This is a genomic window from Aerococcaceae bacterium zg-252 (assembly GCA_016237705.1).
Classification (GTDB): domain Bacteria; phylum Bacillota; class Bacilli; order Lactobacillales; family Aerococcaceae; genus Globicatella; species Globicatella yangjingiae.
In genome coordinates, this window is record CP066204.1 from 630001 (window position 1) to 745343 (window position 115343).

A 115343-nucleotide genomic window follows, 5' to 3' on the forward strand; every position below is an offset into this window, starting at 1 on the left:
GCGGAATTGGCAGACGCACCAGATTTAGGATCTGGCGCCTTCGGGCGTGGGGGTTCAAGTCCCTTCACCCGCATGGGAATAGGCCGGCTTAGCTCAGTTGGTAGAGCATCTGATTTGTAATCAGAGGGTCGAGGGTTCAAGTCCTTTAGCCGGCATAAGAGAAAGTATGCGGAAATAGTTCAGTGGTAGAACACCACCTTGCCAAGGTGGGGGTCGCGGGTTCGAACCCCGTTTTCCGCTTTTTGCCAGAGTAAGAAATTACGGCAGAGATGCCGGGGTGGCGGAACTGGCAGACGCACAGGACTTAAAATCCTGCGGGTAGTGATACCCGTACCGGTTCGATTCCGGTCCTCGGCATATAAGGAGCACCCATAGCTCAATTGGATAGAGTACTTGACTACGAATCAAGCGGTTGCAGGTTCGACTCCTGCTGGGTGTATAAGAAAACAACGGGAAGTAGCTCAGCTTGGTAGAGCACTTGGTTTGGGACCAAGGGGTCGCAGGTTCGAATCCTGTCTTCCCGATTTTTTTTAATCAAAAAATGGGGGATTAGCTCAGCTGGGAGAGCGCCTGCTTTGCACGCAGGAGGTCAGCGGTTCGATCCCGCTATTCTCCATTAATAAAAAAGATGGCGGTGTAGCTCAGCTGGCTAGAGCGTCCGGTTCATACCCGGGAGGTCATGGGTTCGATCCCCTTCGCCGCTATAAGAGGGATGGACCTTTAGCTCAGGTGGTTAGAGCAGACGGCTCATAACCGTCCGGTCGTAGGTTCGAGTCCTACAAGGTCCATAAAAGAACGGAGGATTACCCAAGTCCGGCTGAAGGGAACGGTCTTGAAAACCGTCAGGCGTGTAAAAGCGTGCGTGGGTTCGAATCCCACATCCTCCTTAATAATAAAGATCGCGGGGTGGAGAAGTTGGCATCTCGTCGGGCTCATAACCCGAAGGTCGCAGGTTCGAGTCCTGCCCCCGCAATTAGGAATAGGAAGACGAAAAGAAGGTGCGGGTGTAGTTTAGTGGTAAAACTACAGCCTTCCAAGCTGTTGTCGCGAGTTCGATTCTCGTCACCCGCTTAAAAAGAGAAGGGCCTATAGCTCAGCTGGTTAGAGCGCACCCCTGATAAGGGTGAGGTCGATGGTTCGAGTCCATTTAGGCCCATACAAGTGAATAGACTTGGTTGATGGGGAAGTACTCAAGAGGCTGAAGAGGCGCCCCTGCTAAGGGTGTAGGTCGGGAAACCGGCGCGAGGGTTCAAATCCCTCCTTCTCCGTTAATAGTATCGTTAAGATACTGTTGTGAAATTATTAAAAACGGTGTAAACGTTGATTTAACAATGTTTACACCGTTTTTCTTTATTTTTAGTTTTGATAAGAATGAATTACTTTTTCAAATCTTTTTGCAGTTATTTTGCATTCACTTTGAAGACTTCAAGGAAATCTTTATCACTTTGTTGTTCAAGCTCTTTTACGATATGCGTGTAGGTATTCAAGGTTTCCGATATATTTGAATGACCTAGGCGTTGACTAATATAGCCGATATTCACTCCAGCATAAAGCAGCAGCGATGCATGCGTATGACGCAATGCATGAATTGTTATCTTTGGAAGATTCAATTCTGAGAGTATTTTTTTAAAATGTTTACTTAATCCAGTGTATGTGATAATAGGACGATTGCGATTATTCATGAATAAGTATTCTTTGTTGTACTTTATGCATTTTATTTTATGCTTTTGTACCTTTGCGTATAATTCTGGTGTAGTAGCGATAGTTCGTATACTACTTTTTGTTTTACCTTTGGTGAAGCTAAAGGTATCTTTATAATCATATCCACGATTCACTGACAGACTTTCTTTAGCAATATCTTTATAAGATAGTCCAAATACTTCACCTATTCTTAAACCGGTTGTCAGCGCAATATAGAGCATTAAATCTTTGAAGTCATCACTATCGTTCAGAACATTAAGTAGCTTAGTTGCTTGGTCTTGATTGAGATGTTTGATTCTTGCTTGTTCTTCAATGTCATAATGTAGAACTGCGCCAAAGCTGGGGTCAGTTTTGATTAACCCGTCTGCAATAGCGTAGGATAGGCATTTTTTTAAATACCCATGCGTTTTTTGTACAGTGTTTTTACTTTTATTCATTCCACGTTCATTTATGTATGCTTGGTATTTAGTTCGTGTTAAATCGACTAATTTCATCTCTCCGAAGTAATTTTCAACTAATTCTATCTCATGCTCGTATTTTCTATCTGTTCCTTTAGAATACTTGCCGATGATGTAGGTATTGCACCATTCTTCAAAGTAATTAGCGAAGATTGTTAAATCTTTGCCATTTAAATCAGGGGTATCTTTCTTCTTTAATTCAAGAGAAGCAGCATATACTTCTGCTTCTTTTTTCGTTCCAAATCCGAACTTACTTTTTGTTTTAAACTTTCCTTGTTCATCTTTAAAACTTATACGACAATACCATTTACCGCTATTTTTATCTTTTTTTATGCTTGCCATATCTTTATACCTTCTTTCTTTTCTGGTATAATAGGGCATAGGAAATAAGCCCTATTTGGGTGTATTTTTGCTAGTCTCACACCTTCGCTTTGGTCGGGGAGGGTGTGGGATGTTTTTATTTATTTTTATCAGTTATTCTTTTAATTTCCTTATCAAAATCAGAAATAATTGTTTGCCTTTTGTTAAATATATCATATTCCGTTTTGGCTTTTTCTTTAGCTTGTTTTGACGAAATTTTTCCATGTCCTTCTAATATTTTATATTCGTTGAAATCTAAAAAGCGTTCGACGCTATTGGCGAATTCTTCCATCGTAAAAGTGTTGCGTCTTTCAATTAATCCTTCGATATAGTCGAAATATTGAGTGACGGTTCGTTCCAAGGATTTGATTTCTTTTTCTGATAAGTAATTTTTGGCAATTTGAGCATCACTTTTTAAAATTCTACCATTAGGTGCAGATTTCCAAGTGGTTAGTCCCATATTTTCTTTGGTATTATCAGCTTGTTTGTATATAATTTCTGCGGCTGTTTGACCTGTAATAGCGTAATGAAACTTATCTTGCACATGAGCATAAAATAATCGTGTTACTTCACTATTTTTGTCATAATCTGTACTTACCTCTGCAAAGATATCAGTAATTTGTTGCCAAATTCTTCTTTCACTTGCACGGATTGACCTAACACGCTCTAGTAATTCCTGGAAATAATCTTTTCCTAGTAAATTACTACCTTGTTTTAAACGTTCATCATCCATTGCAAAACCTTTAATCATATATTCTTTAAGAACAGAGGTCGCCCATTGTCTAAAGTGTGTGGCTTTTTGAGAATTAACTCGATATCCAACAGAGATAATCATGTCCAAATTATAGAAGTAGACCTGACGGGTAACTTGTCTTGCACCTTCGATTTGAACTATTGGGAATTTCCCAATAGTTGAACTTTCTTCGAGTTCTCCTGTTTTGTAAATATTTTTAATATGTTCATTGATGGTTGAAATATCTACGTTAAACAACTCAGCCATTTGTTTTTGTGGCATCCATAGAGTATCATGCCATACCATGACATCTGCGATAATGTCCCGATTGTCATTTTCATAAAGAACGAACTGTTGCATTTCAATTTCCATTCTATTACTCCTTTCAATTTCAACTTCTACTCGCTTTTACTCAACGCAAAACAAAAAGGTAACCACGTAAAGCAGTTACCAGCCGTATTTGCACAAGGTTTCCCTTGGTTAGTAACTACATTATATCATATTTTCTTCTCTTAATAACAGAAACTCTTGGGTTCCGCGCTCCCTTATGGTGGGCGAATACTACCAAGAGTTTTGTTAACTTATTTATATCGGTAGTACAGTAGTAATTTTACATGGAAGTCAATACTTATTGACTATTTTTCAACTTTTTTGGTTAATAATAGTTAGTCTCATTGCATTCGGGTTACTGTTTATTACTGTTTATTACTGTTTATTACTGTTTATTATTTTTCCTTTCTATTCAATCCTCTACACCTCCACGGGCGTAAAACTATCCACAACCTTACCCACGATGTTGAAATATAATCCCTCATCGACGGGGAGATTGATTGCGCATTAACGATACAAGGCTGGGTTATTTTGGTTCAAGTAATAAGCCGATATCTTCCACTTTTACACCATTTTTGGTTGCTAATTCAAGTAAGTTGTTTGATGCTCCATCGTTTTGTGGGTCTAAGGTCAACATTATATTATTTTTTTCTTTTTTAGCGACAAAATATAAATCGACTGTTTCGTTTTCAGGACCTGTGAATGTAATGGCTAATTTTCCATCTTGTAATGTGTATGGTGCAGATTGCTTTAGAATGTCTTTTGCATATTGTTCGAAGAATGCTCTTGCTAAGGGGTTATCCATTTCTGGATTTTGTTTAATTGCTACTTGATACACATCTTCGGAATCAATGTTGATATCTACATTATTTTCGTGGAATTTCAATTCAATGTCCACATCGTCATAAATTTTAGAAGTGTCAGTTACCCATTCATTCTTTTGTAAATCTTGTTTTGTAATTGCGTTTGAACAGCCAGCTAATGTTAATACACTGATTGCTAATAATATTGTTTTTTTCATGTTTCTCTCTCCTTAATCTATATTAAATATAATCTTTCATATACTTTGGTAACTGAAAGTAGTCAACAATCTGGTCTTTGGTCATAAAATCTAGTTCTTCGTATTGATTTCTTAATAATTCAAACGCAAACCGATTAGCTTCGGCTTCGATTTTTAAAACTTGCGAGGGTGCCCCCACGCTTCGCATAAAGGGTGTACTGGCTTGTTTGTGCAAAAATATATGTCCTAATTCATGGCATAATACGAATTCTCTTAAATTCTCGTGGATAAGAGAATTCAGTATGATACTGCTATGCCGATGATTACGAATAGTCATACCAAAAGTGTCAAAATCTAATGGAATGTCTAATATATCAACATCATTGTTTTTTGCTATTTTATAAGGTTCATACGATTCTGCTAGCTTAAATGCCTTTTCGACTGCCTTTTCAATAGTTTCATATCTCATGTAACCACCTACTCATTACGATATTTTTTAGGGGTGAATTTCTTTTTGGCTTTTTCTTTGTTCAATTCCATTGCCATTTGAATAGCGATACGTAATTGTTCTTTGCCTTCATCCGTCAGTGGCTCACCATAGAAATTTACTTCCGATTTAGTAAACATTCCTTCTAGTAATTTATCAACTTCCTTTCCTATGTCTAGTTTTTCTTTCTCGGTTAATGTGTAGTAGGGTTGTTGGATGCCTAATAATTCATTAGGTTCTATATCAAAAGTAGAAGCTATCAATCGAATAGTATCCATTCTAGGTTCAACTTTTCCATTTTCCCATTTCGAGATATTGGTCTTGTTGAAATTTGATGAATATAAACCATTTGATTTTTCAGCAAATGAATTTAACGCAGAAGCAAATTCATCTTGATTGAGACCTTTTTCAATTCTTATCGATTTAATTTTTTGAGCGAAGCTCATGTTAATCACCCACTTCCGTCTTATATTTTTAAAATAATTATACTACCAAGTTTCTAAAGAAACAACAGGAAAACGAAAAAAGTTTATTTTTTTTCAATTTTCTTGTTGACTTTAAAAATGAAACGAGTTATTATATGTGTGTGGTTGAAAAAAGATAAACAAAAAGAGAGGTGATTTAATGAATGTGAATAGAAAAAGACCACCGTATAATGAGTTTAAAGCATGGATGATAACTCATTCAGTTACACGAAATGAGTTGAAAAAGTTGCTAGGTTTAACAGATTCAACGCTTAGCCACAGACTAAATGGAACTGGAGCTGATTTTTCATTAGATGAAATTCGTTTGATGATTGGAGAATATGGAAATGATATTGCTAATTTTTTTTACAACTTAGGTTGAAAAAAGATAAACAAACCTAAAGTAAGACGGCAAGGTATTTATGCTTTGCGTGACGGCAGAGCAGAGAATTTAAGTTTAAAAAACGCATTTAAATTAGCAGACGCACTAGAAGTAGACGTAAATGTTTTTAGAGAAAAGGAGTAACAACTATGACAATTGCAGAGCTTATTGAGTACGAAAAACAGGTGCTCCAACAGCAGCACGAAGCCGAAATAGCTCGTATCCGTGCTGAAGCTGATAAAGGTGCAATCGGTGATGCGAAATGGCTAGAGAAAAGAGTAGGTTTGAAAATGAAGTATATCAAGCCACGGATACTCTATCCATTCCGCGAAGAGTTGGAAGGTGAAATCATCTTCTACTCGGATAAGCAAGGAGTTCCTTGGAGAATCAACAAATTTAAGTTCAATGAATGGATGAATGCTAATTTTTCCAGAATTGATTGGGAGGGGAAATGTTGTGCGTGATTGGATATTAACTATTTTATGTGGTTTGCTGCTTGGTTGTGCTGTCGGTGCAGTTATCGAAAACCACAGACAAGTAGAACAAGAAAGATTTTGGGAGCAACATAGAAAAAGCACAATGGATAGACGGATATGCAAAATGATTTACGGAGAGGATGAATGTAAATGATAAAACAAGCAATTAAAGAGTATTACGGTGAGGATTTATGGGACGGAGAAGTCCACGAGTCAGACGAAATGAGCTACGACCGTAACGGATGTCACCACACAGGCTACTGGGTGAAACGTGGACCGGAACCACAAGATTGGTGGGATGTTTTCTATGACGCTGACGATTCGTTTTTCTTAGCGCGATGAAACAATGGCAAAGACAAGAACTACACAAGTGTATGGACTTGTATAACAAAACTGGCAACTTTCAACATATCGTTGACAGTTGGAATATATTAGCGTACAGACGCTGGGAAGCAGTGATGATAGAAATAATAGAGTGGGCAAAAGAAAAAGTCCGCACGGCAATGCGGACGATAAAAACATGTATAAGGAGATTATAACATAATGACACGATTTGAACAAATAGCAGAACTATTAAAAGAAATGCCAAATGCGACATATGAAGATATGGCTAGTGAATTGAATATCACTAAAGGATATGCAAAGACATTAATTAGTAATATGCGAAAACTAGGCATCATTGCTTCAAAAACAGTTGATGGCATTAGAGAGTTTGAAGTCTTTCCGGAAAAGATAAAACCACACAATCGAAAAACAGCCGCATGGACTAGAAAAGATTTAGCTGAACAATTACTTGATATTGTATTTGAAGCCTTAGAAGAAGAAACTCAAATGGAAAATATCATCAATGCAGGACATTTGATTATTAAATTAATGGATAGATTGTAGGAGGTAAATATGAAACTTTATGAATTAACTAATCTCTTTCATGATTTTACCGTCATGTTAGAACAAGCAGAAACCATTGAAGAAGTGGAAGCAGCGCAGATTGCATTACAAGGGATTGAAATAACATTTGATGAAAAAGTTGAGAATATCGTTAAAATGATTAAAAACTTTGAAGGTGATGTACTAGCTTATAAAAATGAAGAAACAAAATTGAAAGCAAAAAGACAGTCAGCAGAGAATAAGGTTGAATCACTTAAATCGTACTTATTTAATAACATGGAGTTTTTAGGAAAAGAAAAAGTAAAAACAGAATTGTTTAATGTTTCAATTAGAAATAATGCACCAAGTGTTGACCTTTATAACGAGGAAATTTTACCAGAAGCTTATTTAATTCCACTGGCTCCTAAAGTTGATAAAACATCAATCAGAGATGCGCTAAAGCGTGGTGAAGAGGTTCCAGGTGCAAAATTGGTTAGAAGTCGATCATTACAAATTAGGTAGGTGTATCAATGAAAAGGATTAGAGCAGCAGATATAACAAGGTATCAACATTTTACATGCCTGATATATTCAGAACCAGGTAAAGGAAAAACCTCAATGATTAAATCATTAAAAGGTAAGTCGCTTGTTTGGTCTACTGATGGTATGTATAGCGTGTTAGAAGGAGAAGATAATGTTGAAATTTGGGAAATGGAACCCGAAAAACCATTAGCAGAAATGGAAAGTTTTTATAAGGATTTGAGATCAGAACATACGAAATTTGACAATATTATTATTGATAATTTATCAACATTCATAAAAATGTGGTTGAATGCTAAGGCGAAGGAAACAAAAAGCGGAATGCCGGAGTTAAAAGACTATGCTATTGTCGATAGAGTTATTTTTGATTTCATTGCCAGTTTAAAAAAATTCAAGAAGAATCTAATTTTATTTGCTCATGAAGAGCAAGTTGAAATCAAAAAGACAAACGGAGGAGTTTACACGCAGCATCGACCAATGATCCGTACGATAGATGCAATTATGGGGATTATCCCGTTGGTAGGTAGATTAGTCGTGATTGAAAATTCAAACACTGGAGAAGAAGAACGCATTATTGTGATGCAACCTACGCAATCTACCCGAGCAAAAGACCAATTAATAGGACATTTAAAAACAATCAATCAAATGGAATTATTTCCATTGTTACAAAAAGGAGAATAAAAATATGGGAATTTTAGATACATTAAACAAAGTAAAAGCAGACGGATTTGATCCTAAAAAAGATAAAGTCAATAACGGCGGTAGATTAGAAAGTGGAGAGTATCCTATTCATATTGCTACTGTAGAACGTACTGCAGATAAAAGACAAAATGAAGTAGTAGATATTAAATTTGAAGTTATTAGCGGAGATTTTAAGGGACGATTTGAGTTTTTAAGATTGAATTTCAATCCTGAACTACCAGATTTCGTATTGGAAACTAATGGGAAATTATTATTAAAAATTATCGAATTTACGGGATTAAGTCCTAAAAAATCTGATCTTGTAGACGAAGAAGCGATTACTGAACTATTGCAAAAAGCAATTGGTAAGCAATTTAAAATGACTTTAAAAATAACACCAAATAAAAATAATCCTGAATATCCTTATCGTAATTATGAATTTTCTTCATTAGATGAAAATCCTGATTTACCAGAAATAGAAGATGACGATTTACCGTTCTAATCAAGGTTACAAAAATGGTTACAAGCGACTTTGTGAAATTTTCAGAAAACAGTGACAAACATTGATATAACAACGTTTGCTTAAGGTTACAAAAAAAGTTACAAAGTAGGTTACAAAAGTCAGAAAATAACCAAAAATCGTTGAATTTGGGTAGAAATCCTGTAACTGTAACCTACTTTGTAACCAAGTTTGTAACCAATTCAGCCTTGATAAATCAACATTTGTTACAAAGTTACGTCCATATATACTATTTTAGAGATTTTATAAAATGAAAAATTTTATCCCCCGACCTATTTCACAAAGTCAGGGGATAATAAAAACTGATTTATTTAAGTTGATTATAACAGAAAGGAGGAATAGGTTCAAGGTGTCAGAAATAATTTTTGAAAAAGCTCAAAAAAATTTAAAGCTGATTTACGATCGATTACAGAGCAGCAATGCGGGTAGAGTGACCAATAGTCAAGATGTTTTATTCTTAGCAATTGGCGGATACAATCGTACATTTGATTTATTGATAAGCATGGGAGTTGAAAGAGATCAGATTGCTACTTTTTCTAGCTTGAATTTGAGTACTGATTTTTTAAGAGAAACGCACCTAAAAAAAGTAGTATACATCAAAAAGTTAAATTATGTCACCGGTGTAATGAAAACTGCTTCTTTCGCAAAAAAACAATTGGATTTAAAGGTTGCTGAAAGTTTTCAAGAGTCAATGATGGTTTATAAAGATGCGACTAGAAGAATTAAATTAGGGAAAGAAGATCATGATTGGATTAAACCTAATGTGGTTATTTTAGATGACCAATCATTGAATTTACAATTTGATGGCTATCGATTTTTTTATCAACAAAACTTTGGTTTTTGTCAAATGAGAAATCGGAACGCAGAACCTTGGAAAATCATACACGAAATAAAAACATGTCAAGCGAGCGATTTTTTAAAGTTTGTATTATATCAAGATCATCATACTGATGAAACAGCGGTAATGGATGCATTAGATCGATTGAAGGTTTTTCCTGCGAGGATTGTTGAAAATTATTGGTATTACAAACCGACGGAATTTAAAAAAATATTGGGTTCTAATGAACTAGTTAGAGCAATGAAGGAGTTACCCGAATTAGGAGTAACACAACTACAATCTAACAAGAAAATAGGGAATGAGAATGCTAGGTGGGTAGTCGTACCTGAACATGCATTTGACTTCAAAGGATTCAGTTACTTTGATGAAGAAGATATATTTAAACTAGAATTAGATGCAGAAGAAGAGCAAGAGAAACTAGAGGCATATAAACAGGAACAATTACTACAATCAGTCATTACTGTAGAATTTCCACTAAACTTCAAGTTTGGAGTAGTAGGAAATGAATTAATCCACAGTCCAGTGGAAACACTTCAAACATTTCTAGCGGATGTTGATGCAGTTGAGATGGATGAAGTGAACGGTATTTCCTTATTGGATGGTGCTACAACTGAGCAGGAATATAAAGCGATTAAAAAACATCGTTTAGCCTATTTCTTAGATGGAGAATACAAAGACAATATTCGAGACGATAAAAACTATTTGGGTGGTAGGAGATTACTGTCGATTGATATTGATGAGGGAGATTATTCAAGAGAAGAAATTGAAGCGAAACTTCAACAACAAAACTTATTTGGTTTAGTTTATCCTACTGCAAAATATTATTTTAATCAGTCGAAACGTTGGAGAATAATCTTAGTAGCAGATATTCAATTATCAAAAGAGGATTACCGTAATACGATAACAGGGCTAGCAAAAATGCTGAATTTAGATATTGATGAATCGTCTAAAAAAGTATCTCAATTAATGGGATATCCACTTAAAAGAAGTGATGTATCGATTGTTATTGGAACGATGGTTAATATTGAACAATTCCGACCTAAAGAAAATGTCGTTACGATGAAGGAATGGAACGCTAAAAAATCATTGTTAGATTTTAATCATAAGCAGGCAATGATGATTAAGAATGCGCTAAGCAATGGTGTTCAAAAAGGTCAAAGAAATGAAACTTATTATCAGTCAGTTTTATTTTTAAAAGACACATTAGGAAATGCAGAATTGTCAAAATGGCATGAAGAAGCGGCAGAATTGCTGATAAAGATTAAAGAAAGAATGTTAATTGATGGATTAACACAGAAAGAGGTAGATTTGATTTGCAGATAATAGATTTTTCGCAGTCAATTAGGGATAACATTGAAAGAACATATACTTTCGCATATGTAAAAAATGCTTTTTCGTATGAAGGTAAGCCTGAAACATACGATGCTGAAAAGTTCTTTTTAATGTATTTAGAAGATGAACCGTTCGATGCTTTTTTGGCATTAGATGGATTTGCATTTAAGCGGACAAAACAAACATTAGACCGGTATGGAATTCGTTATACACAAGATCAGGAAAGACGAGCAAAAGTCTACCAAGATGTGACAGAACGCATGCAAAAGGAACGAAGTGATTTTATTTCAATGTATGTCGAAAATTTCGATAAAACAGGAATTGTGTTATATAAAGATCCTTATGTAATCACAACAGAAACAACAATCAAGGCGCATGAGGCGATGGACAGATTGCCGGTTAAACAGAAAACAACTTTGACTATTTATAAGCATCGAATTAATCCGATGTTAAAGGCTTCAAGAGAACAAATGAATGCAGTTAGGGTATGTATTGAAAATAAAATTTCGTGTTTGATTGGTGGTGCAGGTACTGGAAAATCCTTTGTAACTGCAACGATCATCGACCAATTATTAGCAAATGGGAAAAAAGTTGTCATTCTTGCACCAACACACAAAGCGAGAGAATCATTGCAAAAAAAAATAGATAAAGGAACTGTACGAACTATTCACAGTTTTGTTCACAATCCTGATCCATGCGATGCAATTGTCATTGATGAATCGGGGATGTTATCGACTCCTTTATTTAAAAAGTTGATGGATAATTGGACGGGACAACATTTGGTGTTTGTTGGAGATAAAAATCAATTACCGCCTATTGAATATGGGCGACCATTTGAACGATTACAAAAAGAATGTGTCGTTGCAGAGTTAAAAGATAACAAGCGATCAGAAGCACCTGAAATTGTCGCATTGGGTAGAGAAATATTAGGAGAGCCACAAAATGCAAATATGAATCACGATCATATTGAAGTAGTTTCGACAATTGATGAAGCATTTAATCGGGGTGCAGAAGTATTGCTTACATTTACCAATAATGATGTAAAAGAAACTAATCAATCTCAACGAGTAAAAAATGGGAAACCAGCCATACATCCTGATTTTTCAATTGGAGATAAGATAATTGCAAAAACCAATGATAAAAATCGCTTTTTTAACGGACAACTTTTTGAAATTATAGATTTCGATGTCATTCAAAAAATAGATAATGGAGAGTATGTGACATTAAAATCGGACAAAGATTTATTGTTTAACTTTGATTTAGCATATGGTTTAACCATTCATAAATCACAAGGTAGTGAGTGGGATGTTGTTGCTTATAAACCTAGTGATAAAGATACTACTAATTTAGCATATGTTGCCGTAACGAGAGCAAAAAAACATTTAATTATCGTTGGGGAAGGATTAAAAAATGAATATTTACCAGAAAAAGCATGGAGACAATTGAATGAAATTAATCGCATTTGATCAGTCCACCACTGCAACTGGTTGGTGTGTAATGGAAATGGGTTCAATGGATATTGTTGACTTTGGGGTAATTAAACCTCAAGGTCACACCAATGAACGGATTAGAAAAACGATAAAAAAATGTATTTCGTTATGCAAAACACATGAAGTAACCTTTGTATTTATTGAAGGTGTACAAGTTCAAAAAAATCCAGTGGTTTATGAAATTTTAGCAAAGCTTTGTGGCACATTGGAAATTTGTTTAGAAGAAAAAGGCTATTTAGTCAATATTATTAAAGCGGCTGAATGGAGGAAAAGGGTAGGAATAAAAAATAAAAACAGAGCCCAAGTTAAAAATGATGCAAAAGAATTAGTAGAAAAACTTTACGAGATTAAACCTAGTGAGGATGAGTGTGAAGCTATCTTGTTTGCTAGAGCATTTGCGAAAAGTGAGGGGTAAAAAATGAACGATTTAGTAAACAAAGTCATTGGATGGCATGAAGAAAAACAGACGAACGATATTGAAAAGCAGTCATTATATTTACTCGCAGAATTTGGCGAGTTCGTGGGTGCTTATCTGAAAGGCGATAGAGCAGAAATGATTGACGGGCTTGGTGATACGTTGGTGGTGCTGATTGGTTTGGCGCATTGGACGGGGAGCAAGTTGGATTGGGATTTGGAATTAGATAAGGCTCTTCCAGCATTAAGTTCGAATGAACGGATTGCATTTGGTACTAAAATATTGAGCAGTATTCAAATGAATAATGTAGTGTTAATGCAAGGTTGTCCCGATGCTTTTTTTAACAAATTCTTGAAAGATTTGCACGGTATCGCCTTATCCCTAAATTTAAACCTAAAAGACTGCTTGCAGTCGGCTTATGATGTGATTTCAAAGCGTACAGGTAAGACGGTTGACGGTGTGTTTATTAAGGACGGTGAAGCGTAATGAAAGTGATAGTTTATACAAAAGACAATTGCATTCAGTGCTATCATACGAAAAAGTTTCTGGATGATAATGAGATTCCGTACATTTTGATTAACGTGACAAATAATGAAGCAGCGACAAACGAATTGAAAGAGCACAAATTCGGCAGTTTGCCTGTTGTAGTGCCTGGGTCATTTGATAAGGCGTGGGCTGGGTTTCAGCCTGACAGTTTGGAAAAATTGGTGGAGCAATGGAAGAAGTAAAGACGGGATATATCGTTGAATATAAGAACGAGCCAGCAAAGGTTATATCGGTGTTGGTGAATACGTGCGTGATACAGGTAAACGACCATCGCAAGACGGTTCGGTTAAGTGAAGTCCGAATATTAAGTCGTGATTATAATACGGATGTTAGAACGCTGCAAGTTTGTAAAAAGTGCAATCAGATTAAACTACCTGATGAATTTTCACGGCAGAGAGGTAATAAGCTACGTAACATTTGTACGGAGTGCTGGGGCAAGAATATCAGTGAGAAGAAGGCACAGAAAGCGGACAAGGCAGGACAAAGCGAGACAGAACATGATATGAAACAACAGGATAACGTGAATAGTCCACAACACTACGTTGGTAGTAACGGTATTGAAGTTAAAGATGTGTTGGAGGGTTTTGTTAAATCTTTAACGGGGATAACAGCGCATCGCTGGTGTTCGGCTGTTGAATATTTATTGCGTGCTTATGAAAAAAATGGTGTGGAAGATTTGAAAAAGGCAGTAAAAAATATCAATTGGCTCATTGAGGAGAAGTAAAACGATGAAAAATTGTTTAAAGGAAATCAGAGAAGAATATAATTTATCGCCAAAAGAATTAGCTGATTTATTGGGAATAGAAAAAAGAACGGTTTCTAATATCGAAACAGGGAAAGCTAGCTTTAGTTTAGATACAGCAATCAAGATTTGCGATTTATTCGGTATCACGATTGATGAATTGATTGATAGACGTGTACCAGAGCCGTCGGAAGAATTGTTGGAGTTTGTGGAGGGGAAAGAGAATGTGTAAATCATTAAGCGTAGAGTATGTTAATGAGCAGATTGAGGAATGGGGAAAAATCGAAGAATACGACGATGGTATTTCTTATTGTCCTTATTGTGGATATGCTCATGAATTGGATTGTGAGGATTGGCAGGAAACTTTTGAAGATGAAACGCAATGTTGTGAATGCGGCAAAAGCTATCTTGAATCTATCGAGCTTGATTGTCGCAGATATACAACGACAAAGCGATTGGAAGTGGTGGAGTAGATGAGCGATAAATATTACAAATGGTCGTTTATATTTATGATAGTTGCTATTATTTGTGTTACGATTACTGAAATTTTAAAAAACGAACAACAGCCAGCACCAGAACATGACCCCTTTGTGGAACAGATAGAACAAGCAAAAGGCAAACCTGTTTTGGTACAAACGGTTAAATACGGTGACGATGTGCGACCGCATATGGCTCAGACATATTGTCAGTTACTGCCGTTTAAACGTCATATTGAAGATAATCAGATTTATTGTTGGACGGAAGTTCATGAATAAAGAACGGCAGTTTTAGGAGGATGAATGGTTTTAAAAGTTTTAGAAGCATTTGCTGGCATTGGAACGCAAAGAATGGCATTAAGAAATTTAGGAATACCGCATGAGGTTGTAGCTATTTTCGAAATTGATAAATTTGCAATTAAAAGTTATGAAGCAATTCATGGCAAGGCTTTAAATTTAGGTGATATTAGCAAGATTAAAGAAGATGATATACCAGAGCATGATTTGTTTACTTATAGTTTTCCTTGCCAGGATATTTCTTTGGCAGGCTATCAAAAAGGATTATCTCAAGGAAGCAAAACACGTTCATCATTATTATGGGAATGTAAACGGGTGATTGAATCTAAAAAACCTAAATATTTGCTTATGGAAAATGTAAAAAATCTTGTTGGTAAAAAATTTAAAACAGATTTTGATAAATGGTTAGAATATTTGGAATCGTTAGGATATACGAATTACTGGCAAGTATTAAATGCTAAAGATTATGGTGTACCACAAAATAGAGAACGTGTGTTTTGTGTAAGTATTTTAGGAGAACATAAGGGATTTGAGTTTCCAACTGGAGAACCACTCACAATTCGATTAAAAGATGTTTTAGAAGACGAAGTAGACGAAAAATTTTATTTATCAGAGGAGAGGGTTAAACAATTAGTATGGAAATAAAACAAATAGGACAATACGATACAAAAACAAGGAAAAACTCAAATAGGTTTAAAGTATATGACACCGAAAATTTGTCACCAACCATTAATACAATGCAAGGTGGAGGTTTAGAACCACATATTAAAGTAGTTGCTTATACCCCATCTTCATACGAATCGGAAAAAAATATATATTCAGAAGATGGTATATCTCCTACAATTGCGGCAAGAGATTATAAGGGTCCTAAAAAAGTTGCGATTAGAAAGGAAATTTTTATAGGGGCTAGTCGAGGGCGCAATCCGATAAATCCTAGCGATAGAACAGCTGGTATCCCAACACAACAGCGTTTAGAAATTAACAAACAGGGAGTTAGCAACACATTGACAAGTGTTCAAAAAGATAATTATGTTGTAGAAATATCGAAAAAAACGGATGAAGTGGTTGAATTAATAGGCTCTACGCAAAAGAAGGCGGGAGTAACGGATGGGTCATACTCAACTACATTAACGAGTGCTATGGGTTCTGGTGGCGGGCATGTGCCAATGATTCAATTAAAAACAAAAGGTTTAGAAGTTGATAAGCCTGCTATTATAGATGATATTTATAAAAATAGAGCAGCAGGAATAGCAAAATTATCTGGACAAGACAGTAATTTATATCGAGTTCGTAAACTCACTCCTAAAGAATGTTGGCGACTAATGGGTATTTCAGATGAAGATTTTCATAAAGCAGAAGCTGTTAATAGTAATTCTCAATTATATAAACAAGCAGGGAATGCAATTGTTGTGAATGTTTTAGAAGCGATTTTTGGTGCAATGTTTAAGGATAGTGTTGGATTAGCATAAATATCGTTTTCTGAATAAATCGCTTGGCTACCGTTATTGATGTCGGTTGCGAGAATGAATTTAAAGGAGCAATTAAAATGAAACTAAACAAAACATATATTGTAATAAGAAAACGTGAAGATGGTTATTTTTTAGCGAATTATAGCAATAGAAAATGCGTGCTAGGATATGAAGCTGATTGGGTTAATGAAGTAAGAGGTGCATTGACGCTTTCATTAGATTCTTATGAAGAAGATAAGCAAACATACGAATCATTAGCGAAAGCATTTGGCGCTGAAATCATTAAGGTTGAAGCTAGTTTTTCTTTGACATACCCAGACGGTAGTGAGGTAAAACCGATTGAAGTGGTAGAAGGAAACGGGTGGGTAGATGAGTAAGTTGATGAAAACCAAGCGAGTGGATTTAAGCAAATACACCTTGTTGGAATTAATGTTTTTATTGCTGGAATTAGTACGGGAATTACAGAACCGAGAAATAGCGATACCTAAAATTATGGATGAATTGAATCAGAAGACATATGATTTTACGCATGAAATAGAATTTGGTGACGGTAAATCAGCTAAAGAAAAGGTTGCTTTTTATAACGAAATGGAAAAACATTTCGATACTAGACGACTTGCTAAACAAGAAATGATTGTGTTGGATGAAGTGCTACATCAGTATGACTGGGATTTTAAAGCGATTATCGGAAAAATAAGTTCAGCGGTAGCAGGTAAGCAACGGTATTTTAAGCACAAAGATGGTGAGCCGTTGGTTAACGGGAGAAAGTGGATGTGGTTTTACCAAACTTGTTTAAAACCATATATGAGATGAAAGGGGAAGAATTATGCAACAATTAGTAATTGGATTTATAGCTGGTGCTGTAGTTGGTGCGATGGTTAAGCATCGGGATAAAGAAAGGTTGTCTCTTGATTTAAAAACATTACCAATAAATATTGATTTCGATAAAGTGAATAGAACGCTGAGCAATGCCGACATTATAAAAAGTACCAGTCTACACAGGGTAGATGAATTAGAATGTCGGGTGACTACTCTTGAAGAGAAACTAGATAAAACGATAGAAAATATTAGAGATATGTTACATTTGCACTTTTCAAAAAATGCGAAATAGGAAGGTGGATTAAATGCAATCAATTTTAGACATAATTACAGTTCTCATATCTTCAATATTGTTGTATTGCACGATGATGTACATAACAAAATTAGAACGTGAGATTGAATTGTTTAAGAGTTTAATCGTAAGAGAAATAGAGCGACAGAACGATAAAATTAAACAGGCAACAGATACGACCGATGAGTTATATCGCCGACAATTAAATTCAGAGTCAAAGCTAAGTTTAATCGTAGCTAGAGTTTATAATTTAGAACAACGCCGCCCATTTCCACGAAAGCAAAAAGGGCGTAGATAAAATGAGAGCGAAAGAAAAAGTGGATTTGTGGTGGGAAGTTTTACATCTATCAAGTCTACCAGTTGAAGAAATTGATGACAGTCCGAGAGTAATAATGTTGAGAGATATTTTTTATAAAGACAGCGAGGATGACAGCAGAGCTGACCGAACTCGATATGTGAAATTTGAATGTGATAGAGAACGTTTAGATAGTTTGATTTCGAAACTGAAACTCACTAAAGTTGAAATATCTTTAAGGTTAGGTAAGAACAGAGATTATTTGACTGTGATTTTAAGACGTGGAAGGGCAGAGGAAGCATCAATTTTAGAGATAAATGAGATGCTGAATGAAGAAGTATTGAAGATTTGTAATTAACAGGTGGTGGTTATTTGAAGAAAAGCACATTTAATTATATAAAAGACATTTTAAAAGATTATCCGAATATAGACAGATATATCAAAGAGCGAGAATTGGAGTTACGTATTCCGAGTAAGCAGGATGATTTAAATTCAGGTATTCGTGGTAATCGAGTGTCAGACAGTATGACAAATATGTTAATCACGATAGAACAAGACCGTCGCCTATCGGCTTTAGAACGCAATAAGCGAGTGATTGAAGATAATCTGCAGGAATGTGATAACGAAACTAGAGTGATTATTACAGAGTTATATATTAATAAGTATCAGAAGTACACAATGGAGGGATTAGTACAGAATAAGTTAATATATTGTAGTAGACGGAAGGCGTTTGACTTGAGAGATGCATTTTTCGAGAATATAGCGAATGATTTAGGGTTAGAAAAATAGTTTGCACTTTTTCTGCACTTTTGATACCTACTTTTGTGTTAAATTAGTATTGTGGAACGTTGAAGAGTTCCGCTGACTTCCTTTTTAATTCCCGTCGTCTATAAGCGCAGGAACGCATTCGACGGGTGCGTCTTTGGACGTAGTATATAAGCAATCGCCTTGTTGAAGGTATAAGCAATGTCGAAGTTGCCGATTGCATTTGATAGTGATAAGGTGACGACCTAAATGGTCATCGAAGCTATCATAAAAGGCTTAGGAGTAGTAATTAGGTACTAGCTCCTTGTAAGTCCTAGCACATTTAAAAGTGGTTTGTATTTAATTAATATAATTGTACAACGGTTGAAAACTAAAAATGATTTAAACCTAGTGGAGAGCGGTTAGTCACCGTGCTAGGGAGCCATGGTAAATAAGTCGGTGGATGGCTAGTGGGATACTGCTAGTTTTGAAGCGTGATTTTACGGTAACGTAAAAGAACTTAAGTAAAAGCTTAACGCATAAGTGGTTCGTGGAGTCTGATGAGGAAAAGGTGTAACATACTATCGGTTGCGACAATAGACGGTGCAGAGGCACAAGAATCTTAGTTAGGTCAGGTGTGAAAAGCTTGATAAACCTAAGAAAATTCAAAATAAGCAATTCGCTGGCAGATGAAGAAATTCATTGATGACGATAGAAGTTAGCACGAGTAGGACAAGGCGATTTATTGGAAAGATGAATAATGTTTTGATAAATCTGAATGACCGTCCGAAAGTTGGGTGCGGGGGTGCACGCCTAGTCAGTAAAAGCAAAAGGAAGTCACAAAGTTGCTAGTGTGGTTCAGACCTTTTGGGGCTATGACTGAATATTCCGCAGTTAGATGTAAGCAGGGAGAAAAACCTAAATCATTTTTAGTTTTGAGCCGTTGTATTTTGTAAGTCGACTTTGTCGGCTTTTTATTTTGGAAACGAGGTGATGGAAAGTTGAAATTAACGTTAAAACAACAGCGCTTTGCAGATGAGTACATCATCTGTGGTAATGCGACTGAATCGGCTATAAAGGCTGGGTATAGTCCAAAAACAGCAGGAACTAATGCGGATAAATTACTAAAAAATACTAAAATTCAAGAATATATAGGCCAACGACTCGAACTACTTGAAAGCGAAAAAATCGCAAGTCAAGATGAGGTGCTACAATACCTCACGTCAATTATGCGTGGCGAGCAAACCGAACAAACGTTGCGCGGTTTAGGTGAAGGTGTTCAAGATATAACGGAGATTGATGTAGGAGCAAAAGATAGGATTAAAGCAGCTGAATTGTTAGGTAAACGCTACGGTATGTGGAGCGATAAAGTTGATATTACACAACGAACTGTAGAAATCACGGTAGGTGATTGGGATGCAGAAGAGTAAACCGAAAATTTTACTGAAGTTCTCGTATCCGTCAAAGGTGTTTAACAAGCATATTTTTGACAAATTGGAAGATTATTCAGCGTTTACCGAGGTTCATTATGGCGGGGCTTCTAGTGGTAAATCGCACGGTGTGGTGCAAAAGGTTGTGTATAAAACTTTAAAGAATTGGAATCATCCTAGAAAAGTTTTATTTCTGCGTAAAGTAGCTGCGACCGTTCGTGATTCAATCTTTGAAGATGTGATACAGTGTTTATCAGCTTGGAATATCCTAGACCACTGCAAAGTAAACAAGTCTGATTATCGCATAGAGTTGCCGAATGGTGCGCAGTTTATTTTTAAGGGTATGGATAATCCGGAAAAAATTAAGTCGATTAAGGCGATTTCAGATGTGGTAATGGAAGAGGCATCGGAATTTACGTTAGATGATTATACTCAGCTTACGTTGCGTTTGCGTGACCGTAAGCATAAAGACAAACAAATATTTTTGATGTTTAACCCTGTTAGTAAAGCTAATTGGGTTTATTCAGCGTTCTTTTTGAAAAAGCCAAAGAATACGGTGGTGTATCAAACGACGTACAAGAATAATCGTTTCTTAGACCCTATCACGATAGAGAATATCGAAGAGTTGGCCAACCGCAATGAAGCTTATTACAAAATTTATGCACTAGGTGAGTTTGCGACTTTGGATAAGTTAATCTTTCCGAAGTTTGAAAAAACAGTTATTAATCGTGATGCTGTTAGTCACCTGCCAAGTTATTTCGGTTTAGACTATGGGTTTATCAATGACCCGTCAGCCTTTATGCATGTCAAAGTGGATTTGAAAAACAGGAAACTGTACGTCATGAGTGAGTATGTGCGTAAAGGGTTGACGAATGACAAGATTGCTGAAGCGATTATTAATTTAGGTTTTAAGAAAGAAGTTATTTCTGCTGATTCAGCTGAAAAGAAATCGAATCAAGAATTGCGTAACGCTGGTATTAGTCGAATTCGTGATGCAAAAAAACTTCCGGGAAGTGTGCTACAGGGAATCCAATTCTTGTTGCAATTCGATTGGATTGTGGATGAACGATGTGTCAAGTTGATTGAAGAGCTGGAAAATTACACTTGGAAGAAAGACAAGAAAACGAATGAGTATATCAATGAGCCAGTGGATAGCTATAACCACTGCGTTGATGCGATTCGATATGCTTTACAAGATATGATTTATAACGTTAAACAAGATGTATCGCTACAGTACAATTTATTAAAAGCAGGGTTCGGTTTATGAGGGGGTAAAGAATGCAGGAGTTAGAAACATTTAGAGATACGTTCGGCAACGATAAAAAGCTGAAACTAAGATTTCATCGTGAATCAAGGTTGCGGTATCGTGCTGAGAGTGTAGAACAATTATTGGCGGATGATGGTGAATTGCTGATGCAGTTTATTAATCATCATAAGGCTAAACAATTTCCACGAATTCGAGAGTTGTATGATTACGCAGAAGGTAGCAACCATAAAGTGCTGGAAAATCAACAACGAAGACGTGAAACAGATATGGCTGATAAACGTGTTGTACATAATTTTGGTGAGTTAATTTCAGTATTTAAGCAGGGTTACTTAGTCGGTAATCCTATTCGTGTTGAATACGATGATGGAGCGGAAGACAGTGACATCGATAAGGCGTTAAAAGAAATTGCTGTGCGTAATAATTTTTATGATTTGAATAGGGCGTTGGTGCTGGATTTATCACAAGTTGGGCGAGCGTATGAGATTGTTTATTATAGTCAGTATGATGAATACAAGGTAAAACGATTAAATCCAGAAGAAACATTTGTGATTTACGATATGACGTTGGAAGATAACTCATTAATGGCTGTTCGTTATTACAATGTCAGCCTGTTTGATGAGAACAAAGAACGTGTTGAAGTATACACAAGACAGCATAAGATAGTGTATGAATCTGCGGATGGTAAATTAAACTTGGTTGAATCAAGTGCCCATGGTTTTGATATGATTCCGATTACTGAATTTTTAAATGACAGCAATGGCATGGGCGATTATGAAAGTGAATTGTCGTTGATTGATTTATACGATGAAGCACAATCCGATACGAGTAACTACATGACGGATTTATCGGATGCTATTTTAGCGATTATTGGTAACATTCAATTGCCAGTAGATATTGATAATGCAGAGAAACAAATCGAATACATGAAGAAAATGCGCAAGGCTAGAATGATGCATATTGTGCCACCAATTGACCAAGAGGGGCGAGAGTCTGGTACGGTAGACGCCAAGTATTTGTATAAACAGTACGATGTTCAAGGAACTGAAGCGTACAAAGATAGATTGGCGAATGATATTCATAAATTTACCAATATGCCAGACATGACCGATATGAACTTTGGTGGGAATCAGTCAGGCGAAGCGATGAAATGGAAGATGTTTGGTTTAGACCAAGAGCGAGTAACGACTCAAGCGTTATTGGAAGCTGGTTTAAAACGACGTTATCGTTTGCTTGCTAGCATTGGTAGTGTGTTACGTGAAATCAATGATTTTGATATTAGTAAGCTGAAAATCACATTTACACCTAACTTGCCTAAGTCGCTACAAGAGAAAATTAATGCTTTTAAAGACTTGAATGGGACTGTATCCAACGAAACAGCGATGCGTTTAACAGATATTGTGGAAGATGTGTCAGCAGAAATGGAGCGTTTGAATGAGCAGGATTTGAATACGGGGAGTTTGATGCAGACGATTGAACGCCAACAACGTTTAGCTGATGTTGATTTGATTAATGGTGATGACAATGGTTAAGGACTATTGGACAGAACGTATTAAAGCTGAGATTGAAAATAAAATTGAGTCTGATGCTGAAATTGGTAAAGAGATGCTGAACTTGCATAATCGTCATTTAAGGCAGATTGAAAAAGAGATTGAATCGTTTTATCAAAAGTATGCTAAAGATGAGAAAATCGATGTGAATGAAGCAAGGAAACGTGCGAGCGCATTTGATGTACAGGCTTTTGCCGATAAAGCGAAGCATTACGTAGAAACTAAAGACTTTTCACCAGAAGCGAATGAAGCGTTGAAGTTATATAACATGAAGATGAAAGCGAGTCGTTTGGAGTTAATGCAGTATCATCTTGAGTTAGAGATGATAGCGTTGGCTGATGGTGAGTACAAATTAACCGAGAAGTTTTTGAATCGTGAGTATATTCAAGAGTTGAATTTGCAAGCGGGGATAATGTCTGAGTTTATTCCAAGTCCTAAGATATTAAAGAATATGGCGAAAGCAATTATTGATACGCCTTATCATGGGGCAACTTGGAGCGAAAATATTTGGAAAAGGCAGGATGCTCTAAGAACGATTGTGGGGAGTATTACGAAAGCGTCTGTTTTGAGAGGTAGAAATGCTACTGAATATATTTCCTTATTGCGTAAAGAGTTCAAAACGGGAGCTTATGAAGCTAGACGTTTAGCGGTGACTGAAACTGCTAGAGTACAGACAGCTGTTCAAAAAGCAATGTATGATGAAAACGGCTTTGATGAATATATTTATATGGCAGAGCCTTCAGCATGCGAAATTTGCGGTAGTTTAGACGGTAAACGATTCAAGGTGGCTGAAATGCAACCAGGGAAGAACGCTAGTCCGATGCACCCGCATTGTCGGTGTAGTACGGCTCCGGCGACGAGGGCAAGAAATATAGAACAATCATCTGAATCTCGCCAAGAAATTAAAAATGATATAATTGACGTTTTAAAAGGTGACGATGAATTAATTAAGATTCGAGAAAAATTTCGAATATTGGAGGAAGAAAAAAATGGCCTAGAAAAAGCTGTTGATAAGGTAATAAAAAAACGCGATAATACTCCAGAAATATATAAGGAATATTATACGCGAGTAAACGTTATTGAAGAAGCTTTTGAGAACGGTAAAATCGATTCAAAGGAATATACGTTAAAACTTAATGAAGAAAATAAAAAGCATAGAGAAAGACTAAAGGAAAACAAGGAGAAATTTGCGCATCAAATTGAAAAAATAAAACAACAACTAGCCGAAAATGCTAACTTGATGTCGGATGCTAGATTCGAACACGCAAAAATAATGAAAAGTTACGTTGAGGAAAAAGTTAAACTAGGACTTGGAGAAGTTCAAGCAAAAGATTTGTTAACTTCCACGAGGTCAGATGATTTTCCGCTGTTTGAAAAAAGTTTGGAGTTCATTCCAACAACATGGTTACAAAAATCTAAAGATTATGGTAAGATTCAGTTAAAGAAAACGAGTGATAGAGGTTATTATAGTTCGTGGAAGAAACAGTTATCACTTGGGAGAGGTAGTGAATTTCAAAAAATTTCAACAGGAGTACATGAAATGATGCACCGTATTGAAGATGTTATTCCTGAAATATTGGTTGCAGAAGCGGAATTTTATCAATTGAGAACAGGGAATGATAAATTGGAAAAATTACGAGATGTAACTGGCAATAAGACATATGGGCATGATGAAGTAACAAGAAAAGATGACTTTATCAACCCTTATATGGGTAAAGATTATAAAGGAAGAGGGTATGAACTTCTTTCGATGGGTGTAGAAGAATTTTATTTTGGAACAGAATTGTTGCGTAAAGACCCTAAAATGTTTAGGTGGGTATTTGAAATGTTAACCCAATATTAGTTCGGGAAGTGATAGTGTGAAAATCATAGCAAAAGGAGTTCGCCGTGGTGAAGAATTGCTTGTGGAAGTAGAAGATGGAAAAGTAGTTGTTAATGGTTCGGAGGAAAAAGGCTGGGAGTATTACGCAGCTTTGACCTATCCTAGAACGGTTGCAGGTACTTTTTGGCCAAAAGAAGATGGTATGATGAATATCCATACGAATTTAATGTTTTATTTTTTTGATAATAAACCAGAGGTTATCACTTTTGGTGAATTTGATGAAAATATTCCGTACATAGATGATACTGATGACTTTATTTTTTATTAACAAATACAATGTACTTAAACGTTAGGGTTAGGTACATTTTTAATGAAGTGAGGTGAAACCATGGCGAAAGATGATTATTTTGTTATTGTTTATCAATTGCTGAAGTATCTTTATGAATGCGTAAAATGTGGGGTAAAACCTGACCCTGAAAAGCTAACGGCTATGTATTTTAATGTTCCTGATAATTATTGGGCGTATATTCTGATAAGTTTAAAAGATGACCAATATATAAAGGGAATCAAGACTATACCTACTAAAGACGGTATATTATTTAGTGATTTGTCTGATTTGATGATAACACCAAAGGGAATTCAATATTTATTTGAAAATTCCTTGTTGGAGAAGGCAAAGAAAACCTTGAAAGATTTAAAAGATGTCGTACCATTTTTATGAGCACTTAGCACGAAGGTTGTTAGGTGCTTTTTGTGTACGCAAAATTAGGAGGTATCACTGTATCTCGCTTAGTCCATGCGTTAATGGGCTACTTAGTTTGTCCTGCCACATGACGTTAAACTGGGTTAAAATATAACGCACTAGCGTGGCTTTAAACTGAAAATTGAATAAACACCTTACCTAAGCACTAGAAGGCGCAGACGTGCGCTTTCGTGGGCTTATTTGGCGTGTTGAAAGGTTGAATGTGAGAAGACTAGCGTGGGCGAAAGGAGAATTTATATGTCAATTGAAAATAAACCGTTGAAATTAAATTTGCAGTTATTTGCTGAGGAAGGGGCAAGTGTTGAAGGCGAAAACGCAGAAAATACATTCAATCCTATCATGAGTCAATCGGAATTAGATTCCGTTATCAATAAGGTTGTTCAGACCGCTTTGGGTAATCAGGCTAGCAAATTTGAAGCTGAAAAAGAAAAAGCAATTCAAGAAGCGTTAGCAAAAGAGAAAGATTACGCAAAGTTAAGCGAAGAAGACCGTGAAAAACGCCAATTTGAGGATGAACGTACGCAGTTTGAAAAAGAACGTGCTGAGTTTATGCAAAAACAGCGTGTGGTTGAACTTGAAAAGGATTTGATGACAAAAAAACTGCCAGTTGAATTAGCTGAAATGTTTGCGTTGTATCCGGATAACACAAAAGCGCTGGCTGCCGTTAATGCTTTCGAGAAAACATTTAACGAAGCAGTATCTAAGGCTGTTCGTGAGGCGATTCGCCAAAATGACCCGATTGTAGGTGGCGGAACAAGTAAAGAGATGAATTACGGTGCTAAATTGGCAGGGAATCAACAAAATAAACAACTATTTTAGGAGGAATAAGTAAATGGCAACAAGAACATTAGGAACACAAAAAGAAATTTTACACAATTTACCTTTTGAAGCTTTATCTGTAACAGTGGATAAATCAACAACAGGCACAAAGACAATCAATGGGCGAAAAATGTTATTAGCTGGAACGATTGTAGCAGGTGACGGTGTATCTGTATTTGAAAATCGAGCAAAAAAAGTTAAGACAGTGACAACACCAGCGACAGCTGAAAGAATTGACGGCATTTTGTTGCATGATGTTGATGTGACGGAAGGCGATGCAACGGCTTCGATGGTATTTCGTGGAACAGTTCGTGAAGATAAAATCGGTAATGGGACGGTAGATGCGAATGTGAAGACAAAATTACCGCATATCGTATTTATTAAAGGCGCATAGGAATAGGGGGAACAATACATGGTATTAATTTATGATGCAGTAACAGCTTCGAATGTGGCAGGTTACTATAATGCAAAGCTAGAGAACGTTGAGTCTGTAGGTCAAAAGGCTTTCCCGGTTCGTAAACAGTTAGGGATTAAACTATCAATGGTGAAAGGTTCTAAAGGATTACCAGTTGTTTTAAAACCAGCTGCTTTTGATACAAAAGTTGTTTTACGTGACCGTATGAATGTTACAATCACTGATGAAGAAATGCCGTTTTTCAAGGAAGCGATGTTAATTAAAGAGGTTGACCGTCAACAATTAAACTTGTTGGAAGCAACAGGGAATCAAGCAATGATTGATGTGATGATGAAGACTATCTTTGATGATGAAACGACATTAATTAAAGCAGCAGAGGCTCGTTTAGAGGCAATGCGTATGCAAGTGTTAGCAACAGGTAAAATCTCTGTTAACGCAAACGGCGTAATGAAAGACTTTGATTATGGTGTTCGTGATGAGAATAAAGGAACAGTAACGACAGCTTGGACGGATGCAGCAAAAGCAACTCCGTTAGCAGATTTAGAAAAAGCGTCTGATGCATTAATGGCTCTAGGTTCTAAAGCTGATGTGGTTTATATGAACTCGAAGACTTATTCATTATTGAAAAATGCTGATTCTACCTTGAAGTTAATTAAACCGTTAGCACCAAAAGGGGCGGCAGTAACTCGTGCAGAGTTAAATGCATTTTTAGAAGATGAGTATGATTTAAAAGTAATTGTGGTGAATCAAACTTATATCGATGATGATGGGAAAGTGAAAAAATATTTCCCAGACGGTACAGTGACATTAGCACCTAATGCGGTGTTAGGTAATACGGTATTTGGTACAACACCAGAAGAATCCGATTTGATGGTAGGTAATATTAGCGGTGTTAGCGTTGAATTGACGCACACTGGTATTGCAATTACAACTAAGAAATTAGATGACCCGGTAAATGTCCAAACGAAAGTGTCGATGATTGCGTTGCCGTCGTTCGAACAAATTGACAGTGTGTATTTATTAGACATTGAGCCTTAGAATAGGGGACAAGATGGCTAATTTAGAGATACAAACTGTTTTAGATAATGTAAAGGTAGTCTTAGATATTGATGACACGATTCAAGATAAGATGATTGCGCATTTAGCTAAATTAGTCATAGACCATTTCAAGTTAGCGTATAGTCAAATTGATGTAGATGAGCGATTTGGGTTCATCATCGAAGAATGTACGATTAAGCGATACGTTCGACGTGGCGCAGAAGGAGCGTCATCAGAAAGCCGTGAGGGATATGAGATGTCCTTTGAACGGTATGATGATGAGTTTGCGCCTTATGATGCTTTAATTCGTAAAACTTTGGATATTGGCTATAGCAGACAAGGAATGGTGGTGTTCATTTGAGAACGAATCAACGAATTAGTTTTATTTTGGACATTGAAGACGAAGTCTATGATGATGATTTGGGTGAATGGGTAGGGGGAGCAACTGAAAAGGTGACGCTCCCTTGCTTTGTTTCTGATTTGGGCTTAGAGCGGTCAATGGCTATTTTTGGTGATTATCGTGTTCAACGAAAAGTAGTGAGGTTGTTAAAGTCTTTTAACCAAGAATTTAATTCAATCGAATTCGCAGGAGAAACCTACAAAATGACTGCGGGTAGACTGGATGACAATGTATTTTATATGGAGCGTGATAGCGTTGGAAATACGATTTAATGGGTTAGAAGCATTGGGCAAGAAGTTATCCCATATCAAGAATATGGATGCTGCTAAGCAAATTGTGCGATTGAATGGTGCGGAGTTGAATCAAAAGATGGTTCGCAATGCTCATTTTGTCAAAGGGTATTCAACAGGGCAGACACGTCGTAGTATTTCATTAGAAATTCAGGACGGTGGTATGACAGCATCTGTAAAACCAAATACGCACTATTCTCCTTACTTAGAGTATGGGACACGTAAAATGGCGGCACAACCTTTTGTGAAGCCAGCTTTTAATGCTCAAAAAGAAATATTCAAAGATGATATGTCGAAGTTGGTGAAGTAGATGAAAAAGCCATTTGAACAACAAATATTCGATGGTGTGATTAAATTGTTAAAAACATTGTCGGTGGAGGTTTATCCAGAACTTCCAATAAAAGAGGTTGCCTATCCTTTTGTAGCAATGGGTGAAGTACAAATTACTCCCAAGGCTACGTGGTCGACATTGTTGGGAAAAGCGTTTGTGACGATTGATGTATGGGGAGATAGGAAGCAACGAAAAAGCGTTTCTGAAGTGGTATCTGATGTGTACAGCGTTTTGAATGTTGTTTCATTAGGTGGTAAACGATTAGTGTTATCTGTGAATACCTCTAGTCATCGAATATTAAGTGATAATAGTACGGGGTCAACGTTGTGGCACGGTATTATTTTTTTAGAGTATAATATTACAATTTAGGAGGAACAAATACATGGCAGCAAAAGAATTATTACCAGTAAATGGGAAGAATAAATATTTATTATTTCGTTTATTAGAGGACGCAAAAACGAAAGCGGCAAGCAAATTATTATTACAAACAGAACATGAATGGTCATTTGAACGTGACCAAGAGGCAGTAAAAACGAAAGATGGGGCAGTAATTGCATCAGGTGGTATGGAGGTATCACTTTCTATCTCTGCTGTATCAGCTTACGATGAAGTGAATGAAATGCTTTATAAATCAGTTGTTGAAGATAAAATGTTAGAGGTTTGGGAAGTTGATATTACTCAACCTGCTAGCGGAGGTAAATTCAAAGGACGCTATGCTCGTGGTAAATTGTCTTCTTGGACATTACCGTCATCGGTTGATGGATTAGAAGAACTAGATACTGAAATGGCGATTGAAGGTATACCGGTTGACGGGGAAGTTACATTAACTGCTGAACAAAAATTGTTAATTGAAGCAGCTTATGGATTCCAAGATACGACAGTTATGGCAGGTTAGTAATAAATAGTGGGGGCTTGTATGCCCCTTATTTTGAATTTTATTAGGAGGAGATACTATGAAAGCATATAGACAAACGATTGAAATTAACGGAAGAAATGTATTGATGACCTTTGGTATGCGTTTTTTGCAATTAATGGGGGATAAGTATAGTCTTGATGCGCAAGGGATGAAAATGCGTGGTATGCATTATGCATCGATTTTAACGGAGTTACAGACGGGTAATCCAGTGATTATCTTTGATATGATTCGCTTTGCGACAGATGGTAATCCATTGTTGAAAGACGAAGAAATTGAAGATTATGTATTCGAGCAATTGGAAGATGAAGAGGCTGAAAAGAAATTATTTCAAGATTTTTTCGCTATTTTCAAGAAAGTACCTGGAGCGAAGAAATACGTAAAAGAGTTGGAAAAATTAACGGAACCGGAACAACCGTCAGAAGAAACGAGCAAGAAAACGAAGTTGAAATCGTAAATCCTTATACGGTAGCGATTGAGAATTGCTTTCATTATTTGGGCATAACTGATATTGATACCGTTTATAATATGGGCTATGCGGAGTATTTATTCCGGATGGAGATGGAGAACAAACGACGTCATGCTGAAATGGAAAATACATTATTTCAAGCGTGGGTTACGAGTCGTTTGGCAGTGGCTCAAAAATCCAATGGCAAGTATGCTTATAACTCCTTTGAGGATTTCAAAAAAATCATTAAAACAGAATCGAATCAGCGTCGTAACTTTGATGAGTTGCGACGTTTAGCTTTAGTTCAAAGAGAATTTAAGAAAGGGGGGTATTGATGGAACAATATTCCGTAGAAGCGATACTGACGCTTGTAGATAAAGGTTTTACGAGCGGTTTAAGTAAAGCAGAACAATCTGTTAACAACCTGTATAAGAATGTTGGAAAAGTATCAAAAGGCGCAGTTGATGTGGGTAAATCGATGACTAAGTTTGTAACAACACCAATTGTTGGTGGGGCAGTTGCGGCAGTAAAAGCGTTTGGTAACTTGGAACAAGCTTATGGCGGGATTGAGACGATGTTTAAAGGGTCGGCTAATACGGTCATAAAGAACGCTGAGAGTGCGTATAAACGTGCTGGGGTTTCCGGTACGGAGTACATGGAGCAAGTCACTTCGTTTTCAGCTACTTTGTTGCAAGGTTTAGGTGGCGATACGCAAAAAGCTGCTAAATATGCTGATATGGCAATTACTGACATGGCGGATAAAAAGTTAGTCCGCTTAAAACGCATTGAACCTTATCAAGGGTGTGAGCGCATAATGTGTGCTTGCTAACGGGGGAACTCTAAGGGCAGTAGCCTATGACAATCCCGTGCCAAGCCTAGTGCTAACTAGGAAGGTGTAACGACTATTCTTTATGAAGTAGGTTTGTTATTGATACACAAACCGAAGCGGTGCGATTGATGAATAAAAATTTTATCAATATGATATAGTCTACTCCCTAAGTCTACGTGTATTAAGTAGGCTTTTTAAATACTGAGAAATCAGGGGTATTAAGGAACGCAAACAAGTTTGGTACAAACATCAAAGATATACAACATGCATATCAGGGATTTGCTAAAGATAATTATACTATGCTGGATAATTTGAAACTGGGTGGACATAACCGTTTAGCTCAGTATAAACCTCGTGAATTCAGGGAACCTCTAAGGGCAGTAGCCTAAGATAATCCTGAGCTATATCAATATTTTGAGTTTATAGGTTGATGTAGTGCAACGACTATCGAAACAGAAAGGGCACCCAAAAGGGTGCTTTTTTAATGGAGTAGAGTACACTCAAGTGAGTGGAAGTGCGAGGATATGAGAAATCATATAAGAGATAGTCTAATCTATATAGAAATATATAGCAGTTCATAAGAGAACGAACATAGATTAACGACCTATGTTGAATATAAATGTACGGTGGTACCGCCAGTGAGATGGCAAGGTTAATCAATGATTCAGGCGTGTTAAACGGTGAATTAGAAGCGACAGCTGATAATGTTAAAGATATTCCGTTTGATACGTTGATTCAAGCGATTAATAAAGTTCAACAAGATTTAGGTGTGACAGGAACGACTGCGAAAGAAGCGGCTGAAACTGTAAATGGTTCATTCTATCAGATGGCAGCTTCTGCTAAGAATTTAGTTTCTCGCTTAGGAGACCCAACTGCGAATATTAAGGAATTATTTGTGCAGTTAGGTGAATCGGTTGCGATATTTGGTAAAAATGTTGGTCGTGTGTTGAAACAAATTTGGGACAATCTTCCGATTTCAGATATTCAAAAATCAGCATTGGCAATGGTAGCTTTTACGGGGCCGGCTTTAGTAGCGTTTGGTAAATTAGGGCAGGCGATTGCTGTTGTTGGGGAAGTATCCAACAAATTTTCTAGTCAAATTGTTAAAACGTTCGTAAAAATTCCTAGTACGTTTAATAGTACATTAGGTTCAATTGAGAAAAGCATGCGGTCATTTGGTGCTAATTCACTTTCTGCTGTTCAACAGGTTGGTGCTGGGATAAGTAGTTATGCACACAATCAATTTCCAAAGGCTGCCAAAGGGATATCCACAGCGTTTTCTAATGTGATGAAGTCGGTAGATAATATCGTTTATGAAGGAATGTTTAAAGTAAGTGAAAAGTTTGGATATTTTGATAATAACGGACTTTATGGCGCATTGAAACGTATGCAGACAGGTGTTCAGTCTGCTGTTTCAAAAATGATGCCTACCATCAATTCTGTTGGGTCAGGTATGCAAAAATCTTTTGGTATCGGCATGAAGACAGCATCGATGACAACCAATGCCATCGGTAGGTTGGCAATGGCTGGTTTAAGCTTGGTGGGTCCGGTCGCTTTAATTGGTGCAGGATTAGCAGCTGCTGGAGTGGCAATGACATTGTTTGGTGACCAGATTACGGCGGTTCTACAGACGGCAATTCAACAAGGTCCGCAGATTATTTCATCGCTTGTTGATGGGATTATTTCTGCATTGCCTGGATTGATTGAGCAAGGCGTAACGATGCTTACGATGTTCGCAGAAGCAATTGCAGTCAATTTACCTGTATTGATTCAAAAAGGTGTGGAGTTAATTCAAACTTTAGTGCAAGGTGTAGCTAGTGGATTGCCACAATTAATTCCAGCTGCATTAAATGTGATTACTTCATTTGTAAGTTCGGTATTGAGTGCATTGCCGCAACTGATGCTTACTGGTATGCAGTTTATTCTTTCATTAGTGCAAGGGATTATCAGTAACATGGGCAATATTATTAATTCTGCTCAAACGATTTTTAATTCATTTATTCAATCAGCTAATACGTTTTTACCGATGATTATTCAAACAGGTGTCCAGATTATCGTTAGTTTGATTACTGGTATTGCGAATAATTTGCCACAAATTTTACAAACGGCTGTTACGATGATGCAGAGCTTTGTTCAGATGATTTTAGCTAATTTACCGGCGATTCTTCAAGGTGGGGTACAAATTATTATGGCCTTGATTCGTGGAATCGTTCAAAATATTGGTAATATTGCAAGGGCGGCAGGACAAATGATTAAAATATTGCTAAGTGGATTAGGAAAAGCAATTCCGCAAGTTTTAGTAGCTGGTGTAAAAATTGTTATTGAATTGATTAAAGGATTAGTTCAAGCAGCACCTGAATTATTGAATGCTGGGGTACAACTAATCGGTGATGTGATTAATGGGATGAAAGATGCTATCGTTAATCTTGGTTCGGGTATGTGGAATGGGCTAAAAGACGGCTTTGGAAAGATGACTGATTGGATTACTGGTAAATCAAAAGAAGTTCCGAAAAACGTCACTGAAAACTTCCAAAAAGCTGAACAAGGTGCCACTGCGGCAACTAGCGCAATGTCTGCTAAAGTTGGCACTGATTTCGATAAAATTGAACGGGATTTAATCAGTAAAACCCAATCAGGTGTTGATGGTGTGAAAAATGCATTAGGTGGATTAGGTGAAGCAGAGGGCTTTGTTTCTGATTTTACGTTTAATACTGATTATAAAATGTCAGATGCTAAAATATCATGGACGAATCATGCGAAATCAGGTGTAGATGGTATTATAGCATCTTTAATGGCTTTAAAAGGCGCTGAATTGCCAGCGGGTGAATTTAAAGATAAAGTTGAAGCGCTTATGGCTGAATACGGTATAAATGTCGGTAATTCAGCTGCTCGAGCAACGGAAGCGATTAGAGCGAATACAGAGCCAGTGGTAAGTTTTGCTGATTTTTATAATCAGTTAGGTTCCGGTGCTCAAGCGTATTTAGGTGAATATGGTGCCGTTGTGGATTTACTGACCAAAGAAACTGCTAATACCGCTTTTTCTAACACTGGTGAAGTGATGTCGATGGTTGATTGGTATAAGCAATTGCCAGCGTGGACGCAGGAAACATTAGCAAATGAATATGGTGTTACGGTAGATAGTTTAACAGAGCAAATAGCACAAACAGCAGTAGATAATACGGCTAAAGTTGAAGGTGCTGCCGATTCATATTTGAATCTAGCTAATATGTCAGTTGCGAATATTGCGAGTATGTTTAATATTCCAACAGATGTTGCTGAAATAGTTCAGCAAGTTATTGCCAATTCTGCTCCTGTTGAGACAGCGGCTGAGCATTATGCAGGGTTGAATGATAAAGCGACAGCTGAAATGCAAAGTTTATCAGCGAGTGCAGCAGCGAATGCGGCTAATGCGACTTCTGGAGTAACAAGTGAAAGTAGTGCGATGAATAAACAAGCGTTAGCGGAATATACTGGAATGAATATTGCGACGATTGCTCAAATGGTATTAATGGCGGCAGCTGCTTTATTACAGGCTGGGGCTATTAAAACAACGGTAAGCAATAATTTTAAAACCATGGGGAATAATGCAAAAAATAGTTTTACTACTATGGCATCTGATTTTAAAGCAAAATTGAGTGAAATGAAGTCTGTTGCAAGCAGTTCAATCGCTTCTATTCGTCAGACAACAAGTAGTGGTTTTAACGCAGTAGTTTCCACGATTCGTTCAACAATGAATCAGGCTGTTAGTGCAGTGAGAACAGCTATGAGCCAAGCAGTGTCAGCCATGAATAGTGTAGCAGGTCAAGCGAGAAGTGCGGGTTATAATATGGGTGCTGGGTTTTATTCAGGTTTAGCTAGCATGTCAGGTTCTATTATTGGTTTAGCGCAAAGTATCGCCAGTCAAGCAGCTGCTGTTATGCGTTCTGCATTGCGTATTCATTCTCCTTCTCGTGTGACAATGGGAATTGGACAGTACACAGGTGAAGGGTTTGCATTAGGTATTGAAAAATGGATACCTAAAGTTGCAAGAGCGTCCAATGCATTAGCTGAAGCTGGAGTGCCTGATATTGATTCTTTTGCTATCGATGATGCCTTGATGAAAGCAAATAACACTTCACATTTAACAGAGTATACGTTTAAAGATAGTGTAGACCATCGTGTTCAACCTTTAGAAGTAAAATTTGAATTAGGTGGGCGTAATTATCGTGGTTTTGTGAGTGACATTAATAGAGCGCAGAGTCAAATGATAGAAATCCAAGAATATTAGGAGGTGTGTAATGTATCAATTTACTGATACTAATAAAAATGCAGAAGGGGCATCTGCACCTTCTGATAATATGCGATTCAACGGCGTTTATCTTAATGAGTTTATTGACGGCTACCGACAGTTACATGTTAGTGGTCGTCATTTAATTAGTCGTGAAGTGGATATGACAGCTATTTCGATGCGTAATGGTAAATGGTTCAATACGGTTCGAGATGAGCCACGAGAGTTGGTTATTGCTTATCGGCTTGAAGCAAGTTCTAGCGAGGAAATGCGGGACAAAATGGCTAAATTTAATCAGTTATTAAATACATCGGAGCCTGTTCCAGTTGTTTTTGATGATGAGAAGGGATATACCTATTATGCTATTTATGCAGATGCGCCTAGTGACCCTGAACAACATTTAACTGTTATTGGTTCTTTTCGACTAATTTGTCCCAGTCCTTTTAAATATGCTCAGCAAAAAGAAAGCCATTCAGGGCAAATAGGCGTTTTAGAGAACGAAAATATATTGCCAGATGAAATTACGGCGGTTGTATCTCAGAATACACAAAAGGTTGAGATTGTTAATGGTACAAAGCGTATGGTTTTCGAGGGAAATTATGCATCAGGTGACCGCATCGTTATTAAATGGGGGGATGAAGTAGAAATAAGACATAATTCCCGTAATGCCTTGTTAGACCTGTTACAGTTTTCGTTTCCGACTACTTTCACAATAAAATCGAATGATACGATAACGGGTGTAAACTGTTCAGTTTCAATTAAATGGAGGGATATGCGACGATGATTTATTTGTTTAATAATCAAGAACAACTGATTAAAATTTTGACGGATAAAATTGTTAAATCTGCATATCATACTCAAGAATTAACGGATGAAAATTATATTTCTGATAAATTAATCGTTGAAGTGAAAGCGATGGATGATGTCGAACTAGCAGAAGTGGAGTATATCGGTATTTCGAGTTTAAATAAGGACCACGCTTATGATTTGTTTTATGTGTTGTCGCACAAAACAGTGGGGACAATTACTGAATTTATTGGCGTACAGTCTGGAATTGAAGAATTGCGAAAAATTCCGGTGTATGATATTCGACCAAATGGGAGTGTAAGGCAGCATGCTGAACGGATTATTCAAGGTTCTAATTGGACAGTAGGATATACACCGGACATCGGTAATGCGGGTGTGAATTATTATTATATGAGTGCATTCGATGCGTTGAAAAAGATGTGTAATTCATTTGGTGTTGAGATGCAATTCCATGTTGAAATAAATGGCAATAAGATTGGTAATCGCTACATTGAGTTTAAAAAACGCATTGGAACAGTTACGCATAGGCGAGTGACGTATGGGCATAATGCGTTAGAAATTATTAAAGAAGTTCAAAAGGCTAATTTAGTAACTGCTTTAATTGGTCGAGGACGCGGCGAAGAAGTGTCTAGTGCTGGAGAAAACGAAAGCGGACAAGCTGGTTATGGACGTAAAATTACATTTGAAGATATTGTCTGGGAAAAATCTCAAGGCAAGCCAGTAGATAAGCCTGCTGGATTAAAGTATGTAGAGAATAAAGAAGCGACAGCGATGTTTGGGATAAAAACACCGAATGGGAATATTCCAAAGATTGGATTTATTGAGTTTGATACAGATGACCGTGAATTGTTGCTTCAGAGAACGTATGAAAGCTTGAATGAACAATGTAGACCTCAAGTATTGTTTCGTACTACATCAGCTTATTTGACTGCTGAAATTGGTGATACAGTGCGTGTGGAGCGTCCTGACTTGAATATTGATTATGCGGTGCGTGTGGTCAAAATTGAGTGGAATAGAATCAGTAATCGAGCAATCAGCCTAGAGTTGGGCGATAAGTTAAATGATTCTTTAGGTTCTCAAATGAAATCTTTGTCGAAAGATATAGAGAATCGTTTAGCAGACGAAATTATGAATCAAAAATCTGACATTGTAGACCATATTCTTTCAGCTAACGGCTTTAATACAAATTGGTATAGCGAAACCGAGCCAACTAACCCTCGTATTAACGATATTTGGTACCAGCCTGACCCTGAATTTGAAGGGCATTATATTATGCGTATTTGGAACGGTGAAATTTGGGAGGAACTTGTACGAACAAAGAATTTTAATCGTGTGATAGAAAAAATTAAACAAGTCGAAGACCACCTAAAAACCACCGAAGCCGAGATAGAGAAAATCCACGCACGTAACGAAGAAGAGTTAGAGAAGTTCCGTGAAGAATTGAAATCATTGGACTTATCAGAAGAAAAAATTGAAGCAATCACTAAGAAAATCAATTTGGAGTTACCAGATTTTGATGCGTTGAAATCACAAATCGAATCGGTGAGAGAGTCCAGTCGTGTCAATGCTGAAATGATTGGTAATGACGGAAAGACTCGTTACAGTAAGAATATTCTTATCGGAGAGGTTGACCGTAAATTATTGTTTACAGATGACCATATTACGATAGAAGCTAATGACGGTGGATTTAAGAAGGGACAGACTTATACAATATCGTTTGAAGCGTTGTGTGAATTGTTAGCGAAAGCGAAAGTGTCGTTCAACTTTGGTCGAGAAGCAGTGCGTGGTGTGACGATGACGTTAACGCCAAGTTCAAGCAAGCTGACGACTGTTCAAACAGGCAGTAAGACGGTTGATGTATTGCCTGGCGACTACACTGTTTTGATGACGTCAGGCTGGTATAAACGATATTCGCAAGAGGTGCGAATTGAAAAAGATACTACGATTGATATTTTAACAGAGTATCGTGAAATAGCCGAAGGGAATCGAACTATGGCGTATCAAGGCGAGTGGTCAGAAAATCCAGAATTAATTTTAGACGGAGGTGTAAGTTAATGGTAGAAACAGTACCAATGCGGGTACAGCATAAGCGAATGACGAAAGCGCAATGGCAAGCAAGTGATGTGATTTTACTTGAGGGCGAGATTGGTGTTGAAAGTGATACAGGATTTGTTAAAGTCGGTGACGGTACGAAGCGGTTTAGTGCGTTGAAGTATTTAACGGGACCCCAAGGTGAACGTGGTGAACGCGGCTTGACGGGTGCGACGGGTGCAACAGGTTCAATTGGTCCGCAAGGGGCGACAGGTGAACGTGGCGTATCTGGTCCGAAGGGTGATAAAGGAGATAGTCAATACGTTCATATTGCTTATGCGACTATTACCTATCTAGCTCAAGAAAATTCGAGTGTAACATTACAGGCTAAAACGCTCGTGCGCTTCGGCAAAGGTGATAAGTGGTTATACAAAGAGCTTGCAGCTGGGACACATCAATTGAATTTACGATTGTTTGGAGAAGACCCAGCAGTCACTATTACTAAAGAAATTCAAAGTATTCAAAACTTTTCGGTAACGGACAGTACGAATAGAACGCATATTGGTATCTATAACGATAATGTTGAGTCGGGCAGTACGGACGCTTCACGCTATACTTGGATTCGTGTTCAGGGTGCTCAAGGAGCAAGAGGTGAGCGCGGGGAACGAGGGGAGCGTGGTCAAAAAGGCGACCCATTAAGATTTGAGGATTTAACACCAGAACAAATCAATCAAATTAGAGCACAAAATATTGATTTATCGGGGTATGTGACGAAGAGAGAGTTAGATAATGTGCCGGTTGTGTATACGAGTGCATTAGCTGAAAAAGTTGGATACGACAAGATACGTCCGAATATTGATTATTTTTTAGATGATAATGGTAAGTTTGGTACGGTCACAAGCGTTGGTGTTATGCGAAAAGAAGTAGGAATTACTGAATTGATTGACCCAGTTGCGTACGCTAATAGAGAGCATACACATGTAATTAATCAGATAACAGGTCTAACACAAGCTTTAGCAGGTAAACAACCTACTGGTGATTATGTCACAAATGCTGCATTAAACAATAAAGGCTACGTCACAGAGACAGCCTTAAACAACAAGGGCTACGTCACCAATACTACTTTGAACAATAAAGGCTATGTCACGGAGACGGCATTAAACGGAAAAGGCTATGTCACTCAAACTATTCTTAACAGTAAAAATTACCTCACTCAGTCCACTGCTAACACTACTTATGCCACGAAACAAGAATTGCGTAATGTTCAAAGTACACCTGGACCCAAAGGGGCAGACGGGACATCGATTAATGTGCAAGTAGTGACGGCTCCTCCTACGACACAAGCGGAGAACACATTGTATTTAGTGAGGGCGTAAGCAATGACGATGGCAGATTTTAGAAATACGAAGCAAGTGTTTTATGGTGGGAATGAAATTGGAGCTGTTTGGTATCGTGGTGAAAAGATTTGGGAGAAGCCAGAAGAAGATAATGGAGCGTGGGAAGAACTATTTAACGGCACGTTGTCGTTTGCAGGTTCGTTAGTAACGCGTTTACCACAAAATTATTCTCGCTTTATGATTATCGGCTCGAACGGTGAACGAAAAGAGTTTGATATGCAAGGAACAGATGATAAAACTATTGAAGTTGGAGATTCTCGTTACTATGTTTCACATACGTCAAGTGGTTTGGTCGTAGATGGCGGTTCTGGCACAACAATTGTCAAAGGTTTACCGAAATGAAGAGGTGATTAAATGCAAATAAAAATTAATCAACGAGATGCGCCTGCTTTAGAATTTAAAGACGGGCGCTATTATTATACGTTCACAGCGACGGAAGACACAAATAGTGTTGATATTTATTCTGACTGCTTGGGAGATACTCAATTCAAGAAGATTCAAATTGAGAAGAGTTCAGAGATGACGAGCTTTGCGCCACCTGAAGTTTATGAGGGGAACTTGTCGGGTATCTTTAAGGATTACACAGAGATTAATCTGGCAATGAAAGACACCGAGAGTGATTTTTGGGGCAAGATTAAACTGAATGCACGTGGGATGTTAGAAGAATATCACAACGGGACGTTATCAGCTGAATTTATGAAAACGGCGAGTGGTATTGAACAACGGCTGCGTAATGCGTTATCGCAGTCGGAAAATCGTTTTACTTCCACAGCGGACGGAATACGTAGAGATTTAACAAACGTTGACGGGCGGATTAATTCGGTGACTTCGACCGTAGATGGGTACAAGCAAACATTAATCAGCACGCAAGCGAAAGTTGATAATTTGAAAGTTGGTGGACGGAATTATATTTTAGATTCCCAGCGTGAAAGAAAAACGCAACGCTTCTTATCAATACCAGTCTATGAGGTTTTAAAAAATAGTGTCGGTGAAACTTGGACAATTAGTTTTGATATTGTCATAAACGAAAATGGTATTGAAAGACCTATGAGGTTTTATCGCTATCAAGGCCACGGCATCGCGTTGGATATTGATGAAATGTTTCAACCAGCCAAAACAAAGCAACGGTTTTCTTTTACAGGAGTGGTTGTTGAGAAAATTCATAATGCTAATTACTCAAAAGGTGAAATGGCAATTTATGATACGGCAGGCAATAACAGTTACATCGTAAGCAATATCAAACTTGAGCGTGGCAGTATTGCGACTGATTGGACACCAGCACCAGAAGACTTAGTGAGCGGTAGTGATTTCACTACATACAAAAACGAAGTCACAGAAACAGCTGAGGGGCTCACAAGACGTATTGAAGCGACAGACGGTCGTGTGAATCAATTTACTGAAACTGTAGACGGCTTTAAACGTGAGATTACGAATTCGGTAACTGGTAGAATTAATGCTGTGATTGAAACTGTGAATGGCGTTAAACGTGAAATTAAAAGTTCTGTGGACGATAGTCTTAGTGAGATGACCCAGAATATCAATGGGTTTAAACGACTTGTTCAAGATGCGGAAAAGAATCATTCTCAGTTAGCGCAAACGGTTAGTGGTTTGGAATCTACCGTTAATAATAATCAAAAGAACATGACCAGTCGTATCACGCAATTGGCAGGTTTGATTGACCAGAAAGTTGCACGTGGTGATTTAGAAGGAATTATCCAAAATAGCGGGGATTCAATTTGGCTGGCAGTTCGTGATAGAGTAACCACTGCAGCAGGTAACTCAAAAATGAGCGGGCGTGAGATTATCAACGAGATTAATTTGACGACAGGTGGCACGTTGATTCGTTCTGGCGATAATAAACTCATGGTAACGCCAACGACAACCTTTATTCAAAATGGGACAATTAAGTCCGCAATGATTGATACGTTGGACGCTAGTAAGATTACGACAGGTACGTTGAATGCAGCAAATGTCCGTGTGATTAATTTAGATGCTGCGAATATCACAACAGGTAATTTAAATACAAGAATTGTGAATGCGATTCGTTTAAATGCCAATCAAATAACGTCTGGAAGTTTAAGTTCGGAAATTGTGAAAGCAATTCGGTTGAATGCCAATCAGATAACGACGGGTTCGTTAAGTGCAGAGGTTGTGAATGCGATTCGATTGAATGCGAATCAAATAACGGGTAACCGAGCAGAGTTGATTTCAGCCGGTTTCAATGCAGTGAACGCTAGCCTTCAGTTGGACGGTTCAGGAATCTATGCCAAAGATAATGCAGGAAATTACGCACGTATGACGGGATTACCGGAGTTTAAAACTTACGGAATTGACAATACGTCTTTGACGATGACAAAAGGGCAACTTCAATTCGAATGGGGCAATAAGCCAGTGTTCGCTATCGGAAATAATGTTGTTAAAGACGGTTCAGGTATTCTCTTAGAAAAAAACGCATGGTTTAACGTTATGCAGAAGTCGGATTTAACCGTTGCGACAGACGAATATTACACCGTGCAGAGTGGTGATAGTCCGATTGGAATATTGGAACGGCGTTTCAAAAACTTTAATGCGTCACGATGGAACGAATCCGCAGCTGAATTTAAGCGAATTAACGGTTGGGGTTATGCATGGCCAACGTTACATCCTGGCGACAAAGTGAAGATTAAAGAAGGTTCAAAGACGGTTCTTGGTAAAGAACATATCAGATATGTGTTTAGGACAGAGACGACCGATAATGGTGTTGTGGTGTTTAATTACCGTATTGACGCAGTTGGAGGTTTACATCAAGCATCGGATAGACGGATTAAGCACGATATTTACGATACGCAAGTACATGCGATATCAGAAATTGAAGCATTAAAGTTCAAAGAGTTCAAAATGAATCAAGATAATCGTTATGTGGATATTGGACTTATTGCTCAAGAATCAGGAAAATTGCGGCATAAAGGCGAAACAGAATCCATTGATTTACATAGGGCAGTGATGTTGGCGCTGAAAGGCATTCAAGAATTAAATGAAAAGGTGGAACAATTAAATGGAAGAACAAAAAATTAGTTTGGTAGAAGTAGCGTATTTACAAACGATTGAAGACTTGACGCAAGAAAATAAACAATTAAGAAATAACTTGAATTATACACGATTGGTCAATCAAGAATTATCAAAACAGATAGACGAACTAACAGCACCAACGAAAGAGGAGGAAAAAGAAGATGTTCAAGAAGAGTTATAATTATTTTAATTCCGAACAAGGTAGACGTGTGGTACAGATTGAAGCCAAAAGTGGGAACTTGCAGATTATCACAGCAGATTTTGATGAATCGCTTTGTGATTGGGATTCACTATCCGAAAAAGAACTCATTGATAAAGCTTTAGAATGGCAATATCGAACTTACATGCAAGGCAAATTCGTCAACGAAGCAGTGGAAATCACCGAAGCGAAAGCGAAAGAAGTAACGGCAATGGCAGAGAAATTGAAAGATACAGTGAAAGAATCTGAAGCGGAATTAGCGAAAATCAAAGAGCGTGCTGAAATTTCGCAAGGTTCGATTTTGGAAATGACGGAAATGATGTATGACCACGAAGCACGGATTGCAGCTTTAGAGAGTGGTGATGAAAAAGTTGATGAACCGATTGAAGAGGATAAAGAACACATTGACACAGAAGTTACAATTGAAGGGGGTGAGTGAGATGATAGCAATGTTAATGGCAGTACGAATTGTTGACGGTACGTACACGTTTAAACGTGTACCAAAACTATTGAAAGCACAAGTTGAATCTTGTTTGGCAGACTTGGGATTCAAAGTAGTGGACAATAAGTTAGTTGAAATCGTGGCAGAAGCTTAGTCGAAAGGCTAGGCTTTTTATTTTAGATTGGAGTGATGTGATGGATTTTATTTCAGCGTTTCATGCGTTTTTTATCAAGCATTTGATTGAAGTATTAGTGCTAGGTTCGTTTTCGTTCATGGGTTGGGCGATTCGTAGATTGACGAAGATTTATGAAAAGCATTTAAATGAAAAACGTGAACAAGTTGTGAAAGAATCGGAAGAACAAGAATTGTTGAAGCAAGGAGTGCTTGCGATATTACGCTGTGAGATTAATAAGTTATGCTACGAAGTCCGAGACCGAGGGTATATCACCGTGGAAGAAAAACGGGATTTAGATGATATGATGAAAGCCTATACGGCACTTGGCGGTAATGGGCGAACGCATATCATGTATGAGCAAATTGAGAAGTTACCGATAAATTAGAGGAGGTATTTAAATGGAGTTTAGCAGTTTACCAATGCAGCCAATTATTACGTTATTTTGTTTGATGATTGGTTATGTCATCAAGCACACACCACGCACAGATAGACTAAATGGCTATATTCCTGTATTTGTTTTAATTATAGGATGTGTTATGGGTGGTATTATTGAGCCGTCCTTGACAGGTGTAGTTTACGGTGGGTTTAGTGGTTTAGCGTCTACTGGGTTGCATCAGGCGTTTAAACAGCGTATTGGGGTGGAATAATTATTAGCTCAATATCTTGAAAAAGAAAGAGTTTAATGATATGATGGACATAGATAAGAGTTCGAACCTTATCGTTAGTCCAACTAGCAATGAGGGGGCGGAGGGACGCGCTCGTTAACATAAGTATCCCATTGGAATGTAAGCCCATCGACTGAATGGGCTTTTTATTTTTCTAGGAGGACTAAAAATGGCAAAAAGTAAATTATTAGAATTATGTATTGTAAACCCTCAAATGTGTAAAGATTTTGATTTAAAACAAGCAATGGATTATAATTATACAACAAAGCAAATTATGAATAAAAATCGTGGATTTGTTAATGTGTTGGTAGCGATTGACGGTGTGCATTTTGTGATTCCTTTGCGTTCAAATATGCCCAAAAATTATCAATTGAAATATAAATTGAGAGATAGTAAAAATAAAGGTTATGTTGAGGGATTAGATTTTGGCAAAGCGCTAATATTGGAAAACGACAGTTACATTGTCTCCAATCATTTTAAAATGCGTCAAATAGAAGATTATTTCAATTTAATGGATAATGCTCAATATATTATTTCTAAGTTTAGAAAGCATATTGTTGATTTTAATCAAGCTGTTGAAAACAGTGATGTAAATAAATTGACCGACCCGATGAGATTTAAATTTTGTACTTTTGTAAATTATATTGAAAGAATTAAACATATTATTTAGTCATCCTATTACTAGGGTGTCTTTTTTGTATGCAGAAAGGAGAATAAAAATGTCCAATACTTTTATCGAAAAAATGGCGGCACTGTATCAAACGGTGCCGTCTGTTTTATTGGTGTCTGTTCGTATTGCACAAGCGTGTATAGAATCAAGCTACGGCAATTCCGAATTGGCACGTAACGCCAATAATTATGCTGGTATCAAAGCGAGTGAGCCTTGGACAGGCGAAGTGTATGCGAAGACGACGAAAGAAGAAATCAACGGTGTACTTGTGGATGTGGAAGGTGAAAAATTTAGAAAGTATCCCACGATACAGGCGTTTGTAAAAGACCATAGCAATTTCATTACATCAACTGAATGGCGAAAGTCGTTATATGCTGATGTGATTAATGCGACAACGTATCAAGGACAATGTGCAGCTTTGACCAAGACATATGCTACTAATAGCAGTTACGGACGTGAATTAATACGTGTAATTGAAGAAAATGACTTGACGAAATATGATGAAAAGGTGATAGTGAATATGAATAAACCTAAAATTATTGATAGAACAAAACAAGCGTTAGGCTATCCGTCCACAGGATATTATCCTAAACGAGCCTTAAGTGCGATTAAGCAAATTGTGTGGCATTATACGTGGAGCGACCACAATGGTGTAGCTATGCAAAATATTAAGTTACATGAAGCGTTTTGGCAATCGCAGCATGGCTGGGATATTGGTGGGTATCATTATTATATTGATAAATATGGAACAATTGTACAGAATTATCCACTGACAACTGTATCTTATGGAGCTGGTAAGCTTAATCCACAACTCGTTCATATCTGTTGCGAGGGTAAAGGCAATTATACTCCTGAACAAATTAAAGCACGGGAGGAATTGACGTTGTGGTTAATGCAAGAATTGAAAATCAGTGCTGATAATGTGAAAGGGCATAAAGAGATTCCGTATAATTCTACGACTTGCCCGGGATATTCAGTAGCACAGTTGGATGCTTTCCGTAAGGATTTAAAAGCTAAAGCAGATAAAGGTGGCTCACGTTTTGTTGATTTACCAGAATATAAAGCACCAGCTAAAGCATACGATGAATTAACAATCGGTCAGACGGTTACAATTCGTGAGGGTATGAAAGCGTGGTATAATCCACAGGATAAAGAGGGGGTAAAACCGTCTAAAGATTTTACAGGCGATAAAGATACCATTGAAAATGTGATGTCGGTTGATGTCAGCTATTCTAAACGTGCGTATTTATTGAAGAATAAGCGTTCGTGGATTTTAGAACAGGACTTGGTAGAGGCACGCAAATCATGGGTGCCTGTTGAAGTGCAAGAAGACGGTACAGATAAAGGAAAAGTGGAATTAGATAAGAACAAGGATTATGCGTATATTAATGGTGCGTATTATGATGTAGTGAAACGGAAATAACAGTAGAAGCCTGCCTTTCGGGGTAGGCTTTTTTTCGTGTGAAAAATCGTGCGAAAATCACGCGAAAAATTCAAAAAAAGTTGTAAAAACGCTTTACATTATGAACAAAATTGTATATAATAATAAATGTAAGGCAGATACCTTACTAGAACGCAGGGCAAGATGCAGAAAGGAGAAGTAATGGAAGAGTTAATGACTAACGAACAATTCAATAAAGTACTACAGATGATTATCATGATAATCGAAAGTAGTAAAACAAAAGAAGAAGCAATCGAAAAAATAAAAGAGTTGCTAAATAAATAGCAACTCACACACAAAATGTATCTGAGGGGAGCTTGCCACCCCTTAGATTACAATTTAAGTATATCATGGCAAGAGGAAGTAGGCAATGAGAAAAGAAATCGAAAAATTATTAAGCAGTGGGTTAACTGCTTATCAAATAGCGAAATATATCGGAGTTCAGCCAGTACAAATACAACGTTATATGAATGGCGAAACATCTATTGGAAATATGACGTTAGACAGAGCAGAACAATTATATAAATTATACTTAGAGTTAAAAGAAAAAGGAGAAATTGAAAATGATTAACAAAATGGAAAAACAATTAAAACAGACAATTGTAGAGAAAAAAATAGAAGAAAAAATATCAGAATGGTCATGGAAAATTGACCCTACATTTCTAATGCGAGTTATTACAAGCATAGGTTATGAATCACCTGAGGAAAGATACGCTCAAGCAAAACAGGTAATTGGGTTATTGGCTAAAGCCAATACTAAAGAGGAATTTCTAAACGAAGTTCTAAAAATAGAATTATTAAATCGCCAACTATATTTTATGTTGTCTAAAGAATCAGGACGACATAAATATACAGTGATGAGAACTTTAGACAAGATAAGTAAGCCAATCAACACGCTGTCGGAAGCCGGCAGCGTATTGGTGGGCAATGACAGTTTCAGCGTCTCCATAAAAAATGGTTATGGCGACGGGGAGAGTACAGTTTACGTTTTGAACGAAACCGATAACTTCGAAGATGACCTCATGGAATTCAGCGGAGTTGTTGCAGGTACGGAATTTTATATTTCGTCTTACGATTGCGATAACAGTTGGATAACAAAATTACCGTTATCTGGAAAATACATGACATACTATTATGATTCAATCGTATGTCTGAGAAAAATTTAAAAGGAGAAAAAAGGGGCGAAATGACCGCCCCTTTTTGATAAATGTATGTGGAAAAAAATTAATTTTAATAAACAAAATATCAAAGCGGAAACAGCAAATTCTGTTTTGATACAAATACCCAATAATTCAGATTCGGAATTTGCTGGTTGGATGTTTTGGCATCCAGCAAAATTAGTAAGGGTAGCTGGTGGCCAGGGATACTGGGTATCTTTTAGCTACACTAACGAATGGGAATTTAAAATTTTTAAAGGGAAAGGTCAATATCATATAGAAGAGACTTTGACGGCAGAAAATATAGAAGAAATATTCGGAACTGGGAATGATTCAATAGAAACTTATGTTGTAAAAGATAACGAAAGTTTCTTAGAAATTTCAGAACCGGAAGAAATAAGAACAGAGGTGATAATTCATGATGACCTTAAACGATAGTCAAACATTGGCTATTGAAAAGCTACACAAGTTAAAAGTAGGAGCCTTGTTTATGGAGCAAGGCACTGGAAAAACGAGAGTAGCAATAGAATTAATTGAATCCACTAATGCTACGCTAGCTGTTTTCTTTTGTCCGTTTTCAACAAAAAATAATTTGGAAAACGAACTTAAAAAATGGAGTTTTTCAAAAGAGTATTTAATTGTTGGTTACGAGACTCTGTCCGCATCCAATCAAAAGTATTTGGAGTTACTCGCTCAATTGCAGAGTGAAAAAGAAGTATTTTTGGTTGCGGATGAATCTATTTTTATTAAGAATGAGCAGTCTAAGCGATTTAATCGATTAATAGAATTAGCAAAATATTCCGAATATCGATTGATATTAAACGGCACTCCCGTAACAAAAGATGAATGGGACTTATACAATCAGATGAATTTTCTGAGTCCAAAAATAATCGGAATGAATCGCAATGAATTTTTGCGAACATTTTTTAAAAAAATAAGATTTAAAAGGAGAGGTCAACCAGAACAAGAATTCTATAAATTATCAGATGTGAATATCGGATATTTGCATCAATTACTGGAACCGTATATTTTCCAAGCCGATTTGCGTTTCGATAAGCGAGAGACAGTCAAAGAAGTGCAAATAGCTGCTGGAGACGAAACGTATTTTAACTATCAATCTGCTAAAGATACACTTCTGAAATCTTTAGAGCTTGGTGAATGCAAAGTGGAGATGTTTACCAATTTAGCAAATATATGTTTTTCTGATGAAGAGAGACATAAAAGCATAGCAAAACAATTAAATGGACAAATCATTGTGTTTTGCACATTACTGTCTGAAGTTCGTAATATAGCTAGCGTGATTGATTGTTATGTTATTACTGGAGAAACAAAAAATAGAGATAACATAATCGAAAAATTTAAAAATAACAATAAACCATTGTTAATTACATTTGGTACGGGAGCGTTTGGTTTAAATTTGCAATTCTGTAATCGAATTGCTTTTGCTAGTTTGACATTTGATTATGGGAAAATTGACCAAGCGAAAGCAAGAATTAGAAGATTAGGTCAAAATAAAAATATCGAATATACTTACTTTATAAGTGATTTAGGAATATTCAATATGATTCAAGAAAATGTTGAACGAAAAATGACGCTTGAAGAATTAGTCATTAAAAAAATCGAGGAGGGGAAAGTGCATGAATGTGTATGAGGCAAGCATTGAACGATTGAAATTTATTTTTAATGAATTCGACCATGTGTATATCTCTTTTTCAGGTGGTAAAGACAGTGGTGTCATGCTTCATCTTGCACTGAAGTACTTGCGGGAAAATCAGTTGAAGCGTAAAGTGACGCTGCTGCACCTGGATTACGAGGCGCAATACGAAATGACAACGGATTTTGTGAAATATATCGAAGAAGAATATAGAGATTATTTGACTGTTTATCATGTTTGCGTCCCGTTTAAAGTTCATACTTGTACGAGCATGTTTCAGAATTATTGGCGTCCTTGGGAAGAAGATAAAAAAGACATCTGGGTACGAGAATTGCCTGAAAATGCAATGACAAGAGAGGATTTTCCTTTCTATACTGAAAGCATGTGGGATTACGAATTTCAAGAAAAATTATCTGTTTGGGTTCACGAGAAGCAAAAAGCGAAAAGGACTGCTGTTTTGGTTGGTATTAGAACGCAGGAAAGCTTGAATCGATGGAGGGCCTTGCATAAGGAGCGAAACTCTTATTTCGAAGAGAAAATTTATAGCAAGAAAATAGCTGATTGTGTTTATAATTTTTATCCAATTTATGATTGGAAGACAGAGGATGTGTGGATAGCGAATGCGAGGTTTGGCTTTGCTTATAACAAGTTATATGATTTGTACTATCAAGCTGGTGTCCCTGTTAATGCTATGCGTGTAGCTAGTCCTTTTATTTCGGAGGGGCAAGAGTCGCTTGCCTTGTATAAGGCTATTGAACCTCACACTTGGGGGAAATTAGTCAGCCGAGTGAACGGTGTGAATTTCACGGGTATTTATGGCGGGACGACTGCTGTTGGATGGAAGTCTATCACGAAGCCTGGCAACATGACTTGGAAAGAGTATATGGAGTTTTTACTTGATACACTTCCGAAAGAAGCGAAAGCTAATTACTTGCAAAAATTGCAGACTTCTATCAAATTTTGGAAGGAGAGGGGCGGTGTATTGTCTGATGAAGTGATACAAGAATTGGATGAACTTGAGATTAAATACGAGTTTTCCAGTCATAACTATAATACAAGTAAAAAAGCGGTCAAGATGGATTATCTTGATGATTTAGAGATAAAAGATTTTAAGGTGATTCCAACTTACAAGAGAATGTGCATTTGCATTTTGAAAAATGACCATACGTGTAAATACATGGGATTTAGTCAAACGAAGTCAGAACTTATGAAGCGAAAGGAGGCTGTTGAAAAATATGCACGAATACTCTAGTCCTGTTTACAATGTGAAACGAATTCCGATTGAAAAAATAAAAGCGAACGCTTATAATCCTAATAGCGTAGCGAGTCCGGAAATGAGACTGTTGTATCAATCTATTAAGCAAGATGGTTATACGATGCCAATTGTTTGTTATTATCTTGAAAACGAAGATAAATATGAGATTGTAGACGGATTTCACCGGTATACAACAATGTTAAATCATAAAGATATTTATGAACGTGAAGAAGGATGTCTTCCTGTATCGGTAATTGATAAACCTTTATCTGATAGAATGGCATCAACTATACGTCATAATAGAGCGAGAGGTTCTCACAGTATTGAATTAATGACTAATATTGTTGCAGAATTGGTCGATTCAGGTATGTCAGATGCATGGATTCTAAAAAATATTGGTATGGATGCGGATGAGCTACTGCGATTAAAACAAATTAGTGGTTTGGCTTCGCTGTTTAAAGATAAAGAGTTTAGTAAGTCGCTGGAAGAAAATTAACGTATATAATAGGAAGAGAAAATTTCACATCGATGAAAAAATCAGTTGAGTAGAAAAATTATAAAAAATATTAAAAAAGTGTAGACAATAGATTTTGAATCGTTTATAATGAAAAACGTTGAAGATGAGTTTGAATTTTTTTTGCAACGGGATGCCTTAACTGTTGCGATAGCAATAAGTTTTAGACCCTCCTTCTCCGTAAAACACGGTCCGTTGGTCAAGTGGTTAAGACACCGCCCTTTCACGGCGGTAACACGGGTTCGAATCCCGTACGGATCATTAAAGCAAAAGGTGGAGGATTACCCAAGTCCGGCTGAAGGGAACGGTCTTGAAAACCGTCAGGCGTGTAAAAGCGTGCGTGGGTTCGAATCCCACATCCTCCTTAAGGGTTCCGTGGTGTAGGGGTTAACATGCCTGCCTGTCACGCAGGAGATCGCGGGTTCAAATCCCGTCGGGACCGTAGAAGCATGCGGGTGTAGTTTAGTGGTAAAACTACAGCCTTCCAAGCTGTTGTCGCGAGTTCGATTCTCGTCACCCGCTTGTTTAACTCACTTCGGTGAGTTTTTTTATTTTGTATTAGGAGGGTTGTTATGTTAGATAGTATCAAGATTACACGTTTAAATGAATTAGCTAGAAAGAAAAAAGCTGAGGGTTTATCGCAAGAAGAATTAGCTGAACAGGCTGAGTTAAGAAAAGAATATTTAGAAAATTTACGTTCTGGGTTTAGAAATCATATTGAGGGGTTGAAAATTGTTGATGAGAATGGTAATGATGTTACCCCTGATAAAATAAAAGATATTCAAAAGGAAAAAGGATTGCATAATCGATAATTTGATTAAATTGTTCTTTTTAATTTACTTAAACTCTAGTATAATGTAAGTATGTTAATTAATGAAAGTGAGGTAATTTAATGCCAACTTGGATCTGGTTGTTAATTGTATTAATTGCACTAATTGCAGGTTTTGTGGCTGGTTTTTTCATGGCTCGTCGTTATATGATGAATTATTTTAAAGAAAATCCACCGATTGATGAACGCATGATTACAATGATGATGGCTCAAATGGGTCAAAAACCGTCTAGAAAAAAAGTTCAACAAATTATGCAATCAATGAAGGTTCGCCAATAATTAATGATAGCTTTTCTCAAATTTGGGAAAAGCTTTTTTTAATTCATATTACTTGAAATTATTGGCAGTTGGGTATAGACTGAAACTAATATTTTAAAGGGGGATATTGACATGATTTATCAAAATATTGCTGATACAATTGGGAATACACCATTAGTGAAACTAAACTTTAATGAAGAGAATATTGCAGATGTTTTTGTAAAAGTAGAGAGTTTTAACCCAAGTGGTAGTGTGAAGGATAGAGCTACTTATTATATTTTACAAGATTTACTTTCTAAAGGGACTTTAAAAAATGGTGGTACGATTATTGAAGCTACGAGTGGAAATACTGGTGTAGCATTGTCAATGATGGGTGCTGCATTAGGTATTAAGGTAATATTAGTGATGCCAGAAACGATGACGGTTGAACGTCGTAATTTAATGGCTGCGTATGGAGCTGAAATTGTATTGACACCTGGAACTGAGGGTATGGCTGGTGCTACGAAAAAAGCTGAGAGTTTATCAGCTGAACTGAATGCACCTATTTTTGGACAATTTTCAAATCCTGCGAATATTCAAGCTCACTTTGAAACTACTGCAAAAGAAATTTTATCAGATTTAGGTCATGTCGATGGGTTTGTTGCTGGTGTGGGAACTGGTGGAACGGTATCGGGTACGGCTAAAGGCTTAAAAGAAAGTAATGCTGAAACGGTTGTTTGGGCTGTTGAACCAGAAGAATCTGCACTTATCTCTAAAGGAGTAGCTGGGCCACATAAAATTCAAGGGATTGGGGCTAACTTTATCCCAGATAATTTTGATGCTGCGATTATTGATACGGTTGTAACGGTATCAAGTGAAGATGCAATGGCGATGACTCGTAAATTAGCTAAAGAATTTGGTATTTTAGCTGGGGTTTCTGCTGGAGCGAATGTAACGGCAGCATTGCGTTTAGCTAAGACTCTAGGTGCTGGAAAACAAGTTGTAACAGTGTTACCAGATACAGGCGAACGTTATTTATCGACAGGAATTTTTAATGCTTAAGATTATTAAATTTTGGTGGAATGAGGCAAAGTGGGCGTATGAGAATGATCCGTCATGTAAAAGTGTATGGCAAGCATTTTTCTTGTTTCCAGGCTTAAAGGCAAGACGTTATCATATGCTCTCGCATTGGTTTTATCAACGGAATTTTTATTTTATTTCACGCTATATTTCTGAGAGAGCAAGTAGAAAAACGGGTATTGAGATTCATCCTGGTGCGAAGTTAGGGAAACATTTGTTTATCGATCATGGTACAGGTGTTGTGATTGGTGAAACGGTTGTGATCGGTGATCGTGTAACAATTTTTCATGGTGTAACATTAGGGGGTACTGGAAAAACGAAAGGTGTAAAACGGCATCCGACGGTGGAAGATGATGTCATTATCGGTGCTGGTGCAACGATTTTAGGTGATGTCACGCTGCATCGTAAGTCGAAAATAGGTGCAGGGGCGGTTGTTTTAAAATCTGTACCGGAAAATGTAACGGCAGTAGGGATTCCAGCTGTTTTCTATTCGCAAAAGGAAATACCGAATGAAGTTGTCCCAATTGAGTGGACAATCTAATCTATTGAGTTTGTTAAAAAGGATAAGTGGAGTTGTGCTTGAGTAGAAAATACCTTGATAGTTCAAGAAAAAGGCTTGATTGATGCAGGTGGGCACTTATCTAAAATACTATATTTAGTATTGGTATTGATAAAAAACACAATATCTTGTTGCGAAAGTCTGTTCGAGCAAGTAGAATAGATTTTATGATAAAGATGTGGAAAGAGTGATGAAATGAAAAATATAACTGTTTATTCAAAACCAAATTGCATGCAATGTAATTTTACAAAGAAATTTTTAGATGATAATGCAATTGATTATACAATGATTGATGTATATGAAGACGAAGTAGCGTTAGCCAAAGTAAAAGAACTTGGGTTTCAATCGCTACCAGTAGTGGTCATTGAAGGGGAAGAACCGTTCTTTGGTTTTAGACCAGATCGCTTAGAAAGTTTAACTGCATAATTTGTAATGTTGAAAGAGATGACTCCATTGGGGTGTATCTCTTTTTTTAGGAGTACGCGATGAATTTATTTTTTGGATATTTACTAGTGATTAATGGTTTGGTATTCATTTTAATGGGAATTGATAAATATAAGGCCGTCAAACAACGATTTCGGATTCCAGAGAGTTGGTTGTTAGCACTCGGAATTTTAGGTGGTGGTTGTGGTGGCTGGATTGGCATGGTCTTGTTTCGTCATAAAATTCGCAAACCGTATTTCAAAGTGGTATTTACTGCTGGAATCATTGGTATGGCATATATTTATTGGCGATTTTTTTGAAAAAAAGCGGATTCTTTGTTATACTCAAAAAACAGAGATTACTAAATTTTTAATACATGAGGAGAACAAAATATGACGGATTGTATTTTTTGTAAAATAATTAATGGTGAGATTCCATCATCAAAAGTTTATGAGGATGAGGAAGTTTACGCATTTTTAGATATTTCCCAAACGACAGCTGGACATACATTAGTAGTGCCTAAAGTGCATGTAGCGGATATTTTTGAGTATTCAGATGAATTAGCTGCACGAGTAATGGCTCGTTTACCTAAGGTTGCTCGGGCGTTAGATGCTGCTTTTCCGGAAATGAAAGGATTAAATGTATTGAGTAATAATCGTGAAATGGCTTATCAAACGGTATTTCATTCGCACTGGCATTTAATTCCACGATATAGTCAAGAAGATGGTTTTAAATTAATGTTTACGCAAAGAACAGGCGAAATGAGTGGCGAAGAATTAAATCAAATGGCTGCTAATATTGCATCGCATATTGAATAAATTGAAGTGTGAAATAGAGTGTGGCACTGAGCGTTTTGAGTTCAGCTCGTTGGAATCAGAATAGAACATAGTGTGACACCGAGCGTTTTGAAATGAACCACGGGAGAAAGTTACTGACGTGCGAGTAGCGTACAGAGGAGACTTCCGAAGTGGACGTCATTTCAACTCGTTGGAACCAGAATAGGAGGGATTCGATGTCAGGGTTTAAATCAGGTTTATTTTGGGGTGCAGTATTTGGGGGAGTAGCAGGTTTAATGCACGCACCACAAAAGGGGAGTCAGACACGCAAAGAATTAAGTGAGTTTGTGGCACAAGTAAAAGAAGATGCGACTGATTTAAAGTTTAAGTCGGATCATTTACAAGTATTAACGAATCGTATTGTCAATATTGAGATGAAACAAACATTGGAAATAGTTGATGAAGTATCTAGACAGGCTAAGCAATTTTTAGAGTCCAATCAGCCAAGAATTAATCGTATTCAGAAGAAGTTAGCACGTTTGCAAGAAAATCTTGAACATAATGTGAAAGAATTGCGAACAAATGAAGAAAAGTAATAAAATTTCATGAATAATCAACTATTTGCCTTAAAATTATGGTATAGTATCAATGGTTATAAAATTTGAAGAAATTGAAGGAGTCAACATCATAATGAAAAAAAGTTTAGTAAAAATTGCAAGTGCATCAGCTGTTTTATTGTTGGCAGGATGCTCAACAATGGGTGCTCAAAATAGTACATCATCTGCTAATAAAGGTGAAGCAATTGCAACAATTGGTAATGAAACCATTTCGTTTGATGATTTTTATGCAGAATTAAAAACTCAAGCTGGAGCTGCGACATTGCGTAGCATGATTATTCAACGTGTATTAGAACAAAAAGTTGAAGATAAAGATGCGTTGAAAAAAGCAGCTGATGAAGAAGTTGCACAACAAATTTCAAGTGCAGGTGGCGAAGCTGTATTTGCAAAATTATTAGCTTATAAAAAATTAGGTTCAATTGAAGATTTTAAACAATCTGTGTATGTGCGTAATTTATTCCAAGAAGTAATCGAGAAAAATGTAGATACTTCCGAAGAAGCAATTAAAGCATACTATGAAACTTCATACGCACCACTTATGGAAGCTCAACATATCTTAGTGGAGAAAGAAGAAGATGCTCAAAATATTATTAAACGTTTAAATGACGGAGAAGATTTTGATGCTTTAGCGAAAGAATTATCAAAAGATAGTTCAGCAGCAAATGGTGGTAAATTAGGCGAATTTAAGTCTGGTACAATGGTAGCTGAATTTGAAGAGGCAGTTAAATCAGTGGGCAATGGTGAGTTAGTACCAAATCCAGTTCAATCTAAATTTGGTTGGCATGTTATTCGTACAATTAAAAATGGTGAAAAACAACCTTATGATGAAGTGAAAGACGCTGTTAAAAAACAATACTTAGAAAGTAAATTCAATGACTCATCAGTTGCTTACAGCATTGTAGGTAAATTAATTAAAGAAATTGGCGTTGAAGTAAAAGATGAATCGTTAAAACCAGTAATGGACGATTTAATGGCTGCAATTCAAAATGCTGAAGCGAATGTGAATAAGTCTTCTGAAGAGGCAACAACTACTGAAGCAAAAGAAGAAACATCAGCTGAGGCAGAAGCTGAAGAGACAACTGAAGCGAGCGACGAATCAACAGAAGAAACAACTGTTGAAGAAACGACTGCTGAATAAAGCGAATAATTATGATGATGCACTCTGCGAATTGGTTCGTAGGGTGTCTTTTTTAAGTCCTATTTCTAAAGACTTATATAGATAAGTGTGATATAATGAATGTCATGTTAGAATGCTTTTGGGAATGTCTTAGCATGCTAGGATAGCATATACAAAATATGTATTGAAATGAAAAAAATTCCTAAAGTGAATGAATTAAAGGAGTACATTATGACAAGTATTAAACAATTGTCGATTCAGCCTTTTATTAAAGAGGCATTGGCTGAACTTCATTTTGAAAACTTGACAGCTGTTCAAGATGAAGTGATTCCACCTGCGATAGAAGGTAAAAATTTAATCGTACAATCGCAGACAGGTTCTGGGAAATCTCATAGTTTTCTTATTCCTGTCTTCAATCAAATTAAACCAGAAAAGCAGCAAGTACAAGCTGTTATTACAGCTCCCAGTCGTGAGTTAGCGACTCAATTATACGAGGCTGCTATTCAAATAGCCAAATTTTCACCAGAAGAAATTATTGTGACGAATTATATCGGTGGGACGGATAAAGAGCGTCAAATTGAAAAATTAGCGAATCGTCAACCACATATTGTGATTGGGACACCGGGACGTATTTTTGATTTAATGTCAGAAAATGCCTTATGGGTGCAAACGGCTGAAATAATGGTAGTCGATGAGGGCGATATGACTATGGATTTAGGCTTTTTATCATTGATTGATGAAATTGCGTCACGTTTAGCTAAAAATCTACAATTAATGGTTTTCTCTGCCACAATTCCACAACAATTGAGTGTGTTTTTAAATAAATATGTGACCAGTCCTGTTCAAATTAAAATTGAGCCGAAACAAGTATTGGCTGAGCAGATTAATAATTATTTAATCAATACGAAAGGTCAAGACCGTCGTGAATTAGTTTATCAATTATTAACAATGGGACATCCCTATTTAGCATTGGTGTTTTGTAATACTAAAAATTATGCTGAAGAAGTCAGTCAATTTTTAAAAGAAAAAGGTTTAAAAGTGGCGACGATTCATGGAGATGTTCCCCCACGAGAGCGTAAACGGATTATGCGTCAAATTAAAGATTTGGAGTACCAATATGTTGTAGCGAGCGATTTAGCTGCTAGAGGAATTGATATTCCGGGTGTATCAATGGTGATTAATACAGAGATTCCGAAAGAATTAGAATTTTTCATTCATCGTGTCGGTCGAACTGGGCGTAATAAAGTGGCGGGAAATGCTTATACATTCTATACACCAGATGACGATGATGCGATTCGTTTATTAGAGAAAAAAGGGATTGCTTTTGAACAGGTAGAATTAGTCAAAGGTGAAATTCGTCCGGCAAAATCAAGACTGCGTCGTGCTACTCGTAAAGATACGAAACAAGATACAGATGATGTAGTCGTAAAAGCAATGATTGCTCGGAATAAGAAGAAAAAAGTGAAACCGGGTTATAAGCGTAAATTGAATTATGCGATTAAAGAGCATCGCCGTCAAGAAGCGAAAAAGAATGCTCGTATGGAACGTCGTCAAAGCAGAAAGAAATAAAGAAATTAGGTGAGTAAATGATCAAAACAATTCTTGTCTTTTTAATTATTTTCTCCATTATGGTTGTTTATCATGAGTTTGGACATTTTTATTTTGCCAAAAAAGCTGGTATTCGAGTGCGAGAATTTGCAATCGGAATGGGGCCTAAACTTTTCGCTAAACAAGATAAATCTGGGACAACTTATACGATTCGTATGCTGCCATTAGGTGGTTATGTTCGTTTAGCTGGTTTAAATGAAGAAGACGGTATTCAGCCTGGTATGCAGGTAGGATTAGCCTTTAATGAGCAAAATGTCGTGACAGGTATCAATTTGTCAGAGAAATACTCAGTCGATGAAATGCCGGCACAAGTTGATGCAGTCGAGCTTATTGATGAGATGACGATTCGTGTACAGCCGATTGGGCAAAATGAAATGGTTACTTATCATGTTGATGAAAATGCTGTTATTACAGAGCAAGACGGAACACGTATTTTAGTTGCTCCACGTCATACACGTTATGAATCTGCGACGCCTTGGAATAAAATTAAAACGAATATTGCAGGGCCGATAAATAACTTTATTTTAGCGATTGTAACCTTTATGATAATTGGTTTATTATCTGGTGGTGTGGCAACGAATCAAGCAAAAATTGGTTCGTTTGTAGGTGAAAATTCACCGGCACAAGCAGCAGGTTTAAAAGAGGGCGATGTTATTACAGTCGTAGACGGTACAAAAGTGACCAATTGGGACGAGTTAGCTCAAGCGATTCAAGCACACCCTGGTAAGACAGTGCCATTTGAAGTAAATCGTGAAAATCAAGTGATAAAAGTGGAAGTAGCTGTCGAATCTGCTAAAGCAGAAAATAGTGATAAAACTTATGGTCGTATCGGTATTGCACGTTACTATGATACGAGTATTCAAGCACGTTTATTATCTGGATTTACACAAACATGGGCAGTGATTGCAGCGGTGATTACGACACTTTTAAGTATGTTTAAATCTGGATTTGATATTAATCAATTTGGTGGCCCAGTAGCCATGGCACAGATGACGAATACAGTGGTCGAATATGGCTTTATTCCAGTCTTGAGTTTAATGGCGATGTTAAGTGCTAACTTGGGCATTATAAACTTATTGCCAATTCCAGCTTTAGACGGTGGAAAAATTGTTTTAAATCTATATGAGGCAGTGCGTGGTAAACCATTAGCTCAAGAAAAAGAGGGGATTATTACTTTAATCGGTGTTGGCTTACTCGTTATTTTAATGATTGCTGTTACATGGAACGATATTATCCGTGCTTTCTTTTAGTCAATAATTGAATTATACGCACAGTGGAATGTATAGTGTCTTTCCAATGTGCGTTTCTTTTTATGGGAGAGATATTCTACTGTGGTAAGTGATAGAATTAAAAATGTACGACGTCAAGCCAAGCTGAACGAACCAGAATAAACATAGTGTGAGAGAAGCTGTTCTGGCTTGAAACACTGGAAGAAGTCATCGGCGTGCGAGTATCGCACAGAGGAGACTTCTGAAGTGGATGTCAAGCCAAGCTGAACGAACCAGAATAAACATAGTGTGAGAGAAGCTGTTCTGGCTTGAAACACTGGAAGAAGTCGTCGGCGTGCGAGTATCGCACAGAGGAGACTTCTGAAGTGGACGTCAAGCCAAGCTGAACGAACCAGAATAGGAGGTAAGTGAGTGGAAGAAAAACAATTATTTCAGCATTTATTAGAACAACTGAAAATTAAAGATGATGATATACTGACGAGTTTAGAAAAAACAACTATTGATAAAGTCGAAATATTGGCTACATCAAAACAATGGCGTTTTTTCTTAAAGAGTGAGGCTTTGATACACCCAGATGTTTATAAACTATTCATGCATTTATTAAAAGAAACTTTTGAGCCGATTGCCCATGTTGATGTGTGGTGGCGATTTGAACAGGCGAATTGGTCAGATGAAGTAGTGCGAGATTACTGGCTAGCAGCCTTATCCGTTCTTGCAAAGGATAAACCTTTTGTTAAAGCGATATTGAATCAAGCACATCATGAAGTTGTTGGTGGTGTGATTAAAGTTGGTGTACCAATGGAACATCAATTGGAAACTATTCAACAAGTTTTTCATGAAGGATTTGTATTAGCATTGCAAAAAGTTGGTATGGATTTGCCAACAATTGAGTATTATTTTGATGTTGAACGTCATGAAATTGAAAAACAAAATGTGCAACAACGTCAATCTGATGAAGATAAAAAGTATTTGGTCGAAGCACTTGAAGCCGTTGAAAAGAAACAAATGCAACAAGTGAAAGCTGAAACAGTAGTCAAAGATAAGGATATTCCACAAATTGGTAAGGATATTACGAGTACGATTATTACACCGATTCGTGATTTGCAAGATAACCAATTTAGACAAGTGATTGAGGGTTATGTATTCGATGTTGAAATTCGTGAGTTTCGTTCAGGTACGCAATTATTAACATTAAAAATTACCGACTATACTAGTTCAGTTGCTGTCAAATTAATGAGTGGCCGTTCGATTAAGAAAGAATCTTTTGGATTATTTAAAAAAGGGGATTGGATTCGTTTAGAGGGCGATATGGTACCGGATAATTATACGGCAGAATTAGATTTTCGCCCACGTAGCATTCGTCATATTACTAAAGCACAGCGTGAAGATTTAGCTCCAGCTGGTGAAAAGCGAGTGGAATTACACTTACATTCCAATATGAGCCAAATGGACGCAACAAATGCTGTAGGAGATTTCATTTCACAAGCTGCTAAATGGGGGCATTCAGCCATTGCGATTACTGACCATGCAGGAGCACAAGCATTTCCAGAGGCTTATGCAGCAGGTAAAAAACATGGTATCAAAGTGTTATACGGAATTGAAGCCTATGTTGTCAATGACGGCGAACCGATTGCGTATAATCCTAAGCCATTGTCTTTAGAAGAGGCAACGTATGTCGTCTTTGACGTGGAAACCACTGGTTTATCAGCCGTTTATGACCGTATTATTGAATTGGCTGCTGTTAAAATGCAAAATGGACAAGTCATTGATACGTTTGAAGCCTTTATTAATCCAGGACACCCTTTATCAGCGTTTACTACTGAATTAACAGGGATTACTGATGCGATGTTGGCTGATGCACCGAGTGAAGAAAAGGTTATGAAAGATTTTCAAACATTTAGTGACGGGTCTATTTTAGTAGCACACAATGCAAGTTTTGATATTGGTTTTTTAAATAAGACGTATTTGCGAATCGGTGAGCCAGAATCTACTTTGCCTGTTATTGATACGTTAGAATTGTCACGTTTAGTGAACCCACATTTGAAAGGACATCGTTTAAATAACTTAGCCAAACATTACGGAATTACCTTAGAGCAACATCACCGAGCAGTTTACGATTCAGAAACCACTGGTCATATTTTGATGAAACTATTAGAGCAAGCTAAAGAGCAATATCAGATGACAGTACATGCTGATTTGAATGCTCAAATGGGGAAAGGTGATAGCTATAAAAATGCTCGGCCATTCCATGCCACTCTGCTAGCGAAGAATCAAGCTGGATTAAAAGATTTGTTTAAATTAATTAGTGAGTCTAATGTTCGCTATTTTTATCGTACTCCACGTATTCCGAGAAGTTTGTTAACGCAGTATCGACAAAATCTATTAATCGGAACGGCATGTAGCGAGGGTGAGATTTTCACGACGATGATGCAAAAAGGGTACGATGAAACGGCTGCCTTAATTGATTATTACGATTATATCGAGTTGCAGCCACCAGTTGTCTATGAAACATTGATTGAGCAAGAACAAATCGGCTCAATGCGTGATATTGAGCATATTATGCGTGAATTAGTTCGATTAGGGGAAGAAAAAAATATTCCTGTTGTCGCAACAGGTAATGTGCATTATTTGGACGAAAAAGATGCGATTTATCGTGAAATATTGATTAAATCAATGAAAATTAACCAAAATCGTCTATTGCATTTGCCGAAAGTGCATTTTAGAACGACTGATGAAATGTTAGCTCAATTTCAATTTTTAGGTGAAGAATTGGCGAAGAAATTAGTTGTGACGAATACGCAAGCGATTGCCGATTTAATCGAACCGATCGAAGTGATTAAGAAAGAATTGTACACACCGAATATTCCAGGTAGTAATGAAGAAATCCGTCAATTAAGTTATGACCGAGCATATGAATTATACGGAAATCCATTGCCAGAAATTGTTGAGGCTCGAATCGAAAAAGAATTAAAATCAATTATTGATAATGGATTTGCCGTCATTTACTTGATTTCGCAAAAACTTGTGCATAAGAGTATGGAAGACGGCTATTTAGTTGGTTCAAGGGGTTCGGTCGGTTCGTCCTTAGTCGCAACAATGACTGGGATTACGGAAGTAAACCCATTAGCACCACATTATTATTGTCCGAAATGTCAATATAGTGAATTTTTCACACAAGGGGAAGTCGGCTCTGGCTTTGATTTACCACCGAAACAATGTCCACACTGCCAAGCTGACTTAGCACGTGAGGGACAAGATATTCCGTTTGAAACGTTCTTAGGATTTTATGGAGATAAAGTACCTGATATTGATTTGAACTTTTCCGGTGAATATCAACCACGAGCACATGCTTATACTAAAGTGTTGTTTGGTGAAGATTATGTGTATCGTGCCGGAACGATTAGTACGGTCGCTGAAAAAACGGCTTTTGGCTATGTTAAAGGTTATTTAGAGGCGATAGGCGAGCAAATTCCCCAAGCAGAAAAAGAACGTCTGGCAAAAGGTATTGAAGGGGTGAAACGTACAACAGGACAGCATCCAGGGGGAATTATTGTTATTCCAGATTATATGGACGTTTTTGATTTTACACCGGTGCAATATCCAGCCGATGACCAGTCTGCTGAATGGCGTACAACTCACTTTGACTTCCACTCCATTCATGATAATGTATTGAAACTCGATATTTTAGGACACGATGATCCAACGATGATCCGTAAATTACAAGATTTAAGTGGTATTGATCCGAAAACTATTCCGATGAATGATCCAGGTGTAATGTCGCTCTTTAGTAGCCCAGAAGTATTAGGTGTCACATCTGAACAAATCTTTTCTGAAACAGGTACTTTAGGAGTTCCAGAATTTGGAACGAACTTTGTACGGGGTATGTTAACCGAAACGAAACCGAGCACCTTTGCTGAGTTATTACAAATTTCAGGTCTTTCTCATGGTACGGACGTTTGGCTGGGAAATGCACAGGAATTGATTAAAAATAAAGTGACTACGCTTGCTAAAGTAATTGGTTGTCGTGACGATATTATGGTGACTTTAATGCAATATGGTATTGAAGACGGAATTGCGTTCAATATTATGGAGGGAGTTCGTAAGGGTAAGGGGATTCCAGATGATTGGCAAGCAATTATGCGAGAAAATAAAGTGCCGGAATGGTATATTGAATCGTGCTTGAAGATTAAATATATGTTCCCGAAAGCCCATGCCGCTGCCTATATTATGATGGCATTACGTGTTGCATACTTTAAAGTTCATTATCCGATGTATTATTATGCAGCATATTTTTCAGTTCGTGCAGAAGATTTTGATTTAGTGGCGATGCACCAAGGTAAAGAAATGGTGAAACGTCGTCTGCGTGAAATTCAAGGAAAAGGGTTTGATGCATCGGTTAAAGAACGTAATTTACAAACTGTATTAGAAATTGCAAATGAAATGTTAGAGCGTGGCTTTAAATTTAGCATGGTTGATTTGGATAAATCAGATGCTGATAGTTTTCTTATTGAGGGGGATACTTTAATTCCACCATTTAGAGCCATTCCTGGTTTGGGTGCTAACGTTGCCCAACAAATTATTAAAGCGAGAGAAACAGCTCCATTTTTATCAAAAGAAGATTTACAAAAACGTGGGAAAGTTTCTAAAACAATTATCGAATATTTAACGGAACAAGGTGTACTCAATCATTTACCAGATCAAGATCAACTCAGCTTGTTCTAGTTAGAATGGGGATAGCGAGCTAGTATGGGAGCAATCCCCATTTAATCTATTATTGTGAATGAAAGCAGGGGAAATGAATGAATTTTGATGCAACAGCTTTTGCAGTATTTGAACAGGACACATTAGCGACACGAATGGAAGCTATCCAGTCACGAATTCAACCGGTGTTTTATCATTATGGCGATATGATTGCCCATTTGATTGAAAAAGAATTAGGAGTTGAACAAGTTCCGGTTCATGTAGCTAAACATTTACGACGCACGACCAATCCACCAGAGAGTACCTGGGTTGGAATTGGTGGGAATCAACGTGGTTATAAACGATTTCCACATTTCCAAATTGGGATTAATCCAGAGTATGTTTTTATTATGCTAGCATTGATTGATAATCCTGATTACGAAAAAGAAATTGCACAAGCGTGGCAAAAGAAAGTTGACCAATGGCAGCAATTGCCAGCTGATTATGCAGTTATCGCTGACCATACTCAATTAGCTTATCAACCAGTCTCAGCAGTCGATTGGACGAATGTGTTTGAACGTATGGAACATGTTAAAAAGGCTGAATTTATGGTTGGTCGTATTGTTAAAAAAGGAGATACTGTACTATCAGATGAACGTCAGTTAGAACAATGGCTTGTGGAAACGGTCAATCAATTGTTGCCTTGGTATCAGGAAGCGTGTGCATTTCATTAATTGAGCAAAAATTTATGATTTAGTGATATTTCTCTTTTCAATTGTAGATAAAATAAGGTATAGTATAAAACGAACGAAAAATATTGCAAAAACAATTGGTATTGCATATTTATCAGTTTAAATGTCACTTGGATAAAAAATATAGTGTGAACGAGCAAGAATAGGGGGGAGCTATGCAAAATTATGCTTATCCCATTGATTCAGACTGGACAATGGAAGAAACAATAAAAGTTGTCGATTTTTTTGCAGCAGTTGAAGAAGTGTATGAAACAGGGCTAGATGCTGGAGTGTTTGAAAAAAAATATAAAGAGTTTAAATCGGTTGTGACTAGCATTAGTGAAGAAAAGCGATTAGACAAATCATTTGAATCACTCAGTGGCTATTCTATCTATCAAGCTGTTAAAGCACTTAAAATGTTAGATAATAAAATTGGGAAAAAATTGAAAGTCAGTCGATAGTGATTAGCGTTTCAAGAGCTATGCGAAGTGGACGTCAAGACAGCTCGAGCAAACCGGGATAATATAGTGTGAGTGAGAGCGTTTTGGCTTGAAACACTGGAGTAAAAGTATAGGAGTGCAGCAAGCACTCCGAGCATTTTGCAAAGTGGACGTCAAGCCGGCTTGAGTAAACCGGAGGAATAAGGAGGAAACAATGGATTATCAATTACATCATCGTGTGCTAGTTTGGCTTGAACAAGCAGCACATGAGTTGCGACAATCGCATCAAAGAGAACTCAAAGTCGATGAGAAGAAAGATGCGAGTGATTTGGTTACGGAAATGGATAAGGCGACCGAACAATTTTTTGTTGAAAAGATAAAAACGTATTATCCTACGCATCGAATCATTGGTGAAGAGGGGATTAGCGATCGTGTAGAAGATACCAATGGATTTGTATGGGTAATCGACCCAATTGACGGTACGCTTAATTTTGTTAAGCAAAAAAATAACTTTGGTATTATGGTTGGGGTGTTTAAAGACGGTCAACCGGTTGCCGGTTATATCTATGATGTAATGAAACATGATTTATATTATGGGATTGTTGGCGAGGGTGCGTACTTGAATAATCGTCCATTAGAATCTATTCCAGTTCCAAAATTAAACGATAGTATTGCAATGGGAAATGTAGGGATGTTCGCTCTTAATTTGAAACATAGCCAACGTTTACTAAAAGCGGTACTTGGTGTTCGTGCACATGGTTCTGCTGCTTTAGAAATTATTGAAGTATTACGTGGGCAAGCATCGGTATATTTATCTTTTGGCTTGAGCCCATGGGATTTTGCAGCTGGTTATGCAATTTGTGAAGCAGCTGGATTAAAAGCTACAAAACCTGACGGAACGCCACTTTCGATTTTAGAGCGTTCAGCAGTAATCTTTGCTCACCCAAGTGTGCACCAAGAAGTTATCACAGTACTTAATACAACAGAAGAATTAGGAGAAATAAATGAATACGCGTAACGATATTAGAAATATTGCCATTATTGCCCATGTCGACCATGGTAAAACAACCTTAGTTGACGAATTATTAAAACAATCCAATACATTAGATGAGCGTGCAAAATTAGATGAACGTGCAATGGATTCGAATGATATTGAAAAAGAACGTGGTATTACTATTTTAGCAAAAAATACAGCTGTCGATTATAAAGGCACTCGTATTAATATTTTGGATACACCAGGACATGCTGACTTCGGTGGTGAGGTTGAGCGTATCTTGAAAATGGTAGACGGTGTTGTACTCGTGGTTGATGCTTACGAGGGAACAATGCCACAGACACGTTTTGTATTGAAAAAAGCATTAGAACAAGGGTTAACACCAGTTGTCGTTGTGAATAAGATTGACAAACCGTCTGCACGTCCAGCTGAAGTTATCGATGAAGTGTTAGAATTATTTATCGAATTAGGTGCAGATGATGACCAATTAGAATTCCCAGTTGTATATGCGTCTGCCTTAAATGGTACTTCTAGCTTGTCTGATAAATTAGAAGACCAAGAAGAATCAATGGACGCAATTTTTGATGCGGTTATTGAACATGTACCTGCACCGATTGATAATAGCGACGAATCGTTACAATTCCAAGTATCGTTATTAGATTACAATGAATATGTAGGTCGTATCGGAATTGGTCGTGTTTTCCGCGGAAAAATCAAAGTTGGGGATAATGTTGCTTTAATTAAAGCTGACGGCTCTAAAAAGAATTTCCGTGTCACTAAAATCTTAGGTTTCTTCGGTTTAAATCGTGTGGAAATTCAAGAGGCAAAAGCTGGTGACTTAATTGCCTTATCAGGTATGGACGACATTTTCGTTGGGGAAACAGTAGCTGATGCAAGTAACCCAGAAGCCTTACCAGTTTTACATATTGATGAACCAACGTTAGAGATGACTTTCTTAACGAATAATTCACCATTTGCTGGTCGTGAGGGTAAATTTGTAACGTCTCGTAATTTACAAGACCGTTTAATGCAAGAATTACAAACTGATGTGTCATTGCGTGTTGAGTCAACAGATTCGCCAGATGCCTTTAAAGTAATGGGTCGTGGTGAGTTACATTTATCTATTTTAATCGAGACAATGCGTCGTGAGGGGTATGAGTTCCAAGTATCACGTCCAAAAGTAATTATGAAAGAAATTGACGGACAGTTATGTGAGCCGTTTGAACGTGTGCAAATTGATACACCAGAAGAATATATGGGTTCAATTATTGAGGCAATGGGTCAACGTAAAGCTGAAATGGCAGACATGGCACATACTGGTAATGGTCAAATTCGTTTAGTATTTTTAATTCCTGCACGTGGTTTAATTGGTTTCTCAACTGAATTTATGTCAATGACACGTGGTTATGGAATTATTAACCACACATTTGATGATTATTTACCAGTGGTAGACGGAAATATTGGACGTCGTCGTAATGGTACTTTAGTTGCTCAAGAAAATGGTCAAGCGACAACTTATGGTATTATGGGCTTAGAAGACCGTGGAACAATTTTCGTTGAGCCAGGTACAGAAGTGTATGGTGGTATGATTGTCGGCGAACATAATCGTGAAAATGACTTAACGGTTAATATTACTCGTGCAAAACAATTAACGAATATTCGTTCGGCTACTAAAGACCAAACAAGTGTTATTAAACGTCCACGTATTTTGACATTAGAAGAATCCATTCAATTTATGGACGATGATGAGTACTGTGAAGTAACACCTGAAAGCATTCGTTTGCGTAAACAAATTTTAGATAAAGCAGCACGTGAACGTGCAACTAAAAAAGATAAAAAATAGTGTGAATGATGATGCGTCTGAACGGTTAATGATACTAACCGTTCAGATTTTTTTTACAATTATTTTCATCCGAAAGTTTATTTATCGCTATTTTGTTTAATGTCATAGATGACAAATGGGTGAAGAATGATAAAAATATAAGTCAAAAAGTATTTTAGAGTGTTTTTCAAAATTAATTTGTGCTATGATAATAAGTAAATGAAAGGTAGGTAAAGTTAATGACACTTGCATATGGTATGGCAGTACTGTTAGTGCGAATCTTTTTTGTGTTACTAACTTATATTGTGCTTGAAAAATTAGATTGGCGAAAATTATTTTCAGCTAAAAATTATGTTTATGCGCAATATGTTTGTGTGTTACTAAGTATCGCATTTGGACATCTTATCGGTTCATTTTTTATTACGATCATGGAATTGCTGCGTGATTTATTATACAGTGCATTCCTATAATTTTTTGTTTCTTATCGTTAGCTCCAAAACGATAAGCTTGGTATAAAGGAGAATTATTGAATATGGAAGAAATTTTAGTGCAAGGTGGCAATCGCTTAGAGGGAACCGTTAAAATTGAGGGAGCAAAAAATGCTGTGTTACCAATTTTAGCAGCCACAATTTTAGCAGAGAGCGGACAGAGTCACCTGTCAAATGTTCCAGTTCTATCAGATGTATTTACAATTAATGAATTATTAACAAATATTCAAGTCACCAATTCATTTAATATACAAGATAATACAATGATATTAGATGCATCGGGTGATGTGCTAACGAAAGCAGATTATGATTTTGTTAGCAAAATGCGTGCGTCAATTGTAGTAATGGGACCACTTTTAGCTCGTTATGGTCATGCAAAGGTGGCATTACCAGGTGGTTGTGCGATTGGCTCTCGACCGATTGATTTGCATTTGAAAGGCTTTGAAGCCTTAGGTGCTACGATTACACGTGCAGCAGGCTATGTTGAGGCAAAAGCTGACAAATTAGTTGGAACTCGTATTTATTTAGATTTCCCTAGTGTGGGGGCAACTGAAAATATTATGATGGCTGCCGTTTATGCTGAGGGAGTTACTATACTAGAAAACGTCGCACGTGAACCGGAAATTGTTGATTTAGCAAACTTTTTAAATAAAATGGGTGCTCATATTGTGGGTGCGGGAACGGAAACGATTCGTATTCATGGTGTGTCAGAACGCTTAAAAGGAACAGAACATGCGGTTGTATCAGATCGTATTGAGGCAGGAACTTTTATGGTGGCTGCTGCTGTGACACAAGGAGATGTATTTGTTGAGGGAGCAATCTATGAACACAATCGTCCATTGATTAGTAAACTCATTGAAATGGGTGTTGAAGTCATTGAGTATGCTCAAGGATTACGTGTTATTGGACCAAAACAATTAAAACCAGTTGATGTCAAAACATTACCACACCCTGGATTCCCAACGGATATGCAAGCACAAATGACGATTGCACAATTAATGGCTGACGGTACAACGGCTTTGACGGAAACAGTTTTTGAAAATCGTTTTATGCATTTTGAAGAATTGCGTCGTATGGGTGCATCATTTAAACTTGACCGTCAAACAGCGATTATGTATGGCCCAAGCAAATTGACTGGTGCGAGTGTTAAAGCGACTGATTTGCGTGCAGCAGCTGCATTGATTATTGCCGGTTTGACAGCAAAAGGCTTAACTCGTGTATCGGAATTAAAATATTTAGACCGAGGATATTACAAGTTCCATGAAAAATTACAGGCACTTGGGGCAAATATCGAACGTGTTAACTTGAGTGAGCAAGTGGTAGCCAAATCATTAGTTCATCAATAGTTGTGAAAATGAGGCGAACATATGAGCAGAGATATTGGAATTGATTTAGGGACTGCAAATGTGTTAATTCACTTAAAAGGTAGAGGGATTGTTGTCAATGAGCCGTCTGTTGTAGCGATTGATTCTCATACACAAGAGATTATTGCAGCTGGAAAAAATGCTTACGATATGATTGGTCGTACATCTCAATCCATTGAAATTGTCAAACCTTTAAAAGGTGGAGTGATTGCAGATTTTGAAGTGGCAGAAGCGATGTTAACCTTGTTTTTAGAAAAAATTTATTTGAAACGCTGGTTTTCAAAACCAAATGTCTTATTATGTTGCCCGTCGAATATCAGTGATATTGAAACGACATCATTGATTGAAGCAGCAGAACGTGCGACTGGTGGGAATATTTATTTAGAAGAAGAGGCAAAAGTTGCAGCGATTGGCTCTGGAATTGATATTTTTAGTCCACATGCGAATATGCTGATTGATATTGGTGGTGGCACGACGGACATTGCTGTTGTAGCCGGTGGCAAAATTATTCGGAGTGAATCATTGCGTATTGCCGGTGATGATTTTGATGAAGCGATTATTCAATATGTAAAAGAAAAATTTAACTTATTGATTGGTGAACGGACAGCAGAAGACGTTAAAAAATTATTGGCGACTGCCTTGCCTTTAGCAGAATCTGAGTTGAAAATGTTTGATTTAAAAGGGCGAGATTTGTTGACTGGATTGCCTAAGTCGATAAATGTTCATGCGAATCATATTTGCGAAGCGATGCAGCCACAAATACAAATGATTGCTCGTGCAGCTAAACGTCTTTTGGAAGAAACGACACCGGAAATGCTTTCGGATATTATTGACCAAGGAATTGTATTAACTGGTGGTGGAGCGATGATTAGTCAAATTGATACATTTTTAATGGAACATTTAAAGGTATCAGTGATTAAATCGGATCATGCCATGGGTTGTGTAGCCATTGGAACAGGCTTAATGTTAGAATCAATCTTAAATGGTAAAGTTGAACGAGTGAATTTGACTAAGATGCAACGCTTGAAACGTTGGTTAAAATCATTGAAAAAGCGATTGATAGGATAAAAAGTATAAAGGCTTTGAAATAGAGGTGACGCTTGATGAGTGAATACTTTAAAAGTGAATTAATGATTATTAGAGTACTAAAAATTCTATTGAAAACAATTTTGTTTTTATTGCTGATATTAGTATTTTTAGTCATTGGATTATTTATTGGCTATTGTATCATTGGTGACGGACATTTTTGGGAAGTGTTAAATCGTAATACTTGGCAGCATATTATTGACTTTATACAGTAAATGGTGCAAATGTCAGCGAGACTAATTTAAGATTGAAATGAAAGAGGAAGGATTTATGCGGGAGTTTACTTTGATTGAACTATTGTTATATATTGTCCCGTGTATTACGATTTATGGGGTACAGCGTTATTTGAAACCACATTTAAAATATTTTAAGCAATGGCCGATTACAATGGCGATGGTACTTATCCCTTTATGGCTGACGCTTATTTATTTGTTTGGTTGGCTCATCTTTGATTATAATTTGATTCCTTTCGTCTTATTTTTCTCTTGTTTTGTTTTAGGATTGCAACTATACGATTATGTCAAGCGAATTTCAGTGTTTACCTATCGCCAGTATTACTTACCGGCAACCAAATTATTGTTTCAGCATTTAAGCTCATTTCTCATCGGTTTAGTGCTTTTACGCATTATGACGTATTTTTGGGGATAATTCCCCAACTATACAATAGAAAAGTTACGCCTTATGAAATGTAGTAAAAGAGTCAAGTTAAGACTGAAAGTGGTAAAAATCTAGTTTGGTCTAAATTTGCTATACAAAGTAAAAATATTAATGAATTAGTGTTCCTTATACTTAGGATTGGTACTAGGAGGTTTTGGATACTATGAAGTTTGGCATTAGAAAGCCTAGTTTAAAACGTAGTTTTAAGGCAAGAACTACTGGAAAATTAAAAAGGAAAATTAAGCGTTCTATTAATCCGACTTATGGAAGAAAAGGAGTAGGTTGGATTAAGAATCCAAAAAAAGCAGCATATAATAAGGTTTATAATAAAACATCTTTTAGTGTCTCTCCTAGCAAAAGTAAACGTTCAGGTAAAAAGAATGCTAGTTCCAGAAGTAATAGTTCAGTTAAAGCTGTTCGTAACAAACAAAAGAAAGTACAGTCAAGGACTACTAGGAGTTTAGAGAATTTCTATTCTATAAGAAAAGAAAAAATAATTAGAAAAAAATGGAGTTATTGGTGGATTTTAGGTGCTCTTCTTTTTGCGAGCGTAGGATTAGTTTGTATGTTATTCGTAGCTGTAATATCAGTTATCTTTATTTATAATCATAATCAGAAACCCGAAGAAGAGATTAGGGAAGTAAGGGACTATTTGTCTGATAGTAAGCGTAAAGAAATAGTAAGTAAAGTAGAATCTTTGTCAACTGCAATGAATCGTTTGTTGAAGAATATTAATAATACTTTAAACATTGAGTTATACTTTTCATCATTCTCTGAATTTGAAAATGTAGTAAGTGAACTTCAGTACTTAATTCATGAGTATCATTTGCCTGTAAACCTTGAATTAGGTGCGAATAGTAATGGAAAATCAGAGAGTGGAGAAGACATGCACATTGACGATATTTTTGATAAATCTATTATTGCGTTTATTCAAAGATATTATGAAGATACTGAAAGTAAAGCATCTAAATTGAAGACAGAAAAAGGATATTTAAATAAAATGTCACGAAACAAGGAAGAACTTTTACAGTACAGTGAACTGTTGTCAGTAGAACATATAAGACTGATTGATGAGTTATGGAAATCATATAGTTTAACTACAACGATATAATATCAAAATGATTTTATTGAATTATAAAAGAATTAGCTGAAAGAGATTTTATTTAATCTCATTTTTCATCGGTTTAGTACTTTTACGCATTATGACGTATTTTTTGGGATAATTCCCCACTTTTATGAATAAGCAAAACCTTGATTTAATAAGGTTCTTCACTACCATTTTATGTGGTAGTGATTTTTTTTACACTATTTTTGGAAAAATGTGGTGAAAAGTGGGGAGATGTGGTAAACTATAAACGTGGAATAATATTCGCTTGTATTCGTTCTATCGAGTTAAGGAGGTGACGTGTCGTGCTTATTGGGGAATTTCAACATAATATTGATGCCAAAGGCCGACTAACGATGCCTGTTAAATTTCGTTCGGACTTAGGAGAACGTTTTATTGTCACTCGTGGATTAGATGGGTGCTTATTTGGTTTTCCAATGTCAAGTTGGGATATTATTCAAGATAAGCTAAAAGAATTACCGATAGCGAAGAAAGATGCACGTTCTTTTACACGATTTTTCTATTCAGCTGCCACTGAAGTAGAATTTGACAAACAAGGACGTATTAATTTACCGAAAACTCTAATTGAATTCGCCAAGATTGATAAGGAATGCCGTGTGATCGGCGTCGCAGACCGTATCGAGATTTGGAGTGGCGAACAATGGGAGAATTTTGCTGCAGTAGCACAGGAAAGTTTTGAAGATATTGCAGAAGAGATGATTGATTTTGGATTTTAAGAAGATGATTGAGGAGCGTGTACAATGACTTTTGAGCATTTGACCGTATTATTACATGAAACAGTCGATGGCTTAGTCGTTGACCCCAACGGCATTTATGTGGATTGCACATTAGGTGGTGCAGGGCATGCGAAATATATTTTGTCTAAATTAGATAAAGGGCATTTATTTGCTTTTGACCAAGATATTGAAGCGATTGAAAATGCTAAAATAACACTAAAAGACGAAGTAGCCGCTGGGAAAGTAACCTTTATTCATCAAAATTTTAGACAGATTACGAGTGCCTTACAGGAGCGTGGTATTTCAGCGGTTGACGGCATTTATTATGACTTAGGGGTGTCATCACCACAATTAGACCATGCCGAACGTGGCTTTAGTTATCATCAAGAAGCATTATTAGATATGCGTATGAATCAAGCGTCAGAGTTGACTGCTTTAACAGTGGTCAATGAATGGTCGTATGAGCAATTGGTTAAAATTATTTTCCGTTATGGCGAAGATAAATTTGCGAAACGTATTGCTCGTGCCATTGAAAAGCAACGAGCTGTCGTTAAAATTATGACGACAACAGAATTGGCTGAAATTGTTAAGCAGGCGATTCCAGCTGCAACGAGAAGAACGGGTGGTCACCCAGCTAAACGAACGTTTCAAGCGATTCGCATAGCAGTAAATGATGAATTAGGTGCACTAGAAGATTCAATGCAACAAGCAGTGCGTTTATTAAAGCCTAAGGGACGGATTAGTGCGATTACGTTCCATTCATTAGAAGACCGATTTGTGAAACAATATTTTAAAGAGTTGAGCACTCCACCGGAAGTGCCACATAATTTACCGATATTACCAGAACAAAGTCAAGCAGACTATCGATTGGTAACACGCAAACCGATTTTGCCAACGGAAGAAGAGTTGGCAGTGAACAATCGTGCACGCAGTGCGAAACTACGAATAATTGAGAAAAATTAGCTTTAATTTAGTTTAGTAAGGGAAGTGAGAAAATGGCAACGAGAATAGTTGATTCAACTGTCTATAATGATAGTGTTAGTAGTGCCATTTCAAAAGTTCGTGTGAAACGACTCTCACTTTCGCTTGCTGATAAAGTAGTGCTAACGGTGTCATGTGCGATAGCGATTGTCTTAATTGTGGCAAATATGCTCGTCCAAATGGATACCAAAATAACTAAGACAGCTATTGCTAATACAGAGATGAATACGGCTCAATTACAGGCACATACAGACTTGTTGCTTAATAATTTAAGCAGTCAATACAATTATGAAGTAATCAAAGAAGCAGCGAAACAAAATCAGATGACAATTGATTCGTCGAGAGTGAGGTCAGTTGATTAATGGAACAAAAGAATCAAAATATAAAATTAGTTGGATTATTGGCAGTGCTTGTATTTAGTCTTTTTACTTTGCGTATCGCACAATTAAGTATTTATAAAACAAGTAATGGTCAAGATTTAACGAGTTATTCTGAAACTATCCAAGAGAGAAGTAGTATTACGCAAGCAAGACGTGGGACGATTTTTGATAAAAATGGTCAACCGATTGCCATGGATACTACTTCTTATTCATTGTTTGCGATTTTGCGTAATGCAGACGAAAAGATGATAGTAAAAGATTATGACTATACGGCAAAAGAGTTGTCAAAATATATTGATTTATCTCGTGATGAATTATTGCATTTATTACTCAATCCAGATGTTGACCAAATAGAGTTTGGTTTAGCTGGAAAAAATTTATCAAGAGAAGTAAAAGAACAAATTGAGGCAGCCAACTTACCGGGGATTTTCTTATACAGTGAAACCATTCGCCAATATATTAATGATGTATATTCATCTCATTTAATCGGTTTTGCGACACCATTATTATCGGATACAGAGTTTGGTGAAGCAGAAATTTTAAGTGGGCAAATTGGAATTGAAGCTGCCTTTAATGAACAATTAAGTGGTGCCAAAAATTATCAAGGGCAGCAAAAACAAGACTACTTATTAGGTGAAGATATTTATTTAACATTGGATTCTCGTCTGCAAAATCATTTAGAAGACTTATTGACTGATGCACAAACGATTTATCAACCAAAGGAAATGGGTGCGTATTTAGTTGAGCTGCCAACTGGAAAATTATTGGCAGCAAGTCAGCGTCCAACATTTAATTTGAATACTCGTGACGGAATTGATAAAGAATGGCGAAATTTGTTAGTAGAAGAGGCATTTGAACCAGGTTCAACAGTTAAAATTTTGACGATGAGTTTGGCATATGATAATAAAATCTTCAATGACAAAGAAAAATTCCATTCCGGTTCGATTGAAGTATATGATAAAATCATTAAAGACCATAATGTTGTTGGTTGGGGGGATATTCCTTTTGCAGAGGCATTGCCACGTTCGAGTAATACCGGTATGGTGACTCTAGCCAAACGACTTGGAGATGAAAAGTGGGTTGAATTATTAGGGAAGTTTCGTTTTGGAACTTCGACAGCATCTCAATTAAATAATGAAAATGAGGGCAAGTTCACATTTGACGGGGCAGTATCTCGTTATATGTCAAGTTTTGGACAAGCATTTTTAGCTACACCAATGCAGTTACTTCAGGCTTATTCTTCGGTAGGAAATAATGGTACAATGGTGAAAGTTCAGTATATTGAAGGTGCAGGTAATCAAAAAGAACAGTACAAAACCATTAATTTAGGTTCACCGATTTCTAAAGCAGCAGCTAATTATGTCTTGGGTTTAATGGTGGATACTGTCGAAAAAGATTATGGGACAGCCAAAGCGTTTAAGACACCTTTAGTGGAAGTGGCAGCCAAAACAGGTACGGCAGAGATTGCTAATGAGGCTGGTACAGGTTATTTGACGGGCGAAAATGATTACTTACATTCGGTTGTAGCGTTCTTCCCGGCAGAAAAGCCACAATATATGATGTATTTATTTATGAAACAGCCGACTAATACGAATGGGTTGATTGGTTCGCAAATATTAGCGAAGATTTTTCATCCGTTTTTAGAGAAAATTTTAGTGAATCAATAATTGATTGCAAATGGAAAGAAGGAATTGCATGAATGCAGTGAATTTAATCAATAAAATACAGACAGCGATTGTTTATGGAGAGCCATTAGAAAATAAACAAATTGAGTCATTAGTGCATGATACACGTCAAGTATCGGCTAATAGTTGCTTTATTGCAATTCGTGGAGAGCGTTTTGACGGACATCAAGCAATCGAAGCAGTAGTGGCTGCTGGAGCAACGGTAGTCATTGTAGAAGAATTACAAGAATCATGGTTACAATTACCAGTGTCCATAGTGGTAGTAAGGTCAACATTTCGTGCACAAGCAATGTTAGCGAATGCTTTTTATGGAGAACCGTCCACTAAGTTGAATGTGGTCGCAATTACTGGTACGAATGGTAAGACGACAACAAGCTCGATGATTAGTGAGTGGTTGATGACTCTCAATCGCAAAACAGGCTTACTGGGCACTTTGCATTACAAAGTAGACCAAACTTACTATCCGGCAGTTAATACGACTCCTAATGCTTTGGAGTTGCAGCGATTATTCAATGAAATGGTGGAAGTCGGTTGTGATGATGCGATTATTGAGGCATCATCACATGCGTTGCAATTGGGTAGATTATGGTACACCGATGTTGATTGTGCGATTTTTACAAATTTAACACGAGAACATCTTGATTTTCATCATACAATGCAAGAATATGCGTTTGCTAAAAGTTTATTGTTTGCACAATTAGGGCAACAATTTCATAATGGCAAGCCTAAAGTAGCGATTGTCAATGCAGATGACCCATACAGTCATATTATGACTCAAGCAACTGCTGCTGAAATTGTGACATATAGTACGCAGCATACGAATGCAACAGTTTATGCAACGGACATTCAGATGAAACAACATCACATGACATTTATCCTACATGATCGAGATAAAGAATATGACATTAGTTTAAAGATGATTGGTGAGTACAATGTCTTAAATTACTTAGCAGCCTATTGTTGCTTAGCTTATTACTATCAAATTGAACCACTACAAATTATCGCAGCAGCTGATAAATTTAATGGGGTTATGGGGCGAACGCAGATAGTTGATTGTCAACAACCGTTTCAAGTGGTAGTCGATTTTGCTCATACTCCTGATGCGATTGAAAATGTCTTATCGACAGTATCTAGCAATAAAAAAGGTAAGCTTATTACGTTAATCGGACATAGTGGGGGCAATCGTGATAGTGGTGCTCGACCAGAGATTGGTGATATTGTATTTCAATATTCGGATTACATCGTGTTTACGGCTGATAATCCACGTCATGAACCGGTGCAAAAGATTTGCAAAGAATTAATCGGTGAGCATACTGAAAAAGACTATGTGATTATTGAAGATAGAATCAAGGCAATTCACTATGCTTTAAGTATTGCACAACCTAACGATAGTGTTGTTTTTGCTGGAAAAGGTGGCGAGTCTTATCAAGTAATTGGTGATGAGTATGTGCCTTTCAATGAAGTAGAAATAATTGAACATTATTTACAAAAAGAAAAACAATAATGGAGGAATTAGATTGGAATTAGTATTACCATTATCCGTCAGTTTTGCGATTACGGTATCCTTGATGCCATTTTTCATCGGATACTTTAATTACAAAAAGATTGGACAAACGACAAGAGAAGAAGGGCCAAGTTGGCACGAAGTGAAAACTGGTACACCAACAATGGGGGGAACGGTATTCGTCTTTGCGATATTGGTGACTTTATTGATTACGGCTTGGTTGATGAAATTATTAAATGGCACAACTTGGATGATTTTATTAACCTTTTTATTATTCGGAGGCATTGGCTTTGTCGATGATTTTATTAGTATTTTTAAAAAGCAAAATGAAGGATTGACAGCAAAACAGAAATTTATTTTGCAATTAATTTTTTCCGGTTGCATTATATTAATTGGAGTGTTCAATAATGTGGTGATTACGATTCCGGTTTTTATTGCACAAATTAACAATCCGATTATCTTAATTGCATTCTCGTTCTTTTGGATTACTGGATTTTCAAATGCTGTGAATTTAACTGACGGTTTAGACGGTTTGGCTACTGGGCTTAGTATTATCGCTTATAGTGCTTATGCTGCTATCGCTTTTCATGAAAATAATACGACAATTGCTTTAGTTTGTTTAACGGTTGTCGGTGCTTTATTAGGTTTCCTTATTTATAATAAAAAGCCAGCTAAAATCTTTATGGGTGATGTTGGTTCGCTTGCTTTAGGTGCTGGATTGGCAGTCATTTCAATTTTGCTCAACAATCCTTGGAGTTTACTGATTATCGGTATTGTATTCGTTATCGAAACAGCGAGTGTTATTTTACAAGTATGGTCATTTAAAACGACTGGCAAGCGACTGTTCAAAATGAGTCCAATTCATCATCATTTTGAAATGAGTGGTTGGTCTGAAACGAAAGTTGTAAATGTATTTTGGCTAGTTGGTTTGATTGCAGCAGTATTATATAGTGCAATCTTTTAGGTGGAGGCATTGATAAAATGGAATATAGTGCATTAAAAGATAAAAATGTTTTGGTACTTGGTTATGCAATGACTGGAAAGAGCGTGGCAGAATATTTATTAAAAGCCGGTGCGAAAGTGACGATTAATGATCGTAGTAATCTTATGGAAGATGCGAGTATTCAAGCATTTATCGAGCAAGGTGCAACGGTTATTGGTGGCGAGCACCCATTATCATTAGTCGATGAAACGGTTGATTTTATTGTCAAGAATCCAGGGATTCCTTATTCCAATCCGCTTTTAGAAAAGGCACAATTATTAACAATTCCGATTTATACGGACGTTGAATTGTTTGCGTGGGCGAATCCAGGTGTATTAGTGGGGATTACTGGAAGTAATGGTAAGACCACAACTACCAGTTTGGTTCATTATATTATTCAATCAAGCCCAGTTACTGTTCATTTAGCTGGAAATATTGGGATTCCGACTTTATCGGTGTTACCAGAAGTGAAAGCAGATGATGTGGTCGTCATGGAATTATCGAGTTTTCAATTAATGGGAACAGAGCAATTCAAACCCCATATTGCAGCGATGACAAATATCTTTTCAGCTCATTTAGACTATCATGGTACTAAAGAAGACTATGTTGACGCTAAGTTGAATTTAGTACGCAATCAAACGGAAGAAGACTTTTTAGTCTATAATGCTCATTCAGCTGAAATTGTTAAAGGGATTGCAGTAAGTAAAGCTCAAAAAATACCGTTTGCGATAAATAATTTGAATGATACGATTCGTGAGAATGGTGCGTATTTTGAAAATGGAATTATCTTTTTTAAAAAAGAAGTCGTATTAAATCAATCGGATATTCAAATTCCAGGCGAACATAATATTGAAAATGTACTGGTTGCTGTTGCGATTGCGAAGTTATTGAATTTATCGAATGACACGATTAAAGCAGCGGTGCGTACTTATTATGGAGTTCCCTACCGTATTCAACCATTGGGTACGTTCAATGGAGTGAGTTATTTTAATGATTCAAAAGCCACGAATACACAAGCAACCATTACGGCACTAAAAAGTTTTGAACAACCACTCATTTATATCGGTGGTGGTTTAGATCGTGGTAATGAATTTGATGAATTAATCCCTTACTTAAAATATGTTCAAGCAGCCTATTTATACGGTGAATCGAAAGAAAAAATGAAACGTGCTTTTGATACTGCAAATGTTCAAACAGTTGTACTTTGTGATGATTTAGTAATGGCGACCGAGCAAGCAGTGGAAAAAGCACAAGCAGGTCAAGTGGTTTTATTTTCACCTAGTTGTGCGAGTTGGGACCAATTTAAAAATTATGAAGAACGTGGTGCACTCTTTACGGAGCATGTGTTAAAATTGAATAAGTAAACTGTTTAATTTTACGATTTTTTAGAAAGGAGCATGGCGATGCCGAATATATTTGAAGATGATTTGATTGTCGAACAAAAGAAAGTGAATAATATACAGAATCATCGTCAAGGTTCTCCGTCTAATCGTAGGCCACGACCGAGAAATCTTACGCATTTGCAACCTGTTCAAAGGCAAAAAATCAATTGGACAAAAGGCTTACCTAAAGGGCGAGCTGAATTATTTTCGGTGACGGCGATACTGTTTATGGTCATGTGGCTATGTGGCTGGCAATTACTGCCATTCAATAAGGTCAATCATCTAGTGGTAGGAAATACACGTTTCGCTCATGCGAATGAAGTAGTAGCGGCATCAGGTATTCGTTCATTGGATTCCGTCAAAGAAGTGATAGCGAATCGAGAGAGTATCGAAGAACAAATCGTTCAAGCTAATCCGATTGTATCGAACATCGTTTTTCAGCGAAATAGTTGGAAACAATTGGATATGGTGGTGAACGAACATCAAATAGTAGCCATTGTACAAGACGGCACACGCTATTTTCCTTTACTTGAAAATGGGGATTTATTAGATGTTGAGTTAAATGCTACTCAAGTTAAAAGTGATTGGCAAAAAGTTCCATTAATCGACCAAGTATCACAACAAGGGAAATTAGTGGCAACGGCACGTGCACTTAAAAATATTAATGCCGAAGTATTGGAAAATATCGCAGTTGTGCGTATGTCAACAGATTTGAATAAACCGAATGGGTTAACCTTAATGATGAAAGACGGAATGTTGGTTAAAGCCATTAATTCTACCTTGGCAGAAAAAATTAATAAATATCCTAAGATGCGTCAGTTAGTTGGAAATCAAGCTGGTTTAATCAATTTAGAAGTAGGAGCTTACTTCACACCAGAAGTAGCGAATGCTAATAGTATTAAGTTAGATAATAATTTAGATAATTAAAAATATTTTACTAGGTCATTTGATGATTTTTCTTCAAATGATTTCTTTTTTGTGTTAAAATTGTGGAGAACTTATAGTAGAAAACTCCTATTATAACAGCGAAAAATAAAAGAGGGGGTTACTTTTGAATGAGAAATCATGAAAGGTTTGTGAGTTTGGATATTGGTACCACATCGATTAAGGTAGTTGTGGCTGAATATATTAATGGACAAATTAATATTATTGGAGTAGGAAACGAAAAATCGAGAGGTCTAAGCCGTGGTGTCATTGTCGATATTGATGAAACGGTTTATTCAATTCAACAAGCTGTTGCACAAGCACAACAAAAGGCGAATGTTCAAATTAAAGAAGTTTCAGTGGGCATTCCAAGTAATAAACTAGGATTAGAATCATGCCATGGAATGATTGCTGTTTCAAGTGAAAACCGTGAAATTACTAATCGTGATGTGGATAATGTGATTACAGCAGCTAAGGTACGTTCAGTTGCACCAGAGCGTGAAATTATTTCCGTTATTCCGGAAGAATTTATTGTAGACGGCTTTACTGGTATTCGTGATCCACGTGGAATGATTGGTGTGCGTTTAGAATTATATGCGACACTTTTAACAGGGCCACGTACGATTATTCATAATATTAAGCGTTGTGTTGAAAAAGCGGGTCTTGAAATTAAAGAATTAGTCTTGCAACCACAGGCAATCGCAGAAGTGGCACTTTCTCAAGATGAACGTGAATTTGGTACGGTGATTATTGATATGGGTGGTGGACAAACATCTGCATCAATTATTTATGATAATCAATTAAAATATTCTTTCGTCGACCAAGAGGGTGGCGATTTTGTAACGAAGGATATTTCGATTATTTTGAATACATCGCTTGAAAGTGCTGAACGCATTAAACGTGAGTATGGTTTTGCTATCGCAAGCCAAACTTCAGATGAAGAATATTTCCCAGTAGAAACGGTTGGTAAAAAAGAACCTGTCCGTGTAGATGAGCGTTATTTAGCAGAAATTATTGAAGCACGTCTATCACAAATTTTTGAGACAATTCAAGAAGATTTAGGTGCTGTTGATGCACTGGATTTACCAGGTGGTTTTGTTTTAACTGGTGGTGCAGCGTCCTTACCAGGTGTCTTAGATTTAGCACAAAAATATTTTGGTAGCAAGGTACGCATTTATATCCCTGAACAAATGGGAATGCGTAATCCAGTGTTTACGACGAGCATGGGAATGATTGAGTATGTAGCTGGCTTGGACGATGTACATCGTATCGCTCAAGGTACATATCGAGCAGGACAAGCACGTACACCACAAGCATCGATGCCAAACCATGATGCAAGTGCTGATTACTATCCAACAAGTACCGGTGGTGCACGTAAAATGGATCGTCAACGAGCACAACAGCCGATACGGCAAGAAACTAGTCGTCCAAATGAAGCTGATTATCATCAATATGATGAATCATATAGCAATTATGAGTACGATGATAATCAGGACAATGATTATTACGAAGAAGTACAAGACGGCTCACTAGGCTCTAAAATAAAATCATTCTTCAATACATTTTTTGATTAAACATAGTGTGACAATGAGCGTTATGAAATGAATCACTGGAGAAAGTCGTTGGCGTGCGAGGAACGCACAGAGAAGACTTTTGAAGTGGATGTCATTTCAGCTCATTGGAACCGGAATAAACATAGTGTGAGAGAGGGTGTTCTGGCTTGAATCACTGGAGAAAAATACCGGAGTGCGATGAACGCACAGAGGGATTTTTTGAAGTGGACGTCAAGCCAACCCGAACGAGCCGGAATAAACATAGTGTGACAAGGAGGAAACATTAATGGAATTATCATTTGACTCAACAATGAACCAAACAGGTGCAGTAATTAAAGTAATTGGTGTTGGTGGTGCTGGTGGGAACGCAGTCAACCGAATGATTGTAGAAAAAGTTCAAGGCGTTGAATTTATTGTAGCTAACACTGATACACAAGCATTGGCTGGTTCAAGTGCAGAACATAAAATCCAATTGGGACCAAAAGTTACTAAAGGATTAGGTGCAGGTTCATTACCAGAAATTGGTCAGAAAGCTGCAGAAGAAAGTGAAGAGCAAATTCGTCAAGCATTACAGGGTGCAGACTTAGTCTTTGTTACTGCTGGTATGGGTGGTGGTACTGGAACAGGTGCAGCACCAATCGTAGCGAAAATTGCTAAAGATTTAGGAGCTTTAACAGTAGGGGTAGTTACACGTCCATTTACATTTGAAGGTCCTAAACGTGGACGCTTTGCTGCTGAAGGTTTGAAAAATTTAAAAGAAAATGTAGATACATTGGTTATTATTTCAAATAATCGCTTAATGGAAGTGGTTGACCGTAAAACACCGATGTTGGAAGCATTTAGCGAAGCAGATAATGTATTACGTCAAGGGGTACAAGGTATCTCTGATTTAATTACAGCACCTGGCTATGTTAACTTGGACTTTGCAGATGTTAAGACTGTTATGAAAGACCAAGGTACAGCTTTAATGGGTATCGGGGTAGCAAGTGGTGAAAATCGTACAGCTGAAGCAACGAAAAAAGCTATTTCTTCACCATTATTGGAAGTATCAATTGACGGTGCAGAACAAATTTTATTAAATATTACAGGTGGTTCAGACTTGAGCTTATTTGAAGCACAAGATGCGAGTGAAATTGTGGCGAATGCATCCTCTGGTGATGTTAACATTATCTTCGGTACATCAATCAATGATAATCTAGGTGATGAAGTTATCGTTACTGTTATCGCAACTGGAATTGACCAAGAAAAAAATGAACGTAACAAAATGAATAATCGTCAACCACGTTCACCATTTGCGTCTAACCCGCATACTTCATCAAATGATGCACCGATGAGTGCTCCAGCACCGTCTTATGAAAGTGCACCACGTCGTCAAGAAGAACGTGACTTATTCAGCAACTGGGATATTAAACGTGAACAAAATACTCGTGATGTATCCAGTGAAGTACCGGCAAGAACATTTCAACGCAATGACCAAGATACAAAACGAAAGGCAGAAGTTGTAGAAGAAGATGAGTTGGATACACCACCATTCTTCCGTAAAAGACATCGTTAATAAATTAGGCTTAAAAAACCACTGGTAAGACTGGTGGTTTTTGCTATAAAAATTTTTTCAATAAAAAATTGAGATAGGAGAGAGCAATGCAAAATAACTTTAGTGTGGTTTTAGAAGGGGTTACAAAGTCTTACGATGAAAATCAAGTGTTAAAAACAATTGATATGGAATTAGAAAAAGGGAAATTTTATACTTTATTAGGCCCTTCTGGTTGTGGTAAAACAACTATTTTACGGATTATCGCAGGATTTAGCAAAGTATCAAGTGGTAAAGTATTTCTTGACGGAAAAGAAGTTACGAATGTACCAGCGAATCAACGTAAAGTCAATACTGTCTTTCAAGATTATGCTTTATTCCCGCATATGAATGTATTTGATAATATTGCGTTTGGCTTATCCATTAAAAAAATGGATAAATCGACTATTGAAGCAAAGGTAAAAGAAGTGCTAAAAATGGTTCGTTTAGAAGGATATGAAAAACGTGATATTAGTGAAATGTCGGGTGGGCAACGACAAAGGGTTGCCATTGCTCGTGCTTTAGTGAATGAACCAGACGTGTTATTGCTTGATGAGCCTTTATCAGCATTGGATTTAAAATTAAGAACAGATATGCAATATGAATTGCGTGAGTTACAACGTCGATTGAATATCACTTTCGTGTTTGTAACGCATGACCAAGAAGAAGCATTGGCGATGAGTGATTGGATTTTTGTAATGGACAAGGGTGAAATTGTGCAATCAGGTTCACCAGTCGATATTTATGATGAGCCAATCAATCGCTATGTTGCTGATTTCATCGGTGAAAGTAATATCATTAGTGCTCGTATGATTGAAGATTACAAAGTATCATTTGTTGGAAAAGAGTTTGAATGTGAGGACGCTGGTATTCCGAGTGGTGAAGCTGTTGAAGTTGTAATACGTCCAGAAGATATTGACGTGACGACACCGGACAAAGGTAAATTAGTAGCCCACGTTGATACGATGCTATTCAGAGGGGTTTTCAATGAAATTATCGCTTATGATGAAGCAGGAAATGAATGGATGATTCATACAACGGATAAAGTGGAAACAGGTGCTACAATTGGTTTGAATTTTGAGCCACATGATATTCACGTTATGCGTTTCAATGAATCTGAAGAAGAATTTGATGCACGTTTAGAGCAATACGAAGATTAGGGGGTAGACAGTTGAACCAACGAAAAAATCATTTATTGGCGATTCCATATTACTTGTGGATTGCGTTATTTGTTATTACACCAATTCTATTGTTGTTTTTTCGCTCGTTTTTCAATATTAATAATCAGTTTACCTTTGATAATTATATTAATTTCTTTACATCAGGTAACTATATTCGTATGGCAGTATCTTCAGTGTTCTATGCTTTTTTAGTGACACTGGTAACATTTTTGCTAGCCTATCCAATGGCGTACTTTTTATCAAGTACAAAAAATAAACAATTATGGCTAATGTTAATTATTTTGCCAACATGGATTAACTTATTATTGAAAACTTATGCATTTATCGGATTGCTAAGTAAAACAGGGCCGATTAATCAATGGCTAATCAATTTTGGTTTTGGTCGACATCAATTACTTTTTACCAATGTTGCGTTTTTAATTGTAGCAGCTTATATTGAATTACCATTTATGTTATTACCAATCTTCAACTCGATTGAAGAAATTCCAAACAGTTTAATTGAAGCGAGTAATGACTTAGGGGCAACACCATGGGTAACGGTTAAAAATATTGTGTTTCCTTTATCATTACGTGGTGTACGCAGTGGTGTGCAGGCAGTCTTTATTCCGTCTCTATCACTCTTTATGTTGACACGTTTAATTGGTGGAAATCGAGTGATTACACTCGGTACTGCCGTAGAGCAACATTTTCTTGTCACACGAAATCAAGGAATGGGTTCAGCTATTGGGGTAATATTATTGATTGCGATGCTCATTGTCATGTATATGACACGTGAAAGACATGATAAAGGGGGAGCGCTTGGTGAATAAAAAAACAATTAAATGGCAAAATATTTATTTAGTATTGATGTTTGTTGTCTTATATGCACCGATTTTTTACTTGATGTTTTATTCATTTAATGCCGGTGGTAATATGAGTGGTTTTTCTGGATTTACATTAGAACATTACCAAACTTTATTTGCTGATACACGATTAATGACTTTTATTATCAATACCTTTATTGTGGCGATTTTATCAGCATTATTTGCAACGATTATTGGGACATTTGGTGCTATCGCAATCTACTATGCAAGACAAAAACGTCATCGTCAATTATTATTGAATTTGAATAATGTGTTAATGGTAACACCAGACGTTATGATGGGAGCTAGCTTTTTAATTTTGTTTACATTGTTTATTAAAATTAAAATGGGCTTTATGACAGTTTTATTAGCTCATATTGCTTTCAATATCCCAATTGTTGTATTAATGGTTTTACCACGATTATATGAGATGAATCCAACAATGATTACAGCAGCACAAGATTTAGGTGCGACACATGGTCAAACGATTCGTAACATTATTTTACCAAGCATTACGAGTGGTATTTTTGCTGGTTTCTTTATGGCATTCACTTACTCATTGGATGATTTCGCTGTAACGTTCTTCTTAGCAGGGAATGGGTTTAGTACCCTTGCAGTAGAAGTTTACTCACGTGCTCGTAGAGGGATTAGTTTAGAAATTAATGCATTGAGCACCCTAATGTTCTTACTGGCACTCATTTTAGTAGTGGGATATTATTTCATTCAAGTAAATGAGCAACGACGTAAAGAGAAAGGGGCAGTGTAGATGAAACGATTAATCAATTCGATAGTAGCTTTATTAGCTACGGTGGCTTTACTGTTCTTTGTGCGTTTTCAACTTGAATCGAATGCAGGCTTAAACAATGATAAAACGGTTGTTTTCTATAATTTTGGTGATTATATTGATCCTGACTTATTGAAACAATTTGAAGAGGAAACAGGCTATCGTGTCATCTATGAAACGTATGATTCAAATGAGGCCATGGTAACGAAAGTAGAGCAAGGTGGAACGACCTATGATTTATTAGTGCCGAGTGAATATATGGTGCAAAGCATGATTAAGTCGGATTTATTACGACCACTTGATTATAGTTTATTACCAAACTTCGAACATATTGATTCTCGCTTTAAAGATTTAGCGTTCGATCCAAAAAATCGCTACTCTATTCCTTACTTTTGGGGTACTTTAGGGATTCTCTACAATCCGGAAATGATTGACGGAAAAATTGAGCATTGGGATGATTTGTGGAATGAAGAATATCGCAATAAAATTTTACTGATTGATAGTGCTAGGGAAGTAATGGGAATTGGCTTGCAATCTTTAGGGTTCTCATTAAATGAAACAGATGATACGGCATTAATGGTTGCGACAGCTAAAATGAAAGCATTGATGCCAAATGTCATGGCACTGGCAGTTGATGAAATTAAAATGTATATCGCTCAAGGTGAAGCACCAATCGCAATTACATATACTGGTGAAGCAGCAATGGCAATGGAGCATAATGAAAATCTAGTTTATGTTGTTCCGTCAGAGGGCTCCAATATGTGGTTTGATAATTTGGTAATTCCAAAAATTGCACGTAATATTGAGGGGGCACATGCTTTAATTAACTTTTTAATGCGACCTGATGTTGCAGCTAAAAATGCAGAATATATTGGGTACACGACACCAAATAAATCTGCAATTCCATTATTAGACCCTGAAATTACAGAAGATGAGGCTTTTTATCCGAGTGATGAAACGATTGAACACCTTGAAGTGTATCAAGACTTGGGACAAGAAAAGTTAATTCAATTTAATGATTTATACTTAGAAATTAAAATGGAACCACGTTAATAATATAAATAAAAAGAGAGCGACGACGCTCTCTTTTATTTATATTGTTCTTCTAATTTTGCCATATAGAGTCCTAATAAGGTTCCAGCTATACAGCTAATAACACACCATACATATTGAATAATTCCAAAATTTGTATAATTTGTTGGGATGATTACGACAGTTGATGCAATGACAATCCCAAAAATAAAGTGGAAAAATAAGCTATAATAATGTTTGAAGATATAGGCAATTAATTTAGATAATAAGATAACCGTTGTCAATCCACCTAAACCAATTGGAATTAGGACACTTAAATCTAATGTTTTAAAACCGTCTGACATTTGTTGATAGAGTCCCATGTATAAAATAAAGTTGGACGGACTTAGTCCTGGAATTAAAATACCTAAAGCAATCAAAGCTCCCGAAATGAACCAAGTGATGAAATTGCCTTGTAATTGACCTTGAAATAATTGTTGTCCAAATAATAATAGAATTAAACCAGCAATAATGGAGATAACGAGTACAATCCAATCGAGTGTTTGACGACCTTTTTTACCAGTTTCTTGCCATAGTGACGGAGCAGTTCCGATGATACAACCGACAAAGAACCAACGAACAATAGTTTCATAGTTTTCGAGCACAAAGCTGACACCAAATGATAATAAGACAATACCAGCTAATGCACCAAAGCCAACTGGAATAAAGAATAAGACATTTTCTTTAAAGTTTTTAGTGATATTGGATAAAAATAAGATGATACGCTCGTACATTCCAAAGATAGCAGCAAAAGCACCACCACTAACACCAGGAATAATAAATCCTGAACCAATAAACATTCCTTTAATGAAACGAATGAACCAACTTTGTTTTTGTGTTTCTTGCATAATAATCAATAATCTCCTATTCTAGTTCCAACTCGCTGAAATGACGTCCACTTCAGAAGTCCCTTCTGTGCGATACTCGCACGCCAGAGTGATTCATTTCAAGACACTCGTTGTCACACTATGGGGTCATATGTTGACTACCCAATCTAAATTTATATTACTTGTACTAGTTTAACGATTGTTAAAATGATTATCAAGTAGAATCTAATCGGATTGACAAAAATTACCACAAAGACGCTATCTATGCTATAATTGGTACGGATATTAACTTTAGTTGAATGAATGGAATAAAAAATAAAGGAGGCATCTGACAAATGACAGAAAAAAATATGATGCCAAAACAATCGATATGGAAATTGCTAAAACAAAAATTACAAGCGACAGATTTATTAATTTTTATTTTTATGTATTTATTAATTATTATCGGTATGATTTTTGTCTTTAGTGCGACAATGTATGCTGGTGGTGGAACAGGTGGTCGAGCAGTTCCGTTTTCTTATGTTAGCCGACAATTGCAAGGGGTTTCGATTGGTTCAGCTCTGATGTTGGCGATGATGTTAGTACCGCATAAATGGTATCACAATCTAACATTGATTCAAGTAGTAGTGCTAGCTCTTGACGGATTATTACTATATACGGCTTTGTTTGGGGAAGTTGTCGGTGGTGCGAGTAACTGGTTCAATCATTTTGGGATTAATTTCCAGCCTGCCGAGTTGTATAAGGCAGCAGTAGCAGTATTAGTCGCTTGGCATTTGAGCTTTCAAAAAGAAGAATTGAGTGTCAAAACTACCAAAGAAAAATGGAATGTCAAAACTAAAATTAAAAATCCTAAACAGTTGTTAAGCCAAAATCAAGGGATTATTTCGATTGGTTTAATTTTAGCTGGTTTTTTGTTTATGAGAATGATGCCGGATTATGGAATGATTTTGTTAATTGCGATTGCATTAGCTGCGAATTGGACGATTAATAAATTGACTTTAAAGCAAAATATCACACTTTATTCTATAGGTGCCGGTGCATATGCTGTTTTTTTATGGATTGCGAGTACCTTTGCACCTAATTGGATAAATCGTGATAGCCACTTTTTAGTGCGACTTGGGATTTTTACCAATCCGTTTATTGACCCATTGAATAAAGGGTTTCAATTGATACAATCGCTTATTGCTATCAGTCGTGGTGGTTGGTTTGGTAAAGGAATTGGACAAGGAATTACAAAACAGTTGAGCTTGCCAGAAGGTCAAAATGACTTTATTTTTGCGATTATGACGGAAGAACTAGGTTTTGTCAAAATTCTGGTATTTTTAATCTTTTTATTGGTAGTATACTTATATTTATTTAAACAAGCGATGGCATGTAAGGATACTTTCCGTAAAAATGTGATTTTTGGTTTGTCGATTATGTTTGTTGTTCAATCAATGGTAAATATCGGTGGGGTACTCAGTGTGATTCCACTTACAGGTGTCACATTGCCATTTATCAGTTCCGGTGGGACGAGTATGATGATTAGTATGGCAACAATTGGTATTATTCAAGCAATGATTATTCAAGAGCGTTTAGCAGACGATGAAATGAATGGAAGTGATAGTAATGGAAAAGACTACGATAGAATTTAATTTAATGGAACGTACGGCATTAGTTGTATGGCTCTATACATTGAAGCAGTTAAAACATATTCGTAAATTTGGGCATGTGCAATTTGTTAGTAAACGCATGCGTTATGTTATTTTATATATCAATCAAGCAGATGAAGAAGAAACAATGAAAAAATTACGTCGCTTGCATTTCGTACAAAAAGTAGAGAAAAGTTATCGTGATGACATTGATATGACTTGGAAAGATGCGATTCCAAATCGTAAGGACAAAGACCATGAAAATCATCATGAAGACGATAAGCAAGAGCTGAACTTCATTCAGTCATTAGTTTCGACATTGCATGAAAAGGATTCAGATAAATGAGAGTAGTAGCAGGAAAGTATGGAAGTCGACCCTTAAAAGCAGTACCGGGTAATAATACACGTCCGACAACCGATAAAATTAAAGAAAGTCTGTTTAGTATGTTAGGTGGCTTTTTTGACGGGGGTAAGGTATTGGATTTATATGGTGGTACAGGTGGCTTAGCGATTGAAGCTGTATCACGAGGTATGGACGAAGCGTATATTTGTGAGCAGTATCGTCCAGCATTAAAAGTAATTGCCGAAAATATTGCGATGACAAAGGAATCCGAGCGTTTTACGGTGTTGGCAGGGAATAATCGACAACAATTAGCCCAATTAAATGCGATTAGCTTTGATTTAGTGCTGATTGACCCACCGTATAAAAAGCAGATGATTGAAGAAGATATTGAGTGGTTGGTACAACATCAACTTATAACAGAAGACACGATTATTTTGTGTGAAACTGATGATACGACAGTATTGCCGGAACAACTACTCAATTGGTATAAGGCAAAATTTAAAACTTATGGTAGTACGCATATACACTTGTATCAGTATGATGATACATTGAATGATTAAGATGTGAGGTGTTAGCAGATGAAAAAACGTATTGGAATCTTTCCAGGTAGTTTTGACCCATTAACTTATGGGCATTTGGATTTAATTGAACGTAGCAGTCAATTATTTGATGAATTGATTGTTTTAGTGGCTGTTAATACGAGTAAAAAGGCATTGTTTGCACCGGAAGAAAAGGTTGCCTTAGTTCAAGCAGTGGTCAAGGATTTACCAAATGTTACGGTTGAATCTTTTTCAGACGGACTGGTCGCAACGTATTATCAAGAAAAAAATGCGTCTGCCTTAATTCGTGGGGTGCGTAATGCCCTTGATTTTGAATATGAAAGCAATATTTCGATTATTAATCGCAAACAATATGAGGACCTAGAAACGATTTTAATGTATGCGAATGAAGAATATCGTTATTTGAGTTCGAGTTTGATTAAAGAAATTGCGTATTTTAAAGGGGATATTAGTGATATGGTACCACCGATTGTGCGTCAAGCGATTGAAGAAAAGTACCAGCAAATGGAGCGTTAGATGATGTATGGTATTGGCAGTAATGGTTTTATGAACGATTACTGCCGATTTTTTATTTTAAAAAAGGCAGACTTGGAAATAAAAATCGGAAACGCTTGTAATGGGGCATTATGTATGTTATGATGATAACATATTTTTGTAACGGAAGAAGAGTCAATAGCAATATAACGTTTTTAACCAATCGCAGAAATAAATATATACGTGCGAAAGCACAAAGGAGTTCATCGTTAATGGAACAAGGTACAGTAAAATGGTTTAATTCAGAAAAAGGTTTCGGATTTATTGAAAGAGAAGGAGCAGCAGATGTGTTCGTTCATTTTTCAGCAATCCAAGGCGACGGTTACAAAACTTTAGAAGAGGGACAAGCAGTTTCTTTCGAAGTTGAAGAAGGCGCTCGTGGACCTCAAGCTGCGAATGTGGTTAAAGCTTAATTCTAGTTTGAATTTATTCCAAGGCATGCTCATGTGAGTGTGTCTTTTTTTGATTTCACCACAAGTTTTTCACAAAATTCTAACACATAGTTAATTAAATTTGATACAATAACTTTATATGTTTGAAATTCACTATGATGTCGGATATTCAAACGACAGAATCCATTAGGAGAAATCAATATGAATTCAGAAAAATTATCGACACGCTTGGCACGTGTTGCCGACTATTTAATCGAGTATGCAAACGAGCCACTGCGTTTAGCAGATATTGGCAGTGACCATGCGTATTTGCCTTGTTATTTAGGATTAAATAATCATTTAGAATTTGCGATTGCAGGCGAAGTAGTTGACGGGCCATTTCAATCAGCTAAGACGGAAGTAGCAATACGTCAATTAACGGATATTATTTCCGTACGCAAAGGGGACGGACTGGCAGTTGTCACATCAGAAGATAAACTCAATGCTATCAGTATTTGTGGCATGGGTGGTTCTTTAATCCGTGATATTTTAGCTAAAAATGAAACATTATTAACACCAGGTATTCTAGTTGTTTTGCAGCCAAATATGGCAAGTTTTCAATTGCGTCAATGGCTCAATCAGCATCAATTTGAATTGTTAACTGAAACAGTCGTCACTGACAATCAGCGTCAATATGAAATTATTGTGGCAAGGAAAGTTGAACAGGCTGTTGCCCCATTATCAAGAGAGGCACTTCAATTTGGGCCATATAATTTGCAACAACCAACGTCTGCTTTCTTTGATAAATGGCAAAGTGAATTAGCAGTGCTGCAAAATGTTCGTCAGCAATTAGAAAAAACAGTAGATGCAACTCACGAGAAAGCACAAGCTATTCGTGAACAAATCGAAGCAATTGAACAAGTGCTAAGTCGTAAGTAAGTTAACTCAACAGGACGTATAAAGAAAGGAAGTAACCATGACAACTATAACATTTCAAATATTGATTGATTATTTGAATGATTTATATCCACCACATTTGGCAGAAGATTGGGATCAAGTCGGATTACATTTTGGAAATCCACAAGCACCAGTCAAACGAATTTTAACGACTTTAGATGTGCGAGATGCTGTGGTAGATGAAGCAATTGAACAAGGCATTGATACCATTATTGTGCATCACCCTATTTTATTTCATGGCATCAAACGCTTTGATTTATCCGACGCTCAAACGCGAGTGTATGCGAAATTAATTAAGCATGATATTAAAGTCTTTGCAATGCACACCAACCATGATATTCAGTGGAATGGTATGAATGATTGGTTATGTGAAGAATTAGGTTTAGAAAATATTCGTCCATTAGAGCGACCAGAAGACCATGACAATCCAGGACTTGGTCGTATTGGAGAGTTGCCACAACCTGTAAGTCGTGATTCCTTGTTAGAATTATTGAAGACAACATACGGACGCACGCAATTTCCAGTTATTGAAACGACACCGAAAGCGATGTATCAACGCATTGCCTTAATCGGTGGTGCTGGCTCTAGTTATGCACATTTAGCAGCTAAATTAGAAGCAGATGTCTATTTAACGGGGGATATTACTTATCATGCAGCCCAAGCATGTGAACAATTGCCATTGATGACGGTAGACGTAGGACATTATACGGAAGTTGTCTTCGCTAAGAAAATGGCAGCCTTATTGAATGCTGCTGCTGAGCAAAATCAATGGAAAATCGAAGCGAAACCGACAACGATTAACATTAACCCATTCAAATACGAATAATTAATATAATAATAAAAAGGAGATAAAATTATGCCAAATTTATTTAACCAAACAAGAGACCGTTTAATTCGCTATGCGAAAATTAACACACGTTCTGACGTCAATAATAAAGCTATTCCGTCAACAGCAATCCAATTTGATTTATTGAATTTATTAGTTGACGAATTAAAGGAATTAGGAATGCAAGATGTTGTCTTAAATCCTGTAAATGCGTTTGTAACGGCGACATTGCCTGCTAATACTGACGCTGATGTACCAAGCATGGGATTTATTGCACATGTTGATACGGCTGATTTTAATTCAGAGAATGTACAACCACAAATCATTGAAAATTATGACGGTGGTGATATTGTGTTGAATGCTGAGCAAAATATTGTGATGACAACAGCTGATTTTCCTAATTTAACTCAATATAAAGGACAAACTTTAATTACAACAGACGGTACAACTTTATTAGGTGCTGATGACAAGTCAGGAATTGCTGAAATTATGACGGCAATGGAATATTTAATTGCACACCCTGAAATTAAGCATGGTGAAGTAAAAGTTGCCTTTGGTCCAGATGAAGAAGTAGGACGTGGAGCTGACCATTTTGATGTTGAAGGTTTTGCGACAGACTTTGCCTATACAATGGACGGTGGACCAGTTGGGGAATTAGAATACGAAAGTTTTAATGCGGCGTGCTTGAATTTGCGTATTACAGGTAAAAATATTCACCCAGGAACTGCAAAAGGGAAAATGATTAATGCGATTACAGTTGCGAATCAATTTATTTCAAAATTACCAGAAAAAGAAGCACCTGAATTTACAGATGGTCGTGAGGGCTTTTACCATGTTAATGAAATCAATGGTTCAGTTGATGAAGCGTATGTATCATTAATTATCCGTGATTTTGACCGTACTGATTTTGAGGCACGTAAAGCATTTGCTATGCAAGCAGTTAAAGAAGTGAATGCTTTGTATCCGTATGAAGTGATTGAACCAGAATTATTTGACCAATATTACAATATGGCAGAAGTCATTGAAAAAGATATGCGTTCAGTTGATTTAGCGAAAGCAGCAATGGAATTATTGGATATTCCAGTCGATATTAAACCAATTCGTGGTGGTACTGACGGATCTAAAATTAGTTTTATGGGTATTCCAACACCAAATATTTTTGCTGGTGGCGAAAATATGCATGGACGTTATGAATTTGTTGCCGTTGAATCAATGGTGAAAGCAACTGAAGTGATTGTGAAAATTGTTGAATTAGCCGCGAAATAAAAGAGTGTAGCACCTTGTCCGTAGTGGATAGGGTGTTTTTTGTAAACACTGGGGGGATAATAGATGAAAATCAATAAAGAAGATAATACTAAAATTATGGCTAAAGCAGATGATTTAAGTGAAGATAATAAAGTAGAGCATGAGAAAATACTAGTGGCTGACCAAGACCAAGTTGATGATAGTGCGGTATCTATTTTATCTTGGCATATAGAAGCATTTAAAGAATTAGCGAAATGACAAGACTAAAATAAAATAGAAATGTACTTTGATTACATCTCAAAATTCATGAACGATAACGAAACAATATGGAAAATCATTCGTTTTTAACCGTTTTCTCAAACTTTATATGCTTGCATTTTAATTTTGAGTAGATTATAATAAGGTTGGGTTGGGGAATTTTGATAAATCAAACTAACCAAATAACTTTTTGGAGGAATACAATGAAAAAGTTTGTAAGTTTAGCGTCAACAGCGTTAGTATTAGGTTCAGTAGCAGTGCCAGTATTGGCTCAAGCAGAAGAGGATTTTTCAGTTGTTATGGTTACCGACACTGGTGGTGTAGATGATAAATCATTTAACCAAGGTGCTTGGGAAGGATTAACAGCTTTCGGTGAAGAAAATGGCTTAGAAAAAGGAAAAGGATACCACTACTTACAATCTGCAAGTGATTCTGATTATGTTACAAACTTAGAATTAGCAGTTGCAGGTAACTTTGATGTGACATTCGGTATTGGTTACAAATTAGCAGAAGCAATTCAACAAGTAGCTGAAGCAAACCCTGAACGTCATTTTGCAATTGTAGACTCTATGGTTGATTTACCAAACGTTGCGTCAATCGGATTTAAAGATCACGAAGCATCATTCTTAGCAGGGGTAGCAGCTGCTAAAACAACTAAAACAAATAAAATTGGTTTCATCGGTGGTATTAAAGGTGAAGTTATCGACCGTTTTGAAGCTGGTTTCGTAGCTGGTGTTAAAGCAGTTAACCCAGATATCAAAGTAGAAGTTCAATATGCAGACAGTTTCTCAGATGCTGCTAAAGGTAAACAATTAGCATCAGCAATGTATGCAAATGATATTGATGTTGTATTCCATGCAGCTGGTGGTGTAGGTGAAGGAGTCTTCACTGAAGCTAAAGACATCGTGAAAAACGATCCAACTCGTGAGATTTGGGTAGTTGGTGTTGACCGTGACCAAGATGCTGAAGGTATTGTTGAAGTAGAAGGCAAAGAACGTCACTTAACATTAACTTCTACATTAAAAGGTGTAGGTGCAGCCGTTAAGAAAGTATCAGAAGATGCTAAAGCAGGTAACTTTAAAGCAGGTGTGACAACATTCGGTTTAGAAGATAACGGTGTTGGTTTATCTGACGGTCAATTAACAGATGATGTAAAAGCAGCAGTTGCTGAATTTAAAGAAAAAATCATCAAGGGCGAAATCGAAGTACCAGAAAAACCATAATTTTTTATAAAATTTAGTAGAGTAGAGCAGAAAATGCACTTCTGCTCTACTTTTTTTAAAAATTTTTAGTATAATATAAATAAGAAAAACGCTTTATTTATCTGATTTTTGCCATTATTTAATTATTCATTCAACAATATGAATAGAGCGTAAAATAAAAAGAAAGTGGGGGATGACCATGACAGTGAATCAAGTTCCTGTGATTGAAATGCGTAATATTTCAAAGCAATTCGGTACTTTTTTTGCCAATAAAAACATTAATTTACAATTGTTAAAAGGTGAAATTCATGCACTGTTAGGGGAAAATGGTGCGGGCAAGTCGACTTTAATGAATATTTTATCGGGGTTGTATCAACCAACTGCTGGTGATATTTATATGAATGGTGAGAAAGTCGAAATTTCATCGCCGACAAAGGCAACGGCATTAGGTATTGGTATGGTACATCAACATTTTATGTTAATTGATGATTTTACCGTTGCTGAAAACATTATGCTCGGTAACGAGATGACGAATGGTCTATTATTAAACCGTTCAGGTGCTCGTGAGTCTATTTTAAAAGTATCGAAACAATATGGTTTGGATATTGACCCAGATGCGAAAGTACGTGATATTACAGTCGGTATGCAGCAACGTGTGGAAATTTTGAAAACCTTGTATCGTGGGGCTGATATTTTAATTTTTGACGAGCCAACTGCCGTATTAACACCACAAGAAATTCAAGAGTTTATTGTGACATTAAAACATTTAGCGTCAGAAGGCAAATCTATTATTATCATTACGCATAAATTAGATGAAATACGAGCAGTGGCTGATCGTTGTACAGTCATTCGTCGTGGCGAGTCGATTGATACAGTGGTAGTGGCTGGTACAAGTTCGAGTGAATTGGCAGATATGATGGTTGGCCGTTCAGTTAATTTTAAAACGGATAAATCACCGGCTCAACCGACAGATGTGGCACTAGAAGTTGCGGATTTAATTGTTGAAGATGAACGAGGCGTTGAAGTTGTCAAACAATTAAGTTTCCAAGTGCGTCATGGGGAAATTTTAGGAATTGCTGGGATTGACGGAAATGGGCAATCGGAATTAATTTTAGCGATAACAGGATTAGCTAATGCAAAATCAGGTTCAGTCAAACTCAATGGCGAAGAAATACTTGGCTTAACTCCACGTGAAATCAATGAAAAATTTGTAGGACATATTCCAGAAGATAGACATAAGTATGGTTTAGTACTAGATATGAAACTAGAAGACAATATGGTCTTAAAAGAATATTATCGTGAGCCATATTCAAAAGGATTGTTCTTAGATTTCAATGCAATTGGTACTCATGCAAAAACGTTGATTGAGCGTTACGATGTGCGTACAACATCTGAAAAATCACCGGCGAGTGCTTTATCCGGTGGTAACCAACAAAAAGCGATTATCGCACGTGAATTAAGTTTAAATCCGGACTTTTTAATTGCTGCAAACCCAACACGTGGATTAGATGTTGGAGCGATTGAATACATTCACAAAGCCTTGATTGCTGAGCGTGATAAAAACAAATCGGTTCTATTGATGAGTTTTGAATTGGAAGAAATTTTAAATGTATCAGACCGAATTATAGTCATGTATGACGGAAAGATTATGGCAGATGTACTGGCGTCTGAAACGAATGAACAAGAAATTGGTTTGATGATGGCAGGAACATCTTATGAAGAAGTATTACGACAACGACAAGAGAGAGGAGTGAACTCATGAAAAAATTACAAACGATTCTTATTCCTGTCTTATCAGTAATTTTAGGGCTTTTAATCGGTGCGATTGTAATGATAATTTTTGGTTATGATCCAATTAACGCTTATAGTTCACTTTACAAAGGGTCGCTGGGCGATATTAAATCTTTTGGTACTGCTATTAAGACGGCTACACCCCTTATTTTTACTGGGCTAGGTTTTTCAGTTGCATCAACAGCTGGCTTTTTCAATGTCGGATTAGCCGGTCAAGCCTTAATCGGTTGGTTATGTGGCGTATTAGTAGCGAGTTGGTTGCCAAATGCACCGAGTATTGTAATCATTCCAGTTGCTCTGATTGCAGCTGCAGTAGGTGGGGCACTTTGGGCTGCCGTTGCCGGTGTATTGCGTGCTTATTTTAATGCGAGTGAAGTAATCGTGACGATTATGTTAAACTATATCGCAGTGAAAGTCAGTGATGATTTCTTATATTCAGTATTGGATACAAGTCGTTTAATGGCACCAGAACAAGCGAGTTTAAAAGCAGAATGGTTGAAAAACTTAACGAATGGCTCTCAAATTCATACTGGTATCTTCTATGCGATTGTTGCTGTTATCATTATTCATTTCTTGATGACACGCACAACTGTCGGTTTTGAATTGAAATCAGTTGGTATGAACCGTTTTGCGTCACAATATGCTGGAATGAATGCGAAACGTAATATTATTTTAGCAATGGTTATTTCAGGAGCATTGGCTGGATTAGGTGGTGCAATGAATGGATTGGGTGAATTTGGTTACTTATTCAAAATGGACGGTGTTGCTCCAGCCATCGGATTTGACGGTATGGCAGTGGCATTATTGGGTATGAATAGCCCAATTGGTATTTTAGTTGCCTCTGTATTATTTGGTAGCTTAAAAACAGGTGGTAACTTCATGCAGTTAGCAGGTACGCCACCAGAATTAATTAACATTGTCATTGGTTTAATTATCTTCTTTGTAGGAATTAAATACATTGTCACTTATTTCTTTGAAATGAAAGAACGTAGACAAGCAGCTGCCTTAATGGTAAAAGTGGAACAAGCCAAAGGAGGCAATGAATAATGGAAAAATTATTAGCATTAATTGTTTACCAAACACTATTTTATTCAGCGCCACTGATTTTTACTGCATTGGGTGGCATTTTCTCAGAACGTAGTGGGGTTGTCAATGTTGGACTAGAGGGTATTATGGTCATGGGAGCTTTCGGTTCCATTGTGAGTAACTTAGTATTAGGCGATACATTTGGTTCAATGACACCATGGATTTGTTTAATGTTAGGAGGACTATTTGGTCTAGTCTTTTCAATCTTGCACGCAGTTGCAACGGTTCATTTACGTGCCGACCACATTGTATCCGGAACGGTATTGAACTTAATTGCACCGGCCTTAGCGATTTTCTTGACGAAAGCATTTTACAATGCCGGACAAACACCAAGTGTTAAATATACATTTGGTAAATTTAATTTTCCTGTGTTGGCGAATATTCCAGTGATTGGTACGATTTTCTTTAAAGCAACATCAGCACCGGCTTATGTTGCCGTCTTAGCAGCTATTTTAGTATGGGTAGTGCTTTATAAGACACGTTTTGGCTTACGCTTACGTTCAGTAGGTGAAAATCCACAAGCAGCTGATACATTAGGATTAGATGTATATCGTTGGAAATATACAGGTGTTTTATTATCAGGTTTCTTCGCCGGTATTGGTGGAGCAGTTTACGCACAGTCAATCGTATCGAACTTTGCAGGTAATACGATTGTTGGACAAGGATTTATCTCGCTAGCAGCGGTTATCTTTGGTCGCTGGCACCCAATCGGTGCTTTATTAGCAGCTATGTTCTTTGGTTTTGCACAAAGTTTAGCTGTTATCGGAGCACAATTACCAGGGATTAAAGAGATTCCAAGTATTTTCTTACAAATCGCACCGTATGTCATTACTATTATTGCTTTAATTGGTTTTGCCGGTAAATACAATGGTCCGAAAGCTAATGGTATCGTATATGTGAAATCGAAATAGGTTGTAATACTTTTTGTTTCGAAAAATCGTGACAAAGGCTCGCATTGTCTTCTGTATTGTGGAAGATGATGCGAGTTTGTTTATAGAATTTGGATTTAGGATGAATGTAATATGAAAATATATCAAAACTCTTTATTTCCTCCTTTTTTTATTTATAATTATAGTGTAAGCTAGAAATTAATGACAAAAAGGAGGGGGAGTATGGAAGCTAGATTAAAACGTCGGATGCGTGATGTTTTTTGGGACGGATTTAAAAGTTTGAATTTTCCTACCTTGAAAATAGCAAGTAGCTATTCTTTAACAGATATTTCGTTAGGGAGTGTTCGTGCGGACTACAGAAATTCAACTAAAGAAATAAAGAAAGAGTTTTCTAAAATTGATAGAAGAGTTACAGCAGAAAAATAAAAGTAATGAAATTTCGAATGTTGAATCAGTTGTTGAAGAAATTGAAAGGTTACCTTTTGAACAACAGGAAGTAGTGTTTCAAAGGTTAGAAGTTTATCATGGGGATTTACCGCATCCTAATATTTTAAAAGAGTATGTTATGCTGTATCCGGATTCTGCTAAGAAAATCATTGATAACGGAATTAAAGAATCTGAACATAGACGTGAAATGGAAAAGGATTATTTAAACAAGAAGCACATTGAGTTTAAACGTGGGCAGACCATGGGGTTTGTGTTAGCTCTGGTAATGACGTTAATCGGTGCTTATCTTATAGCAACAGATAAGACATTGGCAGGTTCTATTTTATCTGGAGTTACAGCTCTGGGAATTGTAGGATTGTTTACTAGAAATGATAACGAAAGAAATAAAAAAGAACATAATGATTGATAAACTATAGCAATTCAATGAGGTCAGAAAAGGCAACTAATGCACCCGTAATGTGTACCTGGGAGCTCCACCATAATAATTAACGGTATAATAAAAGAATAGAAAGTTACTTATAAGGGTAGAATAGTTCCTATCGCACCTGTAACAGGGTACCTGAGATGACGAGGTTACTGAACGTCTATATAACTTATCTAATTTTTTCATTAAGACATTCTAACGATAGGGTGTCTTTTTTTGTATAAATGAGATGAAAATATTGTTTGAAACAATCGTTGAATTAATTATTAAACACATAGGGAATATTTATTTTTATAGTTCATGGATATTAATGGCACCACAACTTCTAGTGGGGGAATTAAGCTGAAATTCATTGAGAGAATATGATATATTATATGTATATCAGGTGGAAATATAAGAGATAAAGTAAGAGATAAAGTAAGAGATAAAGTAAGGGATAAAGTAAGAGATAAAATAAGAAATCACGTTAAAACTGGATTCATTCAATGTTTTAGCGTGATTTTTTGCTGAAATTCATTGAGATAATATGATATATTATATGTATATCAGGTGGAAATATAAGAGATAAAGTAAGAGATAAAGTAAGAGATAAAGTAAGAGATAAAGTAAGAGATAAAGTAAGAGATAAAGTAAGAGATAAAGTAAAGGGAAAATTATGGAGAAGTATCTAAAAATAATTAATGAAATTATCAATAAAAATGTCGAAGAAGAATGGTTTGAATTTAAGATGAATTGGTCTGAACCTAATGGTATTGGTGAGTATATTTCTGCATTATCTAATTCAGCAGCCATGTGTAAAAAAGAATTTGCATATCTTATTTGGGGGATTAATGATGAAACACATGAAGTTGTTGGTACAACATTTGACTTTAGAGGAAATGTAAAAAATGAGCCATTGGAGCATTATCTTGCTAGGCAAACAACTCCAGATATTGCCTTTTCTTTTCATGAAATTTGCTATGAAGAAAAAAGGCTGGTTTTATTAGAAATTCCAAAAGCAAAAAAATATTCCGACTTCATTTGGCGGTATTAGATATATCCGAATAGGTTCGAGTAAAGTGAACCTTGTAAAATATCCAGAAAGAGAAGCGAACTTATTTGAAGTTTTAAGAAATGTTGAACAAACAATTGAAACGATTGAGTCGGAGTATCAAGATTTAACATTTGAAAGATTATTTACTTATTATGCTGGAAGAGGGATTTTGTTAAAGGCAGATACCTTTAAGAAAAATCTGGGATTACTCACTAAAGACGGTAAATACAATTTAATGGCTCAATTATTATCGGATGATAGTCACATATCAGTAAGAGTATCAATTTTTAATGGTGAGACGAAAGCAGCATCTTTATACTCGGTAAAGGAATTTGGTAATACGTGTATTCTTTTGACTTTAGATAAAGTGCTGGAATATGCGGATGTTATCAATATTATTCAAGCTGATGAAAGTAATCGAGTTTTAACAAGAAAAGATGTCTCTCTCTTTGACACAAGCGCATTTAGAGAAGCAATCATTAATGCTTTTGTTCATAATAAATGGGTGGACGGGAATGCACCTATGATTACTGTTTACAATAATCGAATTGAAATACTATCAAGAGGGACGCTGGATTCGAAGCAGACAATAGAAGGATTTTATTTAGGGGAGTCAATACCTGTAAACCAAAAATTATCAGATATATTTTTACAACTTCATATTAGTGAGCGCTCTGGGAGAGGAGTTCCGAAAATTCTTGATGTCTATGGAAAAGATGTATTTGATTTTAGAGAAAATTCAATTGCCGTTAATATTCCTTTTCATTGGATTAATAAAAAGGAAGAAACAGTTGTGAAAAAAGTTAGCAATAAAGCTACCTTAGAGCCAAGACATAAACAAGTTTTGAAAGAACTTAGAAAGAATCCTAAGGTTACTCAACTTCAATTGGCAAATATTTTAGGTGTCTCGAAATCAGCGGTAGAGAAACACATTAAATTTTTAAAAGAGAATGGATATATTGAGAGAGAGGGTTCCAATAAAACAGGCTATTGGAAGTTGAATAGATAGAGCTGATCCAATTAGAAAAACGAGATAAAGCAATTTGAAGCAATTGTTTTAGGTAACTTGCCGAGGCTGCAACTAATCTGATAAAAACTGTTTAATCAGTATTTATCAGATTATTGCAGTTCTGGCTTTTTTTCATTATTAAATAAATTCTCCGCCAAAATGCAGATTATTTCCCAAAATCACGTTATAATAAAATAGAGGAGTAGAGGGGATGAAAAGGAGCATTTAAATGAAAGGAAAATTATTACTCGTTGAAGATGATGACATTACACGTGAAGCGGCGACTGAATTTTTAAAGGTGAAAGGGTACGACGTGATATCGGTGGCTGACGGTGAAACGGCTATTGCGACATTTGAAGCACAACATTTTGATGTCGTGATTTTAGACATTATGTTGCCAAAAGTCGACGGTTTCGGTGTGCTAAAAGCGATAAGAGCTCAAAAACAAACATGTGTACTGATGTTGACAGCAATGACGGATGATAAAACACAGATTATGAGTTTCGACTATCAAGCAGATGACTACATGAGTAAGCCTTTCTCATTAGCTATTTTAGAAAAACGAGTGGAAGCCTTGATGAGAAGAAGTCAGCCCCAATCCAATAAGGAAGAATGGGTATATGGTGATGCAAAAGTGAATCTATCCGGTTTTAGTGCTACTTACCAAGGTGTTGAAGTTGACATTAAACCTAAAGAAATTAAAATATTAAATTTATTGATTGATCATCCAGGGCAAGTATTTTCTCGTGATCAAATACTAGATAAATTATGGTTCGATGAAACACCGTATGATAGAGTAATTGATGTTTATATCAAAAATTTACGTAAAAAATTGCACCTAGACTGCATTAAAACCGTAAAAAATGTAGGTTATAAGTATGAAGGTGACGTATGAGAAAACTAAAGTTATTTCCGAAAATATTCCTATATACAATGGTCATTATGACGCTGATTACAATTACAATTCATGGTTTAATCTATTTCCTATTGCCCAACTTTTATTTTTATCAAAAACAGGAAGACGGAAAGCAACGCTCTGCTCAATTAGTTGAGATTTTAGAAGAGGCGAACCAAGAAGAAATCTTAGAAATCGCTAAAAATTATGCACTGATTTACAATGTGAATATTGTCTTAACGATTGAAGAACAGAATTATCAATTTCATGGCTTTACTCCGTCAGAGATTCAACTGGATCCAGTTAGAGCAAAAGAAGTATTAAATCGTGATACGTCAATTGCTCAATTAAATTCACTGGGTAACCGTGCAATTGTTGTGGATAAGAAGCATTTTAAAAATAAAGACGGTCAAGAAGGTGACCTTTACTTAATTTTAAGTACGGGTCCGATTGATGAAACAAAGCAAGTGACATTGAATTTTCTGCCGTACTCGATTAGTATTAGTGTCATTCTTTCGCTTTTTGCAGCTTATTTATATAGTAAAAAAATGACGAAGCCGATTAAAGCGATTTTGACATCGACTAAAGATATGGAACAATTGAAACAAGGTGTCTACTGCAAGGTCGAAAGCGAAGATGAAATTGGCATGATTGCCGAAAATATTAATGCTCTATATGACACTATTTGGAAGACGATTGAATCACTCGAGCAAAAAATTGCTGATATTAGTCAAGTGGAAAAAGAAAAGGTTGAATTTTTACGTGCTGCGTCCCATGAGCTGAAGACGCCTTTAACTTCATTGCGTGTCTTGTTGGAAAATATGCGTTATAACATTGGTAAATACAAAGACCGAGATTTATATTTAGAAAAAGCACAGGATATTGTGATTGAGTCGACGGAAATGGTGCAAAGCATCTTAGATGTCAGTAAATTGCAAATGGTGACGAAAGGGCATGAAGAAAACTTGGATATTCGTTCGGTGCTACTTGAAGTATTGAAATCCTATAATGTGTTAGCAAAAGCCAAAAATCTTCATATTAAGATGAAACTAGATGACACTATTCATTATGAAATGAATAAAGAGTCCTTAAAGAAAGTACTATCCAATCTTATCTCGAATGCCATTCATTATACTGAGCATGGTAAACGCATTGACATCGTTATTACAAAAGAACATTTAGTGATTGAAAATGAGTGTCAGCCACTTTCGGAATATGAGTTAAATCATATCTTTGACGCATTTTACCGTCCGGATTTTAGCCGCAATAAAAAAGATGGTGGAACAGGACTGGGGTTATATGTAGTGAAAAATATTTTAACTGATGCCAATCTTAACTTTCAATTTACGCCAAGTGAATTGGGAATGCGATTTGTGATTGAATTTTAGACGGGTTATGAAAATAGGGTAGTACAAGCTTGTACGCTGAGACTAATCGTAAGACTTGTTATTAAATATGTGTGCATGTGAAATAGAATTGCATAAACTACACCATTAACGTTTTTTGAATTTTTACAACAGCACTCAGTTTGTACTGTATTCAAGTGGAATAATTAAAATGGCACCTTTGACAAGGTGTCTTTTTTAGTTTATAGACTCCAATATACAAATTATCTTTTGTTTTTACGGAACAAAATCCATAAGCAGTTCAGAGTTAAATTACCCTTATATTGTGTTCTAAAAACACCATTAAAACCGAAGATTTATGGAAACGGTCCTGTTTATTAAAAATAGAGCAGGGGAATAAAAATATGAATAATATTGATATTTAAAGATAGGATGTAAATTTGAATATACATTTTATATAAATATAAGTAAAATGAGAATGAAAAAGTAAATATATTAAATGATAACAAAATAAATCACAAGCGCAATGAAAGAGTTTTCAGGAAACTTTTTGGATAGTTAGCAAATGAAATTGATTTTTGAATGTATATTTATCAATGATTATTATGCTTTTATTGGAAACTGCAATAAAAAACTTTTATAAAATTATTAATTCAATTGCTTGCATTATGAATAATGAACTGATACAATACTTTTTGGAATCTTTCGAAAAAGATGGATGTCCGTCTACTTTGATAAAAAATACAATTTTACAAAGGAAGAAGTATAAGAAAGTGAGGGATGCCGATGTTTTTTAATAAAAAACAACGATTCTCAATACGTAAGTATAAAATCGGTGTGTGCTCAGTCCTATTAGGAACGACAATTGTTATGGGCGCAAACCAAGTATCAGCAGAGGAAGTAGGTTCGTCAGAACCGGTTACTTCAACATCAGAACTAGTAGACGACCAGCCTTTAGAAGAAGAGCCGACTACTGTATCTGAAGAAACAGTAGCACCAGCTCAAGAAACTGAGACAACTACTGAAGAAACAACAGAAGTAGCTGCACCAGCAATTGAAGAAGTAACAGAAGCTCCAGCTCCAACAACAGAAGCAGCGACAGAAGCGACTCCAGTTGTAGAAGTTGCACCGGCAACGGAAGTTGAAGCAACTGAAGAAGTTGCAGCAGATGTAAATATTGAAGCTGTTAAAGCTGAAAAAATTGAATTAATCAATACTTATTCAGCCTTGACACCAGAAGTACGCAATGAATATGTATCACGTCTTCAAGAAGCTGTTGACGCAGCTGCCTTGGAACAAATCGCAAGAGAAGCTCGCCGTGCGCAACGCCGTGCAGAAGCTTTCCCAAATGAAGGACAAGCAATCCCAACAGGAACTGGGTTCCGTGCGGATGTACCAGCAGCTGATGAAATATTAGATACTGCAGGCTGGGAAACACTTGGACGTTTTAGTAACAAACCAGGTATCTTCTACGTTCAAAAATCAGGTACAATCAATGGTGGTAATAGTACTGATAGAATCACAAAAATCTATGAGGTAGATACAACAACTGGTAACGTCGTAGAAGTCTCTAAAGATGACTTTGAAGGTGGCGGTACACTCTTTGATAAGAACTATGAATTGTCAAAACAACAAGGTTTTGGCGATCGTGGTGTAGCTAATACAGGTGAAAACTATCGTGCTATCAATGCTCTAGGACTTTCAAATGACGGACGTTATGCATATGCTCTTGGTTTCACTTCTGATAATGATGTGGTTGACCGCACAACTATCAATGGTATTTACCGCTATGATATGGAAGCTAAGACATGGAGTTTAGTAAGCGATTCTAGCACATGGGCAGATGGCATGGGTGTTCTAAAGACCAATGCTTGGACAGCCGGTGCAGTCAATCCAAAAGATGGTAAATACTACTTTGGTACTGTAACTCTACAAACAGATCCTGCCTTTTCTCGAATAGCACCACGTGATTTGGCTGATTACATTAAAAAACGTGATGCTGGTGAATTTGATATTTATTTCCGTATGTGGTCATTTGATCCAGCGACAGGAACAGTTGCCAATGCAGGTTACATTGATACAACTTTTGTAAAATCAGGCAAGTTTGATAAAAATGAATCTTACTTCGTTTCTACTGGTAAACGTTTTGATGGTGGAGAAAGTTATGTAATTGGTAACGATATTGCCTTTGACACAGAAGGTAACTTCAAATTAATTTTGAACCAGTATAATACATCTAATTACTTTGTTTATGAAGAAACTAAAGCAGCCTTTGATGCAGCAGCATCTCAAAACGATAAATACTCTGCTCATAATGGTACTTTATCACGCAATATTCCAATCTTAACAAATACCAATGACATTGGTTTTGGGGATAATGCAGATGCTGCCAAATCAAATGAAGTAACAACTGGGGGACTTGCGATTGACGCCAATGGTGACCTTTACTTCCATAGCCGTCAAGGTAAAGTTGGACGTATCCTAGCAGACCTTTCTATCGGTGGTATCATGCCAAGCGTTGTAGCACCTGCTGGTACAGTAACTTGGGGTGATGCTGCAAGTATCCGTGGTACTGTTGGTAAAGGTAATGTTTACCGTGAATATTATATCCAAGGTACAGAAGACATTCTTGCTGGTACTGTTGGTTCTGTCGTAGACGGCAAGTTCGTGCCTACTACTGAGACAACGACAGGTAAAGATGATATTGAAAAAGATCAAGCTCTTTATAAGAAATACGATGCAACTGTCGGTCGTCCACAAGCAATCCGTGCAGCGGACGGTACGGTATATGAATACGTGCAGGTGAAAGAAAATTCTGATCCTGAAACTGGTGAGGTAAAAAAAGAAGACCAAACTATTAGATATGAATATGCACCAAAAGCTGTAACTGGTAATGTTATCGTTAAGTACATTGATGTAGAAGGTAATATTATTAAAACTGAAGTTAAGGATGAAACAAATGCAGATGCAAACACTCCTTATAACACAGATGAAGACCGTAAATTAGACCTTATTAAGGGATCTAAAGAGTTCAATAATGAAGGTAAGATTTATGAACTTGTTCCTGCAGGTACATACGGTACTTATAATAATAATCCAATTGAAGTTGACAATAATGGGCATTTAACTTCATCTGATTCTACAACGGGTGACGTAGAAGCTGGAAAAACAAAAGAAGTTGTTTATGTTTACCGTGAAGTAACACAACCAAAAACAGGTGATGTTGTTCTTCACTATGTAGATACAAAAGGAAATGAACTTCAACCAAATCACCACAATTCTGATGATAAACCAGTAGACGAGAACTATACAGTTACACCTACTGAAAAACCAGAAACTCTTGAAAAAGATGGCGTTGTGTATAAGAAAGTTGAAGTCTCTGAAACTGGTGTAGTTGATGGTAAGCCTATTGCAACTGAAAATGTAACGACAGAAGAAACTGGTACGATTATCGATGGTACTAAAAACATCGTTTACGTTTACAAACCAGTAGGATCAGTTGTGATTCATTATGTAAACACTAAAGGTGATGTTATTAAACAAGAAGTAAAAGACATCACTGAAGGCGATATTGATGCACCATACAATGCTGCGGATAATAAAGAAAATGCAAATGAAAAGCCAGCAACAATTGAAAATGGCAATGTAAATTACAAATTTAAAGAAGTTGCTACAACAAATACAGTTGGTGGTAAAGTTGTCGTGAATGAAAATGCTACAAATGTCGTAAAAGGACAAGAAGGCACAATTGTTCCAGGTACAACTCACGTTATCTATGTTTATGATGAAGTAGAAACACCTGTAGAACCAAAAGGTTCAGTAGTTGTACACTATGTAAACGAAGCCGGTGAAGTGATTCAATCTGCATACAAAGATACAACAGATGCAGCAGTAGATGCAGCTTATAACACAAAACAAGATAACTTAGAAAAACCAGAAGAAATTACTCACAATGGTAAGACATATGTATTAACTCGTGTATCAGATACAAACACTGTTGGTGGTAAAGAAATCGTTAAGACTGACGCTACAAACATCGTGACTAACAAAGAAGATGGTTCAGTTGTAGAAGGTACAACAAATGTTATCTATGTTTATAAGTTGAAAGAAGAGCCAAAAGCAGAACCAAAAGGTTCAGTAGTTGTACACTATGTAAACGAAGACGGCGAAGTAATCCAATCTTCATACAAAGATACAACAGACGCTGCAGTAGATTCAGCTTATAACACAAAACAAGATAACTTAGAAAAACCAGAAGAAATCACACACAATGGTAATACTTATGTATTGACACGCGTATCCGATACAAATACTGTTGGTGGTAAGGAAATTGTTAAGACCGATGACAAGAACATCGTGACGAACAAAGAAGATGGTTCAGTTGTAGAAGGTACAACAAATGTTATCTATGTTTACAAGTTGAAAGAAGAAGCACCAAAAGGTTCAGTTATCGTTAACTACGTGGATGTAGACGGAAACTTCTTGAAAGACGAAGACACAATCTTCGATACTAAAGAAGGAAAAGACGGAGAAGCCTATGATACAGTTGTAGATTTACGTCCAGATACAATCACAAAAGACGGTAAGACATACAAATTAGTAGAAAAACCAGGAGTATACCCAGTAGGTACAGTAGATGCTGATAAGCATTTAGAAGGTACTGATTCTATTGCAGGTTCAGTAGAAGCTGGTAAGACTAAGAAAGTAACTTACGTTTACGAAGAAGTGAAACCAGTTGTACCTGGTGGAGAAGTAAGTGCTCAGTACTTTGTAGAAGGTGAAGAAACTCGTCTTTACAAAGACCCAACTGTTGAAGAAGATACAGTAGTTAAAGAGCAAGGTACTCCATTAGAAACAACATATAAAGATGTACCGCCAGCAATTTTAACTGACAAAGATGGTAATATCTATGACTTGGTGAAAAAAGAAGGCAATACTCCAAAACTTAAAGAAGGTTCAGCACCACAAGAAGGTAACGTAACTGAAACTCCACAAGTGATTAAATACGAGTATAAGAAACGTGAAACACCAAAAGCAGAGCCAAAAGGTTCAGTCGTTGTTCACTATGTCAACGAAGCTGGTGAAGTTATCAAGACTGAGTACAACGATACAACTAACGCTGCAGTCGATGCACCATTCAATACAGCTGATAATGAATTGGAAAAACCAAAAGAAATTACATTTGGTGGCAAGACATACGTGTTTAAAGAAGTATCAATGACACCAAAAGTTGGTCAAAATGATGTTGTAAAAGAAGATGCAACAAACAGAGTCTTCTTCTTAGGAAAAGAAACAGGTGAAGTTGTTGAAGGGACAACACACGTAATTTATGTGTACTCTGAAAAACAACCAGAAGAAAATCCAGTAAAACCTGGTGGAGAAGTAACAGCTCAATACTATGTAGAGGGAACAGAAGAGCGTCTATATGAAGACCCAACTGTCGAAAAAGATACAGTAGTTAAAGAGAAAAATACTCCATTAGAAACACCATACGAAGATACACCACCAGTAGTCTTAACAGACAAAGACGGTAATATCTACGACTTAGTGAAAAACGAAGACGGTACTCCAAAACTTAAAGAAGGATCAGCTGAACCAACAGGTGAAGTAACTGAAACTCCACAAGTTATCCAATATGAGTACAAGAAACGTGAAACACCAAAAGAAGAACCAGTAAAACCTGGTGGAGAAGTAACAGCTCAATACTATGTAGAAGGAACAGAAGAGCGTCTTTACGAAGACCCAACTGTCGAAAAAGATACAGTAGTTAAAGAGAAAAACACTCCATTGGAAACACCATACGAAGATACACCACCAGTAGTCTTAACAGACAAAGACGGTAATATCTACGACTTGGTGAAAAAAGAAGGTAATACTCCAAAACTTAAAGAAGGTTCAGCACCACAAGAAGGTAACGTAACTGAAACTCCACAAGTGATTAAATACGAGTATAAGAAACGTGAAACACCAAAAGAAGAACCAGTAAAACCTGGTGGAGAAGTAACAGCTCAATACTATGTAGAAGGAACAGAAGAGCGTCTATATGAAGACCCAACTGTCGAAAAAGATACAGTAGTTAAAGAGAAAAATACTCCATTAGAAACACCATACGAAGATACACCACCAGTAGTCTTAACAGACAAAGATGGTAATATCTATGACTTGGTGAAAAAAGAAGGTAATACTCCAAAACTTAAAGAAGGTTCAGCACCACAAGAAGGTAACGTAACTGAAACTCCACAAGTGATTAAATACGAGTATAAGAAACGTGAAACACCAAAAGAAGAACCAGTAAAACCTGGTGGAGAAGTAACAGCTCAATACTATGTAGAGGGAACAGAAGAGCGTCTATATGAAGACCCAACTGTTGAAGAAGATGAAGTAATCAAAGAAAAAGATACTCCATTAGAAACACCATATAAAGATACACCACCAGCAATCTTAACTGACAAAGATGGTAATATCTATGACTTGGTGAAAAACGAAGACAATACTCCAAAACTTAAAGAAGGTTCAGCACCACAAGAAGGTAACGTAACTGAAACTCCACAAGTTATCCAATACGAGTACAAGAAACGTGAAACACCAAAAGAAGAACCAGTAAAACCTGGTGGAGAAGTAACAGCTCAATACTATGTAGAAGGAACAGAAGAGCGTCTATATGAAGACCCAACTGTTGAAGAAGATGAAGTAATCAAAGAAAAAGATACTCCATTAGAAACACCATATAAAGATACACCACCAGCAATCTTAACAGACAAAGATGGTAATATCTATGACTTGGTGAAAAACGAAGACAATACTCCAAAACTTAAAGAAGGTTCAGCACCACAAGAAGGTAACGTAACTGAAACTCCACAAGTTATTAAATATGAGTACAAGAAACGTGAAACACCAAAAGAAGAGCCAAAACCAGAATCACCAAAAGGTTCTGTAATCGTTAAATACGAAGACGAAGAAGGTAACGAGATTCAAGATCCTAAGGAAGATACGCCATTATCACCAGTTGATACTCCGTACAATACAGTTGATAAACGCGATGAGAAAATCGAAGTTCCAAATCCAAATGATCCAGAAAATCCAACAGTTTACCACTTAACTAAGAATGAACCAAAAGAAGGTGAAGGGGAAGACGACGGTAAAGTTAAAGAAGGCGAAAAAGTTGTAACATACGTGTACAAGAAAGCCGGATCAGTTATCGTTCACTATGTAGACGAAGCTGGAAACGAAATTGCAGCCGATAAAGTTGCGAAGAAAAATGAAAAAGACGGAACTGAGTATGACACGACTACGAAAACGTTACGTCCAGCTACAATTACAGTAGGGGATAAAGTGTATGAACGTGTACCAGCAGGAACATATGGTGCAGGTGAAGTTGATGAAGACGGTCACTTAACATCAACTGATTCAGTTGACGGTGCAGTTGAAGCAGGTAAAACAAAAGAAGTTACTTACGTTTACCGTTTAGTAAAACCAGTGACACCAGAATCAAGTGGTGAAGAACCATTACCACCATTACCACCAACTGAAACACCTAATAAGTACATTCCGTACATTCCGGAAAATCCTGAAGATCCGTCTAATCCGAACGATCCTAAGTATCCAAATGATCCGGAAGATAATCCACCATTAGATCCAAATGGAAATCCAATTCCACCAGTGGATTACGATAATACACCGAACGATCCAAGTGATGATCCACGCTTACCGGATATCGACGGTTTTGTGCCAGTAGATCCAAAAGATCCAAGCAATCCATTGCCAAAAGATCCAAATGGCGGCTATGTGCCACCAGCACCAGAAAATCCTAAGGAAGATACACCAATTCCTTACGTACCAGCAGGTTCAGTTGTGATTCATTATGTTGATGAAGAGGGTAATGTTCTTCTTGACAAACTTGTAGATACAGCGAAAGCTCCAGTTGGTTCTGACTATGACACAACTGAAAATACAAGAACAAGAAAAGAACGTCCGGATGAAATCATTGTTACAGATGAAGAGGGTAACGAGTCTATCTATGAATTGGTTCGTGTTTCTACTTCAAACAAAGTTGGTGATCAAGAAGTTGTTCCAGAAGATGCAATTGTAGGTGGAGAAACTGGTAAAGTTGTTAAGGGCGAAACAAACGTAATCTACGTTTACCGTCAAAAACCAGGTAAATACATTCCATTTATCCCAGTAGATCCAAGCAACCCTAATGACCCAACGGATCCACATGATCCAACAGATCCAAATAACCCAGGTGAAGAAATTCCAACTCGTCCATACGATGAGACACCGGAAGATCCGTCAGATGATCCACGTTTACCGGACGTACCAGGATACATCCCTGTAGATCCAAGCGATCCAAGTGGTAAGACACCATTGAAACCAGTAGATCCAGAAGATCCAACTAAGGGATATGGGCCACCAAAACCAGTTGATCCTAAGGAAGATACACCAATTCCTTACGTACCAGCAGGAACAGTAACGGTTCACTATGTAAACGAAAAAGGTGAAGTTATCAAGGATCCAACTGTGGATACACCGAAATCACCAGTAGGTACTAAGTATGACACTGATGAAGACGGTAAGGAAATTCCAAGAGAAATCACTGGTAAAGACGGCGAAGAGTATGTACTTGTAAAAGTTAAAGACGGTGACAAACCGACTGGTGAAGTAGAACAAGGTAATATTGATGTTACTTACATCTACAAGTTGAAAGAAAAACAAACTCCACCACCAGTAGAAGAAAAACCTAACAAGTATATTCCGTATATCCCTGAAGATCCAACGGATCCTTCTAATCCGAATGATCCGAAGTATCCAACAGATCCAGAGAACAATCCTCCTCTAGATCCAAATGGAAATCCGATTCCACCAGTGGATTACGATAATACACCGGAAGATCCAAGTGATAATCCACCATTACCTGATATTGATGGTTATGTACCAGTAGATCCAGAAGATCCTTCAACACCGTTGAAACCAGTAGATCCAAACGATCCATCTAAAGGATATGTACCACCAAAACCAGTAGATCCTAAAGAAGATACACCAGTACCTTACGTACCAGCAGGAACAGTAACTGTTCACTATGTGGATGAAGAAGGTAATGTGATTAAAGATCCGACTGAGGACACACCGAAATCACCAGTGGGTACAGAGTACAACACTGATGAAGATGGCAAGGAAATTCCAAGAGAAATCACTGGTAAAGACGGCGAAGAATACGTACTTGTAAAAGTTAAAGAAGGCGACAACCCAACTGGTGTAGTAGAAAAAGGTAACATTGACGTTACATACATCTACAAGTTGAAAGAAAAACAAACACCACCACCAGTGGAAGAAAAACCTAACAAGTATATTCCGTATATCCCTGAAGATCCAACGGATCCTTCTAATCCGAATGATCCTAAGTATCCAACAAATCCAGAGAACAATCCTCCTCTAGATCCAAATGGAAATCCGATTCCACCAGTGG

At 36.8% G+C, this 115343-nt stretch carries 121 protein-coding genes, 18 tRNA genes and 2 pseudogenes (2 of these 141 only partly in view); 135 read left to right on the plus strand and 6 right to left on the minus strand.

The window, feature by feature from the left end:
* From JDW14_02990 to JDW14_03055, 14 genes are all read left to right on the plus strand, one after another.
* Positions 1-73, plus strand: a tRNA-Leu gene (locus JDW14_02990) (it extends 9 nt beyond the left edge of the window).
* Between the two features lie 9 nt (positions 74-82).
* A tRNA-Thr gene (locus JDW14_02995) sits at positions 83-155 on the plus strand.
* A gap of 13 nt (positions 156-168) precedes the next feature.
* A tRNA-Gly gene (locus JDW14_03000) sits at positions 169-240 on the plus strand.
* A gap of 31 nt (positions 241-271) precedes the next feature.
* A tRNA-Leu gene (locus JDW14_03005) sits at positions 272-357 on the plus strand.
* Between the two features lie 8 nt (positions 358-365).
* Positions 366-439: transfer RNA gene (locus tag JDW14_03010), tRNA-Arg, on the plus strand.
* An 11-nt stretch (positions 440-450) separates the two neighbouring features.
* A tRNA-Pro gene (locus JDW14_03015) sits at positions 451-524 on the plus strand.
* Positions 525-543: 19 nt separating this feature from the next.
* A tRNA-Ala gene (locus JDW14_03020) sits at positions 544-616 on the plus strand.
* 14 nt (positions 617-630) lie between these two features.
* Positions 631-704 (plus strand) — tRNA-Met (locus JDW14_03025).
* 10 nt (positions 705-714) lie between these two features.
* A tRNA-Ile gene (locus JDW14_03030) sits at positions 715-788 on the plus strand.
* A gap of 9 nt (positions 789-797) precedes the next feature.
* A tRNA-Ser gene (locus JDW14_03035) sits at positions 798-887 on the plus strand.
* Positions 888-900: 13 nt separating this feature from the next.
* Positions 901-973 (plus strand) — tRNA-Met (locus JDW14_03040).
* Positions 974-1000: 27 nt separating this feature from the next.
* Positions 1001-1071: transfer RNA gene (locus JDW14_03045), tRNA-Gly, on the plus strand.
* 11 nt (positions 1072-1082) lie between these two features.
* Positions 1083-1156 (plus strand) — tRNA-Ile (locus JDW14_03050).
* Positions 1157-1180: 24 nt separating this feature from the next.
* Positions 1181-1268 (plus strand) — tRNA-Ser (locus tag JDW14_03055).
* Between the two features lie 132 nt (positions 1269-1400).
* Here JDW14_03055 and JDW14_03060 read toward each other — a convergent pair.
* The 5 genes from JDW14_03060 to JDW14_03080 all read right to left on the minus strand — a co-directional run bounded on the left by JDW14_03060 (position 1401) and on the right by JDW14_03080 (position 5515).
* Entirely contained in the window at positions 1401-2501 is a 1101-nt protein-coding gene (locus JDW14_03060) for a site-specific integrase (GenBank protein QQD66101.1), read from the minus strand.
* Between the two features lie 115 nt (positions 2502-2616).
* Positions 2617-3624 (minus strand): virulence RhuM family protein, encoded by a 1008-nt coding sequence (locus tag JDW14_03065; protein ID QQD66102.1) that lies wholly within the window; start codon positions 3622-3624, stop codon positions 2617-2619.
* A 484-nt stretch (positions 3625-4108) separates the two neighbouring features.
* The gene (locus JDW14_03070) at positions 4109-4603 is read right to left on the minus strand and encodes a membrane lipoprotein lipid attachment site-containing protein (protein QQD66103.1); all 495 of its coding nucleotides are present in this window, start codon (positions 4601-4603) and stop codon (positions 4109-4111) included.
* Between the two features lie 22 nt (positions 4604-4625).
* A complete protein-coding gene (locus tag JDW14_03075) occupies positions 4626-5051 on the minus strand; it encodes an ImmA/IrrE family metallo-endopeptidase (protein QQD66104.1) in 426 nt (141 codons plus the stop codon).
* 8 nt (positions 5052-5059) lie between these two features.
* Positions 5060-5515, minus strand: coding sequence for a helix-turn-helix transcriptional regulator (locus JDW14_03080; protein QQD66105.1), 456 nt, complete (start codon positions 5513-5515; stop codon positions 5060-5062).
* A 178-nt stretch (positions 5516-5693) separates the two neighbouring features.
* On the opposite strand from JDW14_03080, the gene JDW14_03085 reads away from it, so the two are divergent.
* From JDW14_03085 to JDW14_03585, 101 genes and pseudogenes are all read left to right on the plus strand, one after another.
* A complete protein-coding gene (locus JDW14_03085; protein QQD66106.1) occupies positions 5694-5915 on the plus strand; it encodes a hypothetical protein in 222 nt (73 codons plus the stop codon).
* A gap of 149 nt (positions 5916-6064) precedes the next feature.
* Positions 6065-6379, plus strand: a complete 315-nt coding sequence (locus JDW14_03090) for a DUF771 domain-containing protein (protein ID QQD66107.1) — start codon at positions 6065-6067, stop codon at positions 6377-6379.
* Positions 6372-6545 (plus strand): hypothetical protein, encoded by a 174-nt coding sequence (locus JDW14_03095; protein ID QQD66108.1) that lies wholly within the window; start codon positions 6372-6374, stop codon positions 6543-6545. The genes JDW14_03090 and JDW14_03095 overlap by 8 nt, the downstream gene beginning before the upstream one ends.
* Positions 6542-6733: a hypothetical protein gene (locus JDW14_03100; protein ID QQD66109.1), complete on the plus strand. Its 192-nt coding sequence runs from the start codon at positions 6542-6544 to the stop codon at positions 6731-6733. The genes JDW14_03095 and JDW14_03100 overlap by 4 nt, the downstream gene beginning before the upstream one ends.
* Positions 6734-6934: 201 nt before the next feature.
* Positions 6935-7279 carry a hypothetical protein gene (locus tag JDW14_03105; protein ID QQD66110.1) on the plus strand — a complete coding sequence of 115 codons (345 nt, stop codon included), beginning with the start codon at positions 6935-6937 and terminating at the stop codon, positions 7277-7279.
* A gap of 9 nt (positions 7280-7288) precedes the next feature.
* A complete protein-coding gene (locus JDW14_03110; protein QQD66111.1) occupies positions 7289-7780 on the plus strand; it encodes a siphovirus Gp157 family protein in 492 nt (163 codons plus the stop codon).
* Positions 7781-7788: 8 nt separating this feature from the next.
* Entirely contained in the window at positions 7789-8478 is a 690-nt protein-coding gene (locus JDW14_03115; protein ID QQD66112.1) for an AAA family ATPase, read from the plus strand.
* A gap of 4 nt (positions 8479-8482) precedes the next feature.
* Positions 8483-8980 (plus strand): hypothetical protein, encoded by a 498-nt coding sequence (locus JDW14_03120; protein ID QQD66113.1) that lies wholly within the window; start codon positions 8483-8485, stop codon positions 8978-8980.
* Positions 8981-9347: 367 nt separating this feature from the next.
* A complete protein-coding gene (locus JDW14_03125) occupies positions 9348-11159 on the plus strand; it encodes a hypothetical protein (GenBank protein ID QQD66114.1) in 1812 nt (603 codons plus the stop codon).
* The gene (locus JDW14_03130; GenBank protein ID QQD66115.1) at positions 11150-12634 is read left to right on the plus strand and encodes an AAA family ATPase; all 1485 of its coding nucleotides are present in this window, start codon (positions 11150-11152) and stop codon (positions 12632-12634) included. Before JDW14_03125 ends, JDW14_03130 begins: the two co-directional genes overlap by 10 nt.
* On the plus strand, positions 12615-13073 hold the full coding sequence (locus JDW14_03135; protein ID QQD66116.1) for a crossover junction endodeoxyribonuclease RuvC: 459 nt from the start codon (positions 12615-12617) through the stop codon (positions 13071-13073). Before JDW14_03130 ends, JDW14_03135 begins: the two co-directional genes overlap by 20 nt.
* 3 nt (positions 13074-13076) lie before the next feature.
* Positions 13077-13559 (plus strand): hypothetical protein, encoded by a 483-nt coding sequence (locus tag JDW14_03140; protein ID QQD66117.1) that lies wholly within the window; start codon positions 13077-13079, stop codon positions 13557-13559.
* The gene (locus JDW14_03145; GenBank protein ID QQD66118.1) at positions 13559-13801 is read left to right on the plus strand and encodes an NrdH-redoxin; all 243 of its coding nucleotides are present in this window, start codon (positions 13559-13561) and stop codon (positions 13799-13801) included. Before JDW14_03140 ends, JDW14_03145 begins: the two co-directional genes overlap by 1 nt.
* A 320-nt stretch (positions 13802-14121) precedes the next feature.
* Positions 14122-14343 (plus strand): DUF3310 domain-containing protein, encoded by a 222-nt coding sequence (locus JDW14_03150; protein QQD66484.1) that lies wholly within the window; start codon positions 14122-14124, stop codon positions 14341-14343.
* A 4-nt stretch (positions 14344-14347) separates the two neighbouring features.
* A complete protein-coding gene (locus JDW14_03155; GenBank protein QQD66119.1) occupies positions 14348-14593 on the plus strand; it encodes a helix-turn-helix transcriptional regulator in 246 nt (81 codons plus the stop codon).
* A complete protein-coding gene (locus JDW14_03160; protein ID QQD66120.1) occupies positions 14586-14834 on the plus strand; it encodes a hypothetical protein in 249 nt (82 codons plus the stop codon). The genes JDW14_03155 and JDW14_03160 overlap by 8 nt, the downstream gene beginning before the upstream one ends.
* The gene (locus JDW14_03165) at positions 14835-15116 is read left to right on the plus strand and encodes a hypothetical protein (protein QQD66121.1); all 282 of its coding nucleotides are present in this window, start codon (positions 14835-14837) and stop codon (positions 15114-15116) included.
* A gap of 24 nt (positions 15117-15140) precedes the next feature.
* A complete protein-coding gene (locus tag JDW14_03170) occupies positions 15141-15779 on the plus strand; it encodes a DNA cytosine methyltransferase (protein ID QQD66122.1) in 639 nt (212 codons plus the stop codon).
* Entirely contained in the window at positions 15770-16603 is an 834-nt protein-coding gene (locus JDW14_03175; GenBank protein QQD66123.1) for a DNA cytosine methyltransferase, read from the plus strand. Before JDW14_03170 ends, JDW14_03175 begins: the two co-directional genes overlap by 10 nt.
* A gap of 77 nt (positions 16604-16680) precedes the next feature.
* The gene (locus JDW14_03180) at positions 16681-16980 is read left to right on the plus strand and encodes a hypothetical protein (protein ID QQD66553.1); all 300 of its coding nucleotides are present in this window, start codon (positions 16681-16683) and stop codon (positions 16978-16980) included.
* Complete coding sequence (locus JDW14_03185) at positions 16973-17416, plus strand: hypothetical protein (protein ID QQD66124.1); 444 nt, start codon at positions 16973-16975, stop codon at positions 17414-17416. Before JDW14_03180 ends, JDW14_03185 begins: the two co-directional genes overlap by 8 nt.
* 13 nt (positions 17417-17429) lie before the next feature.
* Positions 17430-17714, plus strand: a complete 285-nt coding sequence (locus JDW14_03190) for a hypothetical protein (GenBank protein QQD66125.1) — start codon at positions 17430-17432, stop codon at positions 17712-17714.
* 73 nt (positions 17715-17787) lie between these two features.
* A complete protein-coding gene (locus JDW14_03195) occupies positions 17788-18012 on the plus strand; it encodes a hypothetical protein (GenBank protein ID QQD66126.1) in 225 nt (74 codons plus the stop codon).
* A gap of 1 nt (position 18013) precedes the next feature.
* Complete coding sequence (locus tag JDW14_03200; protein ID QQD66127.1) at positions 18014-18367, plus strand: hypothetical protein; 354 nt, start codon at positions 18014-18016, stop codon at positions 18365-18367.
* A gap of 14 nt (positions 18368-18381) precedes the next feature.
* Entirely contained in the window at positions 18382-18798 is a 417-nt protein-coding gene (locus tag JDW14_03205) for a transcriptional regulator (GenBank protein ID QQD66128.1), read from the plus strand.
* 956 nt (positions 18799-19754) lie between these two features.
* The gene (locus JDW14_03210) at positions 19755-20183 is read left to right on the plus strand and encodes a terminase small subunit (GenBank protein ID QQD66129.1); all 429 of its coding nucleotides are present in this window, start codon (positions 19755-19757) and stop codon (positions 20181-20183) included.
* On the plus strand, positions 20170-21450 hold the full coding sequence (locus JDW14_03215; GenBank protein ID QQD66130.1) for a PBSX family phage terminase large subunit: 1281 nt from the start codon (positions 20170-20172) through the stop codon (positions 21448-21450). The genes JDW14_03210 and JDW14_03215 overlap by 14 nt, the downstream gene beginning before the upstream one ends.
* Positions 21451-21461: 11 nt before the next feature.
* Positions 21462-22979 carry a phage portal protein gene (locus JDW14_03220; GenBank protein QQD66131.1) on the plus strand — a complete coding sequence of 506 codons (1518 nt, stop codon included), beginning with the start codon at positions 21462-21464 and terminating at the stop codon, positions 22977-22979.
* Entirely contained in the window at positions 22972-24840 is a 1869-nt protein-coding gene (locus tag JDW14_03225) for a minor capsid protein (GenBank protein QQD66485.1), read from the plus strand. The genes JDW14_03220 and JDW14_03225 overlap by 8 nt, the downstream gene beginning before the upstream one ends.
* Before the next feature lie 16 nt (positions 24841-24856).
* Positions 24857-25147: a hypothetical protein gene (locus tag JDW14_03230; GenBank protein QQD66132.1), complete on the plus strand. Its 291-nt coding sequence runs from the start codon at positions 24857-24859 to the stop codon at positions 25145-25147.
* 60 nt (positions 25148-25207) lie between these two features.
* Positions 25208-25540 carry a hypothetical protein gene (locus tag JDW14_03235; GenBank protein ID QQD66133.1) on the plus strand — a complete coding sequence of 111 codons (333 nt, stop codon included), beginning with the start codon at positions 25208-25210 and terminating at the stop codon, positions 25538-25540.
* Between the two features lie 279 nt (positions 25541-25819).
* Entirely contained in the window at positions 25820-26401 is a 582-nt protein-coding gene (locus JDW14_03240) for a DUF4355 domain-containing protein (GenBank protein QQD66134.1), read from the plus strand.
* Between the two features lie 13 nt (positions 26402-26414).
* Positions 26415-26795, plus strand: a complete 381-nt coding sequence (locus JDW14_03245; protein QQD66135.1) for a hypothetical protein — start codon at positions 26415-26417, stop codon at positions 26793-26795.
* 18 nt (positions 26796-26813) lie between these two features.
* Entirely contained in the window at positions 26814-27854 is a 1041-nt protein-coding gene (locus JDW14_03250; GenBank protein ID QQD66136.1) for a major capsid protein, read from the plus strand.
* Between the two features lie 13 nt (positions 27855-27867).
* Entirely contained in the window at positions 27868-28215 is a 348-nt protein-coding gene (locus tag JDW14_03255) for a phage head-tail connector protein (protein QQD66137.1), read from the plus strand.
* Entirely contained in the window at positions 28212-28526 is a 315-nt protein-coding gene (locus JDW14_03260; protein QQD66138.1) for a hypothetical protein, read from the plus strand. Before JDW14_03255 ends, JDW14_03260 begins: the two co-directional genes overlap by 4 nt.
* Positions 28483-28854 (plus strand): HK97 gp10 family phage protein, encoded by a 372-nt coding sequence (locus JDW14_03265; protein QQD66139.1) that lies wholly within the window; start codon positions 28483-28485, stop codon positions 28852-28854. The genes JDW14_03260 and JDW14_03265 overlap by 44 nt, the downstream gene beginning before the upstream one ends.
* On the plus strand, positions 28855-29244 hold the full coding sequence (locus JDW14_03270) for a hypothetical protein (GenBank protein ID QQD66140.1): 390 nt from the start codon (positions 28855-28857) through the stop codon (positions 29242-29244). It begins immediately after the preceding gene.
* 13 nt (positions 29245-29257) lie between these two features.
* Positions 29258-29770 (plus strand): phage major tail protein, TP901-1 family, encoded by a 513-nt coding sequence (locus JDW14_03275; protein ID QQD66141.1) that lies wholly within the window; start codon positions 29258-29260, stop codon positions 29768-29770.
* A 58-nt stretch (positions 29771-29828) separates the two neighbouring features.
* A complete protein-coding gene (locus JDW14_03280; GenBank protein QQD66142.1) occupies positions 29829-30245 on the plus strand; it encodes a hypothetical protein in 417 nt (138 codons plus the stop codon).
* A gap of 98 nt (positions 30246-30343) precedes the next feature.
* The gene (locus JDW14_03285; GenBank protein ID QQD66143.1) at positions 30344-30571 is read left to right on the plus strand and encodes a hypothetical protein; all 228 of its coding nucleotides are present in this window, start codon (positions 30344-30346) and stop codon (positions 30569-30571) included.
* Positions 30571-31065, plus strand: coding sequence for a hypothetical protein (locus JDW14_03290; protein QQD66144.1), 495 nt, complete (start codon positions 30571-30573; stop codon positions 31063-31065). Before JDW14_03285 ends, JDW14_03290 begins: the two co-directional genes overlap by 1 nt.
* 643 nt (positions 31066-31708) lie before the next feature.
* A complete protein-coding gene (locus JDW14_03295) occupies positions 31709-35332 on the plus strand; it encodes a hypothetical protein (GenBank protein QQD66145.1) in 3624 nt (1207 codons plus the stop codon).
* 10 nt (positions 35333-35342) lie between these two features.
* Complete coding sequence (locus tag JDW14_03300) at positions 35343-36116, plus strand: phage tail family protein (GenBank protein ID QQD66146.1); 774 nt, start codon at positions 35343-35345, stop codon at positions 36114-36116.
* Positions 36113-38194 carry a phage tail protein gene (locus JDW14_03305; GenBank protein ID QQD66147.1) on the plus strand — a complete coding sequence of 694 codons (2082 nt, stop codon included), beginning with the start codon at positions 36113-36115 and terminating at the stop codon, positions 38192-38194. Before JDW14_03300 ends, JDW14_03305 begins: the two co-directional genes overlap by 4 nt.
* Positions 38194-38481, plus strand: a pseudogene (locus JDW14_03310) (collagen-like protein). The gene JDW14_03305 and the pseudogene JDW14_03310 overlap by 1 nt, the downstream one beginning before the upstream one ends.
* A gap of 1068 nt (positions 38482-39549) precedes the next feature.
* Positions 39550-39909 (plus strand): hypothetical protein, encoded by a 360-nt coding sequence (locus JDW14_03315; GenBank protein ID QQD66148.1) that lies wholly within the window; start codon positions 39550-39552, stop codon positions 39907-39909.
* Positions 39910-39921: 12 nt separating this feature from the next.
* Complete coding sequence (locus JDW14_03320) at positions 39922-42621, plus strand: tail fiber domain-containing protein (GenBank protein QQD66149.1); 2700 nt, start codon at positions 39922-39924, stop codon at positions 42619-42621.
* A complete protein-coding gene (locus JDW14_03325) occupies positions 42602-42796 on the plus strand; it encodes a hypothetical protein (protein ID QQD66150.1) in 195 nt (64 codons plus the stop codon). Before JDW14_03320 ends, JDW14_03325 begins: the two co-directional genes overlap by 20 nt.
* Entirely contained in the window at positions 42777-43253 is a 477-nt protein-coding gene (locus JDW14_03330; protein ID QQD66151.1) for a hypothetical protein, read from the plus strand. Before JDW14_03325 ends, JDW14_03330 begins: the two co-directional genes overlap by 20 nt.
* Position 43254: 1 nt before the next feature.
* A complete protein-coding gene (locus JDW14_03335; protein QQD66152.1) occupies positions 43255-43410 on the plus strand; it encodes a hypothetical protein in 156 nt (51 codons plus the stop codon).
* A 40-nt stretch (positions 43411-43450) separates the two neighbouring features.
* The gene (locus JDW14_03340) at positions 43451-43816 is read left to right on the plus strand and encodes a hypothetical protein (protein ID QQD66153.1); all 366 of its coding nucleotides are present in this window, start codon (positions 43451-43453) and stop codon (positions 43814-43816) included.
* A gap of 13 nt (positions 43817-43829) precedes the next feature.
* Entirely contained in the window at positions 43830-44078 is a 249-nt protein-coding gene (locus JDW14_03345; protein ID QQD66154.1) for a phage holin family protein, read from the plus strand.
* Positions 44079-44310: 232 nt separating this feature from the next.
* The gene (locus tag JDW14_03350; GenBank protein ID QQD66486.1) at positions 44311-44766 is read left to right on the plus strand and encodes a hypothetical protein; all 456 of its coding nucleotides are present in this window, start codon (positions 44311-44313) and stop codon (positions 44764-44766) included.
* Between the two features lie 49 nt (positions 44767-44815).
* On the plus strand, positions 44816-46189 hold the full coding sequence (locus tag JDW14_03355) for an N-acetylmuramoyl-L-alanine amidase (GenBank protein QQD66155.1): 1374 nt from the start codon (positions 44816-44818) through the stop codon (positions 46187-46189).
* A gap of 388 nt (positions 46190-46577) precedes the next feature.
* Entirely contained in the window at positions 46578-46778 is a 201-nt protein-coding gene (locus JDW14_03360; protein QQD66156.1) for a helix-turn-helix transcriptional regulator, read from the plus strand.
* Positions 46771-47373: a hypothetical protein gene (locus tag JDW14_03365; protein ID QQD66157.1), complete on the plus strand. Its 603-nt coding sequence runs from the start codon at positions 46771-46773 to the stop codon at positions 47371-47373. The genes JDW14_03360 and JDW14_03365 overlap by 8 nt, the downstream gene beginning before the upstream one ends.
* 45 nt (positions 47374-47418) lie before the next feature.
* Complete coding sequence (locus tag JDW14_03370) at positions 47419-47802, plus strand: hypothetical protein (GenBank protein ID QQD66158.1); 384 nt, start codon at positions 47419-47421, stop codon at positions 47800-47802.
* Positions 47786-49015 (plus strand): hypothetical protein, encoded by a 1230-nt coding sequence (locus JDW14_03375; protein QQD66487.1) that lies wholly within the window; start codon positions 47786-47788, stop codon positions 49013-49015. The genes JDW14_03370 and JDW14_03375 overlap by 17 nt, the downstream gene beginning before the upstream one ends.
* Entirely contained in the window at positions 49002-50270 is a 1269-nt protein-coding gene (locus tag JDW14_03380) for a DUF3440 domain-containing protein (GenBank protein QQD66159.1), read from the plus strand. The genes JDW14_03375 and JDW14_03380 overlap by 14 nt, the downstream gene beginning before the upstream one ends.
* Positions 50254-50769: a ParB-like nuclease domain-containing protein gene (locus tag JDW14_03385; GenBank protein ID QQD66160.1), complete on the plus strand. Its 516-nt coding sequence runs from the start codon at positions 50254-50256 to the stop codon at positions 50767-50769. Before JDW14_03380 ends, JDW14_03385 begins: the two co-directional genes overlap by 17 nt.
* Positions 50770-50976: 207 nt before the next feature.
* Positions 50977-51048 (plus strand) — tRNA-Glu (locus JDW14_03390).
* Positions 51049-51062: 14 nt separating this feature from the next.
* Positions 51063-51152, plus strand: a tRNA-Ser gene (locus JDW14_03395).
* A 4-nt stretch (positions 51153-51156) separates the two neighbouring features.
* A tRNA-Asp gene (locus JDW14_03400) sits at positions 51157-51229 on the plus strand.
* A gap of 9 nt (positions 51230-51238) precedes the next feature.
* A tRNA-Gly gene (locus tag JDW14_03405) sits at positions 51239-51309 on the plus strand.
* 50 nt (positions 51310-51359) lie between these two features.
* Positions 51360-51599: a DUF896 family protein gene (locus tag JDW14_03410; protein ID QQD66161.1), complete on the plus strand. Its 240-nt coding sequence runs from the start codon at positions 51360-51362 to the stop codon at positions 51597-51599.
* Positions 51600-51679: 80 nt separating this feature from the next.
* Positions 51680-51895: a YneF family protein gene (locus tag JDW14_03415; GenBank protein QQD66162.1), complete on the plus strand. Its 216-nt coding sequence runs from the start codon at positions 51680-51682 to the stop codon at positions 51893-51895.
* A 111-nt stretch (positions 51896-52006) separates the two neighbouring features.
* Complete coding sequence (cysK, locus tag JDW14_03420) at positions 52007-52915, plus strand: cysteine synthase A (protein ID QQD66163.1); 909 nt, start codon at positions 52007-52009, stop codon at positions 52913-52915.
* Positions 52908-53474, plus strand: a complete 567-nt coding sequence (gene cysE, locus JDW14_03425; GenBank protein ID QQD66164.1) for a serine O-acetyltransferase — start codon at positions 52908-52910, stop codon at positions 53472-53474. The genes cysK and cysE overlap by 8 nt, the downstream gene beginning before the upstream one ends.
* A 213-nt stretch (positions 53475-53687) precedes the next feature.
* Positions 53688-53918 carry a glutaredoxin-like protein NrdH gene (gene nrdH / locus JDW14_03430; GenBank protein ID QQD66165.1) on the plus strand — a complete coding sequence of 77 codons (231 nt, stop codon included), beginning with the start codon at positions 53688-53690 and terminating at the stop codon, positions 53916-53918.
* A 59-nt stretch (positions 53919-53977) separates the two neighbouring features.
* Complete coding sequence (locus tag JDW14_03435) at positions 53978-54235, plus strand: DUF1294 domain-containing protein (GenBank protein QQD66166.1); 258 nt, start codon at positions 53978-53980, stop codon at positions 54233-54235.
* A 72-nt stretch (positions 54236-54307) separates the two neighbouring features.
* Entirely contained in the window at positions 54308-54733 is a 426-nt protein-coding gene (locus JDW14_03440) for an HIT family protein (protein QQD66167.1), read from the plus strand.
* Positions 54734-54927: 194 nt separating this feature from the next.
* The gene (locus JDW14_03445; GenBank protein ID QQD66168.1) at positions 54928-55287 is read left to right on the plus strand and encodes a YtxH domain-containing protein; all 360 of its coding nucleotides are present in this window, start codon (positions 54928-54930) and stop codon (positions 55285-55287) included.
* A 94-nt stretch (positions 55288-55381) separates the two neighbouring features.
* Entirely contained in the window at positions 55382-56446 is a 1065-nt protein-coding gene (locus JDW14_03450; protein ID QQD66169.1) for a peptidylprolyl isomerase, read from the plus strand.
* Between the two features lie 210 nt (positions 56447-56656).
* On the plus strand, positions 56657-57994 hold the full coding sequence (locus JDW14_03455; protein ID QQD66170.1) for a DEAD/DEAH box helicase: 1338 nt from the start codon (positions 56657-56659) through the stop codon (positions 57992-57994).
* Positions 57995-58011: 17 nt separating this feature from the next.
* Complete coding sequence (rseP, locus tag JDW14_03460) at positions 58012-59283, plus strand: RIP metalloprotease RseP (GenBank protein ID QQD66171.1); 1272 nt, start codon at positions 58012-58014, stop codon at positions 59281-59283.
* A gap of 390 nt (positions 59284-59673) precedes the next feature.
* Entirely contained in the window at positions 59674-63984 is a 4311-nt protein-coding gene (locus JDW14_03465) for a PolC-type DNA polymerase III (protein QQD66172.1), read from the plus strand.
* 77 nt (positions 63985-64061) lie between these two features.
* Positions 64062-64676: a DUF1054 family protein gene (locus JDW14_03470; GenBank protein QQD66173.1), complete on the plus strand. Its 615-nt coding sequence runs from the start codon at positions 64062-64064 to the stop codon at positions 64674-64676.
* A gap of 173 nt (positions 64677-64849) precedes the next feature.
* A complete protein-coding gene (locus JDW14_03475; GenBank protein QQD66174.1) occupies positions 64850-65134 on the plus strand; it encodes a UPF0223 family protein in 285 nt (94 codons plus the stop codon).
* A gap of 193 nt (positions 65135-65327) precedes the next feature.
* Positions 65328-66131, plus strand: coding sequence for an inositol monophosphatase family protein (locus JDW14_03480; GenBank protein QQD66175.1), 804 nt, complete (start codon positions 65328-65330; stop codon positions 66129-66131).
* On the plus strand, positions 66118-67950 hold the full coding sequence (gene typA, locus JDW14_03485) for a translational GTPase TypA (protein ID QQD66176.1): 1833 nt from the start codon (positions 66118-66120) through the stop codon (positions 67948-67950). Before JDW14_03480 ends, typA begins: the two co-directional genes overlap by 14 nt.
* A 218-nt stretch (positions 67951-68168) precedes the next feature.
* Positions 68169-68399, plus strand: a complete 231-nt coding sequence (locus JDW14_03490; GenBank protein ID QQD66177.1) for a DUF1146 domain-containing protein — start codon at positions 68169-68171, stop codon at positions 68397-68399.
* Between the two features lie 62 nt (positions 68400-68461).
* Complete coding sequence (gene murA / locus JDW14_03495; protein QQD66178.1) at positions 68462-69763, plus strand: UDP-N-acetylglucosamine 1-carboxyvinyltransferase; 1302 nt, start codon at positions 68462-68464, stop codon at positions 69761-69763.
* Positions 69764-69784: 21 nt separating this feature from the next.
* Positions 69785-70849, plus strand: coding sequence for a rod shape-determining protein (locus JDW14_03500; protein ID QQD66179.1), 1065 nt, complete (start codon positions 69785-69787; stop codon positions 70847-70849).
* Positions 70850-70884: 35 nt separating this feature from the next.
* Positions 70885-71082 (plus strand): DNA-directed RNA polymerase subunit beta, encoded by a 198-nt coding sequence (locus JDW14_03505; GenBank protein QQD66180.1) that lies wholly within the window; start codon positions 70885-70887, stop codon positions 71080-71082.
* A 55-nt stretch (positions 71083-71137) separates the two neighbouring features.
* Positions 71138-71515: a hypothetical protein gene (locus tag JDW14_03510; protein ID QQD66181.1), complete on the plus strand. Its 378-nt coding sequence runs from the start codon at positions 71138-71140 to the stop codon at positions 71513-71515.
* A 172-nt stretch (positions 71516-71687) separates the two neighbouring features.
* Positions 71688-71867: pseudogene (locus tag JDW14_03515) on the plus strand (hypothetical protein).
* Between the two features lie 1067 nt (positions 71868-72934).
* A complete protein-coding gene (gene mraZ, locus JDW14_03520) occupies positions 72935-73366 on the plus strand; it encodes a division/cell wall cluster transcriptional repressor MraZ (GenBank protein ID QQD66182.1) in 432 nt (143 codons plus the stop codon).
* 24 nt (positions 73367-73390) lie between these two features.
* Positions 73391-74329 (plus strand): 16S rRNA (cytosine(1402)-N(4))-methyltransferase RsmH, encoded by a 939-nt coding sequence (rsmH, locus tag JDW14_03525; GenBank protein QQD66183.1) that lies wholly within the window; start codon positions 73391-73393, stop codon positions 74327-74329.
* Between the two features lie 32 nt (positions 74330-74361).
* Entirely contained in the window at positions 74362-74709 is a 348-nt protein-coding gene (locus tag JDW14_03530; protein ID QQD66184.1) for a hypothetical protein, read from the plus strand.
* Positions 74709-76394, plus strand: coding sequence for a penicillin-binding protein 2 (locus tag JDW14_03535; GenBank protein QQD66185.1), 1686 nt, complete (start codon positions 74709-74711; stop codon positions 76392-76394). The genes JDW14_03530 and JDW14_03535 overlap by 1 nt, the downstream gene beginning before the upstream one ends.
* Before the next feature lie 28 nt (positions 76395-76422).
* On the plus strand, positions 76423-77916 hold the full coding sequence (locus tag JDW14_03540) for a UDP-N-acetylmuramoyl-L-alanyl-D-glutamate--2,6-diaminopimelate ligase (protein ID QQD66186.1): 1494 nt from the start codon (positions 76423-76425) through the stop codon (positions 77914-77916).
* A gap of 13 nt (positions 77917-77929) precedes the next feature.
* The gene (locus tag JDW14_03545) at positions 77930-78880 is read left to right on the plus strand and encodes a phospho-N-acetylmuramoyl-pentapeptide-transferase (GenBank protein ID QQD66187.1); all 951 of its coding nucleotides are present in this window, start codon (positions 77930-77932) and stop codon (positions 78878-78880) included.
* A gap of 17 nt (positions 78881-78897) precedes the next feature.
* Positions 78898-80262, plus strand: a complete 1365-nt coding sequence (locus tag JDW14_03550) for a UDP-N-acetylmuramoyl-L-alanine--D-glutamate ligase (GenBank protein ID QQD66188.1) — start codon at positions 78898-78900, stop codon at positions 80260-80262.
* A 39-nt stretch (positions 80263-80301) separates the two neighbouring features.
* Positions 80302-81207, plus strand: a complete 906-nt coding sequence (locus JDW14_03555; GenBank protein ID QQD66189.1) for a cell division protein FtsQ/DivIB — start codon at positions 80302-80304, stop codon at positions 81205-81207.
* A gap of 128 nt (positions 81208-81335) precedes the next feature.
* Complete coding sequence (gene ftsA / locus JDW14_03560; GenBank protein ID QQD66190.1) at positions 81336-82778, plus strand: cell division protein FtsA; 1443 nt, start codon at positions 81336-81338, stop codon at positions 82776-82778.
* 265 nt (positions 82779-83043) lie between these two features.
* Positions 83044-84312, plus strand: coding sequence for a cell division protein FtsZ (gene ftsZ / locus JDW14_03565; protein ID QQD66191.1), 1269 nt, complete (start codon positions 83044-83046; stop codon positions 84310-84312).
* A gap of 86 nt (positions 84313-84398) precedes the next feature.
* A complete protein-coding gene (locus JDW14_03570; GenBank protein QQD66192.1) occupies positions 84399-85487 on the plus strand; it encodes an ABC transporter ATP-binding protein in 1089 nt (362 codons plus the stop codon).
* Positions 85488-85498: 11 nt separating this feature from the next.
* Positions 85499-86317 (plus strand): ABC transporter permease, encoded by an 819-nt coding sequence (locus JDW14_03575; GenBank protein QQD66193.1) that lies wholly within the window; start codon positions 85499-85501, stop codon positions 86315-86317.
* Positions 86289-87116 (plus strand): ABC transporter permease, encoded by an 828-nt coding sequence (locus JDW14_03580; protein QQD66194.1) that lies wholly within the window; start codon positions 86289-86291, stop codon positions 87114-87116. The genes JDW14_03575 and JDW14_03580 overlap by 29 nt, the downstream gene beginning before the upstream one ends.
* A complete protein-coding gene (locus JDW14_03585; protein ID QQD66195.1) occupies positions 87117-88187 on the plus strand; it encodes an ABC transporter substrate-binding protein in 1071 nt (356 codons plus the stop codon).
* Positions 88188-88222: 35 nt separating this feature from the next.
* Here the strand turns inward: JDW14_03585 and JDW14_03590 are convergent, their stop codons facing one another.
* Positions 88223-89053, minus strand: a complete 831-nt coding sequence (locus JDW14_03590; protein ID QQD66196.1) for a DUF368 domain-containing protein — start codon at positions 89051-89053, stop codon at positions 88223-88225.
* Between the two features lie 314 nt (positions 89054-89367).
* Here JDW14_03590 and JDW14_03595 point away from each other — a divergent pair, with 314 nt between their 5' ends.
* The 20 genes from JDW14_03595 to JDW14_03690 form a co-directional block, all read left to right on the plus strand.
* The gene (locus tag JDW14_03595) at positions 89368-90666 is read left to right on the plus strand and encodes an FtsW/RodA/SpoVE family cell cycle protein (GenBank protein QQD66197.1); all 1299 of its coding nucleotides are present in this window, start codon (positions 89368-89370) and stop codon (positions 90664-90666) included.
* Positions 90641-91009 (plus strand): YlbG family protein, encoded by a 369-nt coding sequence (locus JDW14_03600; protein QQD66198.1) that lies wholly within the window; start codon positions 90641-90643, stop codon positions 91007-91009. The genes JDW14_03595 and JDW14_03600 overlap by 26 nt, the downstream gene beginning before the upstream one ends.
* On the plus strand, positions 91006-91566 hold the full coding sequence (gene rsmD / locus JDW14_03605) for a 16S rRNA (guanine(966)-N(2))-methyltransferase RsmD (protein QQD66199.1): 561 nt from the start codon (positions 91006-91008) through the stop codon (positions 91564-91566). The genes JDW14_03600 and rsmD overlap by 4 nt, the downstream gene beginning before the upstream one ends.
* A gap of 18 nt (positions 91567-91584) precedes the next feature.
* Positions 91585-92082 carry a pantetheine-phosphate adenylyltransferase gene (coaD, locus tag JDW14_03610; protein ID QQD66200.1) on the plus strand — a complete coding sequence of 166 codons (498 nt, stop codon included), beginning with the start codon at positions 91585-91587 and terminating at the stop codon, positions 92080-92082.
* Positions 92083-92312: 230 nt separating this feature from the next.
* Positions 92313-92513 carry a cold-shock protein gene (locus JDW14_03615; GenBank protein QQD66201.1) on the plus strand — a complete coding sequence of 67 codons (201 nt, stop codon included), beginning with the start codon at positions 92313-92315 and terminating at the stop codon, positions 92511-92513.
* A gap of 180 nt (positions 92514-92693) precedes the next feature.
* The gene (locus JDW14_03620) at positions 92694-93410 is read left to right on the plus strand and encodes a tRNA (adenine(22)-N(1))-methyltransferase TrmK (GenBank protein QQD66202.1); all 717 of its coding nucleotides are present in this window, start codon (positions 92694-92696) and stop codon (positions 93408-93410) included.
* A gap of 37 nt (positions 93411-93447) precedes the next feature.
* The gene (locus JDW14_03625) at positions 93448-94254 is read left to right on the plus strand and encodes a Nif3-like dinuclear metal center hexameric protein (protein ID QQD66203.1); all 807 of its coding nucleotides are present in this window, start codon (positions 93448-93450) and stop codon (positions 94252-94254) included.
* A 30-nt stretch (positions 94255-94284) separates the two neighbouring features.
* Positions 94285-95520 (plus strand): peptidase T, encoded by a 1236-nt coding sequence (gene pepT, locus JDW14_03630; GenBank protein ID QQD66204.1) that lies wholly within the window; start codon positions 94285-94287, stop codon positions 95518-95520.
* A gap of 63 nt (positions 95521-95583) precedes the next feature.
* On the plus strand, positions 95584-95757 hold the full coding sequence (locus JDW14_03635; protein QQD66205.1) for a hypothetical protein: 174 nt from the start codon (positions 95584-95586) through the stop codon (positions 95755-95757).
* A 203-nt stretch (positions 95758-95960) separates the two neighbouring features.
* Positions 95961-96980 carry a BMP family protein gene (locus tag JDW14_03640; GenBank protein QQD66206.1) on the plus strand — a complete coding sequence of 340 codons (1020 nt, stop codon included), beginning with the start codon at positions 95961-95963 and terminating at the stop codon, positions 96978-96980.
* A gap of 178 nt (positions 96981-97158) precedes the next feature.
* A complete protein-coding gene (locus JDW14_03645; GenBank protein QQD66207.1) occupies positions 97159-98721 on the plus strand; it encodes an ABC transporter ATP-binding protein in 1563 nt (520 codons plus the stop codon).
* On the plus strand, positions 98718-99797 hold the full coding sequence (locus tag JDW14_03650) for an ABC transporter permease (GenBank protein QQD66208.1): 1080 nt from the start codon (positions 98718-98720) through the stop codon (positions 99795-99797). The genes JDW14_03645 and JDW14_03650 overlap by 4 nt, the downstream gene beginning before the upstream one ends.
* On the plus strand, positions 99797-100747 hold the full coding sequence (locus JDW14_03655) for an ABC transporter permease (GenBank protein QQD66209.1): 951 nt from the start codon (positions 99797-99799) through the stop codon (positions 100745-100747). Before JDW14_03650 ends, JDW14_03655 begins: the two co-directional genes overlap by 1 nt.
* A 201-nt stretch (positions 100748-100948) precedes the next feature.
* Entirely contained in the window at positions 100949-101152 is a 204-nt protein-coding gene (locus tag JDW14_03660; GenBank protein QQD66210.1) for a hypothetical protein, read from the plus strand.
* Positions 101127-101579: a DUF2335 domain-containing protein gene (locus tag JDW14_03665; GenBank protein QQD66488.1), complete on the plus strand. Its 453-nt coding sequence runs from the start codon at positions 101127-101129 to the stop codon at positions 101577-101579. The genes JDW14_03660 and JDW14_03665 overlap by 26 nt, the downstream gene beginning before the upstream one ends.
* 673 nt (positions 101580-102252) lie before the next feature.
* Positions 102253-102630: an ATP-binding protein gene (locus JDW14_03670; GenBank protein ID QQD66211.1), complete on the plus strand. Its 378-nt coding sequence runs from the start codon at positions 102253-102255 to the stop codon at positions 102628-102630.
* Between the two features lie 25 nt (positions 102631-102655).
* Entirely contained in the window at positions 102656-103639 is a 984-nt protein-coding gene (locus tag JDW14_03675) for a winged helix-turn-helix transcriptional regulator (GenBank protein QQD66212.1), read from the plus strand.
* 229 nt (positions 103640-103868) lie between these two features.
* Complete coding sequence (locus tag JDW14_03680; protein ID QQD66213.1) at positions 103869-104534, plus strand: response regulator transcription factor; 666 nt, start codon at positions 103869-103871, stop codon at positions 104532-104534.
* Positions 104531-105922, plus strand: coding sequence for a HAMP domain-containing histidine kinase (locus tag JDW14_03685; protein ID QQD66214.1), 1392 nt, complete (start codon positions 104531-104533; stop codon positions 105920-105922). Before JDW14_03680 ends, JDW14_03685 begins: the two co-directional genes overlap by 4 nt.
* 744 nt (positions 105923-106666) lie before the next feature.
* On the plus strand, positions 106667-115343 hold the 5' portion of the coding sequence (locus tag JDW14_03690; GenBank protein ID QQD66215.1) for a MucBP domain-containing protein. Its footprint extends 749 nt past the window's final position; 8677 of the gene's 9426 nt are visible here — the first part of the coding sequence; the start codon lies at positions 106667-106669; the stop codon falls past the right edge of the window.

Excerpts from the sequence above, each read along its gene's own strand:
- JDW14_03060 (QQD66101.1), bottom strand. The coding sequence starts at position 2,501 with ATGGCAAGCATAAAAAAAGATAAAAATAGCGGTAAATGGTATTGTCGT.
- JDW14_03065 (QQD66102.1), bottom strand. The coding sequence starts at position 3,624 with ATGGAAATTGAAATGCAACAGTTCGTTCTTTATGAAAATGACAATCGG.
- JDW14_03070 (QQD66103.1), bottom strand. The coding sequence starts at position 4,603 with ATGAAAAAAACAATATTATTAGCAATCAGTGTATTAACATTAGCTGGC.
- JDW14_03075 (QQD66104.1), bottom strand. The coding sequence starts at position 5,051 with ATGAGATATGAAACTATTGAAAAGGCAGTCGAAAAGGCATTTAAGCTA.
- JDW14_03080 (QQD66105.1), bottom strand. The coding sequence starts at position 5,515 with ATGAGCTTCGCTCAAAAAATTAAATCGATAAGAATTGAAAAAGGTCTC.
- JDW14_03085 (QQD66106.1), top strand. The coding sequence starts at position 5,694 with ATGAATGTGAATAGAAAAAGACCACCGTATAATGAGTTTAAAGCATGG.
- JDW14_03090 (QQD66107.1), top strand. The coding sequence starts at position 6,065 with ATGACAATTGCAGAGCTTATTGAGTACGAAAAACAGGTGCTCCAACAG.
- JDW14_03100 (QQD66109.1), top strand. The coding sequence starts at position 6,542 with ATGATAAAACAAGCAATTAAAGAGTATTACGGTGAGGATTTATGGGAC.
- JDW14_03105 (QQD66110.1), top strand. The coding sequence starts at position 6,935 with ATGACACGATTTGAACAAATAGCAGAACTATTAAAAGAAATGCCAAAT.
- JDW14_03110 (QQD66111.1), top strand. The coding sequence starts at position 7,289 with ATGAAACTTTATGAATTAACTAATCTCTTTCATGATTTTACCGTCATG.
- JDW14_03115 (QQD66112.1), top strand. The coding sequence starts at position 7,789 with ATGAAAAGGATTAGAGCAGCAGATATAACAAGGTATCAACATTTTACA.
- JDW14_03120 (QQD66113.1), top strand. The coding sequence starts at position 8,483 with ATGGGAATTTTAGATACATTAAACAAAGTAAAAGCAGACGGATTTGAT.
- JDW14_03135 (QQD66116.1), top strand. The coding sequence starts at position 12,615 with ATGAAATTAATCGCATTTGATCAGTCCACCACTGCAACTGGTTGGTGT.
- JDW14_03140 (QQD66117.1), top strand. The coding sequence starts at position 13,077 with ATGAACGATTTAGTAAACAAAGTCATTGGATGGCATGAAGAAAAACAG.
- JDW14_03145 (QQD66118.1), top strand. The coding sequence starts at position 13,559 with ATGAAAGTGATAGTTTATACAAAAGACAATTGCATTCAGTGCTATCAT.
- JDW14_03150 (QQD66484.1), top strand. The coding sequence starts at position 14,122 with ATGAAACAACAGGATAACGTGAATAGTCCACAACACTACGTTGGTAGT.
- JDW14_03155 (QQD66119.1), top strand. The coding sequence starts at position 14,348 with ATGAAAAATTGTTTAAAGGAAATCAGAGAAGAATATAATTTATCGCCA.
- JDW14_03160 (QQD66120.1), top strand. The coding sequence starts at position 14,586 with ATGTGTAAATCATTAAGCGTAGAGTATGTTAATGAGCAGATTGAGGAA.
- JDW14_03165 (QQD66121.1), top strand. The coding sequence starts at position 14,835 with ATGAGCGATAAATATTACAAATGGTCGTTTATATTTATGATAGTTGCT.
- JDW14_03170 (QQD66122.1), top strand. The coding sequence starts at position 15,141 with ATGGTTTTAAAAGTTTTAGAAGCATTTGCTGGCATTGGAACGCAAAGA.
- JDW14_03175 (QQD66123.1), top strand. The coding sequence starts at position 15,770 with ATGGAAATAAAACAAATAGGACAATACGATACAAAAACAAGGAAAAAC.
- JDW14_03180 (QQD66553.1), top strand. The coding sequence starts at position 16,681 with ATGAAACTAAACAAAACATATATTGTAATAAGAAAACGTGAAGATGGT.
- JDW14_03185 (QQD66124.1), top strand. The coding sequence starts at position 16,973 with ATGAGTAAGTTGATGAAAACCAAGCGAGTGGATTTAAGCAAATACACC.
- JDW14_03190 (QQD66125.1), top strand. The coding sequence starts at position 17,430 with ATGCAACAATTAGTAATTGGATTTATAGCTGGTGCTGTAGTTGGTGCG.
- JDW14_03195 (QQD66126.1), top strand. The coding sequence starts at position 17,788 with ATGATGTACATAACAAAATTAGAACGTGAGATTGAATTGTTTAAGAGT.
- JDW14_03200 (QQD66127.1), top strand. The coding sequence starts at position 18,014 with ATGAGAGCGAAAGAAAAAGTGGATTTGTGGTGGGAAGTTTTACATCTA.
- JDW14_03215 (QQD66130.1), top strand. The coding sequence starts at position 20,170 with ATGCAGAAGAGTAAACCGAAAATTTTACTGAAGTTCTCGTATCCGTCA.
- JDW14_03220 (QQD66131.1), top strand. The coding sequence starts at position 21,462 with ATGCAGGAGTTAGAAACATTTAGAGATACGTTCGGCAACGATAAAAAG.
- JDW14_03225 (QQD66485.1), top strand. The coding sequence starts at position 22,972 with ATGGTTAAGGACTATTGGACAGAACGTATTAAAGCTGAGATTGAAAAT.
- JDW14_03235 (QQD66133.1), top strand. The coding sequence starts at position 25,208 with ATGGCGAAAGATGATTATTTTGTTATTGTTTATCAATTGCTGAAGTAT.
- JDW14_03240 (QQD66134.1), top strand. The coding sequence starts at position 25,820 with ATGTCAATTGAAAATAAACCGTTGAAATTAAATTTGCAGTTATTTGCT.
- JDW14_03245 (QQD66135.1), top strand. The coding sequence starts at position 26,415 with ATGGCAACAAGAACATTAGGAACACAAAAAGAAATTTTACACAATTTA.
- JDW14_03250 (QQD66136.1), top strand. The coding sequence starts at position 26,814 with ATGGTATTAATTTATGATGCAGTAACAGCTTCGAATGTGGCAGGTTAC.
- JDW14_03255 (QQD66137.1), top strand. The coding sequence starts at position 27,868 with ATGGCTAATTTAGAGATACAAACTGTTTTAGATAATGTAAAGGTAGTC.
- JDW14_03265 (QQD66139.1), top strand. The coding sequence starts at position 28,483 with ATGTATTTTATATGGAGCGTGATAGCGTTGGAAATACGATTTAATGGG.
- JDW14_03270 (QQD66140.1), top strand. The coding sequence starts at position 28,855 with ATGAAAAAGCCATTTGAACAACAAATATTCGATGGTGTGATTAAATTG.
- JDW14_03275 (QQD66141.1), top strand. The coding sequence starts at position 29,258 with ATGGCAGCAAAAGAATTATTACCAGTAAATGGGAAGAATAAATATTTA.
- JDW14_03280 (QQD66142.1), top strand. The coding sequence starts at position 29,829 with ATGAAAGCATATAGACAAACGATTGAAATTAACGGAAGAAATGTATTG.
- JDW14_03285 (QQD66143.1), top strand. The coding sequence starts at position 30,344 with ATGGAGATGGAGAACAAACGACGTCATGCTGAAATGGAAAATACATTA.
- JDW14_03290 (QQD66144.1), top strand. The coding sequence starts at position 30,571 with ATGGAACAATATTCCGTAGAAGCGATACTGACGCTTGTAGATAAAGGT.
- JDW14_03295 (QQD66145.1), top strand. The coding sequence starts at position 31,709 with ATGGCAAGGTTAATCAATGATTCAGGCGTGTTAAACGGTGAATTAGAA.
- JDW14_03300 (QQD66146.1), top strand. The coding sequence starts at position 35,343 with ATGTATCAATTTACTGATACTAATAAAAATGCAGAAGGGGCATCTGCA.
- JDW14_03305 (QQD66147.1), top strand. The coding sequence starts at position 36,113 with ATGATTTATTTGTTTAATAATCAAGAACAACTGATTAAAATTTTGACG.
- JDW14_03315 (QQD66148.1), top strand. The coding sequence starts at position 39,550 with ATGACGATGGCAGATTTTAGAAATACGAAGCAAGTGTTTTATGGTGGG.
- JDW14_03320 (QQD66149.1), top strand. The coding sequence starts at position 39,922 with ATGCAAATAAAAATTAATCAACGAGATGCGCCTGCTTTAGAATTTAAA.
- JDW14_03325 (QQD66150.1), top strand. The coding sequence starts at position 42,602 with ATGGAAGAACAAAAAATTAGTTTGGTAGAAGTAGCGTATTTACAAACG.
- JDW14_03330 (QQD66151.1), top strand. The coding sequence starts at position 42,777 with ATGTTCAAGAAGAGTTATAATTATTTTAATTCCGAACAAGGTAGACGT.
- JDW14_03335 (QQD66152.1), top strand. The coding sequence starts at position 43,255 with ATGATAGCAATGTTAATGGCAGTACGAATTGTTGACGGTACGTACACG.
- JDW14_03340 (QQD66153.1), top strand. The coding sequence starts at position 43,451 with ATGGATTTTATTTCAGCGTTTCATGCGTTTTTTATCAAGCATTTGATT.
- JDW14_03345 (QQD66154.1), top strand. The coding sequence starts at position 43,830 with ATGGAGTTTAGCAGTTTACCAATGCAGCCAATTATTACGTTATTTTGT.
- JDW14_03350 (QQD66486.1), top strand. The coding sequence starts at position 44,311 with ATGTGTAAAGATTTTGATTTAAAACAAGCAATGGATTATAATTATACA.
- JDW14_03355 (QQD66155.1), top strand. The coding sequence starts at position 44,816 with ATGTCCAATACTTTTATCGAAAAAATGGCGGCACTGTATCAAACGGTG.
- JDW14_03360 (QQD66156.1), top strand. The coding sequence starts at position 46,578 with ATGAGAAAAGAAATCGAAAAATTATTAAGCAGTGGGTTAACTGCTTAT.
- JDW14_03365 (QQD66157.1), top strand. The coding sequence starts at position 46,771 with ATGATTAACAAAATGGAAAAACAATTAAAACAGACAATTGTAGAGAAA.
- JDW14_03370 (QQD66158.1), top strand. The coding sequence starts at position 47,419 with ATGTGGAAAAAAATTAATTTTAATAAACAAAATATCAAAGCGGAAACA.
- JDW14_03375 (QQD66487.1), top strand. The coding sequence starts at position 47,786 with ATGACCTTAAACGATAGTCAAACATTGGCTATTGAAAAGCTACACAAG.
- JDW14_03380 (QQD66159.1), top strand. The coding sequence starts at position 49,002 with ATGAATGTGTATGAGGCAAGCATTGAACGATTGAAATTTATTTTTAAT.
- JDW14_03385 (QQD66160.1), top strand. The coding sequence starts at position 50,254 with ATGCACGAATACTCTAGTCCTGTTTACAATGTGAAACGAATTCCGATT.
- JDW14_03410 (QQD66161.1), top strand. The coding sequence starts at position 51,360 with ATGTTAGATAGTATCAAGATTACACGTTTAAATGAATTAGCTAGAAAG.
- JDW14_03415 (QQD66162.1), top strand. The coding sequence starts at position 51,680 with ATGCCAACTTGGATCTGGTTGTTAATTGTATTAATTGCACTAATTGCA.
- cysK (QQD66163.1), top strand. The coding sequence starts at position 52,007 with ATGATTTATCAAAATATTGCTGATACAATTGGGAATACACCATTAGTG.
- cysE (QQD66164.1), top strand. The coding sequence starts at position 52,908 with ATGCTTAAGATTATTAAATTTTGGTGGAATGAGGCAAAGTGGGCGTAT.
- nrdH (QQD66165.1), top strand. The coding sequence starts at position 53,688 with ATGAAAAATATAACTGTTTATTCAAAACCAAATTGCATGCAATGTAAT.
- JDW14_03435 (QQD66166.1), top strand. The coding sequence starts at position 53,978 with ATGAATTTATTTTTTGGATATTTACTAGTGATTAATGGTTTGGTATTC.
- JDW14_03440 (QQD66167.1), top strand. The coding sequence starts at position 54,308 with ATGACGGATTGTATTTTTTGTAAAATAATTAATGGTGAGATTCCATCA.
- JDW14_03445 (QQD66168.1), top strand. The coding sequence starts at position 54,928 with ATGTCAGGGTTTAAATCAGGTTTATTTTGGGGTGCAGTATTTGGGGGA.
- JDW14_03450 (QQD66169.1), top strand. The coding sequence starts at position 55,382 with ATGAAAAAAAGTTTAGTAAAAATTGCAAGTGCATCAGCTGTTTTATTG.
- JDW14_03455 (QQD66170.1), top strand. The coding sequence starts at position 56,657 with ATGACAAGTATTAAACAATTGTCGATTCAGCCTTTTATTAAAGAGGCA.
- rseP (QQD66171.1), top strand. The coding sequence starts at position 58,012 with ATGATCAAAACAATTCTTGTCTTTTTAATTATTTTCTCCATTATGGTT.
- JDW14_03470 (QQD66173.1), top strand. The coding sequence starts at position 64,062 with ATGAATTTTGATGCAACAGCTTTTGCAGTATTTGAACAGGACACATTA.
- JDW14_03475 (QQD66174.1), top strand. The coding sequence starts at position 64,850 with ATGCAAAATTATGCTTATCCCATTGATTCAGACTGGACAATGGAAGAA.
- JDW14_03480 (QQD66175.1), top strand. The coding sequence starts at position 65,328 with ATGGATTATCAATTACATCATCGTGTGCTAGTTTGGCTTGAACAAGCA.
- typA (QQD66176.1), top strand. The coding sequence starts at position 66,118 with ATGAATACGCGTAACGATATTAGAAATATTGCCATTATTGCCCATGTC.
- JDW14_03490 (QQD66177.1), top strand. The coding sequence starts at position 68,169 with ATGACACTTGCATATGGTATGGCAGTACTGTTAGTGCGAATCTTTTTT.
- murA (QQD66178.1), top strand. The coding sequence starts at position 68,462 with ATGGAAGAAATTTTAGTGCAAGGTGGCAATCGCTTAGAGGGAACCGTT.
- JDW14_03500 (QQD66179.1), top strand. The coding sequence starts at position 69,785 with ATGAGCAGAGATATTGGAATTGATTTAGGGACTGCAAATGTGTTAATT.
- JDW14_03505 (QQD66180.1), top strand. The coding sequence starts at position 70,885 with ATGAGTGAATACTTTAAAAGTGAATTAATGATTATTAGAGTACTAAAA.
- JDW14_03510 (QQD66181.1), top strand. The coding sequence starts at position 71,138 with ATGCGGGAGTTTACTTTGATTGAACTATTGTTATATATTGTCCCGTGT.
- rsmH (QQD66183.1), top strand. The coding sequence starts at position 73,391 with ATGACTTTTGAGCATTTGACCGTATTATTACATGAAACAGTCGATGGC.
- JDW14_03530 (QQD66184.1), top strand. The coding sequence starts at position 74,362 with ATGGCAACGAGAATAGTTGATTCAACTGTCTATAATGATAGTGTTAGT.
- JDW14_03535 (QQD66185.1), top strand. The coding sequence starts at position 74,709 with ATGGAACAAAAGAATCAAAATATAAAATTAGTTGGATTATTGGCAGTG.
- JDW14_03540 (QQD66186.1), top strand. The coding sequence starts at position 76,423 with ATGAATGCAGTGAATTTAATCAATAAAATACAGACAGCGATTGTTTAT.
- JDW14_03550 (QQD66188.1), top strand. The coding sequence starts at position 78,898 with ATGGAATATAGTGCATTAAAAGATAAAAATGTTTTGGTACTTGGTTAT.
- JDW14_03555 (QQD66189.1), top strand. The coding sequence starts at position 80,302 with ATGCCGAATATATTTGAAGATGATTTGATTGTCGAACAAAAGAAAGTG.
- ftsA (QQD66190.1), top strand. The coding sequence starts at position 81,336 with ATGAGAAATCATGAAAGGTTTGTGAGTTTGGATATTGGTACCACATCG.
- ftsZ (QQD66191.1), top strand. The coding sequence starts at position 83,044 with ATGGAATTATCATTTGACTCAACAATGAACCAAACAGGTGCAGTAATT.
- JDW14_03570 (QQD66192.1), top strand. The coding sequence starts at position 84,399 with ATGCAAAATAACTTTAGTGTGGTTTTAGAAGGGGTTACAAAGTCTTAC.
- JDW14_03580 (QQD66194.1), top strand. The coding sequence starts at position 86,289 with ATGATAAAGGGGGAGCGCTTGGTGAATAAAAAAACAATTAAATGGCAA.
- JDW14_03585 (QQD66195.1), top strand. The coding sequence starts at position 87,117 with ATGAAACGATTAATCAATTCGATAGTAGCTTTATTAGCTACGGTGGCT.
- JDW14_03590 (QQD66196.1), bottom strand. The coding sequence starts at position 89,053 with ATGCAAGAAACACAAAAACAAAGTTGGTTCATTCGTTTCATTAAAGGA.
- JDW14_03595 (QQD66197.1), top strand. The coding sequence starts at position 89,368 with ATGACAGAAAAAAATATGATGCCAAAACAATCGATATGGAAATTGCTA.
- JDW14_03600 (QQD66198.1), top strand. The coding sequence starts at position 90,641 with ATGGAAAAGACTACGATAGAATTTAATTTAATGGAACGTACGGCATTA.
- rsmD (QQD66199.1), top strand. The coding sequence starts at position 91,006 with ATGAGAGTAGTAGCAGGAAAGTATGGAAGTCGACCCTTAAAAGCAGTA.
- coaD (QQD66200.1), top strand. The coding sequence starts at position 91,585 with ATGAAAAAACGTATTGGAATCTTTCCAGGTAGTTTTGACCCATTAACT.
- JDW14_03615 (QQD66201.1), top strand. The coding sequence starts at position 92,313 with ATGGAACAAGGTACAGTAAAATGGTTTAATTCAGAAAAAGGTTTCGGA.
- JDW14_03620 (QQD66202.1), top strand. The coding sequence starts at position 92,694 with ATGAATTCAGAAAAATTATCGACACGCTTGGCACGTGTTGCCGACTAT.
- JDW14_03625 (QQD66203.1), top strand. The coding sequence starts at position 93,448 with ATGACAACTATAACATTTCAAATATTGATTGATTATTTGAATGATTTA.
- pepT (QQD66204.1), top strand. The coding sequence starts at position 94,285 with ATGCCAAATTTATTTAACCAAACAAGAGACCGTTTAATTCGCTATGCG.
- JDW14_03635 (QQD66205.1), top strand. The coding sequence starts at position 95,584 with ATGAAAATCAATAAAGAAGATAATACTAAAATTATGGCTAAAGCAGAT.
- JDW14_03640 (QQD66206.1), top strand. The coding sequence starts at position 95,961 with ATGAAAAAGTTTGTAAGTTTAGCGTCAACAGCGTTAGTATTAGGTTCA.
- JDW14_03645 (QQD66207.1), top strand. The coding sequence starts at position 97,159 with ATGACAGTGAATCAAGTTCCTGTGATTGAAATGCGTAATATTTCAAAG.
- JDW14_03650 (QQD66208.1), top strand. The coding sequence starts at position 98,718 with ATGAAAAAATTACAAACGATTCTTATTCCTGTCTTATCAGTAATTTTA.
- JDW14_03655 (QQD66209.1), top strand. The coding sequence starts at position 99,797 with ATGGAAAAATTATTAGCATTAATTGTTTACCAAACACTATTTTATTCA.
- JDW14_03660 (QQD66210.1), top strand. The coding sequence starts at position 100,949 with ATGGAAGCTAGATTAAAACGTCGGATGCGTGATGTTTTTTGGGACGGA.
- JDW14_03670 (QQD66211.1), top strand. The coding sequence starts at position 102,253 with ATGGAGAAGTATCTAAAAATAATTAATGAAATTATCAATAAAAATGTC.
- JDW14_03680 (QQD66213.1), top strand. The coding sequence starts at position 103,869 with ATGAAAGGAAAATTATTACTCGTTGAAGATGATGACATTACACGTGAA.
- JDW14_03685 (QQD66214.1), top strand. The coding sequence starts at position 104,531 with ATGAGAAAACTAAAGTTATTTCCGAAAATATTCCTATATACAATGGTC.